We start from the raw sequence: 115,343 nt of genomic DNA on the forward strand, positions 1-115,343 counted from the left end.
GAATGGGCAAGGCGGCGTATCTTTGAGGTGTCACCGTCCATATAAGTGCCCGTTCGGGCGAAACCCCCTATGCGTGGTGCATAGTAAGGCCTATGCCGGGTGACATACGGTGATAAAACCGTTTTTTGGTCGGAGCCTTTCTGGGTCTCCGACACTTTCTCGGGACTCGGTGGTCCCTCGGTCGCCTGAGTTTAAGCATTGTAGCTCAAAACGGTTTTATGGGGACAACCGCATACCGTTTTTCGGGTGGGTTTAAGCAAGTGGTATGATGACCGTCGGAAGAAGTGTCTACCGCTCAAACAGTCCTCGGCCCGGAGCGTTCCGGGCCTGCGGAACTCGCGTACGGCACATCTTCCGCCGTTCACGGTTTTGCGATACATGGCGATAATGAGAATGGGCAAGGCGGCGTATCTTTGAGGTGTCACCGTCCATATAAGTGCCCGTTCGGGCGAAACCCCCTATGCGTGGTGCATAGTAAGGCCTATGCCGGGTGACATACGGTGATAAAACCGTTTTTTACCTGAGTTTAAGCATTGTAGCTCAAAACGGTTTTATGGGGACAACCGCATACCGTCCTTTGGGCCATCAGGTATCCCTGGGGGGCAGGTTTAAGCGGAGAAGATAAGTATCTGTGGTAAACCTGTCCCATATTGGGCGAGAAATATTCCTGCTTGCAAAAATGCGGTTTTAATTATAAAATCTTACGCATAGCAAAAGGGCCCGCGTAGCTCAGCTGGTAGAGCAAAGCATTCGTAATGCTTAGGTCGGTGGTTCGAATCCACTCGCGGGCTCCAGTTAATGTTTCTTTCCGTTCAGTTGTGATTACATCAGAGGCCTTTCCGGGAGCCGTTCCGTTATGACCAGTTTAAGAGAAGTGCTTTTCAAGAGGAATTTTTTCCCTTTGTGGTTGGGACAGATAATATCCGAATTTGGGGACAGGTTGAACCAGATGGCGTTGATATCCCTGGTATACGCCAAATCGCCCGGATCGGTCATGGCCCTGGCAAAGTTGATATTTTTTGTGGTCATCCCTGTTTTTATCATAGGCCCAGTAGCCGGGGTATATGTCGACAGGTGGGACAGGAAGAAGGTAATGATAGCCGCGGACATACTACGCGGCACGCTTGTGCTTTTCATTCCCATATTCGTTCTTCTTGACATGATGCTTCCTGTATATATAATGGTCTTCCTTATTTTCTCCGCGACAAGGTTCTTTCTCCCGTCAAAGATGGCGATAATACCGGATATAGTATCGGAGGACAAGCTCTTGGCGGCGAACTCCCTGTCTAATACGACGAGGATGATAGCGACTGTATTGGGTTTCGCGCTGGCCGGGTATATCGTGAAATGGGTCGGGTATATGTGGGGGTTCTATCTCGACAGCCTTAGCTATTTCGTATCCGCCGCACTTATAATGCTGATAACTCCATTGTCGCGGAACGTAAGGGAAGCCGCGACCGAGGAGATAAGCATAGCCCGGGATATTATCGAAAGTTCGATCAAAAAGAACATGTGGCAGGAAATAGCCGATGGGATCAAATGCCTTTTTGATAACGACAAAATGAAGGTAGTCGCGGCGTCTTTGTTCGTGAGCATGGCCGGTATCGGATCGATATTCTGTATCGCGATAGTTTTCGTGCAAGAGGTTTTCGGCGGCGGGACAAAAGCGCTTGGCATAATGGGTGTTTTTGTCGGGACCGGTCTTTTTGCCGGAACGATATTATACGGGAAGCTCGGGCAGAAGATGTCGAAGATACGCTCCATATTTGCCAGTTTTATTCTCACAGGGCTGTTGCTCGCGGCATTCGCGTTGTACGCGAAAACGCTTTCATCCATGGCGTTGGCGGGTTGCCTGATATTCCTTGTCGGAGGCGCGGCTGCCCCGATCTTCATATGTTCCAATACGCTGGTACACACACTTGTCCCGGAGAACATCCGCGGAAGGATATTCAGTTCCATGGAAACGCTCATCCATATAGCGTTCCTCGCGTTCATGTTCTTCACCGCGATACTCTCGAAATATGTAGAGAATTTTTATATACTCATGGCATCAGGCATAATGTTCGCCATGTTCGGGGTGTTCGGGATGGTAATGTATAGTATAAAAAGGGACGTGACAACGGGATAGACGTGAACGTTACTTTTTTTTCTTCTTTTTCTTCTGCTCCAGTGCCGGGGCCCAACAGGTCTCGTAAAAGACGCAAAGTTTGCAACAAACGTTCTCCTTGTTGTGTTCGCCTCTGTACCATTTTTTTTCGCAAGACCAGTAATTCTGGCATTTTTCGCAACAATTGAGTTTTTTGAACATTTTTAACGGCATGACGGTGTCCCCTTAGGGTAAATATTAATAAACTGCTATGATTATATACCGAATGAAAACGTATTTCAACCCAGATTTTACATTTGCTCCTGAAGGATCTGCCAGGGTGGGCCCCAGAATGGACCGATAAGGTCGGTAGCCTGGTAGGGGAAAGGAACTTGGCAGTATCCCTGGCGACAGGGATGTGTCCGGGGACCTGCCCGGACAAGATGTTTTTGGGACACGCTCCTTATCGTTGACAAACTTATCAAGGTATGTATAATTAAAGCTCATGGTCGTTGGGAGCCATAATAGGAGTATATATATAATATATGAAACTGGCAACTTTCCCCGGTGGGATACACCCCGAATATAACAAAGATATAAGCATAAGAGAGCCCCTAAGAGTGGGAGCTGTACCGCATACGCTTGTGGTGCCTCTTTCACAACATATAGGCGCCCCGAACCAGGCTGTAGTAAAGAAAGGCGACATCGTCGAAGAAGGCCAGGTCATAGGGAAAAGCGACAGTTTTGTCTCAAGTCCCGTACACTCACCGGTTTATGGAAAAGTTTCGGATATAAAAAAGGCCTTTCACCCGGTCCTGGGCCAGACTATGTCGATATTTATTGAGCACGACAAGGAAAAAGAACCTAAGGTCTATGCGCCTCGTGATGTTATGGACATGACCGCGGCTGAGATCATAGAGAAGGTACATGATGCCGGGCTGGTGGGCATGGGCGGGGCGGCTTTTCCTACTCACGTTAAATTGAACGTCCCCCAGGGTAAAGAGATAGAGACCCTGATAATAAACGGAGCCGAATGCGAACCGTATCTCACCTGTGACCACGCTCTGATGACAAGGTGCACGGAAGAGATATTAAAGGGGCTTAAGCTGCTCATTAAGGTCATAAATCCGAAAAATGTATACATAGCTATCGAGATCAACAAAAAATCCGCTATATTCGCTTTTGAGAAACTTATCGGGAAAACAAGTGATCCGGAGATCTCGAAAATACGTATAGTGCCTTTGGGGACCAAATATCCTCAGGGAGGGGAAAAACAGCTGATCAAGGCTATTTCGGGAAAAGAAGTCCCTCCGGGAAAGCTCCCGCTCGACATAGGGTTCCTTATACAGAATGTGGGTACTGTCTACGCGGTATATGAGGCTGTGTATATGGATAAACCCCTTATAGAGAGGATAGTGACCATTACGGGAGATTGTCTTTACAGGCCGGGCAATTACCTGATAAAAGTGGGGGTTACCCTGAAAGAGATACTTGATAATTACGGGCTGGAACTCCACAGGAAGCCGGAAAAGATCATATTCGGCGGACCTATGATGGGGATCGCCCAGCCGGACCTTGAGGCGCCGGTCATAAAGAGCACATCCGGGATACTGCTCCTCTCGGAACAAAAAGCGAGGTCTTTTGAGGAAGGACAGTGCATAAAGTGCGCTAAATGCGCCGATGTGTGCCCGGTCCGGCTCGTCCCGACGGAAATAATGAAGAATGTAAAAAAGGGTTTTATGGACAAAGCGGAAGGACTATGTGTGCTCGATTGCATGGAATGCGGTTCATGCGCGTACATCTGCCCGGCACGTATCCCGCTCGTACAATACCTGAAAGAAGGTAAGGCCTACGTAATGAAAATGAAGAGGGGTAAATGAAAAAACTGACCCTGACGGTATCACCGCACATTCATTCTCCCATGGACACACGCTCCATGATGAAGGCAGTGATCGTGTCCCTTATTCCCGCAGTAGCGGCCAGTTTGTTCTTTTACAGGTGGAACGCGTTATTTGTTACGCTTTCATGTATAGCGGGATGCGTGTCCACGGAATACGCCCTTCAGAAGCTGCGCCGGAAGAAAGTAGCCATAAGGGACCTGAGCGCGATACTTACGGGGGTCTTGCTTGCCATGGTCTTGCCGCCGGCCACACCTTTATGGATGTCTTTTCTTGGAGGGGTTTTCGCCATCGCTTTAGGAAAGGAAGTGTTCGGGGGTCTCGGGCACAATATCTTCAATCCCGCGCTTCTGGCAAGAGCTTTTCTTATGGCGGCTTTCCCGGTAACATTGACCACATGGTCAAACCCTTTCAGTGTGGACGCCATGACGACAGCTACGCCCCTCGGCATAGCGAAATTCGAGCACGTGGCGACTTCCTGGGTGCCTCTTATGCTGGGAAATATCGGGGGATGTATAGGCGAGACGTCCGCTATCGCGCTGGTAGCCGGCGGTCTGTACCTTTTATATATCAAGGTAGTGGACTACAGGATACCCGTCGCTTACATAGGAACTGTTGGTCTTTTTTCCACTGTTACCCATCTGGTAGCTCCGGGATCGTATGTAGGCCCGGTATTCCATCTTCTGGCCGGAGGACTTTTACTGGGTGCTTTTTTCATGGCGACCGATCCCGTGACAAGCCCGGTCACGGCTAAGGGTAGATGGATCTTTGGGATCGGCTGCGGGCTGATAACGATGATAATACGGCTGTGGGGAGGGCTACCCGAGGGAGTGATGTACTCTATACTACTAATGAACGCGGTGACGCCGCTTATAGACAGGTTCGCCAGGCCCAGAAGGTTCGGGGTGACCCATGGAAAATAAGAACATCATAAGTTCGATATTGGGGAACGAGGTCGTCAAGATAATAGTATCCCTTGTCGCGGTCGGGATAGTGTCGGGCATGGCGCTAGTTTACGTTTACAATTATTCAATGCCGAAAATAAAGGTTAATCTCAACAACGAAACAGAAAAAGCCATACGGACGATATTCCCGTCAGCCAAGGATATCGTAAAAAGCCCTAAAGAGGGGGTTTTTACCGTAAAAGACGCTTCGGGGAAAATGCTTGGATACGCTTTTACGGCAGAGGGGAACGGATATCAAGGAGTGATCAAGGTGCTCGCCGGGTCGGACCCTGGCTTCACGTCGCTCAAGGGCATGGAAGTCCTTGAGTCGCAGGAGACCCCGGGACTTGGGGCGGAAATAAACAGTGACAGTTTCAGGGGACAGTTCGACGGACTTGATGTGGCACACGCGATAGAATATGTTAAGAACCAGAAGCCGACGAAGCCTTATGAGATAGAAGCCATAACCGGGGCCACGATATCCTCAAGAGCGGTGGTCAATCTTCTTAATAAGAGAATATCCGAGCTCAGGGAGGCGGGGACAAAATGACCGCGACGAAAGATATAATAAAAGGATTGTGGAAAGAGAACCCGGTATTCGTGCAAGTGCTGGGCATGTGTCCGACCCTGGCGGTCAGCACTAAGGCGATATTCGGGCTGTCTATGGGGCTGGCGACGACCTTTGTCCTGGTATCGTCCAGCGTGGTAGTATCGATGGTAAGAAAGCTTGTCCCTGACCAGGTGAGGATACCCATCTTTACGGCTATCATAGCCACGTTCGTCACGGCCGCGGACTATTTCCTTAAAGCTAATTTTTTCGAGATAAGCAAAGCCCTTGGCCCATATGTCCCTCTTATAGTCGTCAACTGTGTTATCCTGGGTCGGGCGGAGGCGTTCGCTTCCAAGAACGGGGTCGGGCGGTCCTTCCTGGATGCCGCGGGTATGGGGTTAGGGTTCACTTCCGCGCTTGTGATACTCGGGTCCATTCGGGAGATATTGGGCGCGGGTACGATTTTCGGATATCGCGTGATGTGGGAAGGCTTCATGAACTGGATAGTCATGGTCCTGCCCGCGGGAGCGTTTATCACGTTGGGACTTCTGGTGGGCCTTTTTAACGTCGCGGACAAAAAGATGAAAGAAAAGAGGATAAAGCATGCGTGAACTTGTCCTTATTTTCCTTGCCGCGAGCATAACCAACAATTTCGTGTTAACGTACTTCCTTGGCATCTGTCCTTTTATAGGCGTGTCAAATAAGATAGACAGCTCCATAGGCCTGGGCATCGCCACTACTTTCGTTATGACGATGGCCGCGACATTCACATGGTTGATCTATCATTATGTACTCTTGCCTTATGACCTGGTCTTCCTGCAATATGTGGCGTTCATAATCGTAATAGCGAGTTTCGTACAGTTCGTCGAGATGTTCATTAAAAAAATGTCGCCGCCACTTTACAGAGCCTTGGGCATATTCCTGCCACTTATAACGACTAACTGTGCCATACTTGGGCTTACGCTTTTCATGGTCCTGAGGGACTACAATTTTCTTGAATCAGTAGTGTTTGGTTTCAGCGCGGGCATAGGGTTCACCCTGGCTCTTGTCATAATGGCCGGCATAAGGGAAGAGCTGGCGTTCGCGGACATCCCTGAACCGCTTAAGGGCGCCGGGATAACGCTTGTTGTCGCCGGTATGCTGGCGCTTGCGTTCATGGGGTTTGGAGGGTTGATAAGTGGATAGCATAATGATGGCTTCCATCCTGAGCATGGTAGGCCTGACCGTATTCTTCGCCTCGGTACTGGTCTTTGCCGACAAGAAGCTGCGGGTAAAGGATGATCCCAGGGTCGAGGAGATAAGCAAACTGTTGCCCGGAGTGAATTGCGGAGCCTGCGGTTTTTTAAGCTGCCATGATTTTGCCGAGCACATAGTCCGCGATGGGGAATCGCCATCCAAATGTCGTGTCGTTCCGGAAGAGAACAGCAAGAAGATATTCGATATAACCGGTGGGACAGCCGGGGATGTTGTGCCTAAATACGCCGTGATACACTGCGCGGCGGAACAAGACCACAAGGACCCTCCGGCGGAATATAAGGGTGTGCGCACTTGCCGGGGCGCTGTTCTGGCGTTCGGCGGAGGGATGAAGTGCGAATATGGATGTATGGGGTTCGGTGATTGCGTGGCAGCATGCCCGTTCGGGGCGATCACCATGGATAAAGGGCTACCCAGGGTGTCGATCGAAAAATGCACAGGATGCGGCAAATGCGTGGCAGCATGCCCCAGGAAGGTGATCTCTCTCCAGGAAAAGGAACATGAAAAGATATTCTACGTAGCGTGTAATTCACACGACTTGGGGCCACGAGTCAGGCAAGTTTGCGGCGTAGGCTGTATAGCGTGTGGTATATGCGCAAAATTGTCCACAGAAGGGTATTTCACGGTGGTTGATAACTTGTCCGTACCGGATTACTCAAAACAGGGGAAGATCGATGAAGTGGTTAAATTACAGGTCAAATGTCCTACGAAGGTCATAAAGGATATCTGACCACGGAGACGGTTCATTATGCGGATCGCGGTTCTTGTTTCAGGTAATGGCACTAACCTTCAGGCGCTCATGGACGCCCAGAAGGATGGACAGTTATCTTCGGGCGAAATAGTCCTTGTTCTTAGCGATAACAAGGACGCGTTCGCGTTAAAGCGGGCCGAGCGGAACGGGATAAGAACAGTTATCAAGGAGCTTTCCGGGGAGATGACGAGAAAGGACCTGGACGACCATATCCTGCGAGAGCTTGAAGGGGAAAAGATAGAGTTAGTGGTACTTGCCGGCTATATGCGTATACTGGGTCCTGAGCTGGTAAAAAAATACAGGGGCAGGATCCTGAACATACATCCGGCGCTTTTGCCGGCATTCAAGGGGGTCCATGGGATAAGGGACGCTTATGAATGTGGAGTGAAGATAACGGGTGTGACCGTACATTTTGTCGACGAAGGCCTGGATTCCGGGCCGATAATCCTGCAGGAGCCGGTAAGGATCGGGAGCGGAGACACGCTTGACGCGCTTGAAAAGAAGATACATGAAGTGGAACACAGGTTGTATCCTGAGGCCGTAAGGCTGTTCGTTTCCGGGAAACTTAAGATGGACGGCAGGAAAGTCATTATTCAGTGATAACGTAATCCAAGGAAAAGGAGAGAGAGATGTCCACAAAGATCACGAAAGTAATAGGCAGAGAGATTGTGGATTCCCGCGGGAATCCGACAGTCGAGGTTGATGTAGTGCTGGAAGATGGTTCTCTGGGACGCGCCGCGGTCCCGAGCGGGGCTTCTACCGGTGAACATGAGGCTGTAGAGCTCCGTGACGGGGATAAGTCCCGATATATGGGCAAAGGCGTGCTTAAAGCCGTAGCCAATGTTAACGGAGAAATATCAGGGAAAGTCATGGGTATGGACGCGAAGGGACAGAAGGAACTGGATGATGTGCTTATCAAGCTTGACGGCACGCCGAACAAGGGCAGGCTTGGCGCTAACGCCATCCTTGGGGTTTCCATGGCCGCCGCGAAGGCCGCCGCGATATCGGCCGGGCAACCGCTTTTCAGGTATCTGGGCGGGGACAAAGCTAATATCCTGCCCGTACCCATGATGAATATTATCAACGGGGGACAGCATGCGGATAATAATGTCGATCTCCAGGAATTCATGATAATGCCGCTTGGCGCTCCTTCTTTCAGGGAAGCTTTGAGGATGGGGGCGGAAGTGTTCCATAACCTGAAAAAGATCCTTCACGCGAAAAAACACTCTACGGCGGTAGGTGACGAAGGCGGGTTCGCCCCGAACCTCAAATCCAACGAAGAAGCTGTTGAAGTGATCCTCGAGGCGATAACCGCCGCTGGGTACAAGCCGGGCAAGGATATCTATATAGCGCTTGATCCCGCTTCCAGCGAATTCTATGAAGACGGCAATTACGTGCTTGAGGCTGAGGCCAGTCCGAAGAAGACACCGAAGGAAATGGCCGCGTTCTACGCGGACTGGGTAAGTAGATATCCCATAGTGTCCATTGAAGATGGTATGGCCGAGGACGACTGGGATGGGTGGAAAGAGCTTACGGACAAGATCGGCAAGGAAATACAGCTTGTAGGCGATGATCTGTTCGTTACCAACACTGAACGATTGAAAATGGGCGTGGATAAGGGTATAGCGAATTCCATTCTCATAAAAGTGAACCAGATAGGCACGCTTACCGAAACGTTAGCGGCCATAGACATGGCGAAGAAAGCGGGATATACCGCGGTAATGTCACATCGCTCCGGAGAAACGGAAGATACTACGATATCCCATCTCGCGGTGGCTACGGGTACGGGCCAGATAAAAACAGGCTCTATATGTAGAACGGACCGCATATGTAAATACAACGAGCTTCTCAGGATCGAAGAGGCGCTCGGGAAAGAGGCCGTATACGGCAGTGCGATATGGAAGGGAAGAAGATAACGCTGTACGCTGTTATAATGGCGGTGGTCCTGTATGTGGTCTTCCTCCCCGGATTCTCTGAGCTTCAGAGGATGAGGGAAGAGGAAAAGGAACAGGAAAAAAGAGTACAACTTCTTGAGGAAGAGAACGAAAGGCTCAAGGAGAAGCTCGCACGGCTAAGGAACGACCCGGTATATCTGGAGAAAGTAGCCAGGGATAAGTTGGGGATAGTGAGAAAAGGCGAAATAATATACAGGCCTTCCGATAAAAAGTGATAAATGCCCGGTCGGGACGGACAACGTCAAGGCCGGGTTTTCTTTTTGCCGTGGCGGCCCATCAAGAGACGCACCTGCCTAAGGCTTTTCAGAGCTTCCGTAGCTCCAGTCCCTAAACAAACGACCCCTGAAACGGCGGAAGCGAATTCCAGGTTGTCCCGCATATTATCCCAGAACGAGTTATTGTCGTTAATATAATGCATGTATATCAGTCCCGCGGTAAAGGCATCCCCGGCCCCGATAGTGTCCCTGACCTTTACTTTGAAGGCCCGCTGATACAGTTCTCTCTTCCCGTTCCAGAAAAGGGAGCCTTTTTCTCCCAGGGTCACCACCGTATTGGGGCGGATACAACGTAGTGCTTTGCTCAATGTCCGTGTTCCCGTTATGGCCATTATGTCGGATTCGCTCATTCTGGGCAGAGAGACAATATCAATGAGCTTTTTTATTCGCCGGATGGCCTTGTTCCTGTCCTTGACCCTATGTGGACGCCAGTTCGGGTCGAAGGTTGAGAAGACCCCTTTTTTTACCGACTGCTCCAGTAGATACAACGAGTTCTCGAACGTATGATCGTTGTATGCGTACAGGGAAGCGACGTGAAAGGCGGCGGCATTATTAAGCGGCTTACCGGTGAGCTGTCCGCGCGTAAAAGCCGCGTCTTTTCCCTCGGGACTGTAAAAAATATATGAGGAATTACCGTTCTTATCCAGGCTGGCTATGGCAAGCCCGGTCCTTATTTTTTTATCGGGGACCAGAAGAGAGGTGTCGACGCCAGATCCCTTCAAGGCATCTACCAGTATGCCGCTTAGACGGTCCGTTCCGGTCTTGGCCATTATAGATACGGGAAGCCCTAGTCTGGCAAGGTGGACAGCTGTATTCAGCACAGATCCCCCCGGGCGGGCCTGTATTTTACAATGCCCGTGTTTTTTGGGGGCGGAAGATATCAGGTCAAAAGCGATATTCCCGCAACAAATTATATTATTTTCTTTCACCGGACCCATCCTGTTAATATGGCTGAATCATAATAATAGCATTAAGTTAAGGGAAAATCAAGGCCCTGACGCATTATCCGGATTATAAGATATTGCAAATAAATATGTTACACGAAAGCCCGGGGAGGACGCGCGAACACAATTTTTATTGACTTAACTAGCTTTTTTATGATATAATGCCGCACATGTTTAGCGTTTACTACTATATATAATAATGTTATATTTTTCAAAGTATGCATACGTATAAAACCGGGATAATACCAAAGATCATTTCGATATTTCTTGTTCTGCTGCTTGTGTTTAACGATGTCTCGCAGGCGGCGGGACCTGTTTTGCGTGGAGAAATGACCACGGAAGGCAACGGGGATCTTTCCGCGCCCTCGCGTAATAATCCAATAGCTACGGTCACCCGCGACGAGAACGGACGTCTTATTGTGAGCGCCGACCAGTTATATACCGGTGAGCTTACTCGGGACCTCAAGGAAAAAGCTGGAGTAGTTTATATCAGTTTTCTTATCGGCAGGATACTTGACCGCTTTGGAAGTTCGATAAGTGCCTCTGGGGTGAGAAAGGTCCTGGCTTCCAACATCGCCAACTTTGAGGACAGGATAGATTTTTCGCGCGTAAAATGGGAAGACCTTTATAAGGAGAACGATGTTTTTTGCCTGAAATATCTGGATGACCTGGGTGTGGAAAAAGAATTCCGGTATTATCTCAAGGATGGAAGACCGAAAAGTAAATCCGGCGTGAAGGAAATCCCGATAGGAACAGGTAAGGCGGTCGTGGCGATAGGGAAAGTGGTCTCGCGTGGCGCGAGTGCGGCCGTAGAAGGAACAGATACTACATACCAGGACCTGTTGGATGAGGGGTATAGCTTCAGTGTGTCAGAGGAATATGATAGCAACCTGGGGACTGCCAGGAATTATGTGGACATCACTTATCCCGGCGCGGAAAGACCCGAAAGGGCCAGGATATCTTATATCGTGGTCCCCGAAACCAAGGTCATAATCATAGATGAGTTCTATCCCGAATTCCCCGAAGAAAGAAAAGGCCGCGGCCGCGCGCTTTTACGACACCTGCTTTCAAGACAAGAATATGCCGGATATGACGTGATAGCTCTGGCTTCCGGAGAATTTCAGCGGTCTTTCATGAAAATGCCGGAGTATCAGCCTATGGCAGAAGCCGACGGGGGAGGGAGCATATATGACAGGGCGGGGGCCGGGAAGGTGAACGCGTTAGGTTCGCCCGAAGTTATGATATCTTTCATTGGTAACCCGGGGCTTTATGAATATATCAAGGGGTCGTGGGAAAGCGCTACTCTTTGCGGGATAGTTCCGTATGACGCGGGTTATCCTGAAATAGGTGACGCGCGTGACGATGATTCCGTTCTCGCGGAAAAAGATGCGCTCGAAGCCAAGGCCGATAACATCCTCAACGCCTATTATTCCGGAGACAGGGAGGCTTTCGTCGCTGTATGCCGGGATGCCGGGGCAGAGCCGTCCGTGACCTACAGAAGTCTGATGAAGGCGACAAGGGAACACGTTGTCGGTATTACGAGCGGAAGCGCCTGGGCGCATGTCGACAAGGAGACTAACGAAGTGGATGTCGAGGTCGATACCAGGACAGGGATGGTCAGGAAAACCCCCAAGAACGACGATCCAGAAGAAGCGTCGCTTATCCTGTCGAGTTATCTCAACGCGGGCAATACCCTGGGAGGGCTCATATCGCCTTTTGTCGTTATTGACGGCCGTATTTACCAGGAAAAAGTCCTGCCTCTCGATAGATATATCCTATCGCTCTCACGCGGATATGACGCGCACACCCATGAAAGCGGGCTTACATACGAGGTATGTATGGATCGGGCCCGTAAAATGCTGCGGGCAGTAACAGACCTGATGGTCGAGGCGGCCGGCAGGGGGATACTGATCAGCGACGCCAAGCTTACCAACATGGGGTTGGACGCCGACGGTAACGTAGTCCTCTTCGATCTGGGATACATGTCTTACCACGATACACGTGTTTCCGGGAAAGACATGAGCATGATAACCGCTAATATCTATACCAATACTTTCCGTTTGATAAATCTTGGGGGGGACCAGTCCGAGGAAAGGAAAAAGAGCAAGTTCGGGATCGATTGCGCGCGTATCTGGAAAGAATTGACCTCCGGCCACCCGGTATCCCCGGACGAATATCCAGTATGGGATATAAGTGCCGGTATCGGGAAAGACCTAGTGGAAAGAATAGAACGAGTTTTGCCCGACGAAAATGAGGCGGGGAAAAAACACCGAGTAGCCGTTATGTCGAGGGATGTCCGGCTGAGAAGAACACTGAAAGAACAAACAATACTTATGTTGTCGGGAGAAGTGGCAGTTTCAGATGTCCGGACCGGCGGGACCCGCGGTGGGAGTCCGTTCGTGAACGCCGATAGGCCGGGGCTTATTGAAAAAGTGCGGGCGATCGTCCCGATGGTGATACTGGTTCTTTCGTTGCCGGTCCTTATGGGCGCGGCCCCCGCTTACGGACAGGCCTTAGTGCCTGTTTGGGGCGTAATAGCCATCTTTGGCGGGGTAGCGCTTATGCCTGTGGTCGTTATGATGGCAATGGAAGGACCCGGGAGCATACCTCCCATGTTCGGCAGGGCGCCCGATCGTGGTATGTTCAATGACGCGAGGACAAGAAGAGAGGTCCGGGCTTTGTTGGCATCGAACGATGAGGTAAAGAGAACCGTTATGTCGATAAGCGGGGACCCGGCCAGGAGAGACGAGCTTATAACGTATATATTGTCCATATTGGGTATACCGCTCGCGGCCGAACAAGCTGGGATAGCGCTACGCCAGGTCATAGCGGGCGAAATTGACAGGCTTATACGGCTGGAACGCGGCTCGGAAAAGAGAATAGAACCGGCATCAGAAAGCACGTTATACGAACGAGGCGGAGAACAGCAACATGGCTCGGGTGATTATTCGGACCTTTTAAGGGAGAAGATGAGGCGGGCCCGTGGAAAGAGAAAAGGCGAAGATAACGAAATTAACGGAAGAGCGATAGAGGCCGATAAGATAAAAGCTACGGCCGTCATAGGCTTTATATCTACGGCCGTGATGATAGGTTTTGGCCCGCATATGCCCATGATAGAGGGGTTCGTTGTCGGAGTTCTCTATCTTTTGGCTACAGGACTTCTTCCCACGCTTACGGGATACTTTATACGGGACAGGCTCTCATACCGCTATCATAGAAAAGAGCGCGGCCTGATAAGGCCGTTCATGAAGGCGGAAAACATACGGAACCTTTACGCCCATGACGCGGATTCCCGGGATAAGATCGCCTATTATTCATATACCACGGAAAAACTGTATGTCGAAAAAGCGGCTATGCGCAGGATACCGAAGCTTATACAGTATGTCATATACCTGCACGAGATGATCCATGGCACATGCAGGGTGAGAACGGAATTGGTGGCTCTTTCCCTTACCGTATGCGCTCCGTGGGTTTTCGCGGGGGCGGCACTCACGGTCATCTCAGCGTTCTTCATCCCGGCGGATGTCTATTTCTTCGCGGGATTTACCTTGTGGAACATAGTTGTCCCGATATCAGCGCAGGTCATAGCGCGACAGGTCGGGGTTAAACGCAGTTTCGCGGGCCATAACCTGATATCCGGGCTCAAATGGAAGCATATGACGGATGAAGAGGTCGACAAAGCGATAGTAGAAGCCGCGCATAAACGTACATATGATCCCCAGACCGGACAGATGCTCTATTGGAGGGATTGGCTGAAAGGCGGGGACGGGCATAAGAATGTTGAGTTGATAACCGTACCAGGCCGGCCGGACGATATCGTAGTGGTGAAAGCCGGGTATGACGTGAATCGCGACGATAAACAGCTCCTTGCCGCGATCAAGGGGTCATCGAAGCAACACGCGGTCCTTATCATAGCGGATGATGGAAGGAACTGGCAGAGGTCCAGGAAAAAGATCGAACTCATAAAAAAACAGACCAAACGGTTCACAAAACATAGTTCGGTGACACTAAGAACGACAAAAGTTGACATAAGGTCCACGCGATATGACCTGCGAAGGTTGAGGGATCTCAGGACGTTCTACCACAGGAGGCTTGACCGCATAGAGCATAGGAATATAGCGCGTGAATCCATAGCCAGCGAGGTCCACGGAGAAGTAAAAAGGTTGGAAACATTACTTGGATGGCTGAACGGGAAGAACATCAGGCATATACTTTTCATGGGGGACTATCTCGGGAAAACGGAGAACGGATACGAGGCGCTTGATGTTCTGGAGGAACATATTGTTTCAGGGAGGTTCCCCAGGGTCACTATGCTCATGGGTAAATCCGAACACTTTTTCCTCAGGAGCATTCTTGGGGATGAGAGGTTCAAGGACCTGTGGCCTACGCTCAGTGTCCAGGAAGGGCCGGCGGTCATGAGTTCGCTCGATAAACTGGCGGACAGGGTCCGTAAATTATCGGCTCTTCTTCCCACGATAGATAAGCTTAGAGAAATATCGTCAACGGAACTTACTTACTTGCGTGGGATCACACCCGGATACCTGGAGAAACTAAAAGAGATCTCCGGTGAAAAAAGCGCCCTGCATGAAGTGTCCGCTGGTGACCTGGTAATGCTGCAGAACCTTACGGACAGGGAGATAAGTGATCTTGTGGAAGCGGATGCCTTCGAAAGAACACTTGCCGCGACCATCAGGGGACGGGGAGAAATTGTTACCCCTGAGACGCTCGCCGCCGAAAGAAGGAAGGCCTACAGGTTCCATCCCAAGATCATAGGGCTTGCCGAATTCATGACAGAGAACATGAGGTTCGTGTATTCCGAGAACAGTCATCACAACCTTTTCATGATAGGCGCTTTGCCGGAGGACCTTGAAAGACATGGGCTAAGGGGCATAGAAGCGCTTGATGATATGGAGAACGAATTCAGGCAAAGGACCAGATGCGGACTTAGGTTGTTGAGGCTTATTAGCGATATGTGGATGCTTTCCATGTCGTCGGAGGGGGAAGAAGGAAGGGACGCTACCCTGTCGGATATTGAGAAGAAAATGCTGGAAATGGTGATGGAAGAGCGTGACAGGAACAAGGAGACGGGGAGGGAGCTTATCCCCGAGGTAACGCTTACGGCGATGGAGGCCGATCTTAAGGAAGCGCTCCTGGTCGTGAAGAATATGGAGATGATACCCGCGGCAGCGGCACGCGAACAGATAGAAGATGTATTCGAAAAAATGCTGCAACATGTCGCGCAAATAAATAAAGAAATGCCGGAGATATATGATACCGTGTTCCAGACGAAGTCCTCGCCGTTCATGACCGCGGTCCCGCACGGCATAGCTGTGGCGGAAAAAAGCGAGGAAAAGCTCAGGGAAAGAAGGACAGTGCTGGGTGTGGACGCCGTCTCCACCCCGAATGATTTTACCAGTGGGTTCCAAACGCTGAAACAAGTCCGCGTATTCACCCGTTTGGGGAGGGTCATCCTCTTATATGTTGATACCCTTGACAGGGAAAATCCGACGTTCGAAGAGACCATTGCCGCGCGTACCGTGGATGAGATCATTGAAGGGAGGTCCCTTGAGACCATAACGCGCGGAAAATTATCGGCGGTGGAAGAAATATTGTCCTATTATGAAAGCCTCCTACGCCGTCAGAAGGCAAAGGGCCGTACGCCATTCTTCGCCAGGGTCATGACGATCGTGAGAAGCGTTGTCGGTGGGGCGCGCCGGGCGATAGATCGCGTGAGGGCCATAATGGTCTACATAGGTGACCAGGTCTCGAGAGACGGGGTCCTGGCTGTTATGAGGAAGTTGAAGAGGGTAGTGGTAGAGGCCAATGATGAATATGGGGTATGTCGGGCATATTTCAAAGAGGGTTTCGAGATGGTGCGTAAGAAGGACTACAACGGCCTGATAATGCTGGAACAAGTGTTCACCTCTGAAACGGCCAGTCCCGAGCAAAGGAAAATGATCATGGATGAACTCCTCAGCCATATGAAACTTAATGAGGATGAGATGGGAAGCGTGGCCGCTTTCGAGGTGCTTGAGGAGATATTAAGCGCGAAATTCGCGCCCGGATATAACAAGTTCATGAACAGGATATATAAAGCCACTATGGACAAGATATATTTCAGGCTGGCGGATGTCGGCGTCTCGGATAATGAGAAAAAATACCGGATGTATATATCCCGCCACATACTTAACGCCATGATCCGCAATGAAAGATTCTATAATTTCGTCGGGAACGACGCCTTGAGGCGGAAGGACCAGAAGGAGAAGGAGGTGGGGTTCTTCTTCATAGGCGAAGTGCAAAAAAAACGCATGCTCAAGAACCTTCTCGGCAGAGAAATAGGACTTCAGTACAAGGAATCTTATTACGAGGATATCACGTCCCGAGATGTTTTCACACGGACGTATCGGGCTGATATGGAAGCCTATGTGAGCGATGTGATAGTCAGCCTTACTTTTCCCGGAAGTGACCCGACGCTGGCATACCTCGATATCATGGAATATCTCGAACACCCGGCCACCACGAACCTTAAAAGACACGCGTGGGTTGTCGGAAACATACGAAAAGAGCTCCCGCGTCTTGTCGAGGAGAAGATAGGTGAAGAAAAAGAAGAAGATCGGGTGATCACCTTATGGGACCTGGGTTCGGGGCATCTTACGCCCGTACTATTCGCCGCTATAGTCCTGGAGGAATTCGATAAGCATCCTGAGTGGGGGAGGCTTGGCGAACGTGTGACCGTGAAGATAAAGGCGGTCGATATAAACGATGAGGTGGGAGGACGCATAGAAAAGATATTGGAAGAAGGGTTCCCCTATGACGCGGATGAGCTGGTATTCCGGCGAGGAAAAGATATGCAGGAGCTCGAGGCCATAAGAACATTGAGGGACCTGGTCGATTCCGCGAAGTATCGCGAAAGAATAAAAAAGGCCGGGATGATAGAATTCGTCAGGGGGAGTATAGTAGGTGAGAGGAATATACTGGAAGAAATGGTCAGGCCCCACGATGACGAGGCGCGGAGCGCGGATATTGTTTATATGAGTTTTGTCCTGTGGCAGCTCGCTCCGGAAGCGCGGCGTGTTCTGTTCGAAAAATTGTCAGGCCTTCCTGAGCGAAGCCGGATCTTTACGAGGCTCCATGGCACCATGGTAAAAGAGATACTGTATGATGTCCCGTTCAGCCTCAAGGTAGCCGAGCCGGAGAACGGTATAATGAATACGGGATGCAGGTACGTACTTAGCAGGAAGCCGTTAGTGGACCTGCCTCCATGGTACGGTCCGGTAAAATCCGATCTTTTGGGCAAAGATAGCCGAGTGAAGGATGAAGACGCGGCTTTATTGGCCAGAGAGAACGCCGTATTTAATACAACCTCGGAAAGGAATGTGATGGCAACGTTCCTTGAAGAGTCAGGCGAAGCGCGGGCGTTCATGCGTACTGTTATCAGGGAGAACAGGTGCGGAATAAAGATATCCAGTGGTTTCGGCCGCCTGGCCATGAGGGATGGGAACCATATCTGGATGGATAGATGGCTTTTTGATATAAAGGACGAGAGTGAGTTCATCCCCAAACTCGTGATCTTTACGGCGCTTCTGGCGCATCAGACCCAACATGATACGCGCGCTGGGCCCGCGGCCGAAGAGTTCTGGGAAGAAGTCCGGGCATGTTCGATGGAGATCAAGGTCTACATAGAGAACATGAGAAAGGTTCCCGGACTTGACAAGGCAATAAGGGACCTTCTGGCGGGATCTTTTGATCTTGAACGCATAGCCTGCGACGATGTCCTCGATATAGCCGCCAGTTATGACCAGGACATACGATGTTACGACCGGGACGGGCAGCTGACAAAACGAGGAGTACTCCAAATATGTGAATTCGTGGGTAAATACTACGATAAGTTCCGGTCCTTCCTGGATGTGCGTCCTTCCGAGAACGCGCTTCTCGCGCCATGCTATGTAGGCCATGACCAGGCGGTAAAACGCGTAGTGAACCCGGATAACCTTCCCATGACCGGGCTTTACGCCGCCGCGGGCGCTGACATATCGAATTTCCTGCTTTCCACTAATTGTACTACCGGTATCTTCGTGGATTCGACGGAGATAACCGAAAACCGCCTGAGGAAGGCTTGTTCTACATGGTCCTGTCCTCTGTGGGATGACCAGTATGCCGCGTATAAATATGAGTTCGGTTTTGGTAAGGTGGCCCTCCTGCATAACCCGCGTATGGGGATATGGATGGAAGACAGGATCATACAGGAACTCCACTCGATAGGAGTAGAACGTTCCGATATCCTGGGGATAGACGAAGTCTCGATATTCCCGGGCGGGCCCAATAGGGTGTCCATAAGGTTCCTGTGGGCGTATCCCGGAGAAGGGAAAAAAGAACGGCGGATAATCTATGTGCCGGCAGCCATACACAAGCCTTTAGAATATCCAGACGATCTCAATGAACTCCTTGCCCGGAGGGGGTCAATGGGTTTGCTGGACATGTATTACCAGAGAGCCGCTATGGATGTGCCGAACCAGTACGTGTATTTCCTGGGAAAGATCGCGGCGGCCATAAAGCCTGGCGGGTTCGTGATAACTGACGATCATACCAATGAGGATGAGCTGAGTTTCCCCGAAGTGTCTCCGGAGCGTATACTTGGTGTTCGCGGCGCCGGAGCCTTCACCGGGGACCTGCTTGAAGGGAACCCTGAAGCAGTCTTCTGGGACGGCCTTATGCTCCGGACTGTCGAATATTACTATGGCTCGGGAATGAGGGTCAGGAAGAAAGCCCCGGATGCCACGGATGTAAAACCGGAATCACCGGATATGTCGACCGGGGACAGGGAGGAACATTTCCTTTGGCATACCGACCCGGGCACTCTTGCCAATGATCGTAACAGGGTACGTATGTTGAAAAACCTGTCGACGGCCAAAAAGAAGAATAAAAATCCTTTTTCAGAAAGAGAACTGTATCTTGAGCCTGTCGCGAATATCGAGCCGGGGGTGGTGAGAGTCTATGTATATCCGGGGAAAGGCCGGTCCCGGGTAAAGACGGATAAGCAGGGGAGGTTCGTTCTTCCCGAGGAATACAGGGATAATTTCCCCTCGGGCGACGTAACGGTATCCGGGTGCTGGGACCATCTCTTATTGTGGGATTCGCCTCTTTTTGAAAAGACCGTTGACGAATATTTTGGTATGATGGATGGCCCCGCAGTGGAAAAGACGACTTCACCCGACATGTCCCTTTCACGAGGCGCCCTGTTCGATCGTATGCCCGACGGAGACACCACAAACCCGTTCATCCTGGAACATATCGCTTCAGGCAAGGTGTTCGAGATAAACGCGGACGCTTCTTTCGCGAGAACAGTATCTTCCAAGGGGATGTCACAGCGTGGTCCTCCCATGGAGAAAAGAGTTAACGGATATTTTGGGGACACAGGAATATTTGAGAAGATACGTAAAGCAAAAGAACCCGCATTGTTGTCCTCGGTCCTTGACAGGCATGATAACTTCAGGAACCTGACGCCGGCACAAAGAAACGATATTATCGGCGTGGCGCGGAAAATAACGCTAAGCGTGATACTGGGAGAGGTAGTCGTCGGGGAGAAAGCGTCTGAACGCGCTATCGTCCACACGCGAACTGGTTTTAGCCGGAGCCGGCACGGGCTTGACCCGACGATATGGATAGGAGAGGTGCTTCTCGGGCGCGTCTCGGTCGAGGACCTTGCCCGCATCATACTGGAAGAGACCCAGCATGTAATAAAACCCCCGGAACGCAAGAACGGGACATGGATGAACATACATGGGAATATTTCCGAAAGCGATAGCCCTGAGGATGTAATAGAACACGATCGCGAATTTGTCGATAAGCTGGACATCTCACCGGCCCGGCCGGAAGAATCTTTCCTTACACGCGGGACATCCCGCCCGCGAAGGAGCTATGCCGGAGTAGCCATCGGACCGGAAGGGCTTACGGCCGCGCATATAAACCTTCTTATCGATGACGCTCAGGACATCCTGTCGCAAGGTACAGTATCCCTGGCAGAACGGGTCAACGCTTTCGGTATTTCGTTAAGCCTGCCAGTATCCGAGCTTGTAGGTGTTCCGGGCGAGGATATCCTGCGAAGACAAAAAGAACTTAGCGATGCCTTGTTCGGGTCAGAGAACGTGCCTATCCCGCTTGCCATGGAACTCGCCCGACACGTCCAGTTCTTCAGGAGCAGGATGAAGACTATCTTTGAGATGCATTTCGCCCGGTCCGAGGATTATGGGATCAATACGCCCCTCGAGATGTACGGTCAGCTTTTGTCGGACGCGGAAAAAGAACTGTCGGTCATTGAAAGGCGTATGGCAAGATATGAAGAACACCGGAGGTATCGTCAGCGTGCACATAAAGCAGGGCCGCCGTATATGGAAACCGGCAGAGAGAGGCGCATAACGCCGGATATGTTCGAAGACGCGCTGGAAAGTATATTCGTTCCCGAGCCGGGTACCGTATTTCGCGGAGAGACTATGGTCGGAGGACACAATTATAAATATTCAATGACGAGTTATGACAGGGCTATAGGCGAACCCGTATATTTTCGTGCCGGGGATATATTTGTGATCAACCCGAACGCTTTAACGGCCGCTATCTCGCTTGGGAAGGAAAAAGAGTTCGAGGCCTTACTGAAAAAATACCCCATGCATGTTTTTCTGTCGGAGAACGATGACGGAGAGGGGTGGAGGAATTACTCCCATAAAGTGATCGGGCGCGAAAGCGGCGCATTCGTGGACCAGTTAAGCCTTCTGCCCTCGGTGATAGGGATACTATTAGTTATGCAGTCGGAACGGGGCGCGATAAAGGGAAGGACGTTCGTTGACATCGGTTCCCGTAACGGGCTTTTGGCTAACGCGGCGCTTAAGCTGGAAGCGGCCCGCGCGGTGCTGATAGAGAACAATGTCCCGGCCGTAAGGCCCGCTTTACCTGAGAGAATAGCCAGGATGTCCGGGATAACTAAAGAGGACGATATCCTGGATATGAACGTGAAGCTCAATGGTATGTCAGGTAAAGCGGAGATATTCCGCGAAGACCTGGGGAATGTGCCCGCCCAGACCATGGCCGGCGCGGTGTTATGCTACGATTTCCCGGATGCGGGGTTCGATTATACCGATTCCGGTGAGGATAAAACCAGCCTTATCGCGGATATAGCCAATAAGTTCCCGGAACCGGCCATGATCATTGCCGGAGGAGGAAGGAATAAGGAAAAAGAGGACCTGAAAAAAGAAGCCGTCCGAATCGGGTTTGTGCCTGCCGGGGAAGTCGCGATACCGTATCACGGCAGCCTTGAGCTTTTAACCCTTGCTTTTGTCCCGAACGCGGCTGCCGGGTCTCCTTACGACATATTCATGTTATTGCTCGCGCAAGATAAGCCAATTACAGCTGAAGAGTTGCGACTTTCCACCCGGGGGCGCATGCCCGACGGACATCTTTCTATCGAGACCGTCAAAAGGGACATAGGCACATTGCTTTACCTTAAGGCGATCGTTACTGAACATGATGGAGACCGGACGAAATACTCGATCGGGAAAATGTCACCATCTTTTATGGCCAGGGTCAAGGAGGTACTCAAGGGGCTTGGGAGCCGTCCGACGGTTTCCGACAAAAAGCACGCGCTGGACCTGATGCTGGATGCGGCGGTTGGGGAGCAGATCGGTGTTATTGGCCAGTCATATGGGACCACGCTCGACCATAGCGCGGAGGAAGCCCTTGTTCCCGACAAGGAGGAGGCCCTGGCCGTATACAGGGCGCTTGGTGTGGAAAGGAACGCGCTGGGCTGGAAGGAGAACGCTAACGGGACCAGGTCGGCCATAGTAGGACTGGCCGATGTCAACGCAAGCACTTTACGCTCGATATTTCGGCTTAAGCGCGGAACGACCCCCAAGGGGGAGCTTATCCTGATCGAATATGGCCATGCGCCGATAGCGCTGTGCATGACGAATGACGCGAAACAGGCTATTATCCTGGATCTTACCGATATGTATGGCGAAGATGCGGAAGATAACAATGAAGATATAACTGAGGTCATCGAGGATGTGCTCCTTGATGATGGTATCGTGTCTATCAGGAAGGTCAGGCACGACCGATCGAAGGTTTATGCCCGATGGGACAGGGCGGGCAAGGTCGTGGAGATATTGGGAGATGGTGGACCTTGGGGACAAGAGGGCGAAGGCAAAGAGGGCATGTCGGAAGTTACCGTGCTCCCGGGGGTGTTCGCCCCGGATTGTATGCCCAGCATGATGGCGTGCGACGCCGTGTTCGATCTGGCAGGTCCGGGGAAGAGAGTGCTCATCGTAGGCTCCGGTACGGGGCTTGAGGCGAAAGAGGCCGCGGCCCGGGGCGCGGTGGTCGACGCGGTGGACATAAGGAACATAGCGGTTGAGAACGCCCGGCTTACCTGCGCGGAAGAAATAGCCGATGGGCGCGTACGTGTTTTTAGGAACGATCTTTTGTCCGGGCTGGAAAGATATGACCTTATTGTGTTCAATATGCCACACGCTATCTGGAGTGACGCGGCAGGAGTATCGGAACTGGAAGAGGATGAGTTGGATTCGTCCGACCGTGAAGGACGCCTGCTGAAAAGAATGTCGGGACAGATAGCGAAACACCTTTCCGCCTCCGGTAAAGCGGTAATTATCAACAACAGGTCCGATGAGGTCAGGGATCTCATTATGGAATATTCCGGCCTGGCGGTGGAGGTGCTTGATGAGCGCTTGTATGAGGAAGAAGGTGATGACGAGGCTGGCTCCGCGGCATACGCGCTGTCTTATCGCCATACGCCCGAACAGATAAGGGCCAAGATAGCTTCTCGCGAACATGCCAGCATGGCGTTCGCCAGGATACAGGAAGAGCCCACGCTTCGTAATGTCCTGGAGGCGATGGATCATTTTATAGCCAGCGGCACACCCGGCGTGGTGCGACTTCTTGAAATGGGCGTTACACGGACGGGGCGGTTCCAGGAAGAGTTCCTCGGCGAGTTCGTGGAGGCGTATGAGGTCGAAAAGAACATAAGGCATTCCAAAGTGCTTGAGCTGGGGGTCACCGGATATGGGGCGGAAATAGATTTCCTCCTGGAGGTCGATATGAAGAAATATCCGGACAAGCCCGGTGAGAACGACCTCCCGGAAGGCATGTACCTGGGAGAATCAAAGACGGAGGGAAGGGATGCCAACCTCTCTATTGTCGAAGAAAAGGTGTTCGAGGACAAGCTGCCGAAACAGGAGCGCGTAGCGCTGAATATGAGAAAAAACGGCAAAGCCGATATCAAGGGTATAATATTCGCGATAGCCGGCAAGGCCGTGACCATGCCGGGGATAAGAAATTTCCATATAAGCCCGCGCAGCGTGGACCATGTGGTACCGGGGTATGATCTGGACGTACATGTTGCCCTGATACCTGAGATCATCGGCGAGGACCGGCATGGGCTCGACATGAAGCAGAGACAGTTCATCAGGGAGCTGCTGAAGGACCTGGCAAAACGGGACCTTATTGATAGGGAACATTCAGGGGAAGCCCAACGTATACTCAAGGCCGCGGTCCTTCGCAAGGGCGTGGATGGGACAAGAGTGGCGATATCGGACGCTCTTAAAAAAGCTACGGGTATGCCGTATCCTTCCACAAAGGACCAGACCGCGTCGATCTGGTGGAATGGTGTATTCCTGGAACTCGAACGTGAGAGCGCGCCACCTGCGGAAGCGCGTTCCGTGTTCCCGGAAGAAGAAGGTAAGAAGGCCGCCAGTCTCGTGGATACGCTTATGTACCATATACTTGCCATGGCGGGAACGGCCGGTGAAAAAGATGAGGATATAGTGATCGGTATAGATACAAGCTGGATACCCGGACAACAGCAGGCGGCCATACAGGGCTTATTGAACAGGCTGAGTTACATTTCCCGTAAAAAGGGTATGCGGAATATCGTTGTCAGGAGAAGAAAAGATGCCGCCAGCCTTGCGAGGGCTCTTGGCGAAGAAGTGGATAAGCGCGGAACCCCGATCTCCAACATGATCATCCTGGCAGGAGAGAACGCTATCGAGCATGAGTCGTTGAACATGTTCCGCGGGAACGAAGTCGAAAAAGGGGCTTTCTTCGCCGGGATCCAGCTCCCGGAGGATTTCGGCGATAACTCGTATGTAAGACTGGTCGAGATGCTGGAAATAGCGGTCAACCTGGCGTTCGGGGAGACGGTTCCGGAAGGGACGCATCCGCATATCAGGTTCATACGGGACGAACGGTCCGGATACAGGAAGTACGTATTCATACCGGAAGCTACCCCGTTGGATATCAATATTCTGTCCGAACTCTATGATATACAAAGGGAAGAGATAAGCACGCGCGCCTGATCCGTTCCCCGGCTGAAAGTGTACCAGATATGTCTTGAAGCCCTTAGGGTTATCTGTTATAATCTAGCGATAAATATTGACTGACGCGGGGTGGAGCAGAGGTAGCTCGTGAGGCTCATAACCTCAAGGTCGGAGGTTCGATTCCTCCCCCCGCAACCAAATATAAAAGGCTCTTTAACTTAACTGTTAAAGAGCCTTTTCCATTTGGTGCACACTTTTATCTAAGAACGATAAAAGTGTATGCTATTCTTTCGCCCGTTTTCGGGTAAAATATTTTCCCCGAAAACGTACTCATCCATAGCTTTGCGGGGGTAGGGCCCCTTCGCCCTCCTTTTATCCGGGCTCGGTGTCCTCCATCTTACCTAAGGAGTTATGGTAGATACTATTGTAATAGGGGGAGTATGTGGCCAGGGGCATGGCCCGAGGAAGAGCCAAACTAGTACCGGGTACAAGCTCCCGCTTAAACTGTCCCCTGTTGCTTGAGAAATATTACGGTTCTGTTCCCCCTCTTGACGCTTCGCTGTCACCCCCCTGCCTGGTGAGTTATGAATCACGCTATTTGTGCCAGCTAGAGAAGAAGGAGGAGGATGTGACTAGAGGCGAGGCCCAAGGGGAGTGGGTACAGGTTTAGGATCGAGTAGCGGGACAGGCTTATCTTTGGTTTTAAAAACGGTTTTGCCTGTGGTATAATCGGACGCATGCGGTCAAGACGGCACTTCATCCCATTTATCATTATCGTCGCGGCATTCGGAGTTTCAAGGATCCTGGCGTATACGCACGGCCTGGGATTTTATTTTAATTCTATCAATGTGGCCATGCAGGTGGTGGACGTCGAGCTCCTGAAGACGGACCTCGTGAGGAGCCTGTTCTATCTCCACGACCAGCCGCCATTATTCAACTTGTTCCTGGGGCTGGTATTAAAAGCGTTCCCGGCCGCTTACGCGGCAGTTTTTCACGCATGTTATCTCGTGATGGGCCTGGTACTGGCTTTCTCGGTGTATGGACTGATGGAACGCATGGGCGTCAAACACGGGCTTGGAACATGTCTCGCGGTCATTTTTGTCATAAGCCCTTCGACGCTTGTTTATGAGAATACGCTGTTCTATACATACCCGGTAGCGGTAATGCTCGCGCTCAGCGCCTTGCTGTTGTATTTCTTCGTAGCCAGAGGGAACACGCTATACGGAGCGGGGTTTTTCCTGCTCCTGGCAACGGTCATTTATACCCGGGGCACTTATCATTGGGTATGGTTCCTGGGGGTAACGGCAACGGTACTGCTCGTGTCCCGGAAGATATTATCATATAAACGCGTACTGTACGCCGCGGCTCTCCCGGCGGCACTTATAGCCGCTCTATGTTGCAAGAATATGGCGATCTTTGGTGAGCCAGCTACCTGCACCGGAAGCTGGACGTGGATGTCCCTCATGACATCGTTCCGTATCCCGGAGGAGGAGAGAAAGGCTCTTGTAGAAGAGGGAAAACTATCGCCGTTATCATATCACTTCCATCCCTATGGCCAGGTAGAGGCCTTTTATGAACGGTTCTCGGACATCGTGTCTGATACGGGTATCCCGGTGCTGGATATGCCGCGCAAACATAATGGCCTGGTGAATTACCATAATATCATATATGTGATAGTGAATGATGTGTACAGGGATGATGTGCTGTTCACGCTGAAGTGCTATCCGGGCTACTACCTGGCGGCGGTAAAGGATTCCGCGGAAAGGTTCTTTCTGCCAGGGCCCAGCAATTATTACGGTGAGGGGTTCAACGAGATAATGCTGGATTCCCTGGGGTGGTACGCGGAAATATACGATAAGTTCTTTCTCTTGAGAATACTTCCCTATACGGATAAATGGACGTATCTTTTTGGACATCCGCGGTACGAGACCAGGCATGCCTTGTTCTGGCTTCTTGTCTACCCGATGATAATGGTGTATATGTTAATAGCGATAGTCAGGAAAGCCGTGACCGCTGTTCCCGGAGACACTGCCGGGACCGCCGTGATGGCGTTCATGTGGATAACTATAATGTATACAATGACGGCTGTTATACTTGTAAGCTCAGCCACGAACAATAGATACCGGTATCCCTTGGAGGGGTTCATCTTTGTTTTCCTGGGGATGTTCATTTCGGACGTGGCCCGTTGGATAAAAGCGTTATATCGGGATATGCCGGCCCGACACGGGCCGGGGATCGCCAATGATAAAAAGGGGGATGCTTGAGTTTGTCGATGTTCCGGATATCGGAAGAGAAGTTCAGGGCGGTCATGAAATATCGGTGGCATGTAGTATTGTTCCTGGCGATCGTGGCCGTTGTATACATATGTTACGGGGCGACGCTTGATCATCCGTTCATTTGGGATGATTACGGCATGATATGCGATAATATCTTCATCACCGACTGGTCCTTTATCGGGGATATATTCAGAAGCTCGTCTTTCGGGATGGAAGACGCGGGTATTTGTCCATATTACAGACCACTGCCGACACTTACTTTTCTCGTGAATTATAAACTGTCCGGCATGGACCCACATGTGTTCAGGGAAGTCAATATCTGGATAAACATACTAAACGCGTTCCTTGTGTTCCTGGTCCTGTCGAGGTTCGGATTATCTCGCCGGGCCGCGTCCGCGGTCGCGCTCATATTTTGCGCGCATCCGGTGAACATAGAAACCGTTACATTGATAGCGGGGCGCGTGGATTCCCTGTTCATCTTCTTCGGGATGATCAGTTTGCTTGCCCTGACGACGTATTCGGCCAATGGCCGTAGGACCATGCTGGCAGTCTCGTTCTTCGCTTTTATATTGTCATTCTTGTGCAACGAAAAGGCCATAAGTTTCGCGGCGATAGAAGTGATATACTATTTCCTGTATGAACGGAACAAGAGAGACCGGAGTGTGGAGATCTGTATATCCGCGGTGATCTTGTTCACGTACTTCTATTTGGTGAACAAGATAAACTTCCTTGTCGCGCTGCCCGCCAGTATGTCGTCACATATCGCCATTGCGTCCATGCACGACCGCATAGCTACATTCCCAAGGATACTGTTTACCTATTTCAGGCTTATTTTCGCCCCGACGGGGCTTTATGCGGAATATCATTTTGTGGAAACGGGTATCCTCAACCGGTATTTGCTGATATGGACGCCGGTGATCCTGGGAGGAGTGTATGCCATGATCAGGCATCTTAAGTACTCGCGGGAAGCGGGATTGTTCGCGTTTTGGGTGTTTTCCTCTGTGCTCATATACAACAACGTGGTGTACGCCCATACCGCAACGTTCCGGGAACACTGGGTATGCATGGGCGTGATCGGGGCCTTTGCTCTTGTCGCGCTTTTTCTCGGGCGTCTGGCGGCGGGGAAAAAAATAAAATGGAAAGCTTTGCTGCTATGTTTTTTCGCCGCATACATGGGGTTCCTGTGCTATAACACGATCGCGCGCAACAAAGAGTGGGCGGATCCCCTGGTCCTGTACGGGGCCGATCTTGCCCGGGAGCCGCGGAACAGTTCTTTCGCCAGTAATTTGGCCCTTGAGTATCTGAAACGGGGAGAACTGGACAAGGCCAATGAGCTTTACCTGAGAGCCCTCAGGAACGCCCCGTACAATATGGACACGAAATCTTTGGTAGGGATCGCGTACATAATGGAAGAACGGGGACAGAACGGGATGGCCGCGTTCTGGTACCATAAGGCCTTGAGACAGTCCGAGATACCTTTCGCATACGAACGTTTAGCGGAACTGGCCATTTCAGCGTCCGATTACGGATATGCTGGATATCTGCTGGAACGCGCCATTAACAGATATCCCGGGATACTTGGGTTTTATCTTGACCTTGGCAGGGTATATATGCTTAAAGGGGACTATATGGCTGCACGGGAGATATTGGGGCCCCTGAAGGAACTGGATGAGGCCCGGGAATACCTTGATGAGATCGAAAGAACGGCTCCCGGGGACGGACAACATTAAGGGTCCCGGGACGCCCCGCGAAGAAAACCGCTTTTTCTCTAAACATTGACATACCATACCATATATGCTATAAAAAAGTCTCTATCCTGATATATATAGCTATATATTGAATACTTACCACATAAGGAGCCGGTATGATAGAAAGATACTCACGCCCGGAAATGTCGAAGATATGGACGGATGAGAACAAATTCCAGAAGATGCTGGATGTCGAGATATTGGCCTGCGAGGCATTTGCCGAACTAGGGTTCGTTCCTAAGGACGCGGTCGAGGTCATAAAGGAAAAAGCCGGGTTCGATGTGGACCGGATAAACGAGATCGAAAAAAAGACCAATCACGACGTCGTCGCGTTCATTAAGAACCTTTCGGAGAACATAGGCGGAGAAGCTAAATACCTGCATTTTGGGCTTACCTCGAGCGACGTGCTTGATACAGGCCTTTCTATCATGATGTGTGAGGCGATGGACCTTTTGATAGAGGGAGCGGAAAAGCTGAGAACGGCGCTGAGGAACAGGGCTATCGAGCATAAATATACCCCTATGATGGGGAGGTCGCACGGAGTGCATGCCGAACCTACTTCTTTCGGTCTTAAAATGGCCCTTTTTTACAAAGAGGTGGAAAGGGACATAGTCCGTATGAAGAGTGCCAGGGACATCATAGCTTATGGGAAGATCTCCGGGTCCGTGGGGACTTTCGCGAACGTCGAGCCGTTCGTTGAGGAATATATATGCGAAAGACTTGGGTTAAGACCAGCCAGGGTATCGAGCCAGATATTGCAGCGCGACAGGCACGCCGAATATCTTACCACGATAGCTATAGTCGGGGCGACCCTGGAAAAGATCGCGCTGGAAGTGAGGGGCCTGCAAAAGACGGAGATCGGGGAGGTCCAGGAATATTTCGCGAAGGGACAGACAGGATCATCGAGCATGCCCCACAAGAAGAACCCCATAATATGTGAGAGGATAACCGGGCTTGCCAGGGTGCTAAGGGGCAACGCGCTGGCCGCCATAGAGAACGTGGCGTTATGGCATGAAAGGGATATATCACATTCTTCCGTGGAAAGGATCATAGTCCCGGATTCCACCATACTGTTGGACTATATGCTGGATAAGACTACCATGCTTGTCGAGAAATTGGTCGTTAACAAGGAAAAAATGCTTGAGAACATAGGCCAGACCAAGGGCATGATCTTTTCCCAACGGCTTATGCTGGAACTTATCAAGAGGGGGGCGACCAGGATGGAGGCCTATGATTTCGTACAGGCCCTGGCGCTCAGGTCCTACGAGACGGGAAAAGGGTTCAAGGAGCTGGCTGTTGGCAGCAAGGACTTCCAGAAATATATGACAAAAGAAGAGATATCGGATTGTTTCGAGCTGGACTATCATCTCCAGCATGTGGATCACGTATTCAAGAAAGCAGGGATCGAGGGATGAGAAGGAAGAAGCAGGTGACGTATAAGAGGTCGGGTGTTGATATAGACAGGGCTAACAAGCTTATCAAGAACATAAAAGGTCTCATCGATACCACCAGGGTGCGCGGGAGCATGGACTCTATCGGCGGTTTTGGCGCGTTCTTCGACCCGTCGAAGTACGGGATAAAGGACCCGCTCCTTGTCGCTTCTACCGACGGGGTGGGGACGAAGCTCAGGATAGCGCAAATAACCGGGGTACATGATACGATAGGTATCGACCTCGTGGCCATGTGTGTTAACGATACGCTTTGCTGTGGCGCGCGCCCGGTATTCTTCCTCGATTATTTCGCTACCGGCAAGCTTGAAGATACGATATGGACGGAAGTCGTAAAGGGCATAATAGACGGATGTCGCCAGGCGGGATGCGCCCTTCTGGGAGGGGAAACGGCAGAGATGCCGGGGATGTACGCGCGTGGTGAGTATGATCTTGCCGGGTTCACGGTCGGCATAGTGGACCGGAAAAAGCTGATAGACGGGAAAAAGACCAGGAAGGGTGATATCGTGCTTGGACTGGCGTCCAGCGGATTGCATTCCAACGGGTATTCGATGGTACGCAAGATATTCACTAAAAGTGAGATGAAAAAACACCGGAGATCATTGTTGGCGCCTACGGAAATATATGTGAGATCGTTCTTAGGGGTCCATTCGAAGTACGGGATAAAAGGGGCGGCGAATATCACGGGAGGCGGGTTCTATGACAATATCCCGCGTATGTTGCCTCGCGGGATGAAGGCCGTTATCACCATGGATACATGGGAGATGCCCGGGGTATTCGGGGAGATAAAGAAAAAGGCCGATATAACGGAAAGAGAAATGTACAGGACTTTCAATATGGGGATCGGCATGGCGCTGGTAATGTCCCCGAAGGACGCGAATGGGGCGAAGAGGATGTTCTGGGACAAGTTCGGGATAAAAAGCTGGATAATAGGGCACATTGATAAGGGACCCGGCGGAGTGGAACTTGTTAAATAGCCAGGCTATGGTGCTAATGAAGGGAAAGATCTGATGCGTATATTAGTAATAGGGTCCGGAGGAAGAGAACACGCTCTATGCTGGAAACTCAACGAAAGCCCCCGGGTGGAAAAGATATTCTGCGCTCCGGGGAACGGGGGAACTTCGGCCATAGCGACCAATGTGGAGATCGACCTTGACAGGCACGAGGACGTGGTCACTTTTTGCGTGGACAATAAAATAGACCTTGCGGTTGTTGGTCCGGAAGCGCCACTGGCGGTAGGTATGGCCGATCATTTTGAACGGGCGGGCATACCCGTTTTTGGCCCGGGATTCGCCGGAGCGCGTCTTGAGTCCAGCAAAGTGTTCGCCAAGGAGTTCATGGGCAGATACGATATCCCGACCGCCACGTTCCGTATATTCGACGATATCGCTAAAGCAAAAGAACACATTATTGAGTTCGGGAAGCCGGTGGTGGTAAAAGCCTATGGCCTGGCCGCGGGAAAGGGTGTTGTTGTCGCGCGGGATGAGGAAGAGGCGCTAAAGGCCGCGGAAGATATGCTGGTGAAAAAAGTGTTCGGGGCGGCCGGAAGCATGATCGTGGTCGAGGAATGCCTGGAGGGAGAAGAGGTCTCAATACTTGTCGTGACCGACGGGGAGAAGGTCATACCGCTGGCGTCCAGCCAGGACCACAAAAGGGTCGGAGAGGGCGATACCGGGCCAAATACCGGGGGTATGGGGGCATATTCACCCGCGCCGGTGATCGATGAGGACATGATGGAGACCATTATGGGGTCTATAATAAACCCGACCATTGAAGGCCTGCGTAACGACAAGATAGCATATAAAGGGGTACTTTATGCCGGTCTTATGATGACGAAGGACGGGCCCAAGGTCCTTGAATATAACGTGCGTTTTGGCGATCCGGAAACACAGGCGATACTTCCGCGCATGAGATCGGACCTTGCGGAATTGTTATACGCGGCCGCTAAAGGCGATCTTTCCGGGATCGAGGTCGAATGGGACGATGAGGATTGTGTGTGCGTTGTGCTCGCTTCTGGCGGATACCCGGGCAAATACGTCCCGGGGAAGGCCATAACGGGGATAAAAGAAGCCGAAAAGGAAGGGGCCATCGTTTTCCACGCGGGGACCAGGAGCGAGAACGGGATGGTCGTTACTTCCGGAGGACGTGTCCTGGACGTAGTGGCAAAGGGAAAAGGTATAAAAAAAGCGATAGATGGTGTTTACAGGGCTGTATCCAGGATCGGGTTCGAAGGGATGCATTACCGCAAAGATATAGCTTACAGGGCGGCCGGAAGGGCAAGATAAGGAGCGTAGCGTAATGAAAAAGAACAAGGCTATCGTGGGGATAATCATGGGAAGCGATTCTGATCTGCCGGTCATGAAGGAATCGGCCGACATGTTAAAAAAACTGGGTATAAGTTGCGATGTCAAGATATTGTCGGCCCACAGGACACCGGACGCGGCAGCTAAATTCGCCAGGAACGCGAGGAAGAACGGGATGAAGGTCATAATTGCCGGGGCTGGCGGGGCCGCCCATTTGGCCGGGATCACCGCCGCGCATACGACATTACCGGTCATAGGTGTTCCCATGGAGACCAGGCTTGACGGGGTGGATTCACTGCTTTCCACGGTACAGATGCCTGCTGGAGTGCCGGTCGCTACGGTAGCTATCGGGAAAGCGGGAGCGATAAACGCCGCGATACTGGCCGCCCAGATTATCGGGACCTCGTCCCAGACGGTGGCTTCAAGGCTGGACAGGTATAAGAAGGAACTTGTAAGGAAGGTCGAAGAGAAGAACAGAAAAATTAACCTTTAAAAGGAAGACCCGGCAAATGGGGAGTATAAAAAAAGTTCTTTTTGTGTGTACGGGGAATAGTTGTAGAAGCATAATGGCTGAAGGATATCTTGAGAAGGTATCCAGGGAAAGAGGGTTAGGGCTTGAAGTATGTTCCGCGGGAACGTGGGGCGTCGAGGGTGGTATGCCCAGCGAGGAGGCCATCGAGATACTTGAGGAAGAAGGAGTGGATACCGAAAAATACAGGTCCAAGGTCCTGACCAGTGGGATGATAAAGTGGGCGGACATCATACTGGTCATGGAGCCGGGACATAAAGAACAAGTGCTGGCTATAGAGCCGGAGGCCGGGAATAAGGTCCATTTACTGGGGGAGTTCACCGGCGACAAAGGCATACAGGACCCCATAGGCATGCCCGCAATAGTTTATGAAAAATGTTTCGCGGAGATAAAATCCGCCGTGGAAGGATTTGTAAAATGGCTGGAAAAAAAATAGTGATCGGTGCGGATCATGGAGGATACCTGGTAAAAGAACGGCTGAAAAAAGAGCTGGCAAGGTCCGGGTATAGTGTCATAGATGTTGGTGCGGGCGAGTGCGAGAGCGCCGACTATCCTGTTTACGGGTTCGAGGTAGCGCGGAACGTGTCTGCCGGAAAAGCCTCAAGGGGGATAGCCATATGTAAATCCGGCATAGGAATGTCCATAATAGCCAATAAACTGCCGGGCGTAAGGGCGGGAATGTGCACTTCTGTCGGGGATGCCGTATCCTCCCGGCAGCATAATGACGCGAACGTACTGGTGTTGGCGGCGGCAAAGAACGGCCCGGATGAGGCTGTCCGGATAATGAAAAGCTGGCTTAAGACGAGGTCCCTTAAAGGCAGGCATGCCAGGCGAGTTGAGCAGATAAAAGAGTATGAGAATAAAGTATTCAGGAAAAGAACCGCTTAATGAAGGAGAAAGACGGGCAATGAAGCATCTTAATAATACCGATCCAGAGATATTCCGAGCGATATTTGACGAGACAAGAAGGCAGGACGAAGGCATAGAACTTATCGCCAGCGAGAATTTCGCCAGCCGCGCGGTCATGGAAGCCGTTGGTTCCGCCATGACCAACAAATACGCTGAAGGATATCCGCATGCCCGGTATTACGGCGGGTGTGAACATGTTGATGTCGCCGAGGACCTTGCGATAGAGAGGGCGAAAAAACTTTTTGGCGCGGACCATGTCAACGTGCAGCCACATTCCGGTTCCCAGGCCAATATGGCGGTATATTTTTCCATGCTCAACATCGGGGACACGGTGCTTGCCATGGACCTTTCCTGCGGAGGGCATCTGACCCATGGCCACATAAAGAATTTCTCCGGTAAATATTTCAAGATAGTGCCTTATGGAGTGAACCGGGAGACGGAGCAGCTGGATTTCAATGAGATAAGGTCCAAGGCGCTGGAAACAAAGCCCAGGATGATCATAGCCGGGGCTTCAGCCTATCCGCGTATCATCGACTTCGCGAAATTCCGCGAAATATGCGACGAAGTGGGGGCGATACTCATGGTGGATATGGCCCATATAGCCGGGCTTGTGGCGACAGGACTTCATCCCAGTCCCGTTCCCGTATCGGAATTCGTTACCACGACCACGCATAAAACGCTCAGAGGGCCGCGGGGTGGAATGATCCTTTGCCGTGAGGAGTTCTCTAAAAAGATAAACTCGGAAGTCTTCCCCGGGATACAGGGCGGTCCGCTAATGCACGTAATAGCGGGAAAAGCGGTATCTTTCCTGGAGGCGTTAAAACCCGAATTCGCGGTATACCAGAAACAGATAATAATGAACGCCGCGAGGTTCGCCGAAGAGCTTACGAAAAAAGGCTACAGGGTCGTCTCGGGAGGCACGGACAACCATCTGATGTTGGTGGACCTTGCGGGAAAAGGTACTACCGGCAAAGAGGCGGAGATCGCGCTTGATAAGGCGGGGATCACGGTTAACAAGAACCTCATTCCATTTGACACGAAAAGCCCGTTCGTTACCAGCGGGATAAGGATAGGCACTCCCTCGGTCACTACGAGGGGCATGAAGGAAGAGGAGATGGCCCGGATAGTGGGATTTATCGATAAGGCGTTGAATTGTAGGCAGGATGACGGTAAACTCGCTTTAATAAAGAGTGAGGTCAGGGAATTCCTGAAGAGCTTCCCTCTTTACAAAGAGCTGATAGAAGGTTTAGGCGCGTTAAAGGTATAGGTGGACCAGCATGAAGCAAAAAACGAGCGTTACAGGGAAGGGTCCAAAAGCAGCCGGTGAACATGGAAAAAAAAGACCCTCGTGGGATGAATACTTCTTGAGCATAGCCGGGTTCGTGGCCACAAGGTCTACCTGCCTGCGAAGACAGGTCGGCGCGGTGGTAGTAAAGAATAAACAGATACTCGCGACCGGGTATAACGGGGCGCCTTCAGGGCTCCGTCATTGTGCCGAGATCGGATGTATGCGACAGGAATTGGGAGTCCCCTCCGGGGAGCGCCATGAGTTATGCCGAGCGCTTCACGCTGAACAGAACGCTTTTCTCCAGGCTGCCCGTCATGGGGTGAGCCTGGAAGGCGCGACCTTGTATATTACGAACCAGCCCTGCAGTATATGCGCGAAGATGATAATAAACGTTGGTATAGGGAAGATAGTGATAGAAGGGGATTATCCCGATGAGTTCGCCCGCCAGTTTATTCAAGAGTCGGGGATAGAAATGGTGGTGATGGGAAAATGAAATGTCCGTATTGCAAGAACATGGAAGACAAGGTAATAGACTCCCGGATGATAGGAGAGGGCCTCAGTATCCGCAGGAGAAGGGAATGCCTGGGATGCGGCAAAAGGTTCACTACATACGAATATGTCGAGAAAGCCCCGTTGATGGTCGTTAAGAGGGACGGTACGAGAAAAAGGTTCGACAGGGAAAAAATAAAATCCGGGATAATGAAGGCCTGTGAAAAGAGGCCTGTAAGTATGGACAAGATAGAGGAGCTTGTGGAAGAGATCGAGCGCGAAGTCCAGAAAAAAGCAGACCAGGAGATCAAGTCCACCGTTATCGGCAATATGGTAATGGAGAAGCTGTATGACCTGGATGAGGTGGCCTATGTGCGGTTCGCGTCAGTATATCGAAGGTTCAAGGACGTATCTCATTTCATGAAAGAGCTCGAGAAATTCCTCCAATAATATCAAGACATGGCAAAAAGGCCCGGATAACATCCGGGCCTTTTTTTATCAGTCTTAGAGTGTCCCTATAGGTTTTTTGACCTTAACTTTATCGGTTTGTTGCTTAAGCCACGTATCCATCGCGGCTATCTGTTTGTTGCTGAGGAGCTCGGTCCTGATAGTGTTCTTATCCTTTTCGAATTTTTCTGTTCCAGCCGGAAGAATCTCATCTATTCTGGCCAGCAGATAGCCTTTCTGGGTCCTGACGGGCGGCACAAAGGCGCCCGCTTGGCCTTCAAGTACGCGGAGCATAAGGTCTTTCGCCGGCCCGACATTCTCTATGTAATCCGTTGTGCCGATAGGACCGGTCCTTTCGACCGTTGTTCCGAGAGCGGCCGCGATAGCGTCCAGGTCATTTGTCCCCGTCGATAGCCCGGCAAAATATTCCCCGGCCTTTTGTTCCGCGAGCTTCATCTTTTTTTCCTCGGCAAGACGTGTCTTCACGAGGTCTTCGACCGTCTCAAAAGGTTTGACGCGCGCGGGATATTCCGCCATTTTACGTAAGATATAAACGTTTCCCTTAACGTCGCCCGTGGCGACAGGTGGGCTTACCTCGCCGGGAGAAAGAGAGAACGCTGTTTTGTAGAATTCAGGGGAAAAAGGTATCCCCGGGATCACGTCATTCTCTGAGAAAGCCCCCGTTGTGCCATGTTTAAGGCCGTTCTGTCCTGCCATGTCGGCCATGGAGGACGGGTCTTTGGCTATATTGCCGTACAGTGTCGACATGGTTCCCAGCGCTTCTGTTCTCGCGCCGGTATTGTCATAAGAAGCGGCAATATATTCCACGTTTATCCTGGCCGGCTCCATATAGGAAGCGGAGGTCCCTTCGTAATAAGTCCTGGCTTCCTGATCTGAAACAGATACATCTTTCGTGAACAGGTCGTCGCCTATGAACACGTAAGATATGATGGCCTTGTCATTAAGGGCCTTGAACCGGGCCATGATCTCCTCGTCCGTAACCGACACATCCTTGAGGATGTCCTGCCTGAGAGAGCGAACTTTGATGTTCTCGCGGACCAGTTCCTCGAAGCGTCGGGGATCCATCTGGAAAGAACTGCGCAATACGTAGTCATATACCTCGCGGTCAAAGGAACCGTTCCGATGGAAAAGGGGGTGAGAGGCAATGAAGCCAAGGATCGTGTTGTCGGGGGGATTGATCCCACGTTGCTCCGCTTCAGTGAGAAGGATAAGTCTTTCCCACGCCATCATGTTCATGACCGACTGGTTCTGCAGGAGTTCACGCATAGAACCCGCGTAATTGGGATCATAGAAAAAAAGCTGTACTTTTATGCCTTGCCTGCTGTCTTCCAGGTCGCCCGCGGATATGGCCCGGCCGCTTATCGTTCCTATAACGTCCGAACCGGTGTTCACGTTCACTCCCCAGAACAGGAATGCCGGGATTATGATGCACGAAAGGCCTATCAGTACACGTCTTGCGAATTTCCGACTTCGTAGAATATGCAGTACCATGGTATGCTCCCTCCTTATGGGCGGATGTTGATCTGATTTACCTTTCTATTATATGGCTTTTCGCCACAGGCACAAGATATTTGTATCGTAAAGCCCATAGGCTACTGGACGGTAACGGCACGATGTGGTAGACTAAACAAAACCGGAGGTAATTGGAGGATATGAACGTGGTGAGGGAAATAGCTGTATTCGGGAAAGCTTTGCATGACAACCGTATGGTCATAGGGGCCGGCGGGAACATCAGCGCGCGTGACGGGGAATTCCTTGTGATAAAGAAGCGGGGGGCGGATATGTCCCGGGGGAATAGGCATGATTATCTCAGGATAAGCTTCCCGGAAGCGGAAACTTACGCGATGAACCCTTTCAGCGGCGCGTATAGACGCGATCTCAGTTCCGAGACCCCCCTGCACATAGCTTGTTACAGGACCCGTACGGATATAGGGGCCGTAATGCATGTGCACGACCCGTTCATGGTGTCGGTGGCGGAAAAAGTAGCGCTTATCGGGGATATTTCTTACGAATTCGAATGCGTAATAGGGGGTAATGTTCCCCGTATCGAGTATATAAAACCGGGAACGGGAGCGCTGGCCGAAGCGGTATCTAACAAAATATCAAAAGGGGCGAACGCGGTCCTGTTAAGGAAGCATGGGGCGATAACCGTAGGTAAGGACCTGGAAGAGGCGTATTTACGGGTATTGGCACTCCACAGGGCCTGTATAGTGTGTTTAAATACTATATAACAGTATTAAGACCTCTCTCCAGAAGCCTGGATACCTATTTGCTTGACTATATATAGTTATTGATATACAATTTACGGGAAAATCAGACTTACCGTAATTTTGTCCACAGGGCATGAGACCCGCGTTCTTGCATGTTCAAGGCGCATAGAGGGTTTTGTGTCTTTGGACGCTGTTTTTTTCTGAAAAGAGGCAGGAATGGAAGAAAAAAAACTTCGTATGGGCATCCCGAAAGGGAGCTTACAGGATACGACAATAAGGCTGTTCGAAAAAGCCGGATACAAGATAAAAGTGGCGACCCGCTCATATTTTCCGCTGATAGACGACGAAGATATAGAAGTGGTGCTTTTCAGGGCACAAGAGATGTCCCGGTATGTCGAGGACGGCATAATCGATTGTGGTATTACCGGCAACGACTGGATAGAGGAGAATTCCTCGGAGATAGAAAGAGTGGCCGAGCTTGTTTACGCGAAGCAGAGCATGAAGCCTGTAAGGTGGGTGCTTGCCGTGCCGAATGAGTCCTCCGTAAGGTCCGTAAAGGACCTCGCGGGCAAGAAAATAGCTACTGAACTTGTGAAGGTGACGACAAGATACCTTGAGGCTCGCGGGGTCAAGGCGGAAGTGGAATTCAGCTGGGGGGCTACGGAGGTCAAGCCGAAAATGGGCATCGATGCCATAGTCGAGGTCACGGAAACAGGCAGCAGCCTGAAAGCCAACGGCCTGAGGATAGTAGAGACCGTATGCGAGTCCACCACACAGTTCATCGCGAATAAAGAAGCCTGGAAGGACCCCTGGAAGAGGGAGAGGATAGAGCGGATGATATTGCTCATTAAGGGCGCTATCCTGGCGGAAGGTAAGGTCGGGCTCAAGATGAACGCTAAGAAAGAGGATGTTGAGAAGATCATCCAGATACTTCCTTGCATGAAGGCCCCTACGGTGTCCAGATTGTTCGACGAAGCCTGGGTGGATATTGATACGGTCATAGATGAAGAGGATGTTAAGAGACTCATCCCCGAGCTGCGTAAGGCCGGGGCACAGGGGTTCATAGAATATCCACTTAACAAAGTGATATATTGACCAGTACCCGTTATTCGGGAAAAGATAAATAGATGGGAGGTGCTAAAGAATATGCCCTGCGGGAAAAAAAGAAAGATAAAAAAAGTAAAAAGACACAAACGCAAAAAAAGGATGAGAAGAGATCGGCACAAGAAGAGGAAGGTATGACGTTAAGGCGTTTTTCTATCTCGGCCGTTCTTTGCATAATATATCTTTTTGTCAGTTCATTGATAACAGCGGATAGATCAAAAGCGATGACCGTACAAAGAACGGACATCGATCTTTTGAGGAGGGCAGCGCCCGAGATCAGGGGCATGTCCGACGCGATAGCCCATTATACCATGGGTATAGTATGCGATAATTATGGGGACGCCAGCGGCGCTATGATCCACTACGAAAAAGCGCTGGCCAGCACACCCGATATATCGGAAATATACCTGAGGATAGGGGCGGACCAGCTGCTTCTGGGTAAGCTGGACAAAGCGGAAAGCTCATTGAAAAAAGCTACGGAGATAGCTCCGGCGCGTACCAAGGCATATGTTCTCCTGGCGGTCGTGTATACGGCTAGAGGGCAGTTCGATATGGCGGAGGCTATGCATGAGGAAGCCCTCAAGCATGATCCGGAAGACATGAAGATCCTTACGTTCCTTTCCGATATATTGGTCCTTCAGCAGAAACTGGACAAAGCCGCGGAAGTATACGAAAGGATATTACGTCTTCGCGGTAACGACGCGTTCCTGTATTTCAACCTTGGCCTGATATACAGCAAGTTGAACATCCTCGATAAGGCGGAAGCGAACCTGGAAAAAGCGGTTGAAATGGATAAGGGCTACACTGAGGCGCAACTTGTACTTGGCATACTATACGAAGTGGATGGCAAGTATGTGCAGGCGATCGAGCAATATAAAAAGGTCCAGGAGAACGACCCGGTGAATCAGGAGTCTTACGTACGTCTGGCGCAGTTGTATCACAGGATCGGCCAAACGGAAAAAGCTATTGAAGAAGGGTGTAAGCTTATGGTGCTTATACCCGGGGCGCCGGAACCGTATATCAGGAATTTCAGTATCTACCTTTCCGAGAAAGAGTACGATAAAGCTGAAAAGGTGTTGCGTTCAGCTCTCGAAAAAGGCATTGGGGACGGGATGATATTGGCCGGGTTGGGGTATGTGGAGACCGTCAGGGGAAGATACGCCGGAGCGGTGAATTACTATGAAGCGGCGTGTAAGAAGGAGCCGGACAACGAGAGATACAGGTTTTCCCTTGCCACGGTATACGACCAATCCGGGAACAAGAAAAAAGCGGAAGAGATCCTAGCGGACCTGGTCTCCAGGGGGACCGGCCTCCCTGAAGTATACAATTATCTTGGTTACATGTACGTTGAGGAAGGCAAGGAACTGGAAGAAGCCATGAGGCTGATCAAAAGGTCCCTTGAGATGGACCCGGAGAATGGCGCGTATATAGACAGCCTGGGGTGGGCGTATTTCAGGAAAGGGGAGCTGGTCAAGGCCAGGGAAGAACTGGAAAGGGCCGTAAAGTACCTGCCGGACGACTCGACGGTCAGGGAACATCTGGGCGATGTATATGCCGCTTGCGGGGAGCTGGACAAGGCTTCCGTAGAATGGAAGAAGGCCCTTGACCTGGGGCCGGATGACGAGGCGGAAAAGAAGATCAAGAAGGACCTGAAAAAAATCAAAAAAGGCGGACGCTAAAAAAGGGAAGGCAATGGAAAAAACAGAAGGTATCACCTCTTTGAAGAAAAAAGCCATGTCCATACGTAAAGACGTGCTCACAATGCTGCATGAGGCAGGCAGCGGACATACCGGCGGATCTTTGTCGGCGGTGGACATCATGGTGTATCTTTACGAACGCAGGATGAACGTGAGCCCGGAAAATTTCAGGGACAGGTCCCGGGATAAATTCATCCTGTCAAAGGGACACGGATGCCCCGCGTTATACGCTGTACTTGCCGATAAGGGTTTCTTTCCCAGGGAAGAGTTGTGGACATTAAGGAAATTCGGAAGCCGTCTCCAAGGGCATCCGCAGAAAGGGCTTCCCGGCGTCGAGATATCCAGCGGATCCCTGGGGCAGGGGTTGTCCGTAGCCACAGGCATGGCCCTGTCCGACAGGATGGACGGATTGGAGACCAGCATCTACTGTCTGATGGGCGATGGGGAAACGAATGAAGGCCAGGTATGGGAAGCGGCCATGACCGCGGCCCATTATCGCCTGGACAGGCTGTATGGGATAGTCGACCATAACAAGCTGCAGATAGACGGAAGATGCTGTGAAGTAAAAGAGCCCGGGGAATACGTGAAAAAATGGGAGAACTTCGGTTGGTATACTATCGAGACCAACGGACATGATTTCTCCGAGCTTGAAAAGGCATTCAGTGAGGCGGACAAGATAAAAGGCAGGCCGAAGATGATAGTAGCCCATACCGAAAAAGGCAAGGGCGTGTCATTTTTCGAGAATAAAGTCGAGTGGCATGGTGTCGCTCCGGGAAAAGATGACCTGGAAAAGGCCATAGCGGAACTAGAGATGTCAGTTAAGGACCTGGGGTAGACCTGGACCCCGATACGTAAAATCTCAAGGAGACCGACATGTTCAGCAGAAAAATGCAGATGTATATGAGGCAGTACAAGACGATCATCATCGTGACCGTTATTGTGATAATACTGCTTATACTTTCCGTTGTGGGGCTTATGTCCCTTGAGTCGTTCTACCGTAAAATGACGCTGGCGACGATGCCGGTACAGTTCATAATGGCGGGTATACACGCCGGGATATTCGTGTTCATGTATCTTACTTTTATGCGGGGAGGCTTTGCCAAACTGGATAAAGCGCCGATCAAGGGCAAGGATATAAGCATCACATGGGCCGATGTGATAGGCATGCAGGACGCGAAACAGGAGGCCTGGGAAGTGGTCCAGCTGATAAAGGACCGGGCGGATGTCAAGAAAATGGGGGGCAACGTTATCAAGGGTCTTCTTATGCTGGGACCTCCGGGATGTGGGAAGACATATATGGCAAAAGCCATAGCGACCGAGGCCAACATGCCGTTCATTTCCATGTCCGGGAGTGAATTCGTGGAAGTGTTCGTGGGTGTCGGATCTTCCCGTGTACGTAAACTTTTCAAGAAAGCCCGCGACCTGGCGTTCGGTTACGGCGGGTGCATCATCTTTATAGATGAGATCGACGCCATTGGGCGAGGCAGGACCTTCTCCCACATGGGCGGCCAGGAGACCAACAGTACTCTTAACCAGCTCCTTGCGGAAATGGACGGACTGAAGGGCAAGGAGGACAATATAGTCGTTATCGGAGCGTCGAATGCCCAGGAAGAACATCTTGACGCGGCTCTTCTAAGACCGGGCAGGTTCGACAGGAAACTTATCATACCGAAACCGTCGCAGGATGACCGGGAAGAGCTCTTTAAGTTCTATCTGGCCAAAGTCAAGGCAGAGGAAGGCCTGGATTACGCGCGCCTCGCCAGGAGGGCGGTGGGCAAAAGCCCGGCGGATATAGCTAACATAGTAAAAGAAGGGGCCTTGATCGCTACCCGTTCCAGGAAGGTGTCCATAGGGCAGAAAGAGCTCAGCGAAGCCTTTGAACGTGTCGACCTGGGCATCAAGCACAGGCTCACGGTCACGCCGAAAGAAAAAGAGATGACCGCCTATCATGAATCGGGACACCTGATCATAAACTACCTGAAAGCGCCGTCGAAAAGTGTATTCAAGGCAAGTATCATCCCGCGAAAAGGCACTTTGGGTGTAGTGTGGTCGCCCGAAAGAGAAGAGCTTCACTCCAAGAGCAAAGAGCAGCTCATGGAAGATATCATGATAAGCCTGGGCGGGTACGCGGCGGAAAAACTGAAGTTCAACACCAGTACGACAGGTGTTTCAAGCGACTTCTCGAAGGCTACACGCATAGCCCATGCCATGATATGGCAGTTGGGCATGGGGGCGAGCGGGTATATAGGGGACTATAGCATGCTCCAGACCGTATCAGGGGAGAGCGAGTTCAATCCGTTATCAGAGACAGTAAAAACAATATTGAACAACGATACGAATGCCCTGATAAAAGAATGTCTGGAAGAGGTTACAAAGACGCTTACCGATAAAAAAGAAGTACTGGACAGGTTCGCCCAGGAACTTTTGAAAAGGGAAGAGCTCGAATTTGACGAGATAGTCGCTATTTTTGACGAATACGGATATAAGGAAAATACGGGTCTGTAGCCTGGACGGGAGTACCAGATGCCGCTTGGAACGTTCAAAAGGACCGGGAAGATAATAGCCGCCCTGACATGTGTGGTCGTGGCGGTCATTGTCATGATGACCGGGTTGTCCGCCTGCGTTCCGTCATATCCCAAAGAAACGCTTGCGGAAGCCGTGAAGGAAGTATGCAAGGCGGAATATGACATGGATGTGGAAGTGACCCTTGTGGGGTCGACCATCGGGATATATTATCCGATGAACGGCCTTCTCGACGCCGGGCTGGGAATAAGCGAGAGCGCGTGGGACACCATAAGCAATCTTCTCCTTATAGCTTCACGAGTAGTGCTCAGTACGGACGCGGACATAAAGTTCTATTGCGTCATTACCCAGGACGAGAAACTTCCTGAGCTACAGGTGGTCATAATCAAATATGTCGAGGATGTCAAAAAAGGCATGTACCAGCATATCTCCAGGGGCGAGTCTTTCAAGCGGACGCTTTTCAGCATAAATCTTACGCCCCAGGCCCGGAAGGAACGATCGGTGGAACAGGTGTTCGACAGGTTGAACCTGGATGACGGCACCCGCAGGAACGTGTTGGACGAGTTCTTCAGGAGCGCTCCGACCAAATTAAGCGATATCGGGTATTGGAAAGGGCATTTCTATCTTAAGGACATCAACATGGAAGAATTCCTGGCCGCCCAGATCGAGAACAGGCTGAAACTGGACTTCCGCGGAGATAAGAAACTAATGGAACTTTTCGAATACAGGTCCTCTGAAAGCGAATTCGAAAAAGAGGACGACGCGCGGTATTTCTACGTAAAGTTCAAGATAGCGGACGTCAAGGAAGAGGCCGGTGAGGGCGTAAGGGAAATGAACGTTCTTAAGGTCCAGGAGATATTGAAGGTAGCCAATGAAGTGGTGTGTGGATACCGGTTCAAGGATTTTGATTACCTGATAATGGACGATCAGCTGGAGAATTCAAGATTGAAGGTAAAAGGCGTGGATGTATATGATTTTGATCAGAGTAAGGCTGCTGTTGTCGATATAGTCAATGCGCCTGGTGGATATTTCTGACATCGGCAACGATCGTAAAAGAGAAAACAAGGAGAAGCTGGGATGGCCGAGGTGAAAGTCAAGATGGAAGCTACAAGGGATGGGTTCGGTAAGGCTTTGGTCGCGTTAGGTGAGCGGGACAAGAATGTGGTCGTCCTGTCAGCTGACCTTACGGAGTCTGTAAGGGCTAACTGGTTCAAGGACAAGTTCCCGGAACGTTTTGTGAGCCACGGTGTGGCGGAACAGGACATGATATGCGCGGCGGCAGGATTCGCCCTTTCCGGTAAAATACCATTCGCGTGTACGTTCGGTGCCTTCGCCAGCGGGCGTGCCTGGGACCAGGTACGCGTATCGGTGGCTTATATGAACCTTAACGTGAACATAGCTGGAAGTCATGGTGGTATATCCGTCGGCGAGGATGGAGCTACACATCAGGCCCTGGAAGAGATAGCCCTTATGAGGATAATCCCCAATATGACAGTAGTGGTCCCCGCGGATGGCAGGGAAGCTTTTGAGGCTACCGTCCAGGCGGCTGCTATACCCGGTCCGGTATATTTAAGGCTGGGTCGGGCCAAAGTCCCGTACATAGAGAACGAGGGGACGTTCACGATCGGGAAAGCCAATGTGCTGACAGAAGGCGATGACGTGGCGATAATAGCTTGTGGCCATCTTGTTCATCCCGCGCTCCAGGCCGCAAAGACATTGGAAGCGCAGCATATAAATGCTATGGTCGTTAACCTGCATACGATAAAGCCCATGGATAGGGACGCGGTGATAAATGCCGCTAAAAGGACAGGTGCGGTACTTACGGTGGAAGAACATACGGTCTTCGGTGGGATGGGAAGTGCCGTGGCCGAGGTACTGGTACAGGAAGTCCCGGTGCCTATGAAGATGATGGGCATTAACGATAAATTCGGCCAGAGTGGCAGCCCCGAAGAACTTTACTCGTATTTCGGATTAACGGAAAGCGATATAGTCAGGGAAGCCGGTATGCTCGTAAAGAGGAAACAGGCCAGATAGTTTTCGCTATAGGCCTTTACGCGTGTTGCCGGGGAGACCAACATGGATATCACTGCGCCAGCTAAGGTCAATCTTTATCTTAAAGTAGTCGGTAAGAGGGAAGACGGCTATCATGAGATAGAGACCGTATTCGAGAAGATATCATTATCCGATGAACTTTCGGTCCAGCCAACCCGCACGAGGAATAGAATAACCTGCAACGACCCGGAAGTCCCTACAGGTGAAGGTCTGTTAAGCCGGACCATCTCAGAGTTCAATAGCCGTATAGACGCGGACTATAAGTTCAAGGTCCACCTCAACAAAAAAATACCAATAAGCGCTGGTCTGGGGGGAGGATCGAGCGACGCGGCTGCCCTTCTTAAGGCGGTCAACCACCTGGCCGGCAATCCATTGAATTCGAACGAACTTATGGAAATAGGGGCGCTCTTGGGGTCAGATGTCCCGTTCTTCCTCCAGGAATCAGCTTTTGCTTATGCTGAGGGCCGGGGTGAAGTGATCTCCCCGATGGGGTCCAGCGCCGAGATCAACCACATCATAATTAATCCACCTTTTGGTATTTCAACAAAAAGTGTGTATTCAAGGGTATCTTCTTTAAGCTTGACAAAAGAAAAAGGGGTTGATAAACTATTCACCGCTTTTTTAAGAGAGAAAAATATTTTGAGTATTGCGGAAAATCTCCATAACGATTTGCAGGCAATAGTATTACGAGATTTTCCAGAGATAAGTGAGCTGCTGACTGAACTTAAGAGATCCGGAGCAAAAGGCGAGCTTTTGTCCGGGAGTGGGTCCAGTGTGTTCGGTATTTTTGAGCCGGAACTCGTTCCCGAGGCCAGAGAACGCCTCGTCCGTATTTTTCCGGAAGAGCGAGGTTGGAAGATATTCGCTGTCAATACTTTCGACGGTGAATAAGTAGCAATACTCGGATAGGGCGCATCTTAAGAAAGGAGAAAGGGATGAAGATCACGGAGGTAAGGATATTCCCCACGGAAAGCAAAGACGGCAAGCTGAAGGCCTTTGCGACAATGACATTCGATGACTGGTTCGTTGTGCGCAACATCAAGGTCATTCAGGGCAATAGCGGGCTTTTTGTGGCCATGCCCTCAAGGAAGGCCATGGATTCCTGCCCTAAATGTCGCACCAAGAACGTAGTGGGCAGTAAATATTGTAACCAATGTGGGTCCGATCTTCCCCCGCAGCGAACGGACGAACAGCAGGATACGCAGGGTAACCATATGGATATCGCGCATCCCATAACCCAGGAATGCAGGGTATATATACAGGAAAAGATATTGGAAGCTTATAACAGGGAAAAAGGCGCGCCGGCCCAGGAAATGGCGGTAAAGGCCGACCCGGTACCCGTAGAGAAAGCCTCCGCGCCGGTACAGGAACCAATACCGGAAAGTCCGGCTCCCGCGAAAAAAGAAGAGAGCGGTATAGGGGCCTCTGGCATAGAAGAGGCGAACGACATCGAGCTCTGATCGGCAGGAACGGGTCGTAAAGTATCATTCAGGATCAAGAGCGGGGCTACTTTAAGATCGTTGGATGGCGGGTAGTGTAATGGTAGCACCGCAGCTTTTGGAGCTGCTTGTCAAGGTTCGAATCCTTGCCCGCCAGCCAATTTTCTGGTTCGCACGGCACAACTAAAGCGATCAGAGCAAAATGGGGAAACAGAACGTGGGAAGGGACAGGGACCACGTTTTTATTGATATTTGGAAGAATGACCGGAATGAAAAAAACTATCGCTATCGTTCTTGCTGCAGGGTTGGGCACGCGGATGAACTCCGACTTGCCCAAGGTGCTACATAAAGTGGGAGCCCGTTCCATATTATCCAGGATAGTGGATAGCCTTAAGGAAGCCGGAATAGAAGATATCCTGATAGTAGTTGGCTTCGGGGCAGAGGCCGTAAAAAAGGAATTTTCAGGCCAGGCAAGGTTCGTTCATCAGGTCGAGCTTCTTGGCAGCGGTGACGCTCTTAAGGCGGCGGCTGGGGAAATAGAAGCTTCAGGGGCCGAGAAAGTGGTAGTGGCGTGCGGAGATACGCCGCTGATAAGTTCCGCGACATACCGTGAGTTAAGGGATATGTCCGAAGCATCCGGGGCCAGTTGCGCGGTGCTGACCGCCGAAGTAGGTGACCCGACCGGTTACGGCAGGATAGTGAGGAATGGGACCGGACATGTGGTCAGGATAGTGGAAGAGAAAGATGCCGGGCCCGCGGAGAAGGACATTAAGGAGATAAATTCCGGCACATACTGTTTTGGTGTGGAAGATCTTTTGCGGTTCATAGGAGAGATAAAGCGGAACGAAAAGAAAAAAGAGTTCTATCTTACCGACATCGTGGATATACTTGTGTCCAAAGGCAGGAAGGTGGTTGCCGGGACATGCACCGAACGGGAGATAGCGGGAGTGAACTCAAGGAAAGATATAGCGGCTGTGAACAAGGTGATCAACGATAAAAAAATAAATGAATTAATGGCTTCCGGGGTCACCATAACGGACCCGGGAACGACAAGCATTGACGAGACGGCGGTCATAGGCCGGGATACCGTCATATACCCCAACACGGTGATAGAGAAAGACGTAAGGATCGGCGGGCGATGCAGTATAGGTCCTTTCGCGAGGTTGCGTCCTGGGACGGATGTTTCCGACAATGTCGAGATAGGTAACTTTGTTGAGATATGCAGGACAAGCATTGCTTCCGGGACAAAGGTCAAACATCATACTTATCTGGGAGACACGAGGGTTGGCAGCGATGTTAACATAGGAGCTGGTACCATAACGGCGAACTATGACGGCGGAAAGAAGAATATTACCGAGATCGGGGACGGGGCCTTTATCGGGGTGGGAGCCATTCTTATCGCGCCCGTTAAAGTGGGAGCGGGATCCATTGTAGGCGCTGGTAGTGTCGTGACCAAAGGCAGGAACGTGGCTCCGGGTGAAACTGTAGCGGGAGTTCCCGCAAGAAAGCTGAAAACGGAAAAAGGGGCATGAAATGGATAAGGTAAAGATCTTTACCGGGAACGGCAATCCCGAGCTGGCGAAGAAAATATGTAAGAGCCTCAATCTTAAGCTTGGGGATTCCGAGGTGATACGTTTTTCCGACGGGGAGACCAGGGTCAAGATAAAAGATAACGTCCGCGGTGCCGATGTTTTTGTCGTCCAGCCTACGTGCTATCCCGCGAACGAGAATCTTATGGAGCTTCTCATAATGATCGACGCGTTGAGAAGGTCCTCGGCCAAGCGTATAACGGCGGTACTTCCGTATTTCGGGTATGCCCGCCAGGACAGGAAAGACCAGCCCAGGGTCCCGATAACGGCGAAGCTGGTAGCCAATCTTCTGACCCGCGCGGGAGCGAACCGCATCATAACCATAGACCTGCATGCCGGGCAGATACAGGGCTTTTTCGATATCCCGCTGGACCATCTATATGCTGTAAGTATATTCGCGGAATATTTCAAAAAGAAAAAGATCACGGATATAGTTGTTGTCTCCCCCGATGTTGGAGGGATAAAGATGGCGCGGGCTTACGCTAAACGTTTTGACGCGGGGCTGGCAATAGTGGACAAGAGGCGCATAAGCGATGTAAAGGCCGAGGTCATGCATATCATGGGCGATGTTCAGGGGAAGAATGTTATACTTGTGGACGACATCGTAGCTACGGCGGGAAGCCTTACTGAGGCGGCCGCGGCCCTGAAAAAGAACGGCGCGAAGGACATATATGTCGCGGTAACACATGCCGTTCTGTGTGGTCCGGCCATGGAAAGGCTTAAAGGAGCCCCGATAAAAGAATTCGTGGTAACGGATACCATACCGCTCCCGCTGGAGAAGAAAATGAAGAACATAAAACAGCTTTCTGTCGCCCAGCTTCTTGGAGAGGCGATACGGCGTATCAGGAAGGAACAGTCGATAAGCGCGTTATTCGAGTAAAAATATCCGCGTATCCGTCCGGGGAAGGCCCCTGATGGACGCGGCAAGGAAGAGGAGAGATGAGATGGAAAAAATAATGTTGAAAGCTGAGATACGGGAAGAATTGGGGAAAAGCGCGGCGCATCATGTCAGGAAGGAAGGGAAGGTCCCCGCTGTCATATACAAGGACGGGCAGGTTGGAGTGAACGTTCAAGTGGACAACAGGGCATTGTGGCATGCCGTACACACGGAAGCCGGTGAGAACGCCATAATCACATTGAACATATCCGGGAATGGCGCGCCGGAAAGTAAAACTGTTATTGTGCAGGACATCCAGACGGATCCCCTTAACGATACGTTCGTGCACGTGGACTTTCACGAGATATCGCTTACCGAAAAGATCAAGGTCAACATCCCGGTCGCCGTTAAGGGCGAATCGGTAGGGGTAAAGGACGAAGATGGTGTCCTGACCCAGACGATATGGGAGATCGAGGTGGAATGTCTGCCAACGGATATTCCTGAGCACATAAACATTGACGTGACCGGACTTGCCATGGGGGACGCGATACATGTATCCGATGTACCGCCTATACCCGGTGTCAAGATACTGGAGGACCCGGAAACGGTCATAGTGTCAGTGCATCACCATGAGGCGGAGCCGGAAGAAGAAGCGGCCACGACCGTTGAAGGGGAAGAGCCCGAGCTTATAAAGAAGGGTAAGAAGGAAGAAGAAGGGGCTGAGGGAGAAGAACCTGCCGAATAGATCGGGATACGCGCAAGCGGGCCTTGCCGGAGGACCCGGGCAGGAAAAGGTGGATACAGGATGAAGATTGTTGTGGGGCTCGGGAATCCCGGATTACGCTACAGGAATACTCGCCATAACGCCGGGTTCATGGTGGTGGAGAAAGTAGCCGCTAAACATGGGCTTAAGATCAAAAAGAAAGGCTTTGGCGGGGCGTACGGAGCGGGCAGGGTATGTGATGCTGAAGTGATGTTCTTTGAACCGCTAACATATATGAATCTTTCAGGGGAAGCTGTATCAGCTGTTTGTTCCGCAAAGCTCGAAGATCCAAAAGAGCTCCTGGTAGTAAGTGATGATTTTAATATCCCGTTTGGCAGTATACGTTTACGCTCCAGTGGATCTGCCGGAGGGCATAACGGGCTCAGGTCGATAATCGAGCATATGGGGGAAGGCTTTGCCCGGTTAAGGGTTGGGATAGGAAGTAATATGCCGCCCGAAGGGGATATGTCCGGTTTTGTGCTATCCAGATTTTCGAAAGAAGAGAGAGGGCAGCTTGATACCATTCTGGACGAGTCCGTAGAAAAAGTGGAATTATGGCTAAAAAAAGGTGTTTTACCCTCCGCTTGACAGGGATAGGACCTCCACGGTAGTCGTGATAAAACCACTTGATTATAAAGCTGATATGTGTTAATATTCTGGTCGTATATTATATTATAGATAACTATAACAGGGAAAGAGCTGACAACAATATGGAAAACAAAATATCGTATTCGGGACTGTTTATCGTAACACCGGAAAAAGAGGAAGCGATAGACGAGATAAAAGGATGTATAACCTCAATTATCACCGAAAATTCCGGCAACATAGTGAAGGAAAATATGATGGGGAAGAGGACTCTTGCCTATCCTATTAAGAAAAAAGCGACCGGTATTTACTACGAGGTCACCTTTACTGCCCCTCCGGAATCGGTAGGTGATATGATGCGTCTTTTCCGTATAAACACGGATATATTGAGGACGCTTATTGAGAAGAATGTATAAGGGATAAGGGCTCGCATCCCGTGCCCGTCCGGGAAGGAAAAGGATAATGGCCGCCAGTTTGAACAAGGTATTTCTTATGGGGAACCTTACCAGGGACCCCGAGATAAGGTATATACCGAGCGGTACGGCTGTAGCGAATTTCACCGTAGCGGTGAACCGTCCATACAAGGACACGACCGGGGAGAAGAAGGACGAAGTATCCTTCATAAGGGTCGTGGTGTGGGGGAAAATGGCGGAGATATGCGGGGAATACCTGACGAAAGGTAGGCCGGTCCTGGTAGAGGGCCGGTTGAAGTCCCGGACATGGGAAGCCCAGGACGGGCAAAAAAGGAGTTCCATGGACGTTGTGGCCACGAGTGTACAGTTCCTGGGAGGCAAGGGAGACAGGACGCCTTCTGCCGGGGGGAAGAAAGATGTTGGGGCAGGGGCTTCTCGGGACGACGACCAGGGTTACGGAGAAGTGGAATCTATCGATGTTGATCAAGGCGCGATGGATAATGAAGTGCCGTTTTAAAAAAATCATGAACAGGAGAGATAAATAGTGAAGAAGACCAATACCGACAGGAACGAAAAAGGGGACAGGAACGAAAGACGGACAAAAAAAGGGCCAAGGATATTCAAGAAAAGACCCTGCCGTCTCTGTAAGGACAAGATAGACAAGGTCGACTACAAGAACGTGGAGTTCCTTGAAAGATTCATCTCGGACAGAGGACGGATCATCTCTTCGAGAATAAGCGGGAACTGCGCGAAACACCAGAGGGTGGTGTCGAACGCCATAAAAAAATCCAGGGCAGCGGCGCTTTTACCGTTCGTAAAGGTCAAAGACGGGCTGCAGAGAAGAAGACCAAGGAGAGAAGAGTGAAAGTAATTTTGATCAAAGACGTAGAAAGTCTCGGCCAGATAGGCGACGAGATGGAGGTCAAGGACGGTTACGCGAGGAATTACCTGATACCCAATAAATTCGTCATAGAGGCCACTCCGGGGGCCGTGAGCATCCTCGAACAGAAGAAACGCCAGAAGGAACGTCGCGAAAGAAAGCTCATGGAAGCGGCCGGGCAGCTTGCCGAGAAGATAGCAGCGCTGTCGATAACGGTGTCTATGGAAGCTGGGGAAGAGGATAAATTGTTCGGAGCCGTGACTTCCGAAGTGATAGCGGAGTATCTGGCGGCCGAGGGCATCGAGATCGACAAGAAAAAGATAGTTCTGGACGACCCTATAAAGGCTTTAGGCGTATACAACGTGGAAATAAAACTGCATCCTGAGGTCAAGGCCCAAGCCAGGGTTTGGGTAGTTAAGAAGTAATTATCTCATTCCTGAAAAATAGAAATGATCCCGAAGACTATTGTCGAAAAAGTACCTCCTCAGAACGTTGAAGCCGAGATAGCGGTCCTTGGATCAATGCTTATCGACCGGGACGCGATATCCAGGGCCGTTGAGTTCATCGGGGAGGCGTCCTTCTACTTGGAGGCCCACAAAAGGGTCTTTTCCTCCATCGTTAAGCTATATGATTCGAACAACGCGGTCGATATAGTTACTCTTACCGAGGAACTGCAGAAAAAGAACCACCTGGACGGTATCGGCGGACCCGCGTATATTTCCAGTCTAGCGAACAGTATCCCGACAGCGGCTAATGTAGAACATTACGCCAAGATAGTCAGGGACAAGCATCTTTTAAGAAAGCTCATAAATACGGCAACGCAGATCGTCACGGAAGGGTATGATCCCTCGAACGAAGTTGACGACCTTCTCGACAAGGCTGAAAAGCTCATATTCGATATCACCTCGAACCAGCGTGGTGAGATGAGCGTGCTCCAGATGAAGGATATAGTCAAGGATACCATCGAGACCATAGATAATCTCTACCAGCGCAAAGAGAACATCACCGGCATACCCACGGGTTTTCATGATCTTGATGTGAAGCTCGCGGGACTCCAGAAATCAGATCTTATAGTGCTGGCGGGCCGTCCATCCATGGGGAAAAGCGCGCTGGCTCTTTCCATACTGGAATACGCAGGTGTAGTAGCCCAGGTGCCGTCCGCATACTTCAGCCTTGAAATGTCGAAAGAACAGCTTGCCCAGAGAATGCTGTGTTCCATTGCCGGGGTGAACGCCCATAAGGTCAGGACAGGGTTCTTTTCCCAGAACGAATGGCCTAAGCTGGTTGACGCGGCCGGCAAACTGTCGGAATCACCGATATATATAGACGATACCCCGGGCATCTCCGCGCTTGAACTCAGGGCCAAGGCGCGCAGGCTCAAATCCAGGTACAATATACAGCTCCTGATCATCGACTATATACAGCTCATGAAAGGGGCCTCCAACATAGAGAATCGCCAGCAGGAAATATCGGACATATCAAGGTCGATGAAAGCTCTCGCGAGGGAGCTCGACATACCGATCATAGGGATAAGCCAGCTGTCGCGCGCGGTGGAGCAAAGGGCTGACCACAGGCCGATGTTGTCGGACCTCCGGGAGTCCGGAGCCATCGAGCAGGACGCTGATGTCGTTATGTTGCTTCTGAGGGAAGAATACTATGCGCCTACGGAGGAAAATAAGGGTAAAGCGGAAGTGATAATCGCCAAACAAAGGCACGGCCCAGTGGGAAGCGTTATGCTGGCATTTCTGCCGGAATTCACGAAATTCGGTAATTTATCAAGAATAGAAGAGGAAGAAGGTTTCTGATGAAAAAGATGTTCGCAGCAATACTTGTGGTCTTGTCATTCCTTGTTGCCTTTTGTCTGCCATCCGCGGAACTCGCGCAAGCCCAGACCGGGAGCGCTAAAAAGATCTCGGATATCAAGATCAAAGGGAATAAAGCGGTAAGCACCGCGACCATAATGAACAAGTTGAAGATAAAACCAGGTGATGCTTTCGAAGAGCTGGCGCTTAACAACGAAATAAAAAGGTTGTACGCCACTGGATTCTTCAGCGATGTTTTCGTTGAAACGGATGACAGGGAAGAAGGCGTGCTCGTGATCTTCACCGTGATGGAAAAACCGACCATAAGCGGGATAAAGTTCAGCGGCAACGGGCGTATAGCCGCCGCGAAACTCATGAAAAAGATACAGGTAAAAGAAGGCGACCTTCTTGACTTCAATATGCTGGGCCAGGACGTCATCAACATCAGGACGAACTATACCGAGCAGGGGTATAGCAACGCGCAGGTAGATTACAGGATAGAGACGGATCCCGATACGGGCGCGGCCGTAGTGGTATTTGTCATAGATGAAGGTATGCCGTTCAAGATAAGGAAGATCGGTTTCGAAGGCAACAAAAGTGTTAAAACAAGCGAACTATTGAGTTACATGTCCACTAAAACGGCATGGTGGTTCATACGTAAGGGGGCGTTCGACGAGGACGTGTTCAAGGAAGACCAGGAGAGGATACAGTCGGTATACCGCAGCAAGGGTTTTCTCGATGCCAAGGTGACAAGCCGGGTGGAATACTCGGAAGACGGGAAGAGCATATACCTGACCGTTATCGTGGATGAGGGCAAACAGTATTATGTAGGCGACCTGAAGCTGGTGGGTACGCTCGCTTTTCCGGAAGAAGATGTAATGGCGACATTGAAGATGAAGCCGGGAGACGCGTTCGATTATAAGCTCATAAAAGAGGATATGGATAACATAAGGGCCTTCTATTTCGACAGGGGATACATGAACGCGGAAGTGGACCTGCAGAACAAGTATAATCCCGTTACCGACAAGATGGACCTTATCTACAAGATAACGGCGCACGAAGAGGTGTATGTCGGAAAGGTCAACGTATTGGGCAATACGAAGACAAGGGATAAGGTCATACGCAGGGAGCTCAGGGTATATCCAGGAGAAATGTACAATGGTGAAAGACTAAAGACAAGTAAGGAGAGGATATATAACCTGGGATTTTTCGAGGATGTTTACCTGGAGACCGTGCCTACGGACAAAAGTAACGTTAAGGACCTGGATATTACGGTGAAGGAGACCAAGACCGGCGAGCTTTCTTTCGGTGGCGGATTCAGCTCGGTCGACGCCTTCATTGGCTTTGCGCAGATACGGCAGAGGAATTTCGATATACTTAACTTCCCGAGCTTTACCGGTGGTGGACAGGACCTTACCATAAGGGGGGAGATAGGCAGCACCAGGACCAATTATCTCCTTAGCTGGACGGACCCGTGGATATTCGATCTTCCTTATCTTTTCGGGTTCGATCTCTACCGTACCGAATACGACAAATCAGGTCTTTCCGGGTATGACTATTACGAGAGGCGTACGGGGGGGTCTTTAAGGCTGGGGAAGGACATAACGGATAACCTGGCTACGGGACTCGTATATAACCTGGAAGAGGTCAAATTGACGGATATACCGGATGACGCCTCAGCGGATCTCCAGGCAGAAGCCGGGACCAACACCCTGAGCCGCGTTACCTGGAATCTTACTTATGATACCCGTGACAATAAATTCTCTCCGACAAAAGGTATCGTTACGGGTATGTCGCTCGAGAATGTCGGGGGTTTTATAGGCGGGGACAAGGATTTCGTCAAAGGAACGGTCTTCCTGACATATTATCGCACTATAATCGAAGAGGTGGTCCTCGAACTTAAGGGTCGCGGTGGTATGGCTGAGCCTTATGACGATACGGACAAGATACCGATATATGAAAGGTTCTTCGCGGGTGGCGCCACTACCATAAGAGGTTATAAACAAAGATCTGTTGGACCGCGGGACTCCAGGGACGGGGCTATCGCTATAGGAGGCGATTCTATGGTTATCGGTAACGCTGAACTCGCGTTCCCGCTGTATAAACAGCTTTTAAGGGGAGCTGTTTTCTATGATGTGGGCGCGGTACACACGAAAGCGGAAGATATCTTTGAAACATCGGGATATGTGATGGGCGCGGGCGTAGGAGTAAGGGTAAAAACGCCGATAGGTCCGGTAAAACTGGATTATGGTTATCCCTTAAGCGATAACCATGATGATAAGAAGGAAGGACAGTTCTATTTTAGTGTAAGCCATGGGTTCTGATCCGAACGGAAGTGTTCTTAACAACGGAAGGAGAGAGATATGACGGGGCAGATGATAAAATATTGTGTGAAAGTAGTAACAGTAGTTACAGTTTTGGCTGTTTGCGCGGGGCCGTTAGCTTTCGCGGAAGGGAAAATAGGTTATGTCGATCTTAGAAAGGCTTTTTATGAATATGAGAAAGCCAACTCACTTGACAAGCAGCTCACAGACCTTACGGAAAAACGCCAGAACGAGAGAAAGACCAAGATAGACGCGATCACCAAGCTGAGGGAAGAGGCCGAACTCCTGAGCCCGGAAGCAAAAAGCAAGAAACAGACCGAGATCGATCTCAAGTTGGTACAGCTTCAGGAATTTGATAGAGAGGCCAGGCAGGAACTTCTCACGAAAAAGAACGATATGTTCAAAGAGGTAATAACCGACATACAGAACGTAGTGGATGATTTCGGTAAAAAAGGCGACTATGATTATATCCTTGATTCAAGGAATATCATGTTCTCAAAGCCCGAATTCGATATGACGGACCAGGTCATAAAACAGCTTAACAAAAAGTGATCCATCTGAGTATATTCCCGGGGGCGGGTATCGACACCTTGCAGAAAGAAGGACGATACTGCCCCCGGACCGTTTAGGGGAGATATGTGAAATGTCGAGACAGGCGACCATAGAAAGGGATGTCAGTTTTTCCGGGATCTCCCTGCAGGAAGGGAAAAAGGTCGAGATCATCTGCAGGCCAGCCCCGGCCGGGACGGGTATAGTCTTTATCCGGACCGACATAGGCCCTGATGCCCGGATCCCCCTGAACGAGAAGACGATATCCACCGGACCCGACAGGAGGACCACGCTAAGTGTTCCCGGCGCGGAAGTTCAGACCATCGAACATTTCATGTCAGTATTATGGTGCCTTTCCATCGATAATATATATGTAGAGCTTAACGCGGAGGAGATGCCGGCCATGGATGGCAGCGCCGGCGGGTTTCTTGAGGTGCTGAGACCGGCTGGTAGGAAAGAACAGGACCGGCCACGACGGATCATCGAGATAAACAAGGAATTCCGGGTCGAAAAGAACGGGGCTTATGTGGCGGTGTATCCGGCGGAAGGGTTCGTAGTCTCATATTCCATAGACTATGGAATACCCTCTATCCCTTCCGAAAAGATGGAAGTCGAACTTTCTCCGTCCGTGTTCGAGAAAGAAATACTGCCGGCCAGGACCTTTTGTCTCAAGGAAGAGGCGGAAATGCTCCTCAAGGCGGGACTCGGCAAAGGGGCGACGTTCGAGAATACACTTGTAATGGCCGCGGACGGGCCTGTTGATACAAAGCTAAGGTTCAGCAATGAGCCTTTAAGGCATAAGATGCTTGATCTTGTCGGGGACCTGTACCTTACAGGACGTCCGCTAAAGGGCAGGATCGAAGCCGTAAGGTCGGGACACAGGCTTAACGCTGAAATGGTCCGATATCTGTACCGGGAATATAACGCGCAATGAACCATATTGAATAGGAGAGGGATAATGGAAAAAAAGGTATTGGATGTAAAGAAGATCATGTCATTTATACCGCACAGATACCCGTTCCTTCTGGTCGACCGGGTCATCGATTACGAAAAGGACAAGTGGATCACGGCTATAAAGAACGTGACCATCAACGAGTCTTTTTTTCAGGGACATTTCCCGGGCGAGCCGATAATGCCGGGTGTGTTGCAGATCGAAGCTTTGGCACAGGTTGGCGGCATACTGGCGTTGATGTCCGACGATGAAAGTGATACTTCCGAAAAACTGGCCTTTTTCATGACGATCAATAACGCTAAGTTCAGAAAACCTGTGGTGCCCGGAGACCAGCTCACCATGAAGGTGGAGATAGTCAAAAGGGTGAGAAAGAACATAGTGCAGACCCACGGTAAGGTGCTGGTGGATGACACGGTAACATGTGAAGCCGACCTTATGTTCAGCATTTTCGACAAAAAATAAAGGACAGCTGGAATGGATAAGATCGGTATAATAGCCGGTAAAGGCGCTCTCCCCATGGAATTCCTGGATGAAGCGCGGCAGGATGGCCGGAAAATAACGGTCTTTGCACTGCAAGGCATCACGGATAAGACGATCACGGAGCATGCTGAAAAAGTGTATTGGCTAAAAGTGGGTGAATTCAAGAAATTCGCGTTCCTTTTGATACGGGACAGGATCAAACAGCTTGCTCTTCTTGGTAAGGTGGATAAGTCCATACTTTACCGCGAGCACGGACAGGATGACGAATACAGGAAAAGCTATGCCCGTATAGGGGACACCAAGGATTACTCCATACTGCAGGAGGTCACGCGAAGACTGGGCTTTATCGGGGTAAGCGTGATGGATAGCACGGTATATCTTAAACATTTGCTGCCCGAAAAAGGGTTTCTTGGAAGTGTAAGGCCTGATGATACCACGGAAAAAGATATCAGCTTTGGATACGATATCGCGAAAAAGATATCAGGTATGGATATCGGCCAAACGGTCGTAGTGAAGGGCGGGACCATCGTAGCTGTCGAAGCCATAGAGGGGACTGACGAAACGATAAAGCGCGCAGGGGCCCTTGCCGGTTCCGGGTGTGTCATGGTAAAGGTAAGTCGTCCCCATCAGGATATGAGGTGGGATGTGCCCACGATAGGGGCCGATACGATAAGAACGCTTGTTGAGAACAAGTTCAAGGCCCTCGCGATAGAAAGCGGCCGAATGTTCGTGATGGACAGGCAACAAGTGGCGGACATGTCGGGACAGGCGGATATTACGATCAAGGTTATTTGATCAGATACGATCCTTGCCCGCAAAACGGGCTATAGCTTTTGCGGCTCTTCCTGCCGCACCCTTTTCTCCCAGGGAACGTTTTACTTCCCTAATAGCGGCCAACATAGCCTCCCTTTTACCTCGATCGTTAATGATATCAAGTAAATGGCGCGACAGTTTTTCAGGCGTGAAGTCGTTCTGGAGGAGTTCCGGTACCACTGTTCTGCCGGCGACCACATTGACAAGGCCTATGTCGCGGACCTTAGCGAACAGTTTGAAAAGGGCATATGTAAGGAACCCGCTCTTGTATACTATTACCATTGGTCTTTCCATCATGGCTGTCTCGAGCGTAGCTGTGCCGGAAGCCACTACGGCTATATCACAATCCGACAGGCAGGAGAACGCGTCGTCGGTGTATTCCTTTATCCGCAGTTCTGTGCCATACGTGGAAACGATATTATTATATAGCTCCGCATTAACATTGGAACTTTTCGCCAGCAGGATATGGGGAACATCCTTATTCCCGCGTATTTTACGGCAAGCCGCGAGCATTGTGGGCAACAGATTCTCTACTTCACGCGTTCTTGAGCCAGGGAGAAGCCCGATCGTCCTGGGGGGTGTAGCCGGATCTCTGGTCAATGTCCCGTCCGGGACCATGTCTACGAGAGGATGCCCCGCATATTCGGCGAAAATGCCGTGTTTCGCCAGAAGGTCTTTTTCGAAGCGGAAGAGGGTTATCGGAAGCGACACATGATTTTTTATATATCGTACACGGTCTTCTCCCCAGGCCCAGATCTGCGGTACCACATAATATACCACCGGTATCCCGTTCTTTTTCAGGAACCTGGCCATGCGCAGGTTGAATCCCGGATAATCTATGAGTATGGCCATAGAGGGGCGTCTCTTTATTGCTTCAGCCTTCAGGGAGGCAAATTGGCGGCGTATCTTGAACAAGCTTGTGAGGAGTTCAGAAATGCCGACAAGCGAGAACGAGCGAATGTGGGTGAATAGTTCCATGCCTTGGGATGACAGCATGTCCCCGCCGACCCCCCAGAAAGAAGTGCCTGGAAGAAGGGGGCGGAGTTCCTTGAGAAGTTCGCTTCCGCGCATGTCTCCGGAAGGTTCTCCCGCTATTATAAGGATATTCTTGCTCATAATAATCAATCCGTAATAGGGATCATTTCGAAGCGGGGTTATTTTTTATCTTTTCCAATATGGCAAGGGCTACTTCCAGCGCCTGGCGGCCTTCCTGGCCGGACACAAGAGGCTTCTGGCCGTTACGGACACAATCCACAAAAGACCGCAGCTCTATCTGCAGCGCGTTCTTCTTGTGGATATTTATTTTCTCCTTGATGAGGGATGTTTCCGTTTTACGGAAAAGTATGGCATCCTGGTGCAGAAAATCCAGCAGGATATAAGAGTCTTCCTGGAATATCCTTATCTTGCGGGTTTCTTCCTTGGTCACGCGGCTCGCGGTTATGTCGGCGATGGCGCCGCTCTGAAAGCCAAGACGTACGTTCGCCATGTCCTCATGCCGGGAAACGGTACTTACACCGACCGCTTCAATGCTCTTGACCTTTGACCGAAGTAAACCCAGGATGATGTCTATGTCGTGTATCATGAGGTCCAGGACCACGCCGACATCCTTTATACGTTTTTTCTTTTGTATGGACCCGAGCCTCTGGCATTCAATGAATTTCGGTTTTTTGATGAAAGGTTCTATCGAGCGAATAGCGGAATTGAAACGTTCAATATGCCCTACCTGTATGATGAGCTTTTTTTTCTTCGCGATCGCGATAAGTTCGTCCGCTTCCTCAAGGGTCTTTGTTATCGGTTTTTCTATTAGGACATGCACGCCCGCCTTGAGAAAATCCTTGGCAACTTCATAATGCCTGGTGGTAGGTACGACGATGCTGACAGCATCCACCTTGTCCAATAGTTCCCGGTGATCTGTATAGAAGAGGGTATTATTGCGATCAGCGACCTCTTTGGCAACGCTTTTACGTATATCGCACACACCCACAAGGGTAAGACCGCATGTCCTGCGAAGGGAAGAATACATGTTGGCGTGGATCGAGCCTAAATGGCCAGCGCCGATGACAGCTACTCGTAGTTTATTCATAAAACCTTTCAATATTGAAGTAACAAAAGACTATCGCAGATTATATCATTATTACAATAATACGGCAAGAGCGTACTCCGGAATGTGGTCGAATGGTGTTCGCGGGGCCGGAGAACAAGAGGACATTTTTACTTGACAAAAATAGTAAGGAATTATAAAATGATCGTGTTTAAAAGATACTGTATCGGTTTTCTTTGCTAAAAGATCTGGTCTCAAGGAGGAGAAGATGGAAGAGGCGGTAAAAAACATCATAAATGAAAAGATCAAACCAGTTCTCCAGCAAGATGGGGGGGATATAGAGCTTTTGTCCGTTAAGGACGGCGTTGTTAAGGTGAGCCTGAGGGGGGCATGCTGTGGATGTCCGATGAGTCAGCTTACTCTGAGAGGTTTTGTGGAACAGACATTAAAAAAGGAACTACCGGAAATCAAAAAGGTAGAATCGGAATAAGGCTAGTATTTAAAGGAAGTTATGCTTTTGACGACAAGATCGGCATATGGGGTCAGGTCGCTTGTTAATCTCGCCCTGAAGTATGAAGAAAGGATGCCTGTCTCTATTAAGGAGATCTGCGAGGCGGAAGGTCTGTCTTTGGTCTATCTGGAGCAGATATTTAACCGGCTGAAACATTGTGGTATAGTGAAAAGCAGGCGTGGCCCGCGCGGCGGGTACATGCTTGTAAGAGCACCCGAAGATATAAGCGTATATGAGGTCGTGGTGGCACTTGAAGGGGGGATCTTCCCCGGCAAATGCGTGACCGCAAAAGGGAAAAAAGCGGTTTGCGTGAATGCCGGGACCTGTCCCTCCAAGGAAGTCTGGGACGAGGTTGCCAGGAAGATAAAGGAGGCTTTGGAGGCGTATTCCTTCAGGGACCTGGCCGATAAAGCCCGCAAGATCGATCACGGGCTGAATGAAGGCGGTGTATTATGCGGAAAGTTTATTTAGACTCGAACGCGACAACAAAGGTCCATCCATCAGTCCTGGAGGCGATGGCGCCTTTCTGGGACGAAGTATACGGGAACGCTTCCAGCGTTCATTTATTCGGCAGGGAAGCCCGGAAAGGGGTGGAGAAAGCGAGAGAGCAAGTCGCGGCGCTCATAAACGCGTCACCGGAAGAGATCATATTTACCTCCGGCGGGACGGAATCAGATAACTTCGCGTTAAAAGGAACGGCAAATCTGTCCAAAAATAAAGGGCGACATATAATAACGTCTTCCGTGGAGCATCACGCGGTGCTCAATACCTGTAAATATCTTGAGGCCCATGGATCCAGGGTCACGTATCTGGGGGTCGATGAGTCCGGAGTGGTCGATATGGACGAGCTCAGGGAGAGCATATCGGCAGATACCGCCTTAATATCGATCATGGCCGCCAACAATGAGACCGGAACGATAATGCCGGTCGAGGAGATCGGGCAAATAGCGCGCGAAAAAGACATCCCTTTCCATACGGACGCCGTACAGGCGATCGGGAAGATACCTTTTGATGTGGGGGCCCTTGGAACGTCCCTTGTGTCCATATCCGGACATAAGATATACGGGCCTAAGGGAATAGGGGCTTTGTACGTAAAAAAGGGGACCAGGCTGGATAAGTGCCAACATGGTGGTCACCATGAGAGGAATATGCGCGCTGGTACCGAGAACGTACCCGGGATAGTGGGGCTGGGCATGGCCTGTGAGCTGGCGAGGACGGAGGGTATCGCCGCTTATGCGGACGTGGAAAAGTTAAGGGATAAGTTCTATCATCGGCTCGAGAACGAGATCCGGCAGATAAAGTTGAACGGGCATCCATCAAAAAGGTTGCCGAATACGTTAAATGTAAGCTTTCATTATCTGGAAGGAGAATCCATCATACTGAGCCTCGACCTTGAAGGTATCGCTGCTTCTACGGGATCGGCCTGTACGTCCGGAAGCCTGGAATCCTCACATGTACTGAAAAGTATGGGAGTGGACCCTCTTTTCGCTCAAGGGTCGGTACGGTTCTCTTTCAGTGTTTTTAATACGGAAGAAGACATAGATCATGTCATGGAAAAAATGCCGTCCATAATAAACAGGCTGAGACAGATGAGTCCTGTGTACAAGCACGAGTGATAAGAGGCCTTATGCAGGGTGGGCCAATTAAAAAGATATGGAGAGAAAATGGAATATAATGAAAAAGTGATGGAACACTTCAAGAACCCGCATAATGTCGGGGAAATAACCGATGCCAGCGGAAAGGGGAAAGTAGGGAACGCCAGGTGCGGGGATATAATGGAGCTTTATATCAAAGTTAACGATAAGGGCGTTATTGAAGATGCCCGGTTCAAGACTTTCGGTTGCGGCGCCGCGATAGCTTCAAGTTCGGTCTTGACGGACCTTATAAAGGGAAAGACCGTAGAAGACGCGTTAAAGGTGTCCAACAATGATGTTGTGGCCGCTCTTGGGGGGCTTCCGTCGGTCAAGGTCCATTGCTCGGTCCTTGCGGAAGAAGCCCTGCGGAAAGCGGTAGATGACTACTACGCAAGGTCTTCTAAATGAACATCTTACGCTAATATAGCCCTTTTGTGGGGGGATAGATAGAAAATACTTTGCAAAAAATAAGAAAAATGTGGAAATTTTGCCGATTATAGGTTATCCTTAAATAGTAAAAATTAGATAACAATGGTAGATAACACGAATATCATTAGAGGAAAAGAAGAAATAAGAAAGGAGATGATCAGGCGTCTTAAGGGCCAGGCTCCTTCTGCAAGGGACAAAAAAAGCCTAAAGATACAGAAGGAAGTGTTAGCGAGTGAAGAGTTCAAGGGCTCTAGGACTGTCATGGCATATGTTTCGCTGCCTTCGGAAGTTGGAACGGATCAGTTCATCCAAGAGGCAATGGAACGGGGAAAAAGGATAGTGGTCCCGTATATCGGACCCGACGATCAACGAATAATAGCTTCTGAATTGACATCTGTGGAAGAACTGGAAAAAGGCCCTTTTGGCATATCGCAGCCGGGGCAAGGCCGCTTCAAAGCTATACCTTTAAAGGAGATAGATCTAATTGTGGTACCGGCAATAGCTTATGACAAAAAGAATATGAGGCTCGGAAGAGGTAAGGGATACTATGATAGGTTCCTTGCTGAGGAGGGCCTTTCTTCTGCCAATACCATTGGAGTTGCCTTTAATTTCCAGATAGTTGATGAAATTCCTTCAGACCCGCATGACAGACCTGTTCAAAGGGTAATAACGGATTGACCTGTCCAAGATCTCTTTAGTCGTGAAAAGAGCTGATAACAGCTTTTTCCCTTAAAATTAAGGGGAAAAGTCCTGAGAAGTACTTATCACCCGCCCCAAGGACACCTTTAAAAAAGGGAGGATATATATGACTATTGCAAGCGGATTAACAGTGTTCCATCTGGGTTTTGCCGTCCTGGGGTGTGCGTTCTTTTTTTATCTTGGTTATATATTGCGCAAATATACGGCCAAGATGAAAATAAAACGGGCTGAAGACAAAGCGAAGACCATAATAAACGAATCTAAGGTAGAAGCGGAAAGGCGTAAACGGGAATCGGTCCTGGAAGCAAAGGATCTTTCTCTGAAGATGAGGATGGAGTTCGAGGCCGAAACAAGGGAAAGGCGTAAAGAGCTCCTCAACATGGAAAAAAGGCTCATGCAAAAGGAGGAGAACGTAGACCGAAAGGTCGAGTTCATCGAAAAAAAGGCCGAGGAGCTAAAATCTAAAGAAGACCTTCTTGAACAGAAATATCGGGATGCCGACGCCAAGAAAGAGGAACTCAACGGTACCTTGCAGGCACAGAAAGAGAAGCTCGAGGAGATATCCGGGATGAGCCGGGATCAGGCGAAGACCCTTCTCATGAAGAAAATGGAAGATGAAGCTCGCCAGGAAGCGGCGTACACGATCAAGAACATACAGGACGAGACCAGGGATAAAGCTGACCGGGAAGCGCGGAAGATAGTAGGCCTGGCTATACAAAAATGCGCGGTTGACCACACGGTTGATACTACCGTAAGCGTAGTGCCTCTTCCGTCCGAGGAGATGAAGGGAAGGATAATCGGTCGAGAAGGAAGGAACATCAGGGCTCTAGAAATGGCTACTGGAGTGGATGTGATAATCGACGACACCCCGGAGGCTGTCATCATATCCGGATTCGATAAATTCAGGAGAGAGATAGCCAGGATATCTCTGGAGAGGCTTATAGAGGACGGAAGGATACATCCGGGTCGTATCGAAGAGGTCGTGGAAAAGGTAAAGAAAGAGATGGAAGCCACGATAAAGGAAGAAGGCGAAGCGACGTTGCTGGACCTGGGGATACACGGGGTGCATTCCGAACTGGTCAGGCTCTTGGGCCGGCTCAAGTTCCGGACAAGTTACGGCCAGAACGTTCTACAGCATTCCAAGGAAGCGGCGTACCTGATGGCAACTATGGCCGGGGAGCTGCGGTTGGACGTGAACCTGGCTAAACGTATCGGCGCGTTGCACGACATAGGTAAGGCTGTTTCGCATGAAATGGAAGGGTCGCACGCTACTTTGGGAGCGGACCTGGCGAAAAAATTCGGAGAGCCGGAAATAGTGGTACACGCTATAGCGGCACATCATGGCGATGTCGAACCGAAAACGCTGCTTGCTGTGCTGGCGCAGGCCGCTGATGCCATAAGCGCCGGACGTCCGGGAGCCCGCAGGGAGTCGCTTGAGCATTACATAAAAAGACTGGAAGACCTGGAGGCGATAGCGAACGAGTTCGAGGGTGTGGACAAGACATACGCCATACAGGCCGGCAGGGAGATAAGGGTAATAGTCCAGCCGGAAAAAATAGATGATGCGCGCAACGCCGTTATGGCCCTTGAAATGAAAAAGAAGATAGAAAGCACCCTCCAATACCCCGGCCAGATAAAAGTGGTGGTAATACGCGAGGTGCGTTCTATCGAGTACGCCAAATAAGGGAAAAGGCGATATGAGGATACTTTTCATCGGGGATATCGTAGGTAAGCCCGGACGTGATGTGGTAAGGGATAAGCTGGAGTACGTAAGGCAGCGGGAAGGCATAGACCTCGTTATCGCCAACGGGGAGAATGCCGCAGCTGGCAGCGGGCTTACGCCCTCTATAACGAACGAGCTTTTTTCGAATGGCGTGGATATTGTTACTTCCGGCGACCATATCTGGAAAAGAAGAGAGATATATGATGTCCTGGAAAAGGACAAAAGGATCCTCAGACCGCTCAATTATCCGGAAGGAGCTCCCGGCCGGGGAGCGGTCACGATAGACACCAGGACCATGGGCAAAATAGGTATCGTCAACATCGTGGGAAGGGTGTTCATGGACGCGGTGGAATGTCCGTTCAGGAAAGTAAAACACGCGGTGGAGAAGATTAGGAAAGAGACACACGTGATCATCGTGGATATGCATGCCGAAGCGACCAGTGAAAAGGTGGCGATGGGGTGGTATCTGGACGGGTTGGTGACCGCCGTGGTGGGTACACACACGCATATACAGACCGCGGACGAAAAAATATTACCAGGTGGCACGGCCTATATAACGGATTGTGGTATGACCGGGCCATATGATTCGGTCATAGGGCGGGTAAAGGAGAACGTTATAGAAAGGTTCGTATCACAGCTCCCGACAAGGTTCGACGTGGCGGACAAAGGAGTGGAAATGCATGGTGTGATCATAGATATGGACGCCGTGACAGGTAAGGCCACAGCCATAAAACGTATACAGGAAAAGGGCGCGAACCTGACTATATGATCGGGTCAGGCAGTACGATGAATATGGGCGATACGCACATTTATACGGTAACAGAACTCACCCGGGACATAAGGGCGATCCTGGAGAATACGTTCAGGGCCGTGTGGGTCATGGGAGAGATCTCGAATTTTTCCGTATCCAGCGCGGGGCATACGTACTTCAGCGTAAAGGACGAGAACAGCCTGATCAATTCCGTGATGTTCAAGGGCGGAGCGCAGAAACTTCGCTTCACGCCTAAAGACGGCACACAAGTGATCTGCTCCGGCCGGGTCAGTGTTTATGATAAGAGGGGCCAGTATCAGCTCTATGTGGAGACAATGGAGCCACAAGGGATCGGCGCTCTCCAGAAGGCGTTCGAGGAGCTGAAGAAAAAACTCAATGAAGAAGGCCTGTTCGAAGAGTCCCGGAAGCGGAAAATACCAGTATTGCCTTTGCATATAGGAATGATCACTTCTCTTACGGGAGCCGCACTGAAGGACATGCTTAACGTGGCTTCGCGGCGTTTCGGAGGTATCAGGATAACAATACGTCCGGTCCTGGTGCAGGGTGATAAGGCAAAAGAAGATATCGTTTCAGCCATATCCGAACTCAACGGATACAACGACGTGTTAGAAAAAAGCGGGGAAGCCCCGATAGATGTCCTCATCCTAGCCAGGGGGGGAGGGAGCCTGGAGGATCTTTGGGCTTTCAACGAAGAATGTGTGGCAAGAGCGATATGCGCGTCCGATATCCCGGTAGTGAGCGGGGTCGGGCATGAGGTTGATTATACTATAGCGGATTTCGTGGCCGATATGAGAGCCCCGACACCTTCGGCGGCGGCGGAACTCGTAGTGCCGATGAAACAGGAGCTTATGGATCTCCTGGAGGGGGCGGAGGAACGGATAACTTCCGCGATCAAAAGGAATGTGATGTTCTACCAGCGTTCCCTGGACGCTTTAAAGGATAGTTACATCTTGCGGTCACCGGTCAATGTCCTGTCCCAATCAAGCCAGCTGGTGGATGACCTCCTGAAGAGGACGCATGCCGGCTTGAGATATCGCGTAGAGGTCGGGAACAAAGAACTTGGAACGCTGTCCGGCAGGCTTAATGCTCTCAGTCCCCTGGCGGTCATGGGCCGCGGGTTCTCGATCGTTTATAAGGGTGGGCAGATACAGAGGTCCGTAAAGGGAATAAGAGTGGGAGACGATATTGAGACGCTTTTGGCTGATGGGTATGTGAACAGCAAGGTTACCGGGATAGAGCGGAGGAGCAAGACATGAAGGACCTGTCTTTTGAGAGGGCCATAAAAAAGCTCGAAAAAGTAGTAGAAAGCCTTGAAACCGGGGAGCTGGGGCTGGAGGAGGCTCTCAAGCAATATGAAGAAGGAGTGAAGCTGGCGCGGGTCTGCCAGGAAAAACTCGATAATGCCAAGGGGAAAATAGAAGTGCTCGCGGGAGACAAGGGCATGACACCGGCAAGGAAGCCATATAAACAACCCGAAGAGTGATCTTTATTCGGAAAGGTAATTTTGATGTACGACATTCTAAACAGTATAAGTTCACCACAGGACCTTAAGCGGCTGAAGAGAGAGGAGCTCAGGGAGCTGTCTTCGGAAATACGCGAGAAGATCCTGGATGTCACGTCAAGAAAAGGTGGACACCTCGCTGCCAGCCTGGGTGCTGTCGAGCTTACGGTAGCGTTACATTATTGCCTGGAAAGCCCGAGAGACAAGATAGTGTGGGATGTCGGCCACCAGTGTTACGCGCATAAACTTTTGACCGGACGCAACGACAGGTTCGAGACCCTCCGGGAAATGGGCGGGATAAGCGGGTTCCCCAATTCTTTCGAAAGTGAGCATGACCCTTTCATATCCGGGCATAGCGCTACAAGCATATCTTCGGCGCTGGGCCTGGCGGTGGCCAGGGACCTGGCGGGCAAAGACCATAAAGTGGTGGCGGTAATAGGGGACGCATCGCTTTCGACCGGACTTGCCTTTGAGGGGATGAACCAGGCGGGGCATCTTGGTACCAGTATGGTCGTCGTGCTTAACGATAACGAACATTCCATATCAAAGCCAGTGGGAGCCATGAGCCGATATCTTAACTCCGTGATAACCAACCCTCTTTACAATAAAGTAAAGGAGGAGTCAGAGAAGATTGTTAAGAGTATCCCGAAGCTTGGACCCGTGGCGCATAAGACCGTCAAGAAGTTCCAGGAAGGGCTCAAGAACCTTCTTGTCCCCGGGATACTTTTTGAAGAACTCGGTTTCAGGTATTTCGGTCCTATAGATGGGCACGATATCGATCAGCTCATATCCGTTATGAGAAAGATATTGGTGCTCAAGGAGCCCGTGTTCCTGCATGTAATAACAAAAAAAGGAAAAGGATATGGATTCGCGGAAGCCGATCCCGAGAGATTCCATGGCGTAGGCGCGTTCGATCTGGGAACAGGTAATGACGTAAAACGGCCAAATGGCGAGGACCTTTCCTTTACCGGGTATTTTTCACGTAAGATGTCCAAACTGGGAGAGAAGAACCCGAGTATCGTCGGGATAACCGCCGCGATGCCCGAAGGTACGGGACTAAAGGCCTTTGCGAAAGCCTTCCCCGAGAGGTTCTTCGACGTAGGGATAAATGAACCACATGCTGTTACGTTCGCGGCAGGACTGGCTAAAAGTGGGTTCACGCCCATAGTCGCGATATACTCCACGTTCCTGCAGCGGTCCTATGATCAGATGATACATGACGTGGCGCTCCAGCGCCTGCCGGTCATATTTTGCCTGGACAGGGCCGGCCTTGTAGGAGAGGACGGCCCGACCCATCATGGCATGTTCGATATCTCGTATTCAAGAATGCTACCGAATTTTGTGGTAATGGCGCCGAAAGACGGCATGGAGCTTGAGGAAATGCTTGATAATGCGGTAAAATGGGTCAAGCCGGTACTTATAAGGTATCCGAAGGGAGACGCGACTAGAGTGGTTAGTTCGGCTTCCTGCAGGCCGATAGAAAAAGGTCTTTCAGAGACTTTGCGCAGGGGCGAGGACCTGACCATTATCGCGTTGGGGAGCATGGTGAACACGTCGCTTAAGGCGGCGGACATACTTTCCGGGAAGGGGCTGGAAGCAGAGGTCGTCAATGCCAGGTTCGTGAAACCCCTGGACCGCGAGATGCTGGACAGGGTAGCCCGCAAGAAGAAGAAAATATTCATAGTGGAAGAAGGGATAATAAGCGGCGGATTCGGGAGCGGAGTACTGGAGTTCTATGAACACCAGACCATACAAGGCCTTGGGGTCAGGTGCCTGGGGTTGCCGGATGAGTTCATTGAACATGGGAACAGGGAAGAGCTTCTCAGGAAATACCATATGACCCCGGATGGTATAGCGGAGATCATAATGTCGGAGAAGAAAAAAACATGAAGAGACGCGGGCGTGTAAAGATCGATGCCGAGAAATGCAAGGGTTGTGTTCTGTGTGTGGATGTTTGTCCTAACGGGGTCCTGGCCCTGTCGGACAAGGTGAATAAAAAAGGGATGCAATATGTCGTGGTGGAACATCCTGAAAAATGTACTGGGTGCGGATTATGTGCCATCATGTGCCCGGATTGCGGTATAGAAATAGAAATAGAAAAAGATAGCGCGAAGAGGGGAAAATGAAGTATCTGTCGACGGGTAACGAGGCTTGCGGAGAAGGCGCGATAAGGGCCGGGTGCAGGTTTTACGCGGGTTATCCTATAACCCCGCAGAACGAACTTACCGCCTATATGGCCCGCAGGATGGAAGAGACCGACGGTGTTTTTATACAGGCTGAGAGCGAGCTCGCGGCGATAAATATGGTTTTCGGCGCTTCGGCGGCCGGAGCCCGTGCCATGACGAGTTCTTCCAGCCCCGGAATAAGCCTTAAACAGGAAGGCATATCGTACATGGCCGGTGCGGAACTACCCGGAGTGATCGTGAACGTGATGAGGGGAGGGCCCGGATTGGGGAACATAGCGGGTTCGCAAGCGGATTATTTCCAGGCGACCAAAGGCGGAGGACATGGGGATTATAGGATGATAGTACTTGCCCCGTCGACCGGGCAAGAGATGTTCGATCTTACATATGAAGCTTTCGCGCTGGCTGACAGATACAATAACCCTGTAATGGTGTTGGCAGATGGCATGCTGGGGCAGATGATGGAACCCATTGAGTTCGACGATAATATAAAGCCTTCCGGTATCGTGGAAAAGCCCTGGGCAATGACGGGAGCAAAAGGACGTGCCGCAGGCAGCATCAAAAGCCTCTTGTTAAAGGACGGCGTACTTGAAGAGCACAACAAAAAGCTTCAGGAGAAATATACCAGCATGGCTAAAGAAGTACGTTGTGAGACCGTTGATACGGATGGAGCAGATGTGATATTAGTGGCCTACGGTTCCATGGCCCGGATAGCAAGGGAATGTATGGGGATCCTGGCGGAGCATGGGATAAGAGCGGGGCTAATAAGGCCTGTCACGCTGTGGCCGTTCCCGTATGATGTCATAAGGGGTATTGCGGCGAAATGTCCGCGGTTCTTCGTTACGGAGATGAGTGCCGGACAGATGGTGGAGGATGTCAGGCTGGCCGTGCAGGATGACAGCAAGGTGTCGTTCTGCGGGCGTATGGGAGGGGGAGTTCCCTCGGTGGACGAGATCACGGAACAGATAATCGGTTCAGGGAAGAAAAAGATATAGAGAACGGAGCATGTCATGACCGAAAAGATAACCAGGCCGGCATCAATGAAAGACGTTGCCATGCATTACTGCCCGGGATGCGGTCACGGGCTTATACACAGACTTGTTTGTGAGGTCATAGATGAAATAGGTGTGCGGGAAAAAACCATAGCTGTAGCCCCGGTAGGGTGTGCCGTTCTGGCGTACGATTACTGGGATTTCGACACTTTGGAGGCCGCGCACGGACGCACCCCGGCGGTAGCTACGGGTATAAAAAGGGTACATCCGGACAAACTGGTCTTCACTTATCAGGGGGATGGTGACCTTGCCGCTATAGGGACCTCCGAGATCATACACGCGGGCAACAGGGGAGAGGATATTTCAGTTATCTTTGTGAATAACGGGGTTTACGGAATGACCGGAGGGCAGATGGCACCGACCACTTTGATAGGGCAGACCACGGCTACGTCCCTATATACCCGACGACCGGAAAAAGAAGGCTATCCGCTTAAGATAATGGAGATGATGGCGGTGCTCCCGGGGGTAGTATATCTGGAAAGGACTTCGGTGCATTCCCCGAAAGCGGTCCTGGCCACCAAAAGGGCGATAAGAAAGTCTTTCGAGATACAGCTGGATAGAAAAGGATTTTCGATGGTAGAAGTGTTATCTCCTTGTCCTACGTATTGGGGATTGTCCCCGGTAAAGTCGATGGAACGAATAGAAAAAGAGGTCGTCAAGGAATATCCCTTGGGGACGATAAAGGACGTATGTTGAACGAATCGATAATCTGTGCCGGGTTCGGCGGCCAGGGCATTATGATCATGGGCAAAGTCCTTGCCAGCGCCGGGATGATAAAAGGATTTAATGTTACGTGGATGCCTTCGTATGGCGCCGAGGTCAGGGGCGGGACCGCGTATTCAATGGTGAGAATAAGCTCGCACGTGATAGGTAGCCCAATGGTACCTATGGCCTCTACCGTTATAGCCATGAACGAGCCGTCCATGGTGAAATTCGAGGAAAAAGTGAAAAAGGACGGGCTGTTCATCCTGAACAGTTCACTCGTGGGCGCAAGTCCTTCCCGCGGGGACATTAAGGTGATAAGAGCTCCGCTTACGGAAGAAGCGATGAAAATAGGTAATGTGCGCGTCGCTAACATCATAGCGGTGGGTATTTACGCCGCTAAAAGCGGGATATTCGACAGGGCGACGCTTTCTCAGGTGATAGAGGAGTTCGCCGGCGACAAGAAAAAACTTATACCAATAAACATCAAGGCCCTGGAGAAGGGTATTGAAATAGCCGGAGAGGGGATATGAGATGATAAAAGTAAGGTTCGCTCCCAGTCCCACAGGTTTTCTGCATCTGGGTAGCGCGCGCACGGCTCTTTTTAACTGGCTTTACGCCCGCCGTACCGGGGGGACATATGTCCTGAGGATAGAGGATACGGATAAGGAGAGGTCAAAGGAAGAATTCCTCAACGAGATCCTGGAAGACCTGAAATGGCTGGGGCTGGACTGGGACGGAGACCCGGTCTTTCAGAGTGACAGGTTCGACATATACAGGCAAAAAGCGGAAGGCCTTGTGGAGCAAGGTAAGGCATATATGGAAGGCAGCGCTATCATCTTTCGGGTGGAAAAAGGGCGGGATATAGAGATAGACGATATGATACATGGCAAGATAAAATTCAATACCGACGAGCTGAAGGACCAGGTAATGATAAAATCCGACGGATCGCCGGCATATAATTTCTGCTGCGTGGTGGACGACTCCGAAATGGGGATCACCCATATCATACGTGGGGACGACCATATCTCCAATACGCCAAAACAGATGCTCTTTTATGAAGCGTTCGGCTGTGAGCCCCCCAGGTTCGGGCATATGCCGCTCATGATGGGCACGGATGGAGCCAAGCTTTCTAAAAGGCATGGCGGCGTATCTGTGGAGGAATACAGGACGGAAGGGTTCCTGCCGCAGGCGCTTATAAACTATCTCATGCTGCTTGGTTGGTCTCCCGGGGAAGAACGCGAAGTGCTTTCGCTCGGGGAAGCGATAGATATCTTTGATATTTCCGACATGACAGGGGTCCAGGCGAAGTTCGACGTCCAGAAACTGAGATGGTTGAACGGCGAATATATCATGAAACTTCCCCTTACGGAACTTAGTGGGCTCTTATCCGAGAGGGTAAAAAAGGCCGGGCTGGAGATATCCTCCATCGGAGATGAGGGGTTCGCTAAACTGGTTGAGCTTTATCGCATGAGGATAAAGACATTGAGTGAGTTCGTGCCGCTGACAAAGTTCTTTTTCTCGGATGAGTTTGAGGTCGACGAAAAAGGATGGAAAAAATATCTGGAGGACGAAGGTAACCGTGATAATCTCAGGGAATTCTCCTCGAGGTTGCCCGGGCCAGACCAGTTCACGCATGATAATATAGAGGCGGTATGCCGGGCAATAGCTGAAGAAAGACAGCTCAAGGCGGCTCAGATAATACATCCTACCAGGATGGCTATAAGCGGTATTACCCAGGGAGCGGGGCTCTTCGAGATGATGGAGCTTCTTGGAAGGGAAAAGACCGTAGAACGCATGGAGAAAGCCGCCTCGGGACGATAAATAGAAAAAAGGCTTTAAAAATAAGGGACTTGTAGTATAATAATTTTCCGGAATTCGCACGACAAAAACACCGCTGGGATGTAGCCGCATACCAGAGATCCCGCGGATCACGGTATACGGCGCGTGTAATTGGTAACAGGACCCCTGTACCGTGATCACGAAGTGATCTCTGGTACAGGGCAGCTGACTCCGTGTATAATAAATGCATTTTTTGATAATGTCTCAAGTTGTAAAGCAAAATAAGTAAGTTATACATAAAAAACACCGCTGGGATGTAGTGTAATTGGTAACACAGCTGACTCTGGATCAGCCGTTCCTGGTTCGAGTCCAGGCATCCCAGCCATATATAAAAAAACCCTCTTTTGAGGGTTTTTTTATATGCCCGCGGAAGCGGGGGACGAGGGGTATAAGATAAGAAATACCCCGAGTGACTGAGGACGCAATGTCCGAAGAAATGCCGCGAAGTCCCCTGAGCGGCCTGACCAGATAGCTTTTAACCCCTAACTGTTTACAGAATAAGTAGATGGGAGTACAATAACTGGAGTTGGGATAATAAGAAGTTATGATGTGTTAATGCCGTCCTACAAATGTATTGACAGCTTTACTGTTATGCTAACAGGAGAATGATATTATAGATTTTTCTGATTGGGGATAAAATGGTTATGAAGAGAAGAATGGTAGGAGGACGAAATGGCTAAGCCTAGGGTTTTTATAAGTTCAACTTATTATGACATGAGGAATGTTAGGGCGGATTTGGAGAGATTTATTTTAGAACAAGGATATGAGCCCGTTTTGTTCGAGAGAGGGCATATTGCTTATGGTACGGAAGAGCGGGTGGAAGAAGATTGTTATAGGGAAATTAATACTTGCGACATATTAATAAATATCATTGGTGGTAAAATTGGGACGCAGTCAAGAAGCACACAATATTCTATTTCACAAAATGAGCTAAAAGAAGCAATTAAGTTGGGAAAGCAGATATATATATTTGTAGAACGGCCAGTTCTAGCCGAATATAGTACCTTTATTGCAAATAAGGAAGTAGCGGGTTTCAAGGCAACTGCCGTGAATGATTTAAAGGTATATTCTTTTCTTGAAGAAATATTCGCACTTTCTGGAAAAAATCCAGTGCAGGGTTTTGAGGTTTCAGAAAACATTACCACTTTTCTCAGGGAACAGTGGGCAGGACTTTTTCAGGTATTACTGCAGGAACGTGCTAGGCAAAAGGAAGTAAATTTACTAGGCAGAATTGAAACGACTGCAGATACATTAGATAGGTTAGTAAAGTTTTTAACTGAAGAACGAAGTCAGGGCGACCAGGCCATTAAGGATATTCTTCTAAGCAATCACCCATTGTTCAAGTCTTTAAAGAAGCAACTTAACATTCCATATCGTATCTTTTTTGAAACACGCGATGAAATGGAAGCTTTGCTTGTAGCCAGAAAAACTAATCTAATTGAAGAGAAAGAGTGGGATGATGCAGAATATATAGAGTATTTGTGTGAATGGTGGAAGAATACCACAAAAATTCTAAAGATAAAAGAAGATCTTTTTGACGAAGAAGGAAGGCTAAAAATATTTAAACCAGATGAGTGGGATGAAAGCGCCGTTATTTTGGAAGAAATAGAAAAAAATAATACTAGTGGAGAAGATTTAGAAGTTCCTTTTTAGCTATTACTTATGTTTATATGGTGAGCGCTTGGGTAAATTCCAGTTGGACAAGTCCCAGCCATAAAAAATACCCGCCTTTGGCGGGTTTTTTTATGGTCAAAGGCCTGTGGCCTTTGTCTGTTCCCGGCTCGGGTTTCCGGCTGGGAACAAGTTCCCGCCGCTAAACCTCACCGGTTCCAGCTGTGATGCCTGGGATCCTGCGCATCTCGTCAGCTCGGTGCTGGTACGATCAGGGGACAACTTAAGCTATGGTTGGGGACAGTTTAAGCGGGAGTTTGTACCCGGTACAAGCTTTTGGCGTAGCCAGTACTTATTTACTGAAAAACTCCGCTTCGTATGATAAAATATCACATCAACAATTGTTATAACAAGTTAGAGGAGAGGGACATGGCGGGCGAGGAAAGACCTGTGACGAATTTCATAAGAGAGATAATAGATGAAGACCTCAAGAGGGGAAAGAACGACGGACGCGTGCATACGCGGTTCCCGCCGGAACCCAACGGGTACCTCCATATAGGACACGCCAAATCCATATGCCTTAATTTCGGCCTGGCAAAAGATTACAACGGCCTGTGCAATCTGCGTTTTGATGATACAAATCCTGAAAAAGAAGAGGTAGAATACGTGGATTCTATAATGGAAGACGTCAGGTGGCTGGGATTCGACTGGGCCGACAGGATGTATTACGCGTCGGATTATTTCGACAAGTTATATGAATTCGCGGTCACGCTCATAAAGACAGGGAAAGCTTACGTATGTGACCTTAACGCCGAACAAATGAGGGAATACAGGGGGACATTGACCGCGCCCGGGAAGGAAAGCCCGTACAGGAAAAGGAGCGTTGAGGAGAACCTGGAACTGTTTGCCGGGATGAGGAACGGCGAGTTCGATGAGGGGGAAAAGGTCTTGAGAGCGAAAATAGACATGGCCTCTCCCAATGTCACCATGCGCGACCCGATAATATACCGCATAAAAAAAGCTAACCACCACCGGACGGCTGATAAATGGTGTATCTATCCCATGTATGATTTCACGCATTGTCTTTCAGATTCACTTGAGGGGATAACCCATTCCATATGTACGATGGAGTTCGAGAATAACCGTCCGCTGTATGACTGGTTCCTCGACCAGCTGGGTGTGCATCACCCCCAGCAGATCGAGTTCGCGAGGCTCAACCTGGGGCATACTGTGCTTAGCAAGAGAAAACTTCTTGAGCTTGTAACCGAAAAATATGTGGACGGCTGGGATGATCCGCGTATGCCCACCATTTCCGGGTTGCGCAGGCGGGGATATACCCCGGAAGCGATCAGGGGTTTCTGTGAAAAGATAGGGGTCGCTAAATTCAACAGTATCGTTGATATGGTGGTCCTGGAGAACAGCATAAGAGAAGATCTGAACAAAACGGCCCCGCGCGTCATGGCCGTACTCGATCCGCTCAGGGTGGTCATAACGAATTATCCAGAGGGTAAGTCCGAAGAGCTCGACGCGGTCAATAACCCTGAAGACCCTTCGATGGGAAGGAGAAAGGTCCCGTTCTCGAAGGTCCTTTATATAGAGAAAGACGATTTTCGCGAAGACCCGCCGAAAAAATTCTTCAGACTCGCGCCCGGCAGAGAGGTCAGGTTAAGGTACGCGTATTTCGTAAAATGTGAAGATGTCATCAGGGATGATAGTACGGGAGAGATCATAGAGATACATTGTACTTACGACCCGGAGACACGTGGCGGTGACGCGCCGGACGGACGTAAGGTAAAAGGAACTATACACTGGGTGTCCGCGGAACATGCTTTTAAGGCAAAAGTAAGGTTGTATGACCATCTTTTCTCTAAAAGGAACCCCAATGAAGAGGAAGAAGGAAAGGGATACAAAGATAGCCTTAATCCCGATTCGCTTATTGTCCGGGACGGATGTTTCCTGGAACCGGCGCTTTCGATCGCTGTCCCCGGATCGCGATATCAATTCGAACGAACGGGATATTTCTGTGTGGATACAAAGGATTCGTCTCCCGGCGCCCCAGTTTTCAACAGAACGGTAACATTAAGGGACTCGTGGGCGAAGATAGAAAAGACCCAGTAGGGCTATTTATCCCGTAAAGATACTTCATATACCCGCAATACAGGTTTGCTCACCGGACCATGCGTGTGTCCAAAAGGTTGTGGGCAAACAACTTACAAGCGCAATTTATCCTAGTTTACAACTTTTGTGAGGTAAGTTATAATTACTATTATTTAAATAAGCTGTATTATGTCTGAAAAGACACACAATGCAGCTGTTCGGATCTTAGTTGGAATAAAAATAACCTGGCAAAATGCATATGAAAAGAACATATCCTTTCTATCTGGTGTTTATCCTTGCGCTACTCTTTACCAGTACCTTTTCGGAAGCCTACACAGAGGCCTACTCAGGACAGGAACTTGGACCTCGTGACGATATTATGACAAAAAAACGCGTTAACGTGCTTTTAGAGGAAAGGGAGACCCTTCTCGAGGAACAGAAAGGTCTTTTGGAATACATGGGGATAATGGAAGAAGAGATAGCAAGGCTCAAGAAAGAGGTTTCGGAATCCAGGAAGGGTCTTATGTCGGAAGTGGAAAAGACCAAAAAAGAACTTAGGGAACGGCTAGGGCAGCTGGAAGAAGAGAATGATACACTTAGGCGGCAACGGCAGATACTTGCCCGTAAATTAGTCGACCTTAAGGATGTAACGAAAACCTGGGACGGAGACACTGGTCCTTCAGGGGTGGATGATGCCGGGCTAAAAGGGCTAAAGAACGAGAACGATGAACTTTTGAAGGAGAATAGTGATCTTCGCGGGCAGATAGAGAAAGAAAGAAAAAAGAACGACAGGATCGAAGAAGATCTTAAGTCCGAAAAAGAAAAGGTCTCAAGGATCCAGAGATCACTCGAGAACGGGGTTAGCCAGGCTGCCGCGATCATTGATGAAAAAGACGCGGAAATAAGGGAGCTTAGGAAAGAAAGCACGATCCTGTCGGTCAGGATAAGGGAAGCGGAGAAAGAGAACCTGGACCTCAGGAACTCTTTAGGGGACTCCAAGACGGGGGCCGGTGTGGAAGATACTGGCAGTAGGGAGGATATCGCGCCCGGTCTTGAGGAGAAGATAAAAGAGCTTCAAACGGTAATAAAAAGCCTGGAAAGGAAAAACCTTTCTTTACGGGAAGAGAATTCCAGGCTGGGAAAGACAGCTGTAAAGACCGGAACGCCCCAGGGAGGGCAGGACGAAGGGGTCGAAGGATACGTGTCCGATATAAGGGAAAAGAACGCCATCATATCGGAGTTACGTGGGGAAAAAGAAATGCTGGGAAAAAGGTTATCTATCGCGATCAACGCCAAGAAAGCCTTAGAGGAAGAGCTTGCCAAGAGCCGGGTATCGACCGAAGCGGATGTTGACGCGGCGCGTCAGGAGCTCAAGAGCTCATATGACGATATGGTTGAGGGGCTTAAGAAAGAGAACAGTGGCCTTCGGTCCGAGTTGTCGTCATCTGCCGGCAGGGAAAAGCGTCTTGTCGATGAGCTGGAAAAGACAAGGACGGGGATGAAGGAGCTTCTGGCGGACAACCAGAGAAAAGACCTGGCGCTGAAGAAGGTCATGGATCACCGCGAAGACGTCGAGAAAAAGCACAAGGACCTCGAGCGAAAGAATATCATGCTTGAGACCGAGCTGAAGAACCTCAACGCGCTCCAGGCCACAGAAAAAGAAAAGGCCCGGGAAGAGATAAGCGCTGAGTACGAGGGCAGGATCAAAAGCCTGGCGCGAGAAAAGAACAAGCTGATGTCAGGGCTTGCCGAGCTGGAGAAAGAGCTCTTGGACATGAAGGATCGAGAGAAAGACGTGGAAAATGACAGGGTAAAAGAGCGGGATGAAAGAAAAGAGATGATCCGTGTGTTGACCAAGAAATACGCCAAGCGGGAAAGGGCTATCCTGGATGAGCGTGACGCCATGAAGGAAAAGATGGATGCCGCGAAGAAAGAGCTTGCCGATATACGGAAAGAAAAAGACGCGATACTGTTAGACAAAGAAGCGGCTGAAAAGGACAGGCAGGTCGCGGTGGAAGAAGCCCAGCTTATACGCCAGCAGGTTTCCCGGCTAAAGGATGATCTTTTAGAAAAAGAGGAGATCGACAAGAAAAAGGCTAATGATTTCTATGTGCGAAAAGCGGCACTTCTTGAGAACGAGAACAAGGTCCTCAGGGATAACGTGAAAGAGATCAAAGAGAACATGGCAAAAAAAGATGAAAGGACCAAAGAACTGCTTTCCGGCGCGGATGACATGAAGGCAGAGCTTGAAAAGGTTTCGCGGGAAAAAAGAGCCCTTTTGGAAGAGATAGATACGCTTAAGGCTTCAATGGAAAAGATAATGTCCGAAAAGGACGGTACCTATGCTACGGTCGAAAGCCTGCAAGGGAAGATACTGGCGCTTGAAAAAGAGCGTGACGATATGGGGAAAGAACTCGAGGGCTTGAGAGCAAGGAACAGCGTGGATATAGACGCAAAGCTCAGGGAAGCTGAGGGGGTGATCTCCGAAAAGCAGGAAAGCATAAATACGCTTCTCGCCGACATCAAAGAGAAACAGGAAGAGGCGGAGAGGCTTTCGGGGGAAAAAGACGCGCTGGTAGAGAAAATGAAGGAAACATTGAAGGAGAAATACCTGTTGGAGAACAAGGCCAGGGACATCCTGAAGGAAAAATATGTCCTGGAAGAGGAGCTCGCGGCAGTAAGGGCCGGCGCGGAAAAGACCGCTACGAATGTGGAGGAATTTTCCGAGAAGGCCGGTGAGCTTGGGCAGCAGAACGCCGTTCTATCACGGGAAGTCAGGGAGCTTGAGGGTAAATTGGACGATATCTCCCGGGAGTTGGAGATGACTGAACAGGAGAACGAGGGGCTCAATGCCGACATTAAGGAATACCAGGCGCAGATAAACGGGTTCAGCGCGGAGAGAGAGAGATTGAACGCCCAGATAAGGGCGATCCGGGGGCAAGCGGTCACCCCGGCAGGCGGAGCCAACGAGTTCGAGTCGTATATGTCTAAAATGGATACGGTCGTAGCGGAACGTGTAGAGGCGGAGAGGAAACTTGCTCAAGAAGCCTTTGATCGTAAGATAGAGGCGTACAAGAAAGAGGTTGGAGCATTGAGGGCGCAGCTTGACGCCAAAGGAAAAGATAGCGATACACGTGTGGATGTAAAAGGGGATTACGAGAGGCAGATGAAGGAAAAAGACGGCAAGATCAAGGATTACGAAGATGCCTTGAGCAAGGAATTGGCCACCGTACGGGTCCTACAACGCAAGCTGAATGATACCAGGAAAAAACTCGCTGATCTCGGATCGTCATTTGAGGCTACGATAACGGATAAGCAGAACATAATAGACAGGACGGGGAAAGACCTTGCCGCCGCGCGCAGCCAGGAAAAGGACATAAAAGAAAAATACCAGAAGGTCATGAGGGATCTTTCGAGCGCTTTACAGGGTAAGTCCAGTCTGGAGAAAAAACTCAAAGCCTACGGATCGGAAATAGACAGGATGAAAAAGAAAATAAGATCAAAGGGAACATCGGACAGCCGGGAGCCTTCCGGAAAACTTGAACGTGAAGTGCGGGCGTTGCGGGACGAGAACTCCGAACTGAAACAACGGCTTGATATATTGCAGAAAGAGATAGAAGAGCTAAGGATGATGAACGCTAGGTCCCCCGTGCCGGTACATGTGGCCGGTGCCTCGAATTAATTAGCTAAAAAACAGATGACGGGAAAATATGATGGTATGTAAGAGAATGGTACGTTCGAGTTTGCCGATCGCTTTCCTTGTGTTATCACAGGCGGTGCGGCCCATATATGCTGATGGAGAGGCAGCCACGCCTATCACGATCACGGCGAAAAGTAATAACGCCGTGATGTTCGGTAATAGCGGGAGGGATGAAAGCGGTATCGCCGATGGGCAGACAAGCGCTATCAGGCAGAAAGAGACGGAGATCGAGATATTAAAGGCGCAGCTTGAAGAAGCCAACGAAAGGCTGGCCACGAAAGAAAGATCTACCGGAGACAGCACGTCCAGATTGCGTAACCTGGTGGCGCGAATAGATGCCCTGGAAAAAGCTTCCAGGGAAAAGATCGCGTCATACGAGAAAGAGATAGCGGAGCTTAAAGCCGGGTCGGTCGAGAAGAACATATACCAGGGTACGGCCGGGGAGAAGGACCGGATAGAAATAAACAAACTCAAAACGGAGCTGGCCGGCGCGAAAGACGCTTTATCCCGTAAAATAGAAGAAGTCGCGGCCATGGACCGCGATCTCTCCCGCGTTAAGGAAGAAAAAAATAGCGCGCAAGCTGAAGCGGCATCTTTCAGGAACGCGCTATCGGAAAAGAGCCGTGAGTTAAGTTCCGTGCTGGAGGCGCATGCATCCCTGAAAAAAGAGCTGGATACCGCCATGGCGGGGATGAACGGGATCAAGGGGACAGAGGAAGATGGTGTTAAGGACGAAGAGGCTTTGTCCGTGCTGGAAAGCAAGGTACGGGACGGGGAAGAGACCATATCGTCCTTGAAAGAAGAGATAGTTTCCAGTAATATCAGGGCGGAAAAATATCTCGGGGATATCGAAGCGGCGAAAAAAGAGATAGAACGGTATAAGGAGGACATCAGCAGGTTGTTGGCGGAGAACGCAAAATACCAGGAGAGGATAGACGCGTTGGACAAGGAAAGAACGGAAAAAGATATCGCGTCCGATGAGGCTATCTTGAAGGTCGAAGCGGCGGAACGGGAAGCGTCAGCGTACAAGGAAGATCTGTCCGCGGCCCAGGCGGAGGTGCGGAGCAATAAGGAGAGGATAGACGCCCTCAAAAATGAAATAGCGGCCGGCGTGGCGAACATTAAGAAAAAAGAGGATATTATTAATGGGTTGACCGCTGAGATCGATTCCGAAAGAAAAAAGGCCCTTACTTACGCCGGACAAACGAAGGAGTATGAGGCAAAAATAAAGCGTATGGAGGAAGACCTGGCTCGCATGATCGACGCATCGGGAAAAAAGGACGAGGAAATGACGTCACTCAGGGCTGAGATCGATGACTTGAGGAAGATCGAGGAACAAAAAGAGACCACGCGTGATAGTTTGAGCGGCGAGCTGGAGATAAAGAAAAAGGAATTAGCTAATTTCGTAGAGGGGTTCGAGGCTTATAAAGAGAAGTATGCCGCGGAGGTCATCGATAGAGAAAAAGAGATAGAAAACCTCAGGAATGATCTTGCTGCCGGCAAGTCCAAGTTGGAAGACGCGAGGAAGGAGCTTGACAAGGAGAGAGGCGCCCTAAGGAACAAGGACGCGCGCATAAAGGAATTGGAGGGAAAGTTATCCTCCATGGAAGCCTTGGCCGAGGCAAAGTCCGCGGAAATGGAAAAGGGCCTGTCAGAACACCTGGAGACGATAAAGGTCAGGAACGAGGAAATAGGTAAGCTTAACGAAAAGATCGGGTCTTTTCAGGAGCAATTCAAGACCTTTTCCGACGCCAAGGATTCTGAAGTGGCTTTAAAAGACAGCGAGATAGAGAGGCTAACGTCGGAAGTGAGGGGCCTGAAGGATGTCGCGATATCTAAGGATAAAGAGATCAACGCCCTCAAAAAGAACATGTCCGGGCTTGAGGGCAGGATAAAAGAAAATTCCATGAATTATGCTAAAGAACTGGACGCTTTAAAGGTGTCGATCGAAACAATAAGCAAAGAGAAAGAGGATATGGCCGCGGAGCTCAAGTCCAAGGCCGACGAGGTCAAGACTCTCACGGAAAGCCAGGAGGAAATGAACGTTTCTCTCGAGGCATACAAAAAAGACGTGACTTCCGGGGTGGCGGAAATAAGCGAGCTAAAGGCGCGTTTGGGGCGAACGGATGACGAGATGAAAACGCATCTTGCGGAATATGAGAAAGAGATCGCGGCGCTTGAGGCAGAGCTTGAGGAAAAGAACGCTAAAATGATCGAACTGGATTCGAGCCTGAGTTCGTATAAAGAGCAGTTCATAAGTTTTTCAGAAGAAAAAGACAAGGAGATAGCCGCCCAGAAAGACAAGATAACGTCACTTGAGAAGGAGAACGCGGTATTCTCAAAGGAGCGCATGGACCTCAAAGACAAAGAGTCGCGCCAGGCCGGCAGGATAAATGAGCTCGAGCGGGAAACGGGCCGGATAAAAGATAAGGCCGCGAAAATAATCTCAAAGTATAAGGAGGAAGTAGAAACGCTTGAGGCCAGATCGTTGTCGGTCCAGTCCCAACTTACGCAGGCACAACAGGAAGCGGAAGCGCTAAGGGATGAAAAGGCGAGAAAAGAACTTGAAAAAGACGAAAGGACCGCGCAATTCCAGTATATGTCGGCCAGTCTCAAGCGTGCTATGCGCAAGACCATAGACGCGGGTGAAGTGGCAGTTTCGGCCTCGGATAAGGGGGTTAAAGTATCGGTCCTTAGTGATGTCCTGTTCGGGCCGGGAAGTGCCGATATCAGTTCCGGGGGGAAAAGTGTCTTATCGGATATTGGTAACGCCCTCCAGAAAAGTATGTCCGGAAATAAGATCGTTATCGAGGGGCATACGGATAACGTGCCTATACGCAGGTCCGGATGGAAGTCGAATTGGGACCTGTCCAGCCAGAGAGCGATATCCGTATTGCATTATTTTACTGATGACCTTGGTATGACCCCGGATGATATGCGGGTGACCGGATATGGACAATATCGCCCGATAGCGGATAATTCGACCGAGGAAGGGCGCAACCGGAACCGAAGGGTCGAGATACTGGTGCTCCCGGTGGCGGAAAACTAAATAAAAGAGCAAAATTTGTTTTTTATTCAACTTGTGCTATACTATTACATAATATTAAAAGCACATGTGGAAAAAACGCTTTTTCACGGAAACATGATAAAAACCTTAACAATACCCATCATAACATTTTTTCTTTTAGCTATTTGCGCGCAAAATGTGCGCGCTGAGGATTTTAGCCATATAAAGGACCTTTTTGCTCTCCGTGAGAACCTGTCGGAACAGGGGTCTTCCCTGCCGAATGCCATAAAAAAGACCTCAGGGAAAGACCTTATGACGCTGGAGCGTATATTCGAGCTTAATACCTCGGCCTTGACGACCATAGAGGCTTATTTCCGGTTGTTCAAAATGGCGCTTGCCGCCGGGACCAACATGAGGGCGGAAGACATAAAGATCATAAACGAATGGCTAGAGTTCATCAATAACCAATGTAAATACGATATCGAATATCTTGACGCAGCTATGAAAGAAACCTCGGATGGAGCTGTGCATGAGCAGATAGCCAGTGCTAAGGATAATATTGAAAGGCTTTCTCTGATCGCTGAGAAGGGTGTTAAGGAGAACTCCGCTATATTGACCAAGAACATGTCGCCTGCGGTAGAATGACAGGCTCTAATCCTCTTTTTTGACCATATTCTCGTCCGTAGTCTCCATTGAATTAAAACGCGATTTAGGTTGCAGCATATCCATTATCATGGGCTGGGTTATCGTGTGCTGGAGCCCGGATGTCGAGCCATCAAGGGATTCGTTGACCAACGCGCCTAATTTTTCCTCCAGCCGCGCTGAATACTTGGCCGCGGAACTGTTCTGTGTTTTTTCCATGGGGATCAGGTTAGATACTATTTCGCAGAAGAACAAGAGATCTTTGGTGTCTTGTTCCATCATTTTAAGTGAGAGGTTCTTTTTCTCTATTCTTGAGGAGAAGGAGGACATATCCTCTCCCGTCCCTTCTCCGAATATGTTCCCAGCCGGGAAGAGAAGGAGGAATGATACGGCTACTACCCACAACAACTGACGTTTCATAACCTGCCCCTTCTTAGTAAATTCATTTAATAAGTTTTTTATCTACCCGCACCAATTATATCATGTAGCTTAGCTAAATAAAAAGCAAGAAAATCTAAATATTTCATGTTTAACTGAAAGGGTGATTTTCTTAGCTTTGGAATATTAAGGAGTTAGATGTAAAAAATGTGTTCTCATTCTTGGAGAGATTCACCATCGGCCTTAACAAAAAGTTAACAAAAAAACAGCTAGGTATAGCTTCTTGCTTTTTATAAATATACAGATAAACTTAGTATAGTAATGAACGTTCTTTAAAAGTAACTAAATCTGTTCGATAAGGGCAAACTATCCGAAAGGTTAGGACGCAAAACCGTGAGCCTAAAGCCTATATATAGGTAAAGGTCGTCCGGTTGCCGAAAACAATCCCGCATAGTATATCCATAAGCTGCGGAAACGCTGTTCGTCCTTTCGGGAATGCCACTTATCCTGGTGTGGAGAAAGAAAGGATGGACTAGTATGGTCAATAAAGGCGTAAGACCGTGGCGATCCCATTGTAAAAGAACGGCTTGTTCATTTTTGGCAATTGTGTTCCTGGTGAGCACGATGATGCCGACTACATCTATAGGTATGTCCAGGGGCCTGAAGGTCCCGTATTTCCAGAAGGGTATTTGTTATGTGACCTGGGAAAAGGACAAATTCGCCAGTAAATATTCCGACCAGTCGATCGAAATGCTTAAGAACCTAGGTGTGGAATATCTGCAGATAAACGTAACATGGTACCAGCAGAGCTATAATTCCACCAGGATAGCGGAAACCGAACTTACGCCATCGGACAAGAGCGTAAGGCACGCTATACAGAAAGCCCATAAATGCGGCCTGAAAGTCATGCTAAAGCCACATATTGATATTATAAACAGCGGTGATGGGTACTGGCGGGCGGATATCGGGTTCTATAAAGAGGAAGACTGGGACAAGTGGTTCAAGGAATACGACAACTTCATATCACATTACGCTAATATGGCACAAAAAGAGAATGTGGAAATATTCTGTGTGGGTACGGAACTTTCCTTCGCGGCACAAAAAGAAGAGAGATGGCGGACACTGATCGGCCATATCAGGGCTATATATCCCGGGAAGCTTATATACGCGGCCAACTGGGATAACTACAAGAACATAAGATTCTGGGACGCGCTGGATTATGCCGGCATAGACGCGTATTTCCCTTTAAGTTATAAAAAGAATCCCGACCTAGAAGACCTGAAAAAAGGGTGGGAAAAGTGGATATACGAGATAAGTGTGTGGCACGCGGAGGTTAACAAGCCGGTCATATTCACTGAAATAGGCTATTCCAGTTCCAGCATAGCGCCGAGCGAGCCGTGGAAAAACGGGGTGGGGGAAGCCGATGTGGCGTTGCAGGCTAGGTGTTATGAAGCGTTCTTTGAGTCAGTATGGAGATGTGACTGGCTCGAGGGGGTATATTGGTGGAGATGGGCGCCGACCGTCAAGGGCGGCGGTATGTATAACAGAAGGTACACCCCACTTAATAAGCCGGCCGCCGAGATACTCGCGAAAAGGTATAAGGAGGTGAGCTCACCCGCGACCGGGTATACTACGGCGGAACGCATATCACGGGAAGCGGATCGCGCCCAGGAAGGGTCCGTGATGAAAAACGCGCCGATCGACGAGAAATTCGCCGCTTCCGCGGTATTCAAGGCCCAGAGGCAGGTGACGCCTGAAACGAATATACAAGCTATGGCCGGAACGGCTACCCTCATGCCGGAACTCAAGACAAAATACAAGAAAGAGTTCAGGAATGAATGGGAAATGAAACGCACGGAATTCATGGCAACGGAATAAGAATATGCGGAGATATATGTCCTCCGTGTCGCGGTCCTGTAGAGCGCGAACGGGGGACATTTCATATTATGAAGGCAATAACTTGTTTTTTTAGCGAATGACATATAAAATAGCATTATAAAACATTGGCCCACACGGGTCGATTTCAAGGTTTTGTTTATGAATAATACTCCTGAAAAAAGATTTATCAAAGTTCTTATTGTCGAGGATGAGCCTACCAGCAGGAAACTGGTGGATAATATGCTCAAGGCGGCCAGTGAGAACACTTACGCGACAAAAGATGTCGGCACGTTAAAAGAGGCCCGGGAAATGATGTCCTCGGATAAGGTGCCATATGATGTGGTCCTTCTTGACCTTAACCTTCCGGATAGCACCGGGTTGGACACTCTTACCGCCATGGACAAGGAATTTTCATGGGCGCCGATAGTCGTGATAACGGGGGCCTATGAGGAGGAATTGGGACTGGAAGCTGTATCTAAAGGGGCGCAGGATTATTTGATAAAAGGGAAATACGACATCGGCATGCTTACCAAGACCATTCTCTATGCCATCGACCGCAAGAAACTGCAAACGCGCCTATTGCAATCGGAAAAGATGGCGGGCATAGGTACCATGGCCGCCAGTATAGCCCATGAACTCCGGACACCGTTGGGGGTTATAGAGCTGGCGGTAGATAACCTGACACATTACCTGAAACCGGAAGATGAAAAAGTAAAAGTCCTGATCAGCAATATACTGAAGAAAATACGCGAGACAGAAAAGACCATCAACGATATATTGAGCTATTCCAGGCTGAGCAAGCCGGTTTTTACCAAAGCCGATATAAATGACGTGGTAAAATGCGCCTTGAACGATGTGCGGGGTCTGTTCCTGGATTATGATATAAAAATAACGGAAGAATACGAGAATGTGCCCAACATCAAGATCGATGAGGTACAGATGGCCGGCGTATTCCAGAACATAATCAAGAACGCTTATGAATCCATGGACAGGATAGGACACCTGGAGATCAAGACATCGTTCAGTGAGGGCGACGGAAGCATATATGTACGCATATCGGATACGGGGTGTGGGGTCGCCAAGCAGAACATCGAAAAAATGGATAAACCGTTCTTTACGACCAAGGCTAAGGGGATAGGCTTAGGGCTCGCTCTCTCGTCGCGGATAATAAAGGAGAACCACAAGGGGGACTTTGAGATAGTCAGCGACGTGGACAAGGGTACAACATTCATCATAAAGCTGCCGCTTTGAACGGTGGAAGCCTATTTAAGGGGAATTTATGGCGGAAAACAGGAAAAAAATATTAATAGTAGATGATGATGAAACTTTCTCGCAAATGGTCAAGATGAACCTGGAGGAGATAGGCGGGTTTGAGGTGAGGGTGGAGAACAACTCATTACAGGCTCTTTCCTCGGCCAGGGCGATGCAGCCCGACCTGATACTTCTGGACATGATGATGCCTGATATGGATGGTGGAGAGGTCGCCCGCATGCTACTGATGGACCCGCGTCTTCGCCGGATACCTGTGATCTTCCTTACCGGTATAGTGCAGGAAGAAGAGCTGGCTTCTTCGGGCGGCATGATGGGCGGAAGGCATTTTATAGCGAAACCCGTGAGTACCCAAAAATTAATAGACGATATCAACCGTGTACTGGACAGGGTGTAAAGTAGTTCAGTCTAGGTTTTCCAGGGCTTTCTTATACATGCTGTACGCTTTTTTGTATTCCCCGCGATCGTAATATTTATCTCCCTGTTCTATCAGCCTGGCGGATTCACGTACTTTCGTGTCGCCAGTAAGGCTTTTAGGGGCAGGGTTGATCGTGGCGGGCGGGGTCGCGGAAGCCGCAGCTGTCGTGGTCCCAGGTGTTTCACTTTTCTGCCCGGATTCGAGTTTCTTGACCCGGGCCTCCAGTTGTTCCAGCAAGTTGATCTCGTTCTGCTGGCTGGCCGAAACAGGTCTTATCACAGGTTCCACGCTCTTGTCGGTAATGTCTGGTGCCCCAGTGTTCCCATCCCGGGGGGCGAGATCGGCGGAACAAAGCGCCAGATATTTCCGCGCGTCCATGTTTTCCGGGTCATTTTCCAGCGCTTCCGAAAATTTAGCGCTGGCATTATCAGTATCACCATTATCAAGGAATATCTTGCCTTTTTTGACCAGTATTTTCGCCGCGAATATCTTTTGCGCCAATTCTTTTACCGCGTCATCACTTGCCTGGACATTTTCCGGGGCGGACGCAGGGAAGGTTACGTCGGTCCCGGAGGACGATATCCCCGATGGGCTTTCCACGTCAGGCGTAACGGAAGTGTCCGCCGGGCCTATCATGTCCAGAAAGCGTCGGGCTTCGCTGTTCTCGGGATCTTTTGCCAGGGCTTCCTCGAATTTCATTCTGGCCGTGGCTACGTCGCCGTTATCATAACACCGGCTTCCTTCTTTCACGAGAAGAGAGGAGTGGTATATGTTCTCGGCGAGGAGAGTTACCTCATCCTGGCGGCCGGCTGTCGCGGTATTGTCCGAAGAATGGGCGACCTTAGGGCCCGTTGCCAGGAACGCGCATATGATCAGAAAAATACAGGTGTATCTACCGGTAAAGTTACTCATAATAGCCTTTGTACCCTTCGTAATTTTTATGTTGAGCACCATAACCTTTATACCCTTTGTAAGAATTGGACTCATCTTGCCCCGATACCGTCGAACCTCTGCCATAGCCCAGCTCAAGTAACCTTTGTTTGAGCTTATGAACATATGTGATCTGTTCTTTGTATGGATTGGACGAAGGGGCTGATGTGTCGGAATAGGACGACACTTTTTCGTCTGACGCGGCCAGCCGGTCTTCGGCCAGGTCTTTTTGCGCGTCGGCCATCAATCTAAGCTCTTTGTTCTTTTCGGCGATGAAATCCAGGAGGGAAGGGTCCTCTTCGGCCATATTTATGATCTCTTTGTAGCATTTAGCGGCCTTGATAAGGTCTCCACGCTCCTCCATTTTAGCGGCAAGATCATAAAAATCCTTTATTTCAGCCTGTTTTTCCTCCAGCCGTCTCTTCCTTTCCTGTTCTACTATCTCAGCCTTGAGGATATCAAGCGAATTGAGCGAAGTCGTGTACATATCAGCTATATCCGCCCCACGGTCATTATTCAGCGGGTCAGAGGTATCTGTGTCAGTGGACGCGCAGGTAATAGCGGCCACAAGAAGGGACATAGCCGTCACTGTTATGGCGAGAATGGGTCTTGTTATGCTCAAAATGTCCTTGAATGGCATCAGTATTTTATCTCTTCCGTGTTTATCCCCAGATCATCATAAGGGTTCTCGGGTTTTTTCGCCCCGCGTTTAAGTGATGCTATCCTCATCTTAACCTCAAAAAGGTCTTCCGCGTCCGGCTTCATCGCCAGGTATTTCTCGTAATACTTAATAGCGGATGTATTGTCGTGCTTGACCAGATCGTATATGTATGCCATGTTGTAATAAGTATCGGCGTTATCCCCGTGAGTATCAATGTAGTTCTGGAAAGTCTTAAGGGCGTCATCGAACATCTTTGCTCTCACATAAGCGAGAGCCATATCGTATTTCAACGCTTCTATTTCCCGTTGAAGGTCGGATATGGTCTGGGCCTGTTCCGGTGATCCACCGTCCGAATAATTCTCGTAATATTCGATGCGTTTAAGCGCCAGTTCCTTTACTTCCTTGGCGTAGTCTTTTAATTCTTTCATCTCAGGGGGTATGTTGTCGAGCTCACCGGAGGTAGAATAACTGGCAAGCGTGGTCTTGGAACGAGGTATGGTAGCCAGGGTCTGTTCAAGCCGGGCTTTTTCTTCCGCCAGCGTGTTTTTCTCGTCGAGCAACCGTTCCTTGCTGGTAAGTATCTCTTTTACGACCGAGGAATTGTCCATCATGCGTTTTTTCAGTGTAGCATTTTCATTGTAGAGATAAAATCCCAGGGCAAAAGACGCTATAAGAAGCACCAGCAACAATAAGTACCCGAGTACGTTCCCTGTATCAGTTCTTGCCTTATTCATTTTTCCAACTCCGATCGTGTTTTATATTTTACGTGTAGGATTCTTCAGCTTGTTCACGTTGAATTCGGGCCCGGATCGTTCGTAGTCCATGTAATCCGAGTTTTCCGGTATCTTCTCACGTTTTTTTCCGTTCCATATGTTCTTGTCCACTCCCTTGATTATGTGGGGAGTTATGAAGATTATGAACTCAGATGGAGTATCATATACAGAACTTTTGATCCCGGCTACCATTGCCGTGTTGTTGTCTTGTACCTTCAGCGTAGTCTCCGCGGAAGAACTGTGGATCCGGCGCGGTGAGGACGAGGAAGTAAAATGACCGTCTTCTTCAATATAGCTTATTTCCGGATGTACCCGCAGGGTGACGAAACCATCCCTGTTGATAGTAGGTTTGACCGACAGTTTTATGCCAATATCCGTAAAATTGACCTTGCCGGGCTGCCCCCCGTCAGGCCCCGCCATGGAGAGAACGTCGGTCGTGAAGGCTTCTTTCGTCCCGACGTGGATCACCGCGTTCTCATTATTGGCCGATATTATGCGGGGACTGGCTATAAGCTTTATTTCCCCCATCGAGGTCATTTTATCGATAGTGGAACGTACTTGCCCGCCTTCGAATCCCAACACCTGTATCTCGGATATGTTCCCGGACGCCGAAATGTCCCCTTCTTCCATTGGCACTGGAGTGCCGGGAACGACCTGGCCCCAGTCGGATATTTCCGGAGAGCCGTTCCGGGAATAGAATTGTGCGATCTCGAACTCGAGGTATACCTGCCGGGTTTCCTGGTCTAGAAGGTATATGGCCTGTTTTACGCGGTTCATGTTACCGGACAGATCGGTCACTATAACGGAATTGGTCCGGGCATCGGCAATGACGCTTCCGGTGCCTTTGGTAACGAGCGAAGAGACTATCTTTTCAATATCGGCCGCGCTGGCGTATTGCAGCTCGAAGGTCTCTGTTTCTATGGGTTGGTCCAGATCTTCGGCCGCGTCTCTCATCAGTTTGAGCCTGTAAGGCGTATCCATCAGGATAAGGGTCCCGGTAGCTTCATCCCAGACGATCTTCCCCACACGGCTTTTGAGCTTATCCATGGCCTCATATACCGCTTTCGGCTGGGCATGCCTGAGTTTTATGGTTAAAGCCTTCCTTCTCTCGTTGAACTTCTCCCCATATTTAGATTTGTACTCGTCCTCGGTCATTACGATGATGAGGTTATTGCCTTTTTTTTCATAAGCCAGGTCCTGGGTCTCCATTATGACATCCAGGACCTCATCATAACTGACGTTATCCAGGAACAAGGTTATTTTGCTGGTTACGTTCTTGCTGGGGATTATGTTCTTTCCCAGTTTCTGGGATAGTATCTTGAAGAGCTGCGAAGGTTCTATGCCGCGCAGGTCCAGAGATAACCTTTCCCCGGAAACAAGGTCCAGGGAGGTATCCTCCGGTATCGCCGATACCATTGGGAACGACCATGTGAGCATGATCGACGCGACCGCGACGGAAAGCACCAGTTTACCTAAGTATCGCTTCGCCATCATTTGACCTCAGGTAGACATGCCTGTCAGTTATTTTTTCAACTTTATATTTGCCGATGTTCTCTCCTTCGTAGATCATGTAACTTTTATTGGACCCGGTATCCTCGACAACGGCCTGGGGCCTATCGCTCCAGAAAATGCCGACAAGATTAAGCCCGGGCGGGGTCCTCAGTGTATCCGGTGCCGGTCGAGCGCTATCCGTTCCCGTAATGCCAATAAGGGTCTGTATGCCGTTAAGTTTTGTGTCCAGGTACCTTTGCTGGAGCAGGAAGAACCCGGCAAGGGTCATCAGCATTAACAGGAAGACCAGCAGGAAGACCTTTAAGAGCGTACTCTTGATAAGTGGCCGTCCAGTCTTCCTTCCTTTTTGCGTAGTATCTTCAAGGGATGGGTCGGTCTTTTGTTCCGCGGTCACGGACTCCTGGGACAAAAGACCCCCGGGTACTTCTATGAAATGCAGTAACTTTTCCTCAGCTGTAAGTTTTTTGTTGGAAATGCCCATTAGCAGGCCAAGCCTCCGTTTTATATTATGATCTCCTGCGCGACAAGATGTCTTATAACGTCCCCGGTCACTACCGTTTTGTCGTGCATTATCAGTTCGCGTAAGGCGTTGTGGCAAAGCATGCCTATGCGCCTTGGATATCCCTGCGTATGTTCGTATATTTCCCTGAAGGCCTCGTCCGTAAAGAGCGGAGTGTTGCCGGCGTATCCCGCGGTCTTGAGGCGAAAATTTATGAGCTCTTTCATTTCGCTGAGCTCAACGATAGGGTTCAATATGTATTTAAAGCTGATCCTGTCAACAACGTTCCGTAACTGACGCAGCTGTTCCTGCAGTTCAAGTTGGCCGACAAGGACTAGTTGAAGTAATTTGAAATCATTGGTCTCATAATTGAGCAGTACCCGAAGTATCTCAAGGGATGGAAGTGAAAGTTTCTGGGCTTCGTCAATGAGAAGTACTATCGTCTTGTCCTCTTCCACGGTTTTCTGGAAAAGAAAATCCTGTAACATTTCCTTGCGTTCCGCGGAACTGAAGATGCGATGATCCGTGTTAATGCCGAAGGCCTTCATGAGGGAGTCCAGAAAGATCGTTTCGTCGCTAAAATCCGGATCCAGTATCATTGAAAATTCTATGTTGTTCCGTTCTTTGAACATTTGCAGAAGCTTTCTGCACAGGGTGGTTTTGCCTGTTCCAACGTCACCCATGATAACGGAAAGTCCTCGTTTAAGCCGTACTTCTATCATGGCCTTGATCAGGGCCGCTTTGTGTTCATGTGACGCATAAAAAAATTGAGGGTCGGGGCTGGTCGAGAAAGGTTCTTTTGTCATTCCTAAAAGCTGATAATAGCTCATTATGCGCCCTCGGTCCGGTACTACATGTAGTGTTTTTCTGAGGAGATAATATCTATATCTATGATATAACTTTTGCCATGTATATAATACATTATAAAGTTTAAGATTGTCAATAGCAATAAAAGGTATAAATGACAATATCGGATCGACATCAAGGTGGAAAACTCGGGTTTTACGGCCGAGAGGCCGAACGGAGACATGGATAGGTCTTTAAATAATTAGTATTGTAGGCCTATCAGACAAAAAAACCTGTCCTTTGGACAGGCTGTTTTTTGGTGCTTTTGTTATTCCTTCGAAGCCATGGGCGAAAGCACCATAGCGAAGTAGAATGGTGCGCGAGGCGAGAAAACCAGCTACCGCCATTACCTTGAAAAACAAAGCGCAGGATCCTCGACTCGCGAAATGTGCCGGAACGAGGTATTTAGCCGGAAAAGAGGTTTTCGGGAGAAAGACCGAGAGGAGGCGCAATAGGTCTTAGTACAATAAGACCTATTATAGCAAAAAACCCGTTCACCAGAACGGGCCTATTTTGGTGCTTTTGTTATTCCTTCGAAGCCATGGGCGAAAGCACCATGGCGAAGTAGAATGGTGCGCGAGGCGAGATTTGAACTCGCACAGGATTGCTCCCGCCAGCCCCTCAAGCTGGTGCGTCTGCCATTCCGCCACTCGCGCAACGCTACCGGTCATATTAGCGGGTCATAATTATTCATGGCCGGTCCCGTGGTATCTCACCGGCAAATGGTAGCCCCAACGGGATTCGAACCCGTGTCGCCAGAATGAGAATCTGGTGTCCTAGGCCAGGCTAGACGATGGGGCCACTGCGTAAAAACCCGAAAATATAAAGAACGAGGATTTCAGGTAAGAAATATTAGCATAGCGGGCAGGCTTTGTCAACTCAAATGCGCTTATCATGTTATGTATAAGGACCTTACCAAAAAACAGGGGGATGTGCCTATTTTTATCCATATGTCCGGTCGCCGCGGACAGAGGACCTTTCGCGTAGAGTATCGGGTAATTGACTCGGATAACTTTTCAGGTATACTTTCTTGTAGATGATGTTAAGGGTGGTGTGAACGGAGTATTTGAAAGGACTGATGATGGGAAAAGGCAGCAAGTCGGACAAGCGGAAATATGCCAGGCTTGATCTTATGAGCAAGGTGAATTTTATCGTGATCGAGACCGGGGGGGGAGAGGCGCCGGCCAACAGGTTCCGTGCCGTAGGTAAGAATATAGGGGTAGAAGGGATACTTTTTACCGCGGACAAAGAACTTCCTAAAGGCACGGTAATAGATCTCGAGATATTCCTGCCAGGCAGGGCCGATCCGGTATATATAGAAGGGGAAGTAATGTGGTGCGCTTCCGTTAAGCAGCGCGGCAAGAAAAAGATGGAATATGATATAGGGGTCAAGTTCCTTACGATGGACAAGAACCATGTGCTGCTATTGATAAAATATGTATGCGGAGAACTTGCTGAAGATACGATCGGGCCAAAGGGCAGGCTCGCTCGGCCATGATCATACGCTGAACTTGATCGAGACTATGTCGCCGTCCTTTACGATATAATCTTTGCCTTCAAGCCTGAATTTCCCCGAGCTCTTGACCTCACGCTCGGAACCCAGTCCACGTATATCATCGTATGAGAATACCTCGGCCCGAATAAAACCGCGCTCCAGGTCCGAATGTATCTTACCCGCGGCTTTGACCGCGGGAGTCGCGCTATTTATCGTCCATGCACGCACTTCGTCCTCTCCGACCGTAAAGAAAGAGATTAGCCCCAGTGTGGAATAAGCTTTTCGTATAAAGGAATTGAGCGAAAGTTCCTTTATCCCGATATCGTCCAGGAAGGCCTGACGGTCGGCCTCGTCGAGCCGGCGTATTTCCGCTTCGATATTTGCGGACATGGCCATGGAGTTCGCAAGCCCGGTCAGGAGTTCAGAAGTACGCGGAGTGTCCGCGGCGTCATCGGAAATATTCAGTAACGTAAGTACGGGTTTCATGGTGAGGAACTGGAACGAACGCACGCTTTTTTCTTCTTGCTCGGTAAGTTCGGCTTCCGAAGCGTTCTTTTCCGCCATCAGGAGATCCAACACTTTTTTCAGCGCGGAAAGCTCGGTTTTGTCCTGTTCTGTTCCCGCGCCTTTCGACACGATCTTCTGAAGTTTTTCCAGCCGCTTTTCCGCGATGGACATGTCGGCTATTATAAGGCCTGTCTTTATCTGTTCAAGGTCGCGTAGGGGGTCAATGCTGTTAAGTGGGTGCGGGACATTATCGTTATGGAAGTCGCGTATCACGAACACAAGGGCATCTACTTCGCGCGCGACCGCGACTATTTTCGGGTCGGAAGAATCATTTATATTCCCGGGGATGTCGACGAACTCAATGGTCGCGTATACGGTCTTTTTCGGGTTATACAATCCCGAAAGCCAGTCTATGCGCTCGTCCGGAACGCGGACGATGGATATATGAGCTTCTATTTTTCCGAAAGCCCCGGCTTCCTTGTCGGCGCCGGTCAACGCATTAAAGACCGTGGTTTTTCCTGAACGGTCGAGGCCTATTATGCCTAATTTCATATTTGGCTCCTTTTGTGGCATAATATATCATGGATAGAAAGATATATCAATCCGGTTTTTTTTCATGTTCGTGAAAAGTTGCTATCCGGGGGTGAGGCCGGGCACATTGTGGAATAAAATAGCTAAATTAACGCTTTTTTATACATTTTTTCCCAAAAAAAACTGTATTTTAGCTTTTAGTGGAGTAAAATTAAGGAGTATGTTATGGGCCGTATGTTCAAGGACAAGATATCCCGAATGATCGGAATGATCGAGATCTTCATAGGTACGGTCACTTTTCTGGTATGTACCGCTGTTCAGTTCTTTAAGATATCGAACATGACCGCGAAGCCGACAGGAGTTTTTGTATTTGTTGCGATAAGTGCCATAATCGCACTGGTGTTAGGAGGAGGGATACTATGTGAGCGGAAATGGGCGAAAAAATATCTTATGTATTTTTCCGGATACGTTATCATGTTGAAGGTCATGGCTTACATGGGGGTCATATCGATGAAGGGGCCCATATTCGTTGTCTTTCCCTTGTGGATCAAGGATATCATCTCGATCGTCTATCATTTAGCGGTCATTTATTTTCTTTCTGGGATAACATTTACAAAAAGTTAGCCGAAGTCCCTCCCTGGATCAACGAGGAATTTTTAATATATATCAAAGCCAGATTTGACTTTTCACATCTTGTTAGGTATATTAATAAAAAACTTAAAAAGTTAGATTATGCCTTTGAATAAGCAAAACTAAGTTTTTATATTTTACGGGACAAAACGGAGGTAGAAATGGAAAAGAGCGATAATACCATCCGGTTCTTTAATATACGCCCCGAGAATGAAAAACATATATTCAATCTCAAGGTCTTCGGCGATATAAAAAAATACGGGAAGGTCCGTACGGAAGATATGGCGGGTCCCGCTTGTGACGTAGAAGCGCAGGTTTCCCAATATCTAAAGTCCGCTTTGAGCGAAGGGATAATAAAGGTAGGCGGAGAGGATGGTCCTGCGGCTGTTACATTCATCGCTTCCGAGAAAAAGATGGTCGGAGTGGGGTTTACCGACACCAGCGCGTATCTTACGGCGATAGATACTTCCGGAGAGATCTCTGACAGCGAAGAAATAGAGATAAGCAGGATATCCAGGTTAGAGGGGAAGAATAAGGAGATAAAAAGTATAGCCGAGACTATCAGCGCGGCCAGTGTGCTGAGGAGCTCGGGCCTGGATTCTATAGGTATAGCCATGCCTGCGCGGTTAATGGAGATCAACCCTAAGGCGGCGCGTATAATGAACCAGGTACTGACAAAAGCGTTCAAGAACAAGATATTCATCGGGAGAGAGGCTACTGCGGCCGGGTATGGAGAAATGGATTCCAAACGCGAATTCCGGGACAAGAACGTGCTGTCGATGTATACCGATGCCGGAGACGGGGCGATGATAAAAGGAGAGAATATTTTCGAAGCGGATTCCGCCTCGCAGGGTAATCTGGCGTATCTGAGCCCGTGGAACCAGTTCAGCATAGTCGCTACAGCCAAAGAACTGGTGTCAAAAGGCGTAGGTACCGAGATAGTTAACCTGGTCAAGGGGAACATAGATGACATCTCCCTGGAAGTTATACTTCAGGCCGCCGACAATAAGGACGAATTGGCGGACGATCTCGTGAAAAGGGCCGCTTTAGCTCTTGGCGTAAGGGTAGCTTACCTCGTGAATATGTTCAACACGGATGTCGTTATTCTGAGCGGGGGTACAGAAAGAAGAGAAGGCGGATTTCTGGGGTACGTCGAAGAAGGCGCGAAAAAATTCTATCTTAAAGAAGTATCCGGCAAGGTCAGTATGGTGCCAGGTATTTTGGGCAAGAAAGCGGTGTCAATAGGCGCGGCATTACTTTGCCGGAGACAACTATTCATGGAGGTTGGGGTATGAAGAAGAACTCACGCACGGAAAAAACATGTATCATATGCGGAAAGCCGTTCGTACCGAACAAGTACAGGCCGAACCAGAGCGTATGTTCAAGCCTGGAATGTCAGTATCAGCGGCAACTGCAGAACATGAAGGTCTGGAGAGAGAAGAACCCCAATTATTTCAAGTACAAAGAATCTCAGGATAAATCGTGGAAACAGGCCTGTCGGGAGCGTTCCCTGGAGTGGAGGAAGAAGCATACGGAATATCTGCAGCTTTACAGGGAAGCTAATAAGGAAAGGCATCGGGAATACATGAGGGATTACATGAGGCAATACAGGCAGAAGAAAAGACATGACAGGGAAGAACCCGAAGGATAGAGCGTGTCGAACCGTATCCGGGAGTTTGTTGACTGAAAAGACCCAGAACGCAGGCAAAAATTCAAAGTGGAGATGACTTGGTAAGACACGACTTGGCTGATAACTCGGGGATGAAAGATAGAATAAGGAGAGGGATGAGGCGTCTCCTTATATCTGTTGTCGTAACGCAGATGACATTTTCCCCCTTTACCTTCGCGTGGTCCCAGGATAAGGCCGCTTTTTCCGATGAGGAAAAGGACAAGATGAGAGAAGATGCCATGGCGGAAGCCATGCGCAGGCTCAAGGTCCGTGAAGCTGAGGAAAAAGAAGCCGTTGCTGAAGCCAGGAAAAGGTTGGAAGAAAAAGCCAAACAGGATGCTGTCCTGGGAGCGGCGAATGAATTTGTGCTCAAGGCTACCCAGGCGTTGAACGAAAAGGATTTCCGGAACGCTAGAAAATACGCCAAAGCCGCCCTGGAAATAGCCCCGGACCTCGCTCAGGCGGAAGAACTCCTGAAGATGGTGGATTTCGCGGAACTGGAATATGAACCGGGGCAACGGGAACTATTCAGGAAAGAACGGACTACAGGCAAGGACGCCGCACAAGAGGAAGAAGGATCATCCGAGCGGAGCGCAGAGATATCCGCGAGCCTCAAGGCCGCGGGAGCGTACCTGGCGCAAGGGGACACCAGAAGGGCCCGGGCAGCCGCAAGAGCTGTTCTTGCCGAGGATGACAAGAACAAACAGGCCCAGCTACTGCTTGCCAGGACGTATGTGGCGGAAAAAAGATCGGCACGTCCTGTTGTGCCCGCCGGCAAAACCTCTGCAGGAAGCTCGCAAAATACTACCAAACAGACCATTGACAGTTATCTTTCCAGGGCTAAAGCCAGCCTGGAACGGAACGAATTATACGCGGCCAGGATATTCGCGGAAAAGGCCTATCAGCTTGACAGCATGGATCCTGATGTGGACAACGTTATTTCCCGGATAGCCTCGGCGGAGCAGGAGTATGCAGCCGCGGAAGAGAGGCTGCGCCGTGAGGCTGAAGAGAAAAAAAGAGCTGAGGAAGAAGAAGCCAGGAGAAGGGATGAAGAAGAAAGGCTTGCCAGGGAAAGGACTAGCAGGATAGAAGAACTTCTCGACCAGGCGGACAGACATATAGAGGAAAACAATTTTATCCGGGCAAGGAAAGCTGCAGATGATCTCAGGGGCATGGGAGAAACAGGCACGGCTGATTCTCTTTATGGCAAGATCCAGGACGCTGAGCTTATATATAAGGAAGAAAAAGCGATCGCGGAAAAAGCCGAACGCGTAAAAAAGTTCGTACAGGAAGGTGAAAAGGCCTTGTCTTCAGGCGACCTGGAACTTGCGCGTAAATACGCGGATGAGGCGTTAGGGGAAGAAGGCGGGGATGGTACAGCTGAGGATCTTTCCGCCCGGATTGACAAGGCGAAAAAGGAAGTGGAGGCGGCGGAAGCTCTCCGCAGGGCGGAAAGAGTGGCGGCGGCCCTTGACCAGGCGCGTAAAGAGCTGGAAAATAACGGTTTCGAAAAAGCGCGTATATATGTGCGGGAAGCCCTTCAGCTTGAGAGCGGGAACGAAACCGCCCAAAAACTCCTGAAGGAGATATACCTGGGAGAAGAGGAGTATCGCGCTGAAAGAGAACGGAAAAAGAGGCAGGCGGAGGAAGAGGAAAGGAACAGGCTAGAAGCGTTGAAAAAGGCCCAGCAGGAGCGGGAACTTGAGCAGAGAAAGGAACGGGTAGCATGGTATCTTGAGCAGGCCGCGGAAAAGAACAAAGATAGAGAGTTCGACCGGGCCAGGGAGTACGTGAAGAAAGCCCTTACAATAGATCCGACCAGCGAAAAAGCCAAGAAGACCGTCAGGGTAATAGACGCGGACGAAGAAGAGTATATAAATGAGTTGCGACAAAGGAAGAAGGTCTCGGAGGAAAGGAAGAAAGAGGAGGAAGAGGCACGCGCCAGGGAAGAAGAGGCGGCCAGAAAGAGGGAACTGGAAGAGGCCAGGAAGCGTAAAGAGATCCAGGACCTGGAAAGAACGACGAGAGTAAATGACCTTCTCGAAAAAGCGGAATTGGCGCTGGACGGCAAGGATTTCAGCGCTGCGCGTGAATATGTGAATAAAGCCCTTACCCTTGAAGGCAATAACGTTAAAGCAATAAGCGCGATGCAGGGCATAAACAGCGCTGAAAGGGAATATGAGGCTAATAAACTGAGGCGGCAGGAAGAACTTAACAAACAGCAGAAAGAGGAGAAAGCCGCCGCGGAAACAGCCCGTATAGCGATGGAAGAACAGCTAAAACGCGAAGCTCAGCCGGGCGTCAGTGAATATATCGACAAGGCGGAGGAGGAGTTGTCCCGGGGGAATTATGAGGAGGCTAGGGTATATGCCCGGAAAGCGATAGGAGCTGACCCCAACAATGTTGTGGCTCACAGGCTGATCACACGTTCTTATATGGAAGAGAAGAAGGGTGTGCTGGATGATCCCCGGCAGGAAGAGAAAGCGCCTGAAGTTCAGGAAAAGCCGGCATCTGAGGGTAAAGCGGGATCTTCCGCGATAGACAATGAACTTGTAGCGGCGCGCGAAAAAATGGCGGAAGGCGATTTTTCGGGAGCCAGGACACACGCGCGGAAAGTCCTCAGCGTTGATAGCAATAACCTGGAGGCGCAGTCCATAATGACCACTTCGTATTTGAGGGAAAGAGAAAAAATACGGGGAAAGGACACGGTTCGCGCCCTGAAAAATAAAGAAGAAGCCGCTCGACCTTCATCGCGGGAAATAAAGAGCGTTATGGATGAAGCCATAGCGGCTCTTAACGAGAACGAATTCGAGAAGGCAATGGGCCTTGCTGAGAAAGCTCGTCAGATGGATCCCTCCAACGAGGAAACGAAGACCCTTATCGAGCAGATAGGGCAGTTACGGGCGTCCTATGAAAGGGACGTGAAAGCGAAAGAGCAGGCCGAAGCGGAAAGCGAGAAACAAAAGGAAGAACGGGAAGCCAGAGCGAGAGAAGAACAGGAAGCCAGAGCGAGAGAAGAACAGGATGCCAGGGCGAGAGAAGAACAGGAAGCCAGGGTAAGGGAAGAACAGGAAGCCAGGGCGAGGGAAGAAAAAGAAGCAAAGGGATTTGAGAAAAGGATAACCGGATATCTTGACAAGGCCGAAAGGTCCTTGGAGGAACAGGATTTCAGCAAGGCGCGAAGCTATGCTGAGAAGGCACTGGAACTGGCCGGGAGTGACGAGCGGGCCAGGGATATGATAGATGCCATCGACTTGGCGCAGAGAACATACGCGGAGGAAGAGCGGAAGCGTAAAGAGGCCGAAGAAGCGGCGCGTAAAGCCCGGGAAGAAGAGGCCAGAAGGTCGGAAAAAGAACGGGCCCGTGAAAAGGCACTGGAAAGCATGTCCTATTTCAAGACGGCGAGCGATTTGATGGGGCAGGGTAAATTCGATGAGGCCCGCAAGAACATATATCTCGCGTTCAACATACCCGAAGACAGCCTTCAGGCAAAAATATTACTTTCGGAGTATGATTTCCACGACAAGAACGGGAAGAAATTCACTTCCATGAAGGAGATCAGGGAGGGTTCCCTTTCCAGTATTGACGCGGAGGAACGCAGCAAGAAAGAGATCGAAGAAGCGGCGCGTAAGGCCGAAGAAGAGGAAAAGGCACGGGAAAGAGAGCTCCGTGAACGCGAGGAAAAGATAACCGGGTATCTGGACAGGGCCAGGGGATATCTTGAAAAAGGAAGCTTTGACCGGGCGAGAGGTTACGCGGAAAATGCGCTGAAAGTCGACGAGAGCGACGAGCGGGCCAGGGAAATGATAAATGCCATAGACTCGGCGGAGAGAACATACGCGGAGGAAGAACGGAAGCGTAAAGAGGCCGAAGAGGCCGAACGCAAGGCCAGGCAGGAAGCGGCGGCCAGGGAAAAGGAAGCGCGCGAAGCGGCCGAGCGCGAGAAAAAGATAACCGGGTACCTGGACAGGGCCAGAGGATATCTTGAAAAGGACAGCTTCGGACGGGCGAGGAGTTACGCGGAAAATGCACTGAAAGTCGACGGGAACGACGAGCGGGCCAGGGAAATGATAGATGCCATAGACTCGGCGGAGAGAACATACGCGGAGGAAGAGCGGAAGCGTAAAGAGGCCGAAGAGGCCGAACGCAAAGCCAGGCAGGAAGCGGCGGCCAGGGAAAAAGAAGAAAGAGAAGCCGCTAAAGCCGCTGAGAAAAGCATGGCGTATTTCAAAAAAGCGAGTGATATGCTTGACAGGGGAAGGTATGACCAGGCGCGTAAGTACGTGGATATAGCGTTCAACATACCCGAAGACAGCGCCCAGGCAAGGATAATATTGTCCGAGTATGAGTTCCTGGACAAAAATGGTGTCCAGATCACTACGATACAAGGCATAAGGGAAGGATCGTTGTCCAAGATCGAAGAAGCGGAAGCGACCACGGCCGCGGGACGTCTGGAAGAAAAGGTGCAGGCTGAGAGCGTTGATCCGGGCGTCGACGCATCCGCGGAAAGGTCTGAAGCCGACCAGGAAAAGATTAATAACTATCTCGCAAAGGCCAGGGGATATCTGGACCAGGGGAATTGTGCGAAAGCAAGAGCGATGATGGACAAGGCATCCAGGCTCGGGGCCGCGGGGACAGATGCTGATATTTTAAGGATCGCCATCGAGAACGCCGAGCGGAAAGAACGCGAGCGTCTTGTTGATGAGAAGGCCGCGCAATACGCCGAAAAAGCCGAGAAAGCCCTGGACAGGAACAGGTTCGACGAGGCCGAGAACTATGTCCAAAAAGCCTTGGAGCTCAAGGAAGGGGACGAAGCGCTTAACGGCCTGCTGACCAGGATAAGCTCCAGGAAACAAGAGCATGAAGCCGAGATGCGGATGACCAAGGAGGAAGAAGAAGCCAGGAAACAGGCTGAAGAGGCTGTAAGGGCCAGGGAAAAAGAAGAGGCCAGGAGGGAAAAAGCCCGACAGCAAGCAGATAAGGATATAGCAAAAGCACAGGAATTCTTTGACGCGGGGGATTACGGGCAGGCCAGACATTATCTGTACCAGGTAAAAGACTCTGTGCCGGATGATTCCCGGGCGAATGAGATGTTGACGGAGATAGACAAGGCCGAGATGTTCGGCAAACGCGAGAAATTGGATGATATAAGACGGGAAAAACTGGAATTGTCCATGAAAGAGCCGGACGGCGACCCGATGAAGGAACATAACGAGCCCAAGGGTTGGATGGACCAGATGACTGGTATGTTCGAGAAGAGAACAGATGGGCCGCGTAACGATACGTTGAACGAATCCCATGAGTACACGATTGATGAGTGCGTTAACGCGTCCCTCAACGCCAACCAGAGAGTAGTTGTCGCTGATAAACAGGTCAAACTGGCCGAGATGAGGTTGTGGGAGACCAGGCGGGAATTGCTTCCGTCAGTTACCGGTAAGATCGAAAGGTCGTACGGTAAAATAGGCCAGGGGTCCTCGGACAGGCATTACCAGGGTGAAAAATATCAGGTAGAACTTAAGCAGACATTATGGGATGGGTTCGGGACATGGTTCAAGGTAAAACAGTCGCAGACAAATCTTGAGATAACCATGCTTGAAAGGGGAAAGATAGAGAACGAGGTGGTAGAGACCACGAAGAAGGCTTACTATAACCTGGACAAATCCATCAAGGCATTCGACCTGCAGGAAAAATTCAACGGAAAGGTCTCGGAGATCCATGAATTTACCGAGAAAGCCTATGAGCGAGAACTCATCCCGAAAGTGGAATACCTGAAGGTCAAGGGACAGAAAATGCAGTCAGATTTCCAGAAAGATTCAGCGAAGGAAGACGTCAGGCTGGCCGAAATGATATTGCTCCAGGCTATGGATATGGACTCGGACAAGCATATAATGATAAAGCCGGTAAGGCGCCCCGGGGAATGGTTGACCATTGGTCTGGAGAATTGTTACAGTTTGGCGTACGCGAACAGGCCCGATTTCAAGATAAAGGAAAAGACGATAGAATATTATGAGTTCGAAAGAAAGATGATGAAAGCAAAAGGATGGCCTAAGTTCGAGTTCAACGGTTCGTTCGGGCAGTCCGTGGAAACATACCAGCCCACATCCAGCGGGGGAGAACAGCGCGGATTGGCCCCTGAATGGTATGCCGGCGTTAAAGCCAGCTTGCCTATGTGGGGGAACACCCTTGAGTACAACTACGTAAGGGAGAAATGGGCGCCGACCGTCTCATCGTTCAGGGGCACCGAAAGCGCCACAAGTTATTTCTCGTTCAAGCTCCTTGACGACCTGGCGTATTTCTCGAACCTGCAAGAATCCCAGGTAGGGTTTGAAAGCGCCAAATATGAATATCTTAAGGCCAAAAAGGATGTTACGGTCGAAGTTAAAGAGGCGTATTTCAGCTATAAGAAGGCGTTACTGCAAATGGAGGTCGCCGAGGCCAGGATAGAACATCAGAAAATGTATGTAAAGACGGTAGAGGAAAGGATGCGGTACGGGGAGACCCTGGAGCCGTCACGTATACTTGAAGAATATGAAAAATTATCGACTGAGGAATACAGCCAAGTCGATAGCGATTCGAACTATTATAAGGCCCTGGTTGACCTTAATAAGGCTATAGGTGTATCGGAATATTTCAAGCCCGAGTATGAGGATATGGAATACGAAGAGTGGAAGAAGGCCACCAGGTATGCTGAACTTGATCTGGAAATGCCTGAGGAACAGAAGGAATAGAAGCTTTAAAGTTTGTGTATGACATTCCAAGATTTTGCGGAGGGGTATTATGGATGAAGATAAAAAAGATATGTTCTTCGAGGAAGATCCCGAAAATGGCGCGCGGGAAGAAAAGGATCCCGTAGAAGAAGGCGAGGACGACCTTTTTGCCGATGAGCCGGAACAGGGGAACACCGAAGAAACGCTCATGGAAGAGGCGGATGCCCCGAAAAAACGCTGGAAGTTCAAGTTTTCCGGGATAAAGAAGAACTATATGTGGATAATTGTCGGGCTTCTCGTATTGAGCTTCGTGCTGATAAAGACCGTTGGCAAGATATCGCAGATATTCATGGGGGAGAAAAAAGAGGTCAAGGAAATGGTCGAATTCCTGGAGACCATGCCGGTCAAGGTATACAAGGTTAAGAAAATGGATTTCAAGGATACGTTGCCGGCAATGGGCAGGATAGAAGGGTTCAAGGAGATAGACCTTATGTTCGATGGGAAAGGGATCCTGGAAAGTTTCAACTTCGAGGAAGGAGAGCGGATACTGGAGGGGGATATTATCGCCAGTCTTGACAACAAGGACGCGATCCTGAAACTGAAATACGCGGGCCTTGAAATGGAAAAGGCGCAGAAGCTTTATGAAATAGGCGCTGTTGAGAAAATGGTGCTGGACCAGAAGAAGCTCGAGTACGAATCCGCCAAGAACGATCTCGAGAAAACAAGCATATACGCCCCGACCGACGGCTATCTTGCCAGCAAGGAAAAGCATACTGGCGCTTTTATCGGGCCTACGGATAAGATAGGGACGTTCGTTGATTATAGTGAGGTATATGCCGCGTTCGACATAATCGAGGAGGATTCCCCGAAGATCGACCTGGGCCAGACCGCGGAAGTGTTCCTGGACGCTTATCCCGGGGTGTCGTACAAGGGCACAATAGACATGATATCCCCCGTAATAGAGGGCAGGACCAGGACGCAGAAAGCAAAAATTGAATTACAGAACGAAGAGAACAAGATGAAACCCGGCATGTTCGCCCGGGCCATCATAAATACGTACGAGAAGAAAGACGCGCTGATCATACCGTCGTCTTCTTTCAAGAAGAAAGAGAATAAATATTTCGTATATATCGTTCATCCGGATGAAGACGCGGAGGGAGAAGCTAAGGAAGATGAAAGCAAGATGGGGACGGTAGAGGAGCGCGAGATAACAATAGAGTACCTGACACATGACGCGGCTGAAATATCAAAAGGGTTGAGCGAGGGCGAGCTGGTGATCAGGGAAATACACCAGGATTATAAAGACAAGGATAAGGTCGAGATAACCGAAGTACAGGAAACAATGTTCTAACGCGCGGACCGGACGAGGATGTATCGGGCAGCCCTGACACGTCTTTTCCCGTTCCGTGGCGATATTGTCCATAACAGGGCACAGAACACGGGGGCCCTTAACTTACCTGTAGACAGTTGCGAGCATAAATATGGGATTACCTGAATTTTCGACAAAAAAGCCAGTCACAACCGTGATGATATTCATAGGTGTGATGCTGTTCGGCTTCATTTCGCTTACGAAGCTCCCTCAGGAATTGTTCCCGCCGATCACATATCCGCAATTAACGGTTTTTACGGGATACGCCAATGCTGCTCCTGAAGAGGTCGAGACACTCCTGACGAAGCCTATAGAGGAGGGTGTCGGTACCGTTAGCGGGCTCAAGATGATAAGGTCCATATCCAAGGAAGGTGTATCGCTCGTAATAGCGGAGTTCGATTGGGACCAGAACATGGATTTCGCTTCATTGAGGACGAGGGAAAAGGTCGACCTTGTTAAGGCCAGGCTTCCCCGGGATTCCACCGAACCGCTTGTTGTGCCTTTTAACCCGTTCGAGATGCCTATAATGACGATAAGCGTTACCGGGAACAGGAGCCCTGTTGAGTTAAGGCGCATCGCGAAGGATACCATAAAAGAAGAGCTCGAAAAGATTGATGGCGTTGCCTCCGCGTCGGTCGAAGGCGGGCTCGAAAGGGAGATACTTGTTGCCGTTGACCAGGGAAAGATGAACGCTATGGGCGTGTCGATACTGGATGTGTCGGACGCCATAACCAATTCCAACTTGAATTATCCGGCGGGCACCATAAAGGAAAGTTTTTATGAATACCTTATAAGGACCCTGGGGGAATTTTCTACGATAGACGAGATCCCGGAAGTCGTGGTGAAGAACAACGACGAAGAGCCGGAACAGAGAGAGATGCCCTATGACAAGAAATTGAAAGAAAGAAAATCGAGTTCGTCGCCTAAAATGGTGGCCATAAAAGATATAGCTGAGATCAAGGATACGTTCAAGGAAAGAAGCAGCTATTCCAGGTATAATGGCAAGGAGAACGTATCGGTGTCTATCCAGAAGCAGGCGCAGGCTAATACCATGCAGGTAATAAACCGTATCCGACAATCTTTCGATCGCCTGCATAAGATATTGCCGAAAGATGTAAAGCTCCAGGTCATACATGACCAGTCCATATTCATCAAGGACGCGATAAACGGGGTAAGGGACGCGGCGTTCCAAGGTGGTATACTGGCCTTCCTGGTGCTTCTGGTGTTCTTGAGGAATGTCAAGTCCTCCGCCATAGTTACTTTGAGCATACCTATATCCATCATGATCGTTTTCACGTTCATGTATTTCGGCGGGCTTTCGATAAACATGATGTCGCTGGGCGGGTTGGCGTTAGGTGTGGGTATGCTGGTCGATAACGCGATAGTCGTAATGGAGAACATCTTCCGCCATCGGGAGATGGGGAAACCACCGGAACAAGCCGCTACGGAAGGGGCTGAAGAGGTTTCCAACGCGATAGTAGCATCCACCCTTACTACGATAGCGGTTTTTCTTCCTATGGTGTTCGTTGTTGGCGTGGCCGGCCAGCTTTTCAAGGAATTGGCGTTCACCGTGACCTTTTCACTGATAGGGTCATTATGGGTCGCATTGACGCTGATCCCTCTTTTAAGCTGTAAGCTCGGCGGGGACAGCAAAGAAGCGGCAAAAGGCGCCGCGGCGTTCGCCGGCGGAGAGAAATGGAAACAGATGCTTACGCGGTACGAAAAGATGCTGCGGTTCTTCCTGGATCATAAGGGTATAGGCTTATTCTGTGTGTTTCTCATATTCCTGGCAAGTTTTGGGCTTTTCGGCGGGCTTGAAAAAGAATTGATGCCAAAAACCGACCAGGGACAGTTCGTGATAAAGGTCGATATGCCGGTAGGGACCAAGTTGGACGATACGGATAAGGTCGTCAGGCTGATAGAGGACCAGGCCATGAAGGTCCCGGAAGAGGAATCCGTGAGTTCGGTGATCGGGTCCACTTCAGGCGATTCGGCGAAGGACCTCATAACAAGGCTGGGGTCGCATCAGGGAGAGATAATTGTGAACCTTAAGGAGAAAAGAAAAACGACCACGGGGGATGTCGTGGTGGCGCTTAAGGAAAAAGTTTCCAGGCTGAGGGAGGCGAAGGCGGCCAACATAGAGTTTTCCATGCAACAAGGCATGATCTCGGGGGCATTTGGATCTTCAGGAAAGCCCATCATGGTAGAGATCAAGGGCGAAAAAATGGAGGTAATGGAAAGCATCGCCAAAGAAGTCGAAAAAAGGCTTGAGAAGATAGACGGTATTTTCGGGATAGAGGATGATATCCCGGAACCTTCCCCGGAAATAAGGGTGAATATCAACAAAGATAAAGCCGCCTTGTATAACATTTCCGTGGTGGATCTGGCAAGGATAGCTCAAATGGTCCTCAGGGGATATATATCGTCACAGTTCAAGGAAAAAGGGCGAGAGGTCGATATCAGGGTGCGGATGAGCGAGAAAGACAGGGATTCTTACGCCAAGCTCCACAGGATAAAGATAAGCGCGCCCGGAGGAACACAGGTCCTGCTGTCTAAACTTGCCGAATTCACGCGTGGCAAGGGCCCCAGCGAGATAAAAAGGCTGGGGCAGGAGCGTACCATGACGGTCTCGGCCAACGTTATCGGCCGAAAACTTTCGGATGTTTTCGGCGAGGTAGAAAAGAGCCTGAAAGCCATGCAAAAACCGAGTGGGTATGTCGTGAAACTTACGGGTGAATCCGAGGAAATGAAAAAGTCCTTTAACAGCCTCAGGTTCGCGCTTATACTTTCCATTGTTCTCGTATACATGATAATGGCAGCGCAATTCGAGTCGTTGTCGCAGCCGTTGATCATACTTTTCACTGTGCCGTTATCGCTCATAGGCGTCCTTGTCGCGCTTTACGTAACGAATACATCTATAAGCGTGGTCGCTCTTCTTGGGGTCATAATGCTGGGCGGTATAGTCGTCAATAACGGTATAGTCCTGATCGATTACACGAACATCCTTATGGCCCAGGGAAAAGAGATGAAAGAAGCCGTAATTGAAGCCAGCCTTGCCAGGTTAAGGCCGATAATCATGACCGCGCTCACGACGGTACTTGGTCTTTTCCCGATGGCCCTGGCTGTCGGAAGAGGGTCTGAACTCAGGGCTCCCATGGCGGTAAGTGTAATGGGCGGGCTTATGGTGTCCACTTTCCTTACCCTTGTGGTGATCCCTTCCATATTTGTTCTTGAGCATGAAATAAGGAACAGGATACGGAAAGTATCAGTGAAATGAGCGGCGGGATGATCTCTACGTGTCTCTGGCGGCCATGTCCCCGCGCTCATGGAAAGATAGAAATATGAGCCTATCCAGTTTTTCCATAAAAAAACCTATTACCACGATAATGATATTTACCGCCCTGTGCCTTATGGGGGTCATATCGCTTACACGTCTTCCGGTAGAGCTTTACCCGGATGTCTCCTTCGGCCAGATAAGTATCATCATGTACATACGCGGCGGCATACCTCCGACCGAGGTCGAGACAATGGTGACCAAACCGATAGAGGAGGCAATAAGTACGGTCTCTCACCTGGAGCGTGTCCTGTCCATATCCAAGGAAGGGGAAGCTACGGTCGTTCTGAGTTTTGACCGTGGCATAGACATGCAGCTTGCCGCGATGGAGGTTCGGGAAAAGTTCGCCAAAGTGAAAGAAAAGATGCCCAAAGAGGCGGAAAAACCCATCATCGCGCAGTTCTCCCAGACAGACGTGCCGATAGTCATATTCGCGGTCACGAGCAGGAAGAAGACAACGGAGGAATTGCGCAAGATCGTCGACGAGAATATCAAGGAGAGGATAAAAAGGATAAACGGCGTGGCCAATGTCGAGGTCGGCGGGGGCAGGGAGCGCAAGATAATAATAGAAGCGGATGAACAGGCGCTTAAAAGATACGCGGTTTCGCTTAACAGGCTTATATCCGCGCTGGGCGCGAACAATCTTAACCTGTTAACGGGAGAACTCGAGAAAGAGGACAAAAAGGTCCTTATAAGGGCCATCGGCCAATATGTTACCGTTGAGGATATCAAGTCAACGGTCGTATTGTCCAGGCCCGACGGTTCAACGGTCAGGGTGCGTGATCTTGCCGATGTAAAGGATTCCTATCTGGAGCCGCAGACGTATGCCAGGATAAATATCAAGCCCATTGTGTCCGTGTATGTCCAGAAGGAATCCAAGGCCAATACCATAAAGGTATCGCAGGCCATCCTGGAGGGTGTCGAAGAGTTGAGGACGATCCTGCCGGATGATATAGAGCTCATTGTTACAAAGAACCAGGCAGAGTTCATCCGGACGTCCATATCTAACTTGAAAGACTCACTTTTAAGGGGCGCCGCGATGATCATTTTCATACTCATGCTTTTCATGGGTAAACTCGGGAGGCACGCGGCTTATATAGTTCCGGTAGGACTGGGCGTGTCCGTTTTCGCGCCTCCGCTGTTCCTCTATGTACTGCTGATCGGACTTGTGGGGTTTCTCTTATTGTTCAAAAGTTACCGGCCCATATTCATTGTAGCGGTCTCGATCCCTATCTCGCTCATAGTAACGTTCGGTCTTATGGATATGTCGAACATGTTCGTGCCCGCGATAATGGACCTCACGATAAACTTCATAACCCTTTTCGGGCTCGCGCTGGGCGTCGGGATGCTGGTCGATAATTCCATAGTTGTTTTCGAGAATATCGTGACAAAGAGCGAACAAGGCCTGGACCAGGTTGAGGCGGCGATAAATGGAAGTACTGAGATGAATGTGGTAATATTCGCATCCACCCTGACAACGGTCATCGTGTTCCTCCCGATGCTTTTTGTGAGTAAATCCATGAGCCTTTTGTACGGGGGCGTGGCATGGACCGTTACTTTTTCCCTGTGTGTGTCGCTGTTCGTCGCGCTGATGATAGTGCCGCTCATGAGCTCCAGGGTAAAGGTGGCGGAAAAAGGAGGTATGTCCCAGGAGGTCAAGGAAGGGTTCCTCAAACCATTCTACGCGTTGCAGGAAAAAGCGCTTTTTTTCGTGTTCCGCAGGCGTTTTATGATAATAGGAATAGCCACGTTCCTGTTCTTCGTGGCCATGTTCATTTATGGAAAACTGGGCAAAGAATACCTGGGGACCACGGAACAGAACAAGTTCACGGTATTCATAGAGCTGCCCACGGGAGCAAAGCTCGATTCGAGTGATGATATCGTAAGGAATGTGGAGGAGATATTGCGAGAAGTGCCGGAAGTGAAGAGCTTTACCGCCAGGGTAGAAGGCTGGTCGAGCAAGGTGTATGTCGACCTGGTCGGGCTGAAATCCAGGAAAAGATCGGTGGCGGAGGTCATAGAAAGCCTGCGGCCCAAGGTGGAGAGGCTGCAGCCGGCGTTCATATATTTCGAGGAAGAACAGGAAGTCGGGACAAAGGAAATAATCCTTAACGTTTTTGGGCATGATTACGAGATATTAAGGGAAATAGCCATAGCGATAACCACAAGGATGGGTCGTGTCCCTTATTTTACGGACACCAAGATACGTATGCGTGAAGGAAGACCGGAACTAGATCTCAGGATAGATAAGCAAAAAAGCGCGCATTTCAACTTTAACACCAAAGATGTGGCTGATATGGTGCACGCTAAGGTCCGCGGTGTAAGGGCAACGATGTTCCATACCAGGTCCGCCGAGGTGGAAACGATCGTCAGGATGAAGGAAAAGGACCGGCGTACCGTCAAGGATATACATTCCCTTTCGGTTTCCAAGGCTGGGGACGACAGGGTCGCGCTTGACCAGATAGTGGATTTTGAGTATGGCCTTGGTCCGAGTGAGATCTGGAGGAAAGACAGGGCCCGGATGATACAGGTGAGCGCGAACGTTGGGGAACTATCATTGGGGCAGGCCGCGCAAATATTGGACAAGGAACTTGTGGACCTGAAGCTCCCGGAAGATTATTTTTATGAGATAGGAGGGGATTACCCTACTCTGATGAAGACCCAGAGTGAATTCGGGATGACGATCGTGGTCATCATAGTCCTGATCTACCTGGTTCTGGCGTCCATATTCGAGTCTTACAGGCAGCCGTTCATAATAATGGTGACCGTGATGCTCGCTACCATAGGCGCGATAGGGGCTTTGTATATGACAAAGACCACCGTGGGTATGGGGGCCCTGATCGGGATGATGATGCTTGCGGGTATAGTTGTGAACAACGGTATTATACTGGTCGAACATGCTAATGAGCTTAAGGTCCAGAGGCGGAATATGTTCAGGATACTTATACAGGCCGCCAGGGACCGGTTAAGACCTGTTCTTATGACCACCGGGACCACCATATTCGGGCTTCTGCCCATGGCGTTGGACAAAAGTGAGGGGTCCAATCTATGGAATCCCCTGGCTATAACGGTTATTGGCGGGCTTTTGTTCTCTACGCCGCTCACGCTTGTCATGGTCCCGGCCATATACTCCATATTTGAGCAGTTCGGGTCGATAGTTAGAAAGGCTTTTACGAAAGAAAGCCTAAAGAGGGGGATAGTGAACATACCGAAATACTTCAAGCTGGTCATTGCCAGCCTGCCATTCCGCGCGACAAAGGACATAGAAGAAAAGCCACCCGAAGACGATGAGTTCATATAGTTCATAACTTGTTATGGGACAAAAACTTAGCCGGACAGGCGTATTTATTGCCTGTCCGGCTTTTTATATGTCCTAGAATCAGACCCTGTTAGTATCAAAAAATTTACCTTTAATGCGTTGACTCATTATTACTATATGATATAATTAAATAATCAACATTATATTGTTAAGTTTAAAAAAGTTAGAAAATATCAGGTTTAGGCGTGATGTGCTTTTATAATTGTGTATTATCTAATAGTTACAAGAAAACATTGAGAAGACGTTAGCAAATAAAAAGCCGGTTATTTCCAATTGACCCGTGACCAAAAAATGCTATACTATATCAGGGTTAAGTAATAACAAAGTTTGTTAAAATACAGGAAGGTATGCTATGAATAACAATAGCTTAGCTAGGGTTATCCCGAGCGGAGATGCAAAAAAAGGTTTTGCGCAGAACCTGCATCCGGCTGGGGAGACAAACGAGAACGATTATAGTGTGGTTGGGTGGAAGCATCGCCACCGGACCCTGATACGATGCGTAAGCATCGTCCTTTCCGTACTTATGGTACACCAGCAAGCAGGCTGGGCCGAGAATGGCAGGCCGGTCTGGACGCAGGCGAACCCATACTCCGCCGAATACGAACAAGGGCTCAGGATCAATGAGATAAATATCCCCTACGATGTGGCCGAAACCCAGGAAACCGTAATGAACGGCGGCGAGGATGTCATAATACATGTGCAGGACGCACATGAATCTTTATCTGCGCAGTATTCCATAGTTAACCTTCTTGATTCACTTGTCACGAACTACGACCTGGACCTTATCGCCGTCGAGGGTGGGAGCGGCGCCATCAATACCGCCATATTAAGCTCGTTCCCGGACAAAAAGATCAGGGACGAAGGCACCGCATCCCTCATGAGCGAAGGCCTGATAGGTGCCGGGGAATTTTTCGCCATTACACGCGATAATGACGAGGTCGAGCTTTTTGGCGTGGAGAATAGCGATCTTTACCAGAAGAACCTCGA

General features: G+C 49.9%; 90 protein-coding genes, 6 tRNA genes and 1 riboswitch (1 of these 97 running past the window's edge). Of the genes, 81 read left to right on the forward strand and 15 right to left on the reverse strand.

The window, feature by feature from the left end; all coding sequences use genetic code 11:
- The first annotated feature begins 718 nt into the window (after positions 1–718).
- Together PHH49_04250 and PHH49_04255 are read left to right on the forward strand one after the other, a co-directional pair.
- Positions 719–794: transfer RNA gene (locus tag PHH49_04250), tRNA-Thr, on the forward strand.
- Between the two features lie 62 nt (positions 795–856).
- Positions 857–2,128, forward strand: coding sequence for an MFS transporter (locus PHH49_04255; GenBank protein MDD5488161.1), 1,272 nt, complete (start codon positions 857–859; stop codon positions 2,126–2,128).
- Between the two features lie 9 nt (positions 2,129–2,137).
- Here the strand turns inward: PHH49_04255 and PHH49_04260 are convergent, their stop codons facing one another.
- Positions 2,138–2,320, reverse strand: coding sequence for a hypothetical protein (locus tag PHH49_04260; protein MDD5488162.1), 183 nt, complete (start codon positions 2,318–2,320; stop codon positions 2,138–2,140).
- Between the two features lie 311 nt (positions 2,321–2,631).
- Here PHH49_04260 and rsxC point away from each other — a divergent pair, with 311 nt between their 5' ends.
- From rsxC to PHH49_04305, 9 genes are read left to right on the forward strand one after another with little or no spacing between them, the layout of a single operon-like run.
- The gene (rsxC, locus tag PHH49_04265; protein ID MDD5488163.1) at positions 2,632–3,966 is read left to right on the forward strand and encodes an electron transport complex subunit RsxC; all 1,335 of its coding nucleotides are present in this window, start codon (positions 2,632–2,634) and stop codon (positions 3,964–3,966) included.
- Positions 3,963–4,907: an RnfABCDGE type electron transport complex subunit D gene (locus PHH49_04270; protein ID MDD5488164.1), complete on the forward strand. Its 945-nt coding sequence runs from the start codon at positions 3,963–3,965 to the stop codon at positions 4,905–4,907. The genes rsxC and PHH49_04270 overlap by 4 nt, the downstream gene beginning before the upstream one ends.
- Positions 4,897–5,478 (forward strand): FMN-binding protein, encoded by a 582-nt coding sequence (locus tag PHH49_04275; GenBank protein ID MDD5488165.1) that lies wholly within the window; start codon positions 4,897–4,899, stop codon positions 5,476–5,478. The genes PHH49_04270 and PHH49_04275 overlap by 11 nt, the downstream gene beginning before the upstream one ends.
- Positions 5,475–6,089 (forward strand): electron transport complex subunit E, encoded by a 615-nt coding sequence (locus PHH49_04280; protein ID MDD5488166.1) that lies wholly within the window; start codon positions 5,475–5,477, stop codon positions 6,087–6,089. Before PHH49_04275 ends, PHH49_04280 begins: the two co-directional genes overlap by 4 nt.
- Positions 6,082–6,663 carry an electron transport complex subunit RsxA gene (rsxA, locus tag PHH49_04285; protein ID MDD5488167.1) on the forward strand — a complete coding sequence of 194 codons (582 nt, stop codon included), beginning with the start codon at positions 6,082–6,084 and terminating at the stop codon, positions 6,661–6,663. Before PHH49_04280 ends, rsxA begins: the two co-directional genes overlap by 8 nt.
- Entirely contained in the window at positions 6,656–7,462 is an 807-nt protein-coding gene (locus PHH49_04290) for an RnfABCDGE type electron transport complex subunit B (protein MDD5488168.1), read from the forward strand. The genes rsxA and PHH49_04290 overlap by 8 nt, the downstream gene beginning before the upstream one ends.
- Before the next feature lie 18 nt (positions 7,463–7,480).
- Positions 7,481–8,083, forward strand: a complete 603-nt coding sequence (gene purN, locus PHH49_04295; protein ID MDD5488169.1) for a phosphoribosylglycinamide formyltransferase — start codon at positions 7,481–7,483, stop codon at positions 8,081–8,083.
- A 29-nt stretch (positions 8,084–8,112) separates the two neighbouring features.
- Entirely contained in the window at positions 8,113–9,399 is a 1,287-nt protein-coding gene (gene eno, locus PHH49_04300) for a phosphopyruvate hydratase (GenBank protein ID MDD5488170.1), read from the forward strand.
- On the forward strand, positions 9,381–9,653 hold the full coding sequence (locus tag PHH49_04305) for a septum formation initiator family protein (protein MDD5488171.1): 273 nt from the start codon (positions 9,381–9,383) through the stop codon (positions 9,651–9,653). The genes eno and PHH49_04305 overlap by 19 nt, the downstream gene beginning before the upstream one ends.
- 26 nt (positions 9,654–9,679) lie before the next feature.
- Here the strand turns inward: PHH49_04305 and PHH49_04310 are convergent, their stop codons facing one another.
- Positions 9,680–10,651 carry a carbohydrate kinase gene (locus tag PHH49_04310; protein MDD5488172.1) on the reverse strand — a complete coding sequence of 324 codons (972 nt, stop codon included), beginning with the start codon at positions 10,649–10,651 and terminating at the stop codon, positions 9,680–9,682.
- 224 nt (positions 10,652–10,875) lie between these two features.
- Between PHH49_04310 and PHH49_04315 the strand changes: the two genes are divergently transcribed.
- The 13 genes from PHH49_04315 to nrdR all read left to right on the forward strand — a co-directional run bounded on the left by PHH49_04315 (position 10,876) and on the right by nrdR (position 36,415).
- On the forward strand, positions 10,876–25,014 hold the full coding sequence (locus PHH49_04315) for a hypothetical protein (GenBank protein ID MDD5488173.1): 14,139 nt from the start codon (positions 10,876–10,878) through the stop codon (positions 25,012–25,014).
- 84 nt (positions 25,015–25,098) lie between these two features.
- Positions 25,099–25,173, forward strand: a tRNA-Met gene (locus tag PHH49_04320).
- Positions 25,174–25,712: 539 nt separating this feature from the next.
- A complete protein-coding gene (locus PHH49_04325; protein MDD5488174.1) occupies positions 25,713–27,239 on the forward strand; it encodes a hypothetical protein in 1,527 nt (508 codons plus the stop codon).
- The gene (locus PHH49_04330; GenBank protein ID MDD5488175.1) at positions 27,236–28,981 is read left to right on the forward strand and encodes a hypothetical protein; all 1,746 of its coding nucleotides are present in this window, start codon (positions 27,236–27,238) and stop codon (positions 28,979–28,981) included. The genes PHH49_04325 and PHH49_04330 overlap by 4 nt, the downstream gene beginning before the upstream one ends.
- Before the next feature lie 134 nt (positions 28,982–29,115).
- A complete protein-coding gene (gene purB, locus PHH49_04335; protein MDD5488176.1) occupies positions 29,116–30,414 on the forward strand; it encodes an adenylosuccinate lyase in 1,299 nt (432 codons plus the stop codon).
- A gap of 14 nt (positions 30,415–30,428) precedes the next feature.
- Positions 30,429–31,424, forward strand: a complete 996-nt coding sequence (purM, locus tag PHH49_04340) for a phosphoribosylformylglycinamidine cyclo-ligase (protein MDD5488177.1) — start codon at positions 30,429–30,431, stop codon at positions 31,422–31,424.
- 33 nt (positions 31,425–31,457) lie between these two features.
- Entirely contained in the window at positions 31,458–32,732 is a 1,275-nt protein-coding gene (purD, locus tag PHH49_04345) for a phosphoribosylamine--glycine ligase (GenBank protein ID MDD5488178.1), read from the forward strand.
- A 13-nt stretch (positions 32,733–32,745) separates the two neighbouring features.
- Positions 32,746–33,243 carry a 5-(carboxyamino)imidazole ribonucleotide mutase gene (gene purE / locus PHH49_04350; GenBank protein MDD5488179.1) on the forward strand — a complete coding sequence of 166 codons (498 nt, stop codon included), beginning with the start codon at positions 32,746–32,748 and terminating at the stop codon, positions 33,241–33,243.
- A 16-nt stretch (positions 33,244–33,259) separates the two neighbouring features.
- Positions 33,260–33,715 carry a low molecular weight protein arginine phosphatase gene (locus tag PHH49_04355; protein MDD5488180.1) on the forward strand — a complete coding sequence of 152 codons (456 nt, stop codon included), beginning with the start codon at positions 33,260–33,262 and terminating at the stop codon, positions 33,713–33,715.
- The gene (locus tag PHH49_04360; GenBank protein ID MDD5488181.1) at positions 33,697–34,167 is read left to right on the forward strand and encodes an RpiB/LacA/LacB family sugar-phosphate isomerase; all 471 of its coding nucleotides are present in this window, start codon (positions 33,697–33,699) and stop codon (positions 34,165–34,167) included. Before PHH49_04355 ends, PHH49_04360 begins: the two co-directional genes overlap by 19 nt.
- A gap of 19 nt (positions 34,168–34,186) precedes the next feature.
- Positions 34,187–35,455, forward strand: a complete 1,269-nt coding sequence (locus tag PHH49_04365) for a serine hydroxymethyltransferase (GenBank protein ID MDD5488182.1) — start codon at positions 34,187–34,189, stop codon at positions 35,453–35,455.
- 10 nt (positions 35,456–35,465) lie between these two features.
- Positions 35,466–35,969, forward strand: a complete 504-nt coding sequence (locus tag PHH49_04370) for a dCMP deaminase family protein (GenBank protein ID MDD5488183.1) — start codon at positions 35,466–35,468, stop codon at positions 35,967–35,969.
- Entirely contained in the window at positions 35,966–36,415 is a 450-nt protein-coding gene (gene nrdR / locus PHH49_04375) for a transcriptional regulator NrdR (protein MDD5488184.1), read from the forward strand. The genes PHH49_04370 and nrdR overlap by 4 nt, the downstream gene beginning before the upstream one ends.
- Positions 36,416–36,469: 54 nt before the next feature.
- Here nrdR and PHH49_04380 read toward each other — a convergent pair whose 3' ends face one another.
- Positions 36,470–37,924 (reverse strand): peptidyl-prolyl cis-trans isomerase, encoded by a 1,455-nt coding sequence (locus PHH49_04380; protein ID MDD5488185.1) that lies wholly within the window; start codon positions 37,922–37,924, stop codon positions 36,470–36,472.
- Between the two features lie 161 nt (positions 37,925–38,085).
- Here PHH49_04380 and PHH49_04385 point away from each other — a divergent pair, with 161 nt between their 5' ends.
- The 24 genes from PHH49_04385 to lpxI all read left to right on the forward strand — a co-directional run bounded on the left by PHH49_04385 (position 38,086) and on the right by lpxI (position 59,467).
- Entirely contained in the window at positions 38,086–38,664 is a 579-nt protein-coding gene (locus PHH49_04385) for a class II aldolase/adducin family protein (GenBank protein MDD5488186.1), read from the forward strand.
- A gap of 195 nt (positions 38,665–38,859) precedes the next feature.
- Positions 38,860–39,738: an ATP phosphoribosyltransferase gene (hisG, locus tag PHH49_04390; protein ID MDD5488187.1), complete on the forward strand. Its 879-nt coding sequence runs from the start codon at positions 38,860–38,862 to the stop codon at positions 39,736–39,738.
- A gap of 362 nt (positions 39,739–40,100) precedes the next feature.
- Positions 40,101–41,426, forward strand: a complete 1,326-nt coding sequence (locus PHH49_04395) for a tetratricopeptide repeat protein (GenBank protein MDD5488188.1) — start codon at positions 40,101–40,103, stop codon at positions 41,424–41,426.
- Between the two features lie 13 nt (positions 41,427–41,439).
- Entirely contained in the window at positions 41,440–42,279 is an 840-nt protein-coding gene (locus tag PHH49_04400) for a transketolase (protein MDD5488189.1), read from the forward strand.
- A 38-nt stretch (positions 42,280–42,317) separates the two neighbouring features.
- Positions 42,318–43,949, forward strand: coding sequence for an AAA family ATPase (locus PHH49_04405; protein ID MDD5488190.1), 1,632 nt, complete (start codon positions 42,318–42,320; stop codon positions 43,947–43,949).
- Between the two features lie 18 nt (positions 43,950–43,967).
- Positions 43,968–45,002: a hypothetical protein gene (locus PHH49_04410; protein MDD5488191.1), complete on the forward strand. Its 1,035-nt coding sequence runs from the start codon at positions 43,968–43,970 to the stop codon at positions 45,000–45,002.
- Between the two features lie 42 nt (positions 45,003–45,044).
- Positions 45,045–46,001, forward strand: coding sequence for a transketolase family protein (locus PHH49_04415; GenBank protein ID MDD5488192.1), 957 nt, complete (start codon positions 45,045–45,047; stop codon positions 45,999–46,001).
- Positions 46,002–46,043: 42 nt separating this feature from the next.
- Positions 46,044–46,910: a 4-(cytidine 5'-diphospho)-2-C-methyl-D-erythritol kinase gene (gene ispE, locus PHH49_04420; protein MDD5488193.1), complete on the forward strand. Its 867-nt coding sequence runs from the start codon at positions 46,044–46,046 to the stop codon at positions 46,908–46,910.
- Positions 46,911–46,954: 44 nt separating this feature from the next.
- Positions 46,955–47,479 (forward strand): septation protein SpoVG family protein, encoded by a 525-nt coding sequence (locus PHH49_04425; GenBank protein MDD5488194.1) that lies wholly within the window; start codon positions 46,955–46,957, stop codon positions 47,477–47,479.
- A 65-nt stretch (positions 47,480–47,544) separates the two neighbouring features.
- Positions 47,545–47,618 (forward strand) — tRNA-Gln (locus tag PHH49_04430).
- 109 nt (positions 47,619–47,727) lie between these two features.
- Positions 47,728–48,990 (forward strand): NTP transferase domain-containing protein, encoded by a 1,263-nt coding sequence (locus PHH49_04435; protein ID MDD5488195.1) that lies wholly within the window; start codon positions 47,728–47,730, stop codon positions 48,988–48,990.
- Position 48,991: 1 nt separating this feature from the next.
- On the forward strand, positions 48,992–49,927 hold the full coding sequence (locus PHH49_04440; protein MDD5488196.1) for a ribose-phosphate pyrophosphokinase: 936 nt from the start codon (positions 48,992–48,994) through the stop codon (positions 49,925–49,927).
- A 64-nt stretch (positions 49,928–49,991) separates the two neighbouring features.
- A complete protein-coding gene (locus tag PHH49_04445) occupies positions 49,992–50,669 on the forward strand; it encodes a 50S ribosomal protein L25 (protein MDD5488197.1) in 678 nt (225 codons plus the stop codon).
- Positions 50,670–50,729: 60 nt separating this feature from the next.
- Positions 50,730–51,275 (forward strand): aminoacyl-tRNA hydrolase, encoded by a 546-nt coding sequence (gene pth / locus PHH49_04450; GenBank protein ID MDD5488198.1) that lies wholly within the window; start codon positions 50,730–50,732, stop codon positions 51,273–51,275.
- Positions 51,276–51,397: 122 nt separating this feature from the next.
- Positions 51,398–51,688: a 30S ribosomal protein S6 gene (rpsF, locus tag PHH49_04455; GenBank protein ID MDD5488199.1), complete on the forward strand. Its 291-nt coding sequence runs from the start codon at positions 51,398–51,400 to the stop codon at positions 51,686–51,688.
- Positions 51,689–51,734: 46 nt separating this feature from the next.
- Complete coding sequence (locus PHH49_04460; GenBank protein MDD5488200.1) at positions 51,735–52,202, forward strand: single-stranded DNA-binding protein; 468 nt, start codon at positions 51,735–51,737, stop codon at positions 52,200–52,202.
- A 99-nt stretch (positions 52,203–52,301) separates the two neighbouring features.
- A complete protein-coding gene (gene rpsR / locus PHH49_04465; GenBank protein ID MDD5488201.1) occupies positions 52,302–52,550 on the forward strand; it encodes a 30S ribosomal protein S18 in 249 nt (82 codons plus the stop codon).
- Positions 52,547–52,990 (forward strand): 50S ribosomal protein L9, encoded by a 444-nt coding sequence (gene rplI, locus PHH49_04470; GenBank protein MDD5488202.1) that lies wholly within the window; start codon positions 52,547–52,549, stop codon positions 52,988–52,990. The genes rpsR and rplI overlap by 4 nt, the downstream gene beginning before the upstream one ends.
- A 24-nt stretch (positions 52,991–53,014) precedes the next feature.
- Positions 53,015–54,370 carry a replicative DNA helicase gene (dnaB, locus tag PHH49_04475; protein ID MDD5488203.1) on the forward strand — a complete coding sequence of 452 codons (1,356 nt, stop codon included), beginning with the start codon at positions 53,015–53,017 and terminating at the stop codon, positions 54,368–54,370.
- Positions 54,370–56,691 (forward strand): outer membrane protein assembly factor BamA, encoded by a 2,322-nt coding sequence (gene bamA, locus PHH49_04480; GenBank protein ID MDD5488204.1) that lies wholly within the window; start codon positions 54,370–54,372, stop codon positions 56,689–56,691. Before dnaB ends, bamA begins: the two co-directional genes overlap by 1 nt.
- A 39-nt stretch (positions 56,692–56,730) precedes the next feature.
- The gene (locus tag PHH49_04485) at positions 56,731–57,243 is read left to right on the forward strand and encodes an OmpH family outer membrane protein (GenBank protein MDD5488205.1); all 513 of its coding nucleotides are present in this window, start codon (positions 56,731–56,733) and stop codon (positions 57,241–57,243) included.
- A 91-nt stretch (positions 57,244–57,334) separates the two neighbouring features.
- Complete coding sequence (gene lpxC / locus PHH49_04490; GenBank protein ID MDD5488206.1) at positions 57,335–58,174, forward strand: UDP-3-O-acyl-N-acetylglucosamine deacetylase; 840 nt, start codon at positions 57,335–57,337, stop codon at positions 58,172–58,174.
- A 24-nt stretch (positions 58,175–58,198) separates the two neighbouring features.
- Positions 58,199–58,654 carry a 3-hydroxyacyl-ACP dehydratase FabZ gene (gene fabZ, locus PHH49_04495; protein MDD5488207.1) on the forward strand — a complete coding sequence of 152 codons (456 nt, stop codon included), beginning with the start codon at positions 58,199–58,201 and terminating at the stop codon, positions 58,652–58,654.
- A 12-nt stretch (positions 58,655–58,666) separates the two neighbouring features.
- The gene (gene lpxI, locus PHH49_04500) at positions 58,667–59,467 is read left to right on the forward strand and encodes a UDP-2,3-diacylglucosamine diphosphatase LpxI (protein ID MDD5488208.1); all 801 of its coding nucleotides are present in this window, start codon (positions 58,667–58,669) and stop codon (positions 59,465–59,467) included.
- Here lpxI and lpxB read toward each other — a convergent pair whose 3' ends face one another.
- A complete protein-coding gene (gene lpxB / locus PHH49_04505) occupies positions 59,468–60,601 on the reverse strand; it encodes a lipid-A-disaccharide synthase (GenBank protein MDD5488209.1) in 1,134 nt (377 codons plus the stop codon).
- 22 nt (positions 60,602–60,623) lie between these two features.
- Positions 60,624–61,568 (reverse strand): Gfo/Idh/MocA family oxidoreductase, encoded by a 945-nt coding sequence (locus tag PHH49_04510; protein ID MDD5488210.1) that lies wholly within the window; start codon positions 61,566–61,568, stop codon positions 60,624–60,626.
- Between the two features lie 226 nt (positions 61,569–61,794).
- On the opposite strand from PHH49_04510, the gene PHH49_04515 reads away from it, so the two are divergent.
- The 21 genes from PHH49_04515 (at position 61,795) to PHH49_04615 (ending at position 85,634) form a co-directional block, all read left to right on the forward strand.
- Complete coding sequence (locus tag PHH49_04515) at positions 61,795–62,016, forward strand: NifU family protein (protein MDD5488211.1); 222 nt, start codon at positions 61,795–61,797, stop codon at positions 62,014–62,016.
- A 21-nt stretch (positions 62,017–62,037) separates the two neighbouring features.
- Positions 62,038–62,508, forward strand: coding sequence for an Rrf2 family transcriptional regulator (locus PHH49_04520; GenBank protein ID MDD5488212.1), 471 nt, complete (start codon positions 62,038–62,040; stop codon positions 62,506–62,508).
- Positions 62,490–63,653 (forward strand): cysteine desulfurase NifS, encoded by a 1,164-nt coding sequence (nifS, locus tag PHH49_04525; protein ID MDD5488213.1) that lies wholly within the window; start codon positions 62,490–62,492, stop codon positions 63,651–63,653. The genes PHH49_04520 and nifS overlap by 19 nt, the downstream gene beginning before the upstream one ends.
- A gap of 48 nt (positions 63,654–63,701) precedes the next feature.
- Positions 63,702–64,079, forward strand: coding sequence for a Fe-S cluster assembly scaffold protein NifU (gene nifU / locus PHH49_04530; protein ID MDD5488214.1), 378 nt, complete (start codon positions 63,702–63,704; stop codon positions 64,077–64,079).
- A gap of 123 nt (positions 64,080–64,202) precedes the next feature.
- Positions 64,203–64,778 carry a 5-formyltetrahydrofolate cyclo-ligase gene (locus tag PHH49_04535; GenBank protein ID MDD5488215.1) on the forward strand — a complete coding sequence of 192 codons (576 nt, stop codon included), beginning with the start codon at positions 64,203–64,205 and terminating at the stop codon, positions 64,776–64,778.
- 127 nt (positions 64,779–64,905) lie between these two features.
- Entirely contained in the window at positions 64,906–66,483 is a 1,578-nt protein-coding gene (gene rny / locus PHH49_04540; GenBank protein ID MDD5488216.1) for a ribonuclease Y, read from the forward strand.
- Between the two features lie 13 nt (positions 66,484–66,496).
- Complete coding sequence (locus tag PHH49_04545; protein ID MDD5488217.1) at positions 66,497–67,291, forward strand: TIGR00282 family metallophosphoesterase; 795 nt, start codon at positions 66,497–66,499, stop codon at positions 67,289–67,291.
- A 17-nt stretch (positions 67,292–67,308) separates the two neighbouring features.
- Positions 67,309–68,550: an exodeoxyribonuclease VII large subunit gene (gene xseA, locus PHH49_04550; protein ID MDD5488218.1), complete on the forward strand. Its 1,242-nt coding sequence runs from the start codon at positions 67,309–67,311 to the stop codon at positions 68,548–68,550.
- Positions 68,547–68,777: an exodeoxyribonuclease VII small subunit gene (xseB, locus tag PHH49_04555; GenBank protein MDD5488219.1), complete on the forward strand. Its 231-nt coding sequence runs from the start codon at positions 68,547–68,549 to the stop codon at positions 68,775–68,777. The genes xseA and xseB overlap by 4 nt, the downstream gene beginning before the upstream one ends.
- Before the next feature lie 24 nt (positions 68,778–68,801).
- The gene (gene dxs, locus PHH49_04560; GenBank protein ID MDD5488220.1) at positions 68,802–70,685 is read left to right on the forward strand and encodes a 1-deoxy-D-xylulose-5-phosphate synthase; all 1,884 of its coding nucleotides are present in this window, start codon (positions 68,802–68,804) and stop codon (positions 70,683–70,685) included.
- Positions 70,682–70,921 (forward strand): 4Fe-4S binding protein, encoded by a 240-nt coding sequence (locus PHH49_04565; protein MDD5488221.1) that lies wholly within the window; start codon positions 70,682–70,684, stop codon positions 70,919–70,921. The genes dxs and PHH49_04565 overlap by 4 nt, the downstream gene beginning before the upstream one ends.
- The gene (locus tag PHH49_04570; GenBank protein ID MDD5488222.1) at positions 70,918–71,973 is read left to right on the forward strand and encodes a 3-methyl-2-oxobutanoate dehydrogenase subunit VorB; all 1,056 of its coding nucleotides are present in this window, start codon (positions 70,918–70,920) and stop codon (positions 71,971–71,973) included. The genes PHH49_04565 and PHH49_04570 overlap by 4 nt, the downstream gene beginning before the upstream one ends.
- Before the next feature lie 15 nt (positions 71,974–71,988).
- Complete coding sequence (locus PHH49_04575) at positions 71,989–72,726, forward strand: thiamine pyrophosphate-dependent enzyme (GenBank protein ID MDD5488223.1); 738 nt, start codon at positions 71,989–71,991, stop codon at positions 72,724–72,726.
- Complete coding sequence (locus tag PHH49_04580) at positions 72,720–73,265, forward strand: 2-oxoacid:acceptor oxidoreductase family protein (protein MDD5488224.1); 546 nt, start codon at positions 72,720–72,722, stop codon at positions 73,263–73,265. Before PHH49_04575 ends, PHH49_04580 begins: the two co-directional genes overlap by 7 nt.
- A gap of 1 nt (position 73,266) precedes the next feature.
- Complete coding sequence (gene gltX / locus PHH49_04585; protein ID MDD5488225.1) at positions 73,267–74,556, forward strand: glutamate--tRNA ligase; 1,290 nt, start codon at positions 73,267–73,269, stop codon at positions 74,554–74,556.
- Positions 74,557–74,824: 268 nt separating this feature from the next.
- A tRNA-Gln gene (locus PHH49_04590) sits at positions 74,825–74,899 on the forward strand.
- A gap of 347 nt (positions 74,900–75,246) precedes the next feature.
- A complete protein-coding gene (locus PHH49_04595) occupies positions 75,247–76,227 on the forward strand; it encodes a DUF4062 domain-containing protein (protein MDD5488226.1) in 981 nt (326 codons plus the stop codon).
- Between the two features lie 387 nt (positions 76,228–76,614).
- Positions 76,615–78,303 carry a glutamine--tRNA ligase/YqeY domain fusion protein gene (locus PHH49_04600; protein MDD5488227.1) on the forward strand — a complete coding sequence of 563 codons (1,689 nt, stop codon included), beginning with the start codon at positions 76,615–76,617 and terminating at the stop codon, positions 78,301–78,303.
- A 358-nt stretch (positions 78,304–78,661) separates the two neighbouring features.
- Positions 78,662–81,964 (forward strand): hypothetical protein, encoded by a 3,303-nt coding sequence (locus PHH49_04605; GenBank protein ID MDD5488228.1) that lies wholly within the window; start codon positions 78,662–78,664, stop codon positions 81,962–81,964.
- A gap of 28 nt (positions 81,965–81,992) precedes the next feature.
- A complete protein-coding gene (locus PHH49_04610; protein MDD5488229.1) occupies positions 81,993–85,031 on the forward strand; it encodes an OmpA family protein in 3,039 nt (1,012 codons plus the stop codon).
- 93 nt (positions 85,032–85,124) lie between these two features.
- Positions 85,125–85,634, forward strand: a complete 510-nt coding sequence (locus tag PHH49_04615) for a hypothetical protein (protein ID MDD5488230.1) — start codon at positions 85,125–85,127, stop codon at positions 85,632–85,634.
- Between the two features lie 6 nt (positions 85,635–85,640).
- Here the strand turns inward: PHH49_04615 and PHH49_04620 are convergent, their stop codons facing one another.
- Positions 85,641–86,051, reverse strand: coding sequence for a hypothetical protein (locus tag PHH49_04620; protein MDD5488231.1), 411 nt, complete (start codon positions 86,049–86,051; stop codon positions 85,641–85,643).
- Positions 86,052–86,359: 308 nt separating this feature from the next.
- Positions 86,360–86,448: riboswitch (cyclic di-GMP riboswitch) on the forward strand.
- Positions 86,449–86,633: 185 nt separating this feature from the next.
- On the opposite strand from PHH49_04620, the gene PHH49_04625 reads away from it, so the two are divergent.
- From PHH49_04625 to PHH49_04635, 3 genes are all read left to right on the forward strand, one after another.
- A complete protein-coding gene (locus PHH49_04625; GenBank protein ID MDD5488232.1) occupies positions 86,634–87,887 on the forward strand; it encodes a hypothetical protein in 1,254 nt (417 codons plus the stop codon).
- Positions 87,888–88,046: 159 nt separating this feature from the next.
- On the forward strand, positions 88,047–89,138 hold the full coding sequence (locus PHH49_04630) for a response regulator (protein ID MDD5488233.1): 1,092 nt from the start codon (positions 88,047–88,049) through the stop codon (positions 89,136–89,138).
- 28 nt (positions 89,139–89,166) lie between these two features.
- The gene (locus PHH49_04635; protein ID MDD5488234.1) at positions 89,167–89,553 is read left to right on the forward strand and encodes a response regulator; all 387 of its coding nucleotides are present in this window, start codon (positions 89,167–89,169) and stop codon (positions 89,551–89,553) included.
- A gap of 6 nt (positions 89,554–89,559) precedes the next feature.
- Here the strand turns inward: PHH49_04635 and PHH49_04640 are convergent, their stop codons facing one another.
- The 8 genes from PHH49_04640 to PHH49_04675 form a co-directional block, all read right to left on the reverse strand.
- A complete protein-coding gene (locus tag PHH49_04640) occupies positions 89,560–90,486 on the reverse strand; it encodes a tetratricopeptide repeat protein (protein MDD5488235.1) in 927 nt (308 codons plus the stop codon).
- Positions 90,479–91,144 carry a hypothetical protein gene (locus PHH49_04645; GenBank protein ID MDD5488236.1) on the reverse strand — a complete coding sequence of 222 codons (666 nt, stop codon included), beginning with the start codon at positions 91,142–91,144 and terminating at the stop codon, positions 90,479–90,481. The genes PHH49_04640 and PHH49_04645 overlap by 8 nt, the downstream gene beginning before the upstream one ends.
- Positions 91,144–91,899: a hypothetical protein gene (locus PHH49_04650; GenBank protein MDD5488237.1), complete on the reverse strand. Its 756-nt coding sequence runs from the start codon at positions 91,897–91,899 to the stop codon at positions 91,144–91,146. The genes PHH49_04645 and PHH49_04650 overlap by 1 nt, the downstream gene beginning before the upstream one ends.
- Before the next feature lie 21 nt (positions 91,900–91,920).
- Entirely contained in the window at positions 91,921–93,432 is a 1,512-nt protein-coding gene (locus PHH49_04655) for a secretin N-terminal domain-containing protein (GenBank protein MDD5488238.1), read from the reverse strand.
- Positions 93,407–93,931: a hypothetical protein gene (locus tag PHH49_04660; GenBank protein ID MDD5488239.1), complete on the reverse strand. Its 525-nt coding sequence runs from the start codon at positions 93,929–93,931 to the stop codon at positions 93,407–93,409. The genes PHH49_04655 and PHH49_04660 overlap by 26 nt, the downstream gene beginning before the upstream one ends.
- A 20-nt stretch (positions 93,932–93,951) precedes the next feature.
- Positions 93,952–94,779, reverse strand: coding sequence for an AAA family ATPase (locus PHH49_04665; GenBank protein ID MDD5488240.1), 828 nt, complete (start codon positions 94,777–94,779; stop codon positions 93,952–93,954).
- 586 nt (positions 94,780–95,365) lie between these two features.
- A tRNA-Leu gene (locus tag PHH49_04670) sits at positions 95,366–95,451 on the reverse strand.
- A gap of 67 nt (positions 95,452–95,518) precedes the next feature.
- Positions 95,519–95,596: transfer RNA gene (locus PHH49_04675), tRNA-Glu, on the reverse strand.
- 265 nt (positions 95,597–95,861) lie between these two features.
- Between PHH49_04675 and PHH49_04680 the strand changes: the two genes are divergently transcribed.
- A complete protein-coding gene (locus tag PHH49_04680; GenBank protein ID MDD5488241.1) occupies positions 95,862–96,293 on the forward strand; it encodes a PilZ domain-containing protein in 432 nt (143 codons plus the stop codon).
- On the opposite strand, the gene ychF is transcribed toward PHH49_04680, so the two are convergent.
- Positions 96,294–97,349, reverse strand: coding sequence for a redox-regulated ATPase YchF (ychF, locus tag PHH49_04685; GenBank protein MDD5488242.1), 1,056 nt, complete (start codon positions 97,347–97,349; stop codon positions 96,294–96,296).
- 204 nt (positions 97,350–97,553) lie between these two features.
- Here ychF and PHH49_04690 point away from each other — a divergent pair, with 204 nt between their 5' ends.
- The 8 genes from PHH49_04690 to PHH49_04725 all read left to right on the forward strand — a co-directional run.
- A complete protein-coding gene (locus PHH49_04690; GenBank protein ID MDD5488243.1) occupies positions 97,554–97,952 on the forward strand; it encodes a hypothetical protein in 399 nt (132 codons plus the stop codon).
- 167 nt (positions 97,953–98,119) lie between these two features.
- A complete protein-coding gene (locus PHH49_04695) occupies positions 98,120–99,253 on the forward strand; it encodes an ROK family protein (GenBank protein ID MDD5488244.1) in 1,134 nt (377 codons plus the stop codon).
- Entirely contained in the window at positions 99,250–99,609 is a 360-nt protein-coding gene (locus PHH49_04700; protein ID MDD5488245.1) for a hypothetical protein, read from the forward strand. Before PHH49_04695 ends, PHH49_04700 begins: the two co-directional genes overlap by 4 nt.
- Positions 99,610–99,743: 134 nt before the next feature.
- Positions 99,744–106,355: a TolC family protein gene (locus PHH49_04705; GenBank protein ID MDD5488246.1), complete on the forward strand. Its 6,612-nt coding sequence runs from the start codon at positions 99,744–99,746 to the stop codon at positions 106,353–106,355.
- Positions 106,356–106,404: 49 nt separating this feature from the next.
- Positions 106,405–107,685 (forward strand): efflux RND transporter periplasmic adaptor subunit, encoded by a 1,281-nt coding sequence (locus PHH49_04710; GenBank protein MDD5488247.1) that lies wholly within the window; start codon positions 106,405–106,407, stop codon positions 107,683–107,685.
- A 130-nt stretch (positions 107,686–107,815) separates the two neighbouring features.
- On the forward strand, positions 107,816–110,980 hold the full coding sequence (locus PHH49_04715) for an efflux RND transporter permease subunit (GenBank protein MDD5488248.1): 3,165 nt from the start codon (positions 107,816–107,818) through the stop codon (positions 110,978–110,980).
- 64 nt (positions 110,981–111,044) lie between these two features.
- Positions 111,045–114,338, forward strand: coding sequence for an efflux RND transporter permease subunit (locus PHH49_04720; GenBank protein MDD5488249.1), 3,294 nt, complete (start codon positions 111,045–111,047; stop codon positions 114,336–114,338).
- Between the two features lie 541 nt (positions 114,339–114,879).
- Positions 114,880–115,343, forward strand: part of the annotated coding region (locus PHH49_04725; protein MDD5488250.1) for a hypothetical protein (this coding region is incomplete at its 3' end). 12,461 nt of the annotated region lie beyond the right edge of the window; 464 of its 12,925 annotated nt are in view.

The sequence above is a fragment of the Candidatus Omnitrophota bacterium genome (assembly GCA_028715965.1).
Classification (GTDB): domain Bacteria; phylum Omnitrophota; class Gorgyraeia; order Tantalellales; family Tantalellaceae; genus JAQUQS01.

Excerpts from the sequence above, each read along its gene's own strand:
- PHH49_04255 (MDD5488161.1), top strand. The coding sequence starts at position 857 with ATGACCAGTTTAAGAGAAGTGCTTTTCAAGAGGAATTTTTTCCCTTTG.
- PHH49_04260 (MDD5488162.1), bottom strand. The coding sequence starts at position 2,320 with ATGCCGTTAAAAATGTTCAAAAAACTCAATTGTTGCGAAAAATGCCAG.
- rsxC (MDD5488163.1), top strand. The coding sequence starts at position 2,632 with ATGAAACTGGCAACTTTCCCCGGTGGGATACACCCCGAATATAACAAA.
- PHH49_04270 (MDD5488164.1), top strand. The coding sequence starts at position 3,963 with ATGAAAAAACTGACCCTGACGGTATCACCGCACATTCATTCTCCCATG.
- PHH49_04275 (MDD5488165.1), top strand. The coding sequence starts at position 4,897 with ATGGAAAATAAGAACATCATAAGTTCGATATTGGGGAACGAGGTCGTC.
- PHH49_04280 (MDD5488166.1), top strand. The coding sequence starts at position 5,475 with ATGACCGCGACGAAAGATATAATAAAAGGATTGTGGAAAGAGAACCCG.
- rsxA (MDD5488167.1), top strand. The coding sequence starts at position 6,082 with ATGCGTGAACTTGTCCTTATTTTCCTTGCCGCGAGCATAACCAACAAT.
- purN (MDD5488169.1), top strand. The coding sequence starts at position 7,481 with ATGCGGATCGCGGTTCTTGTTTCAGGTAATGGCACTAACCTTCAGGCG.
- eno (MDD5488170.1), top strand. The coding sequence starts at position 8,113 with ATGTCCACAAAGATCACGAAAGTAATAGGCAGAGAGATTGTGGATTCC.
- PHH49_04305 (MDD5488171.1), top strand. The coding sequence starts at position 9,381 with ATGGAAGGGAAGAAGATAACGCTGTACGCTGTTATAATGGCGGTGGTC.
- PHH49_04310 (MDD5488172.1), bottom strand. The coding sequence starts at position 10,651 with ATGGGTCCGGTGAAAGAAAATAATATAATTTGTTGCGGGAATATCGCT.
- PHH49_04315 (MDD5488173.1), top strand. The coding sequence starts at position 10,876 with ATGCATACGTATAAAACCGGGATAATACCAAAGATCATTTCGATATTT.
- PHH49_04325 (MDD5488174.1), top strand. The coding sequence starts at position 25,713 with ATGCGGTCAAGACGGCACTTCATCCCATTTATCATTATCGTCGCGGCA.
- purB (MDD5488176.1), top strand. The coding sequence starts at position 29,116 with ATGATAGAAAGATACTCACGCCCGGAAATGTCGAAGATATGGACGGAT.
- purD (MDD5488178.1), top strand. The coding sequence starts at position 31,458 with ATGCGTATATTAGTAATAGGGTCCGGAGGAAGAGAACACGCTCTATGC.
- purE (MDD5488179.1), top strand. The coding sequence starts at position 32,746 with ATGAAAAAGAACAAGGCTATCGTGGGGATAATCATGGGAAGCGATTCT.
- PHH49_04355 (MDD5488180.1), top strand. The coding sequence starts at position 33,260 with ATGGGGAGTATAAAAAAAGTTCTTTTTGTGTGTACGGGGAATAGTTGT.
- PHH49_04360 (MDD5488181.1), top strand. The coding sequence starts at position 33,697 with ATGGCTGGAAAAAAAATAGTGATCGGTGCGGATCATGGAGGATACCTG.
- PHH49_04365 (MDD5488182.1), top strand. The coding sequence starts at position 34,187 with ATGAAGCATCTTAATAATACCGATCCAGAGATATTCCGAGCGATATTT.
- PHH49_04370 (MDD5488183.1), top strand. The coding sequence starts at position 35,466 with ATGAAGCAAAAAACGAGCGTTACAGGGAAGGGTCCAAAAGCAGCCGGT.
- nrdR (MDD5488184.1), top strand. The coding sequence starts at position 35,966 with ATGAAATGTCCGTATTGCAAGAACATGGAAGACAAGGTAATAGACTCC.
- PHH49_04380 (MDD5488185.1), bottom strand. The coding sequence starts at position 37,924 with ATGGTACTGCATATTCTACGAAGTCGGAAATTCGCAAGACGTGTACTG.
- PHH49_04385 (MDD5488186.1), top strand. The coding sequence starts at position 38,086 with ATGAACGTGGTGAGGGAAATAGCTGTATTCGGGAAAGCTTTGCATGAC.
- hisG (MDD5488187.1), top strand. The coding sequence starts at position 38,860 with ATGGAAGAAAAAAAACTTCGTATGGGCATCCCGAAAGGGAGCTTACAG.
- PHH49_04395 (MDD5488188.1), top strand. The coding sequence starts at position 40,101 with ATGATCCACTACGAAAAAGCGCTGGCCAGCACACCCGATATATCGGAA.
- PHH49_04400 (MDD5488189.1), top strand. The coding sequence starts at position 41,440 with ATGGAAAAAACAGAAGGTATCACCTCTTTGAAGAAAAAAGCCATGTCC.
- PHH49_04405 (MDD5488190.1), top strand. The coding sequence starts at position 42,318 with ATGTTCAGCAGAAAAATGCAGATGTATATGAGGCAGTACAAGACGATC.
- PHH49_04410 (MDD5488191.1), top strand. The coding sequence starts at position 43,968 with ATGCCGCTTGGAACGTTCAAAAGGACCGGGAAGATAATAGCCGCCCTG.
- PHH49_04415 (MDD5488192.1), top strand. The coding sequence starts at position 45,045 with ATGGCCGAGGTGAAAGTCAAGATGGAAGCTACAAGGGATGGGTTCGGT.
- ispE (MDD5488193.1), top strand. The coding sequence starts at position 46,044 with ATGGATATCACTGCGCCAGCTAAGGTCAATCTTTATCTTAAAGTAGTC.
- PHH49_04425 (MDD5488194.1), top strand. The coding sequence starts at position 46,955 with ATGAAGATCACGGAGGTAAGGATATTCCCCACGGAAAGCAAAGACGGC.
- PHH49_04435 (MDD5488195.1), top strand. The coding sequence starts at position 47,728 with ATGAAAAAAACTATCGCTATCGTTCTTGCTGCAGGGTTGGGCACGCGG.
- PHH49_04440 (MDD5488196.1), top strand. The coding sequence starts at position 48,992 with ATGGATAAGGTAAAGATCTTTACCGGGAACGGCAATCCCGAGCTGGCG.
- PHH49_04445 (MDD5488197.1), top strand. The coding sequence starts at position 49,992 with ATGGAAAAAATAATGTTGAAAGCTGAGATACGGGAAGAATTGGGGAAA.
- pth (MDD5488198.1), top strand. The coding sequence starts at position 50,730 with ATGAAGATTGTTGTGGGGCTCGGGAATCCCGGATTACGCTACAGGAAT.
- rpsF (MDD5488199.1), top strand. The coding sequence starts at position 51,398 with ATGGAAAACAAAATATCGTATTCGGGACTGTTTATCGTAACACCGGAA.
- PHH49_04460 (MDD5488200.1), top strand. The coding sequence starts at position 51,735 with ATGGCCGCCAGTTTGAACAAGGTATTTCTTATGGGGAACCTTACCAGG.
- dnaB (MDD5488203.1), top strand. The coding sequence starts at position 53,015 with ATGATCCCGAAGACTATTGTCGAAAAAGTACCTCCTCAGAACGTTGAA.
- bamA (MDD5488204.1), top strand. The coding sequence starts at position 54,370 with ATGAAAAAGATGTTCGCAGCAATACTTGTGGTCTTGTCATTCCTTGTT.
- PHH49_04485 (MDD5488205.1), top strand. The coding sequence starts at position 56,731 with ATGACGGGGCAGATGATAAAATATTGTGTGAAAGTAGTAACAGTAGTT.
- lpxC (MDD5488206.1), top strand. The coding sequence starts at position 57,335 with ATGTCGAGACAGGCGACCATAGAAAGGGATGTCAGTTTTTCCGGGATC.
- fabZ (MDD5488207.1), top strand. The coding sequence starts at position 58,199 with ATGGAAAAAAAGGTATTGGATGTAAAGAAGATCATGTCATTTATACCG.
- lpxI (MDD5488208.1), top strand. The coding sequence starts at position 58,667 with ATGGATAAGATCGGTATAATAGCCGGTAAAGGCGCTCTCCCCATGGAA.
- lpxB (MDD5488209.1), bottom strand. The coding sequence starts at position 60,601 with ATGAGCAAGAATATCCTTATAATAGCGGGAGAACCTTCCGGAGACATG.
- PHH49_04510 (MDD5488210.1), bottom strand. The coding sequence starts at position 61,568 with ATGAATAAACTACGAGTAGCTGTCATCGGCGCTGGCCATTTAGGCTCG.
- PHH49_04515 (MDD5488211.1), top strand. The coding sequence starts at position 61,795 with ATGGAAGAGGCGGTAAAAAACATCATAAATGAAAAGATCAAACCAGTT.
- PHH49_04520 (MDD5488212.1), top strand. The coding sequence starts at position 62,038 with ATGCTTTTGACGACAAGATCGGCATATGGGGTCAGGTCGCTTGTTAAT.
- nifS (MDD5488213.1), top strand. The coding sequence starts at position 62,490 with ATGCGGAAAGTTTATTTAGACTCGAACGCGACAACAAAGGTCCATCCA.
- nifU (MDD5488214.1), top strand. The coding sequence starts at position 63,702 with ATGGAATATAATGAAAAAGTGATGGAACACTTCAAGAACCCGCATAAT.
- PHH49_04535 (MDD5488215.1), top strand. The coding sequence starts at position 64,203 with ATGGTAGATAACACGAATATCATTAGAGGAAAAGAAGAAATAAGAAAG.
- rny (MDD5488216.1), top strand. The coding sequence starts at position 64,906 with ATGACTATTGCAAGCGGATTAACAGTGTTCCATCTGGGTTTTGCCGTC.
- PHH49_04545 (MDD5488217.1), top strand. The coding sequence starts at position 66,497 with ATGAGGATACTTTTCATCGGGGATATCGTAGGTAAGCCCGGACGTGAT.
- xseA (MDD5488218.1), top strand. The coding sequence starts at position 67,309 with ATGAATATGGGCGATACGCACATTTATACGGTAACAGAACTCACCCGG.
- xseB (MDD5488219.1), top strand. The coding sequence starts at position 68,547 with ATGAAGGACCTGTCTTTTGAGAGGGCCATAAAAAAGCTCGAAAAAGTA.
- dxs (MDD5488220.1), top strand. The coding sequence starts at position 68,802 with ATGTACGACATTCTAAACAGTATAAGTTCACCACAGGACCTTAAGCGG.
- PHH49_04565 (MDD5488221.1), top strand. The coding sequence starts at position 70,682 with ATGAAGAGACGCGGGCGTGTAAAGATCGATGCCGAGAAATGCAAGGGT.
- PHH49_04570 (MDD5488222.1), top strand. The coding sequence starts at position 70,918 with ATGAAGTATCTGTCGACGGGTAACGAGGCTTGCGGAGAAGGCGCGATA.
- PHH49_04575 (MDD5488223.1), top strand. The coding sequence starts at position 71,989 with ATGACCGAAAAGATAACCAGGCCGGCATCAATGAAAGACGTTGCCATG.
- PHH49_04580 (MDD5488224.1), top strand. The coding sequence starts at position 72,720 with ATGTTGAACGAATCGATAATCTGTGCCGGGTTCGGCGGCCAGGGCATT.
- gltX (MDD5488225.1), top strand. The coding sequence starts at position 73,267 with ATGATAAAAGTAAGGTTCGCTCCCAGTCCCACAGGTTTTCTGCATCTG.
- PHH49_04595 (MDD5488226.1), top strand. The coding sequence starts at position 75,247 with ATGGCTAAGCCTAGGGTTTTTATAAGTTCAACTTATTATGACATGAGG.
- PHH49_04600 (MDD5488227.1), top strand. The coding sequence starts at position 76,615 with ATGGCGGGCGAGGAAAGACCTGTGACGAATTTCATAAGAGAGATAATA.
- PHH49_04605 (MDD5488228.1), top strand. The coding sequence starts at position 78,662 with ATGACAAAAAAACGCGTTAACGTGCTTTTAGAGGAAAGGGAGACCCTT.
- PHH49_04610 (MDD5488229.1), top strand. The coding sequence starts at position 81,993 with ATGATGGTATGTAAGAGAATGGTACGTTCGAGTTTGCCGATCGCTTTC.
- PHH49_04615 (MDD5488230.1), top strand. The coding sequence starts at position 85,125 with ATGATAAAAACCTTAACAATACCCATCATAACATTTTTTCTTTTAGCT.
- PHH49_04620 (MDD5488231.1), bottom strand. The coding sequence starts at position 86,051 with ATGAAACGTCAGTTGTTGTGGGTAGTAGCCGTATCATTCCTCCTTCTC.
- PHH49_04625 (MDD5488232.1), top strand. The coding sequence starts at position 86,634 with ATGATGCCGACTACATCTATAGGTATGTCCAGGGGCCTGAAGGTCCCG.
- PHH49_04630 (MDD5488233.1), top strand. The coding sequence starts at position 88,047 with ATGAATAATACTCCTGAAAAAAGATTTATCAAAGTTCTTATTGTCGAG.
- PHH49_04635 (MDD5488234.1), top strand. The coding sequence starts at position 89,167 with ATGGCGGAAAACAGGAAAAAAATATTAATAGTAGATGATGATGAAACT.
- PHH49_04640 (MDD5488235.1), bottom strand. The coding sequence starts at position 90,486 with ATGAGTAACTTTACCGGTAGATACACCTGTATTTTTCTGATCATATGC.
- PHH49_04645 (MDD5488236.1), bottom strand. The coding sequence starts at position 91,144 with ATGCCATTCAAGGACATTTTGAGCATAACAAGACCCATTCTCGCCATA.
- PHH49_04650 (MDD5488237.1), bottom strand. The coding sequence starts at position 91,899 with ATGAATAAGGCAAGAACTGATACAGGGAACGTACTCGGGTACTTATTG.
- PHH49_04655 (MDD5488238.1), bottom strand. The coding sequence starts at position 93,432 with ATGATGGCGAAGCGATACTTAGGTAAACTGGTGCTTTCCGTCGCGGTC.
- PHH49_04660 (MDD5488239.1), bottom strand. The coding sequence starts at position 93,931 with ATGGGCATTTCCAACAAAAAACTTACAGCTGAGGAAAAGTTACTGCAT.
- PHH49_04665 (MDD5488240.1), bottom strand. The coding sequence starts at position 94,779 with ATGAGCTATTATCAGCTTTTAGGAATGACAAAAGAACCTTTCTCGACC.
- ychF (MDD5488242.1), bottom strand. The coding sequence starts at position 97,349 with ATGAAATTAGGCATAATAGGCCTCGACCGTTCAGGAAAAACCACGGTC.
- PHH49_04690 (MDD5488243.1), top strand. The coding sequence starts at position 97,554 with ATGGGCCGTATGTTCAAGGACAAGATATCCCGAATGATCGGAATGATC.
- PHH49_04695 (MDD5488244.1), top strand. The coding sequence starts at position 98,120 with ATGGAAAAGAGCGATAATACCATCCGGTTCTTTAATATACGCCCCGAG.
- PHH49_04700 (MDD5488245.1), top strand. The coding sequence starts at position 99,250 with ATGAAGAAGAACTCACGCACGGAAAAAACATGTATCATATGCGGAAAG.
- PHH49_04705 (MDD5488246.1), top strand. The coding sequence starts at position 99,744 with ATGAGGCGTCTCCTTATATCTGTTGTCGTAACGCAGATGACATTTTCC.
- PHH49_04710 (MDD5488247.1), top strand. The coding sequence starts at position 106,405 with ATGGATGAAGATAAAAAAGATATGTTCTTCGAGGAAGATCCCGAAAAT.
- PHH49_04715 (MDD5488248.1), top strand. The coding sequence starts at position 107,816 with ATGGGATTACCTGAATTTTCGACAAAAAAGCCAGTCACAACCGTGATG.
- PHH49_04720 (MDD5488249.1), top strand. The coding sequence starts at position 111,045 with ATGAGCCTATCCAGTTTTTCCATAAAAAAACCTATTACCACGATAATG.